Source organism: Bradyrhizobium erythrophlei, from assembly GCF_900129505.1.
GTDB classification, from domain to species: domain Bacteria; phylum Pseudomonadota; class Alphaproteobacteria; order Rhizobiales; family Xanthobacteraceae; genus Bradyrhizobium; species Bradyrhizobium erythrophlei_D.
The window spans coordinates 7,709,000-7,820,938 of sequence record NZ_LT670818.1; the positions used below are offsets into that span (position 1 = coordinate 7,709,000).

General features: G+C 58.4%; 122 protein-coding genes, 1 tRNA gene and 3 pseudogenes (2 of these 126 only partly in view). 61 read left to right on the plus strand and 65 right to left on the minus strand.

Features of this window, described 5'->3' with window-relative positions:
• Together B5525_RS36130 and B5525_RS36135 are read left to right on the plus strand one after the other, a co-directional pair.
• Positions 1-942, plus strand: the 3' portion of a protein-coding gene (locus B5525_RS36130; RefSeq protein WP_079574262.1) for a GNAT family N-acetyltransferase. The gene continues 306 nt to the left of window position 1, outside the view; the window shows 942 of its 1,248 coding nt (coding positions 307-1,248); its start codon lies off the left edge, out of view; its stop codon occupies positions 940-942.
• Positions 943-968: 26 nt separating this feature from the next.
• Positions 969-1,391: an HIT family protein gene (locus tag B5525_RS36135; protein ID WP_079570707.1), complete on the plus strand. Its 423-nt coding sequence runs from the start codon at positions 969-971 to the stop codon at positions 1,389-1,391.
• Between the two features lie 106 nt (positions 1,392-1,497).
• On the opposite strand, the gene tsaA is transcribed toward B5525_RS36135, so the two are convergent.
• The 4 genes from tsaA to B5525_RS36155 form a co-directional block, all read right to left on the minus strand.
• The gene (gene tsaA, locus B5525_RS36140) at positions 1,498-1,989 is read right to left on the minus strand and encodes a tRNA (N6-threonylcarbamoyladenosine(37)-N6)-methyltransferase TrmO (protein ID WP_079570708.1); all 492 of its coding nucleotides are present in this window, start codon (positions 1,987-1,989) and stop codon (positions 1,498-1,500) included.
• Positions 1,990-2,018: 29 nt separating this feature from the next.
• Positions 2,019-2,363 carry an AzlD domain-containing protein gene (locus tag B5525_RS36145; protein WP_079570709.1) on the minus strand — a complete coding sequence of 115 codons (345 nt, stop codon included), beginning with the start codon at positions 2,361-2,363 and terminating at the stop codon, positions 2,019-2,021.
• Complete coding sequence (locus B5525_RS36150) at positions 2,360-3,097, minus strand: AzlC family ABC transporter permease (RefSeq protein WP_079574264.1); 738 nt, start codon at positions 3,095-3,097, stop codon at positions 2,360-2,362. Before B5525_RS36150 ends, B5525_RS36145 begins: the two co-directional genes overlap by 4 nt.
• Before the next feature lie 206 nt (positions 3,098-3,303).
• Positions 3,304-4,242, minus strand: a complete 939-nt coding sequence (locus tag B5525_RS36155) for a lytic transglycosylase domain-containing protein (protein ID WP_079574266.1) — start codon at positions 4,240-4,242, stop codon at positions 3,304-3,306.
• Positions 4,243-4,372: 130 nt separating this feature from the next.
• Between B5525_RS36155 and B5525_RS36160 the strand changes: the two genes are divergently transcribed.
• Together B5525_RS36160 and B5525_RS36165 are read left to right on the plus strand one after the other, a co-directional pair.
• A complete protein-coding gene (locus B5525_RS36160) occupies positions 4,373-5,308 on the plus strand; it encodes a glycine/sarcosine/betaine reductase selenoprotein B family protein (protein WP_079570710.1) in 936 nt (311 codons plus the stop codon).
• 123 nt (positions 5,309-5,431) lie between these two features.
• Positions 5,432-5,791, plus strand: coding sequence for a PilZ domain-containing protein (locus tag B5525_RS36165; protein WP_079570712.1), 360 nt, complete (start codon positions 5,432-5,434; stop codon positions 5,789-5,791).
• 201 nt (positions 5,792-5,992) lie between these two features.
• On the opposite strand, the gene B5525_RS36170 is transcribed toward B5525_RS36165, so the two are convergent.
• Positions 5,993-7,059, minus strand: a protein-coding gene (locus tag B5525_RS36170; protein ID WP_197687848.1) for an IS630 family transposase whose coding sequence is annotated in 2 segments (ribosomal slippage) — positions 5,993-6,570 and positions 6,570-7,059 — 1,068 coding nt in all. Because the reading frame shifts where the segments join, the coding sequence is not laid out codon by codon here.
• A 389-nt stretch (positions 7,060-7,448) separates the two neighbouring features.
• Between B5525_RS36170 and B5525_RS36175 the strand changes: the two genes are divergently transcribed.
• Positions 7,449-8,870 carry an MFS transporter gene (locus B5525_RS36175; protein ID WP_079570714.1) on the plus strand — a complete coding sequence of 474 codons (1,422 nt, stop codon included), beginning with the start codon at positions 7,449-7,451 and terminating at the stop codon, positions 8,868-8,870.
• Positions 8,871-8,989: 119 nt separating this feature from the next.
• Entirely contained in the window at positions 8,990-9,904 is a 915-nt protein-coding gene (locus tag B5525_RS36180) for an SEL1-like repeat protein (protein ID WP_079570715.1), read from the plus strand.
• Between the two features lie 181 nt (positions 9,905-10,085).
• Here B5525_RS36180 and clpA read toward each other — a convergent pair whose 3' ends face one another.
• Positions 10,086-12,506: an ATP-dependent Clp protease ATP-binding subunit ClpA gene (gene clpA, locus B5525_RS36185; RefSeq protein ID WP_079570716.1), complete on the minus strand. Its 2,421-nt coding sequence runs from the start codon at positions 12,504-12,506 to the stop codon at positions 10,086-10,088.
• Between the two features lie 236 nt (positions 12,507-12,742).
• Complete coding sequence (clpS, locus tag B5525_RS36190; protein WP_079570718.1) at positions 12,743-13,075, minus strand: ATP-dependent Clp protease adapter ClpS; 333 nt, start codon at positions 13,073-13,075, stop codon at positions 12,743-12,745.
• Between the two features lie 366 nt (positions 13,076-13,441).
• On the opposite strand from clpS, the gene B5525_RS36195 reads away from it, so the two are divergent.
• Positions 13,442-15,487: a TadE/TadG family type IV pilus assembly protein gene (locus B5525_RS36195; RefSeq protein WP_244567705.1), complete on the plus strand. Its 2,046-nt coding sequence runs from the start codon at positions 13,442-13,444 to the stop codon at positions 15,485-15,487.
• 93 nt (positions 15,488-15,580) lie between these two features.
• Here B5525_RS36195 and B5525_RS36200 read toward each other — a convergent pair whose 3' ends face one another.
• A complete protein-coding gene (locus B5525_RS36200; RefSeq protein WP_079570721.1) occupies positions 15,581-15,922 on the minus strand; it encodes a phasin family protein in 342 nt (113 codons plus the stop codon).
• A gap of 399 nt (positions 15,923-16,321) precedes the next feature.
• On the opposite strand from B5525_RS36200, the gene B5525_RS36205 reads away from it, so the two are divergent.
• Positions 16,322-18,169 carry a D-alanyl-D-alanine carboxypeptidase gene (locus tag B5525_RS36205; protein WP_079570722.1) on the plus strand — a complete coding sequence of 616 codons (1,848 nt, stop codon included), beginning with the start codon at positions 16,322-16,324 and terminating at the stop codon, positions 18,167-18,169.
• Positions 18,170-18,465: 296 nt separating this feature from the next.
• On the opposite strand, the gene B5525_RS36210 is transcribed toward B5525_RS36205, so the two are convergent.
• Positions 18,466-19,191, minus strand: coding sequence for a DnaJ domain-containing protein (locus B5525_RS36210; RefSeq protein WP_079570724.1), 726 nt, complete (start codon positions 19,189-19,191; stop codon positions 18,466-18,468).
• Positions 19,192-19,338: 147 nt separating this feature from the next.
• Here B5525_RS36210 and B5525_RS36215 point away from each other — a divergent pair, with 147 nt between their 5' ends.
• Both B5525_RS36215 and B5525_RS48065 read left to right on the plus strand, forming a co-directional pair.
• Positions 19,339-19,740, plus strand: coding sequence for a DUF302 domain-containing protein (locus B5525_RS36215; RefSeq protein ID WP_079574268.1), 402 nt, complete (start codon positions 19,339-19,341; stop codon positions 19,738-19,740).
• Positions 19,741-19,845: 105 nt separating this feature from the next.
• Positions 19,846-20,163, plus strand: coding sequence for a hypothetical protein (locus tag B5525_RS48065; protein ID WP_079574269.1), 318 nt, complete (start codon positions 19,846-19,848; stop codon positions 20,161-20,163).
• Here the strand turns inward: B5525_RS48065 and B5525_RS36225 are convergent.
• The 3 genes from B5525_RS36225 to B5525_RS36235 form a co-directional block, all read right to left on the minus strand.
• A complete protein-coding gene (locus tag B5525_RS36225) occupies positions 20,079-20,843 on the minus strand; it encodes a hypothetical protein (protein WP_079570725.1) in 765 nt (254 codons plus the stop codon). The genes B5525_RS48065 and B5525_RS36225 overlap by 85 nt on opposite strands.
• A gap of 131 nt (positions 20,844-20,974) precedes the next feature.
• The gene (locus B5525_RS36230) at positions 20,975-21,859 is read right to left on the minus strand and encodes an alpha/beta fold hydrolase (RefSeq protein ID WP_079570727.1); all 885 of its coding nucleotides are present in this window, start codon (positions 21,857-21,859) and stop codon (positions 20,975-20,977) included.
• 328 nt (positions 21,860-22,187) lie between these two features.
• Entirely contained in the window at positions 22,188-23,111 is a 924-nt protein-coding gene (locus tag B5525_RS36235; protein WP_079570729.1) for a division plane positioning ATPase MipZ, read from the minus strand.
• A 262-nt stretch (positions 23,112-23,373) separates the two neighbouring features.
• On the opposite strand from B5525_RS36235, the gene panC reads away from it, so the two are divergent.
• Positions 23,374-24,225, plus strand: a complete 852-nt coding sequence (panC, locus tag B5525_RS36240; RefSeq protein WP_079570730.1) for a pantoate--beta-alanine ligase — start codon at positions 23,374-23,376, stop codon at positions 24,223-24,225.
• Between the two features lie 240 nt (positions 24,226-24,465).
• Here the strand turns inward: panC and B5525_RS36245 are convergent, their stop codons facing one another.
• Positions 24,466-24,999, minus strand: coding sequence for an REP-associated tyrosine transposase (locus tag B5525_RS36245; RefSeq protein WP_079570732.1), 534 nt, complete (start codon positions 24,997-24,999; stop codon positions 24,466-24,468).
• Positions 25,000-25,377: 378 nt separating this feature from the next.
• Here B5525_RS36245 and B5525_RS36250 point away from each other — a divergent pair, with 378 nt between their 5' ends.
• Positions 25,378-25,998: a hypothetical protein gene (locus B5525_RS36250; RefSeq protein ID WP_079570733.1), complete on the plus strand. Its 621-nt coding sequence runs from the start codon at positions 25,378-25,380 to the stop codon at positions 25,996-25,998.
• 1,035 nt (positions 25,999-27,033) lie between these two features.
• Here B5525_RS36250 and B5525_RS36260 read toward each other — a convergent pair.
• The 5 genes from B5525_RS36260 to B5525_RS36285 form a co-directional block, all read right to left on the minus strand.
• The gene (locus B5525_RS36260; RefSeq protein WP_079570736.1) at positions 27,034-27,471 is read right to left on the minus strand and encodes a DUF1489 family protein; all 438 of its coding nucleotides are present in this window, start codon (positions 27,469-27,471) and stop codon (positions 27,034-27,036) included.
• Between the two features lie 89 nt (positions 27,472-27,560).
• Positions 27,561-28,550, minus strand: coding sequence for a hypothetical protein (locus B5525_RS36265; RefSeq protein ID WP_079570738.1), 990 nt, complete (start codon positions 28,548-28,550; stop codon positions 27,561-27,563).
• 150 nt (positions 28,551-28,700) lie between these two features.
• Positions 28,701-28,904 carry a hypothetical protein gene (locus B5525_RS36270; protein WP_154073658.1) on the minus strand — a complete coding sequence of 68 codons (204 nt, stop codon included), beginning with the start codon at positions 28,902-28,904 and terminating at the stop codon, positions 28,701-28,703.
• A gap of 211 nt (positions 28,905-29,115) precedes the next feature.
• Positions 29,116-29,484, minus strand: a complete 369-nt coding sequence (locus tag B5525_RS36275) for a YidB family protein (protein ID WP_079570739.1) — start codon at positions 29,482-29,484, stop codon at positions 29,116-29,118.
• A gap of 433 nt (positions 29,485-29,917) precedes the next feature.
• Positions 29,918-30,574 (minus strand): glutathione S-transferase family protein, encoded by a 657-nt coding sequence (locus B5525_RS36285; protein ID WP_079570742.1) that lies wholly within the window; start codon positions 30,572-30,574, stop codon positions 29,918-29,920.
• A 131-nt stretch (positions 30,575-30,705) separates the two neighbouring features.
• Between B5525_RS36285 and B5525_RS36290 the strand changes: the two genes are divergently transcribed.
• Together B5525_RS36290 and B5525_RS36295 are read left to right on the plus strand one after the other, a co-directional pair.
• Positions 30,706-31,383 carry a DUF599 domain-containing protein gene (locus B5525_RS36290; RefSeq protein WP_079570744.1) on the plus strand — a complete coding sequence of 226 codons (678 nt, stop codon included), beginning with the start codon at positions 30,706-30,708 and terminating at the stop codon, positions 31,381-31,383.
• 243 nt (positions 31,384-31,626) lie between these two features.
• The gene (locus tag B5525_RS36295; protein ID WP_079570745.1) at positions 31,627-32,445 is read left to right on the plus strand and encodes a phytanoyl-CoA dioxygenase; all 819 of its coding nucleotides are present in this window, start codon (positions 31,627-31,629) and stop codon (positions 32,443-32,445) included.
• A gap of 73 nt (positions 32,446-32,518) precedes the next feature.
• On the opposite strand, the gene B5525_RS36300 is transcribed toward B5525_RS36295, so the two are convergent.
• The 4 genes from B5525_RS36300 to mgtE all read right to left on the minus strand — a co-directional run bounded on the left by B5525_RS36300 (position 32,519) and on the right by mgtE (position 36,284).
• Positions 32,519-33,379, minus strand: a complete 861-nt coding sequence (locus B5525_RS36300) for a hypothetical protein (protein ID WP_079570747.1) — start codon at positions 33,377-33,379, stop codon at positions 32,519-32,521.
• A gap of 162 nt (positions 33,380-33,541) precedes the next feature.
• The gene (locus B5525_RS36305) at positions 33,542-34,360 is read right to left on the minus strand and encodes an aldo/keto reductase (protein WP_079570748.1); all 819 of its coding nucleotides are present in this window, start codon (positions 34,358-34,360) and stop codon (positions 33,542-33,544) included.
• Positions 34,361-34,466: 106 nt separating this feature from the next.
• On the minus strand, positions 34,467-34,790 hold the full coding sequence (locus B5525_RS36310; protein WP_079570750.1) for a helix-turn-helix domain-containing protein: 324 nt from the start codon (positions 34,788-34,790) through the stop codon (positions 34,467-34,469).
• A 75-nt stretch (positions 34,791-34,865) separates the two neighbouring features.
• Complete coding sequence (mgtE, locus tag B5525_RS36315; protein ID WP_079570751.1) at positions 34,866-36,284, minus strand: magnesium transporter; 1,419 nt, start codon at positions 36,282-36,284, stop codon at positions 34,866-34,868.
• A 124-nt stretch (positions 36,285-36,408) separates the two neighbouring features.
• Here mgtE and B5525_RS36320 point away from each other — a divergent pair, with 124 nt between their 5' ends.
• Together B5525_RS36320 and B5525_RS36325 are read left to right on the plus strand one after the other, a co-directional pair.
• Positions 36,409-37,188, plus strand: coding sequence for a polysaccharide deacetylase family protein (locus B5525_RS36320; protein ID WP_079574273.1), 780 nt, complete (start codon positions 36,409-36,411; stop codon positions 37,186-37,188).
• Between the two features lie 101 nt (positions 37,189-37,289).
• Positions 37,290-38,606, plus strand: coding sequence for a polysaccharide deacetylase family protein (locus B5525_RS36325; RefSeq protein ID WP_079570752.1), 1,317 nt, complete (start codon positions 37,290-37,292; stop codon positions 38,604-38,606).
• A gap of 57 nt (positions 38,607-38,663) precedes the next feature.
• Here the strand turns inward: B5525_RS36325 and B5525_RS36330 are convergent, their stop codons facing one another.
• On the minus strand, positions 38,664-39,038 hold the full coding sequence (locus B5525_RS36330) for a hypothetical protein (protein ID WP_079570754.1): 375 nt from the start codon (positions 39,036-39,038) through the stop codon (positions 38,664-38,666).
• 498 nt (positions 39,039-39,536) lie between these two features.
• Here B5525_RS36330 and B5525_RS44935 point away from each other — a divergent pair, with 498 nt between their 5' ends.
• Positions 39,537-39,704: a hypothetical protein gene (locus B5525_RS44935; RefSeq protein ID WP_154073659.1), complete on the plus strand. Its 168-nt coding sequence runs from the start codon at positions 39,537-39,539 to the stop codon at positions 39,702-39,704.
• On the opposite strand, the gene B5525_RS36335 is transcribed toward B5525_RS44935, so the two are convergent.
• The 21 genes from B5525_RS36335 to B5525_RS36425 form a co-directional block, all read right to left on the minus strand.
• Positions 39,676-41,874, minus strand: a complete 2,199-nt coding sequence (locus tag B5525_RS36335) for a hypothetical protein (protein WP_079570755.1) — start codon at positions 41,872-41,874, stop codon at positions 39,676-39,678. The genes B5525_RS44935 and B5525_RS36335 overlap by 29 nt on opposite strands.
• The gene (locus tag B5525_RS36340; protein WP_079570757.1) at positions 41,874-46,868 is read right to left on the minus strand and encodes a hypothetical protein; all 4,995 of its coding nucleotides are present in this window, start codon (positions 46,866-46,868) and stop codon (positions 41,874-41,876) included. The genes B5525_RS36335 and B5525_RS36340 overlap by 1 nt, the downstream gene beginning before the upstream one ends.
• Positions 46,865-47,377, minus strand: a complete 513-nt coding sequence (locus tag B5525_RS36345) for a hypothetical protein (protein WP_154073660.1) — start codon at positions 47,375-47,377, stop codon at positions 46,865-46,867. Before B5525_RS36345 ends, B5525_RS36340 begins: the two co-directional genes overlap by 4 nt.
• Positions 47,365-47,784 carry a hypothetical protein gene (locus tag B5525_RS36350; RefSeq protein ID WP_079570760.1) on the minus strand — a complete coding sequence of 140 codons (420 nt, stop codon included), beginning with the start codon at positions 47,782-47,784 and terminating at the stop codon, positions 47,365-47,367. Before B5525_RS36350 ends, B5525_RS36345 begins: the two co-directional genes overlap by 13 nt.
• Positions 47,781-49,904 carry a hypothetical protein gene (locus B5525_RS36355; RefSeq protein WP_154073661.1) on the minus strand — a complete coding sequence of 708 codons (2,124 nt, stop codon included), beginning with the start codon at positions 49,902-49,904 and terminating at the stop codon, positions 47,781-47,783. Before B5525_RS36355 ends, B5525_RS36350 begins: the two co-directional genes overlap by 4 nt.
• A gap of 3 nt (positions 49,905-49,907) precedes the next feature.
• The gene (locus B5525_RS36360) at positions 49,908-50,189 is read right to left on the minus strand and encodes a hypothetical protein (protein ID WP_079570763.1); all 282 of its coding nucleotides are present in this window, start codon (positions 50,187-50,189) and stop codon (positions 49,908-49,910) included.
• Entirely contained in the window at positions 50,189-50,794 is a 606-nt protein-coding gene (locus tag B5525_RS36365) for a hypothetical protein (RefSeq protein WP_154073662.1), read from the minus strand. Before B5525_RS36365 ends, B5525_RS36360 begins: the two co-directional genes overlap by 1 nt.
• 161 nt (positions 50,795-50,955) lie before the next feature.
• On the minus strand, positions 50,956-51,351 hold the full coding sequence (locus tag B5525_RS36370) for a hypothetical protein (RefSeq protein ID WP_079570766.1): 396 nt from the start codon (positions 51,349-51,351) through the stop codon (positions 50,956-50,958).
• Positions 51,344-51,562, minus strand: a complete 219-nt coding sequence (locus B5525_RS36375) for a hypothetical protein (protein ID WP_079570767.1) — start codon at positions 51,560-51,562, stop codon at positions 51,344-51,346. Before B5525_RS36375 ends, B5525_RS36370 begins: the two co-directional genes overlap by 8 nt.
• 157 nt (positions 51,563-51,719) lie before the next feature.
• Positions 51,720-52,739 (minus strand): hypothetical protein, encoded by a 1,020-nt coding sequence (locus B5525_RS36380; protein WP_079570769.1) that lies wholly within the window; start codon positions 52,737-52,739, stop codon positions 51,720-51,722.
• A complete protein-coding gene (locus B5525_RS36385) occupies positions 52,736-54,520 on the minus strand; it encodes a right-handed parallel beta-helix repeat-containing protein (protein WP_154073663.1) in 1,785 nt (594 codons plus the stop codon). Before B5525_RS36385 ends, B5525_RS36380 begins: the two co-directional genes overlap by 4 nt.
• On the minus strand, positions 54,517-55,161 hold the full coding sequence (locus tag B5525_RS44940) for a hypothetical protein (RefSeq protein ID WP_154073664.1): 645 nt from the start codon (positions 55,159-55,161) through the stop codon (positions 54,517-54,519). Before B5525_RS44940 ends, B5525_RS36385 begins: the two co-directional genes overlap by 4 nt.
• A gap of 50 nt (positions 55,162-55,211) precedes the next feature.
• The gene (locus B5525_RS36390) at positions 55,212-55,721 is read right to left on the minus strand and encodes a hypothetical protein (protein WP_079570772.1); all 510 of its coding nucleotides are present in this window, start codon (positions 55,719-55,721) and stop codon (positions 55,212-55,214) included.
• Positions 55,722-55,730: 9 nt separating this feature from the next.
• Entirely contained in the window at positions 55,731-56,693 is a 963-nt protein-coding gene (locus tag B5525_RS36395; RefSeq protein ID WP_079570773.1) for a hypothetical protein, read from the minus strand.
• Between the two features lie 20 nt (positions 56,694-56,713).
• A complete protein-coding gene (locus B5525_RS36400) occupies positions 56,714-57,496 on the minus strand; it encodes a hypothetical protein (RefSeq protein ID WP_154073665.1) in 783 nt (260 codons plus the stop codon).
• Between the two features lie 254 nt (positions 57,497-57,750).
• Complete coding sequence (locus B5525_RS36410; RefSeq protein ID WP_079570778.1) at positions 57,751-59,727, minus strand: portal protein; 1,977 nt, start codon at positions 59,725-59,727, stop codon at positions 57,751-57,753.
• Positions 59,728-61,284, minus strand: a complete 1,557-nt coding sequence (locus tag B5525_RS36415) for a hypothetical protein (RefSeq protein WP_079570779.1) — start codon at positions 61,282-61,284, stop codon at positions 59,728-59,730.
• A gap of 19 nt (positions 61,285-61,303) precedes the next feature.
• On the minus strand, positions 61,304-61,426 hold the full coding sequence (locus B5525_RS47380; protein ID WP_276328817.1) for a hypothetical protein: 123 nt from the start codon (positions 61,424-61,426) through the stop codon (positions 61,304-61,306).
• 258 nt (positions 61,427-61,684) lie between these two features.
• Positions 61,685-61,843 (minus strand): hypothetical protein, encoded by a 159-nt coding sequence (locus B5525_RS44945; RefSeq protein WP_154073666.1) that lies wholly within the window; start codon positions 61,841-61,843, stop codon positions 61,685-61,687.
• Complete coding sequence (locus tag B5525_RS36420) at positions 61,843-63,141, minus strand: SGNH/GDSL hydrolase family protein (protein ID WP_079570781.1); 1,299 nt, start codon at positions 63,139-63,141, stop codon at positions 61,843-61,845. Before B5525_RS36420 ends, B5525_RS44945 begins: the two co-directional genes overlap by 1 nt.
• A gap of 207 nt (positions 63,142-63,348) precedes the next feature.
• Positions 63,349-63,573 (minus strand): hypothetical protein, encoded by a 225-nt coding sequence (locus B5525_RS36425; RefSeq protein WP_079570782.1) that lies wholly within the window; start codon positions 63,571-63,573, stop codon positions 63,349-63,351.
• A 2,377-nt stretch (positions 63,574-65,950) separates the two neighbouring features.
• On the opposite strand from B5525_RS36425, the gene B5525_RS36435 reads away from it, so the two are divergent.
• The 33 genes from B5525_RS36435 (at position 65,951) to B5525_RS36595 (ending at position 88,539) form a co-directional block, all read left to right on the plus strand.
• A complete protein-coding gene (locus B5525_RS36435; protein WP_079570786.1) occupies positions 65,951-66,184 on the plus strand; it encodes a hypothetical protein in 234 nt (77 codons plus the stop codon).
• A 71-nt stretch (positions 66,185-66,255) separates the two neighbouring features.
• Positions 66,256-66,528 (plus strand): hypothetical protein, encoded by a 273-nt coding sequence (locus B5525_RS36440; RefSeq protein WP_079570787.1) that lies wholly within the window; start codon positions 66,256-66,258, stop codon positions 66,526-66,528.
• Between the two features lie 88 nt (positions 66,529-66,616).
• A complete protein-coding gene (locus tag B5525_RS36445) occupies positions 66,617-66,805 on the plus strand; it encodes a hypothetical protein (RefSeq protein WP_079570789.1) in 189 nt (62 codons plus the stop codon).
• Positions 66,802-67,059 (plus strand): hypothetical protein, encoded by a 258-nt coding sequence (locus B5525_RS36450; RefSeq protein ID WP_079570790.1) that lies wholly within the window; start codon positions 66,802-66,804, stop codon positions 67,057-67,059. Before B5525_RS36445 ends, B5525_RS36450 begins: the two co-directional genes overlap by 4 nt.
• A gap of 26 nt (positions 67,060-67,085) precedes the next feature.
• The gene (locus B5525_RS36455; protein WP_079570792.1) at positions 67,086-67,553 is read left to right on the plus strand and encodes a hypothetical protein; all 468 of its coding nucleotides are present in this window, start codon (positions 67,086-67,088) and stop codon (positions 67,551-67,553) included.
• A 656-nt stretch (positions 67,554-68,209) separates the two neighbouring features.
• Positions 68,210-68,863 carry a hypothetical protein gene (locus B5525_RS36460; RefSeq protein WP_154073667.1) on the plus strand — a complete coding sequence of 218 codons (654 nt, stop codon included), beginning with the start codon at positions 68,210-68,212 and terminating at the stop codon, positions 68,861-68,863.
• A 169-nt stretch (positions 68,864-69,032) separates the two neighbouring features.
• Entirely contained in the window at positions 69,033-69,266 is a 234-nt protein-coding gene (locus tag B5525_RS36465; protein ID WP_079570795.1) for a hypothetical protein, read from the plus strand.
• A 136-nt stretch (positions 69,267-69,402) separates the two neighbouring features.
• Positions 69,403-69,783: a hypothetical protein gene (locus tag B5525_RS36470; RefSeq protein WP_079570796.1), complete on the plus strand. Its 381-nt coding sequence runs from the start codon at positions 69,403-69,405 to the stop codon at positions 69,781-69,783.
• A 362-nt stretch (positions 69,784-70,145) separates the two neighbouring features.
• Positions 70,146-70,478 carry a hypothetical protein gene (locus tag B5525_RS36475; RefSeq protein WP_079570798.1) on the plus strand — a complete coding sequence of 111 codons (333 nt, stop codon included), beginning with the start codon at positions 70,146-70,148 and terminating at the stop codon, positions 70,476-70,478.
• Positions 70,475-70,666: a hypothetical protein gene (locus B5525_RS44950; RefSeq protein WP_154073668.1), complete on the plus strand. Its 192-nt coding sequence runs from the start codon at positions 70,475-70,477 to the stop codon at positions 70,664-70,666. Before B5525_RS36475 ends, B5525_RS44950 begins: the two co-directional genes overlap by 4 nt.
• A 195-nt stretch (positions 70,667-70,861) precedes the next feature.
• Positions 70,862-71,077: a hypothetical protein gene (locus B5525_RS36485; protein ID WP_079570801.1), complete on the plus strand. Its 216-nt coding sequence runs from the start codon at positions 70,862-70,864 to the stop codon at positions 71,075-71,077.
• Positions 71,074-71,598 (plus strand): metallophosphoesterase, encoded by a 525-nt coding sequence (locus B5525_RS36490; protein WP_079570802.1) that lies wholly within the window; start codon positions 71,074-71,076, stop codon positions 71,596-71,598. The genes B5525_RS36485 and B5525_RS36490 overlap by 4 nt, the downstream gene beginning before the upstream one ends.
• Positions 71,599-71,620: 22 nt before the next feature.
• Complete coding sequence (locus B5525_RS44955; protein WP_154073670.1) at positions 71,621-71,788, plus strand: hypothetical protein; 168 nt, start codon at positions 71,621-71,623, stop codon at positions 71,786-71,788.
• Between the two features lie 227 nt (positions 71,789-72,015).
• A complete protein-coding gene (locus B5525_RS36500) occupies positions 72,016-72,801 on the plus strand; it encodes a hypothetical protein (RefSeq protein WP_079570805.1) in 786 nt (261 codons plus the stop codon).
• 764 nt (positions 72,802-73,565) lie between these two features.
• Positions 73,566-75,593 carry a hypothetical protein gene (locus B5525_RS36510; RefSeq protein WP_079570809.1) on the plus strand — a complete coding sequence of 676 codons (2,028 nt, stop codon included), beginning with the start codon at positions 73,566-73,568 and terminating at the stop codon, positions 75,591-75,593.
• A gap of 14 nt (positions 75,594-75,607) precedes the next feature.
• Entirely contained in the window at positions 75,608-76,861 is a 1,254-nt protein-coding gene (locus B5525_RS36515; protein WP_079570810.1) for a class II glutamine amidotransferase, read from the plus strand.
• 76 nt (positions 76,862-76,937) lie between these two features.
• Positions 76,938-77,516: a gamma-glutamylcyclotransferase family protein gene (locus B5525_RS36520; protein WP_079570812.1), complete on the plus strand. Its 579-nt coding sequence runs from the start codon at positions 76,938-76,940 to the stop codon at positions 77,514-77,516.
• A 143-nt stretch (positions 77,517-77,659) separates the two neighbouring features.
• Positions 77,660-79,279: a toprim domain-containing protein gene (locus B5525_RS36525; protein ID WP_079570814.1), complete on the plus strand. Its 1,620-nt coding sequence runs from the start codon at positions 77,660-77,662 to the stop codon at positions 79,277-79,279.
• Positions 79,276-79,536, plus strand: a complete 261-nt coding sequence (locus B5525_RS36530; RefSeq protein ID WP_154073671.1) for a hypothetical protein — start codon at positions 79,276-79,278, stop codon at positions 79,534-79,536. The genes B5525_RS36525 and B5525_RS36530 overlap by 4 nt, the downstream gene beginning before the upstream one ends.
• A complete protein-coding gene (locus tag B5525_RS44960; RefSeq protein WP_154073672.1) occupies positions 79,536-79,673 on the plus strand; it encodes a hypothetical protein in 138 nt (45 codons plus the stop codon). The genes B5525_RS36530 and B5525_RS44960 overlap by 1 nt, the downstream gene beginning before the upstream one ends.
• A gap of 60 nt (positions 79,674-79,733) precedes the next feature.
• On the plus strand, positions 79,734-80,483 hold the full coding sequence (locus B5525_RS36535; RefSeq protein ID WP_154073673.1) for a hypothetical protein: 750 nt from the start codon (positions 79,734-79,736) through the stop codon (positions 80,481-80,483).
• Between the two features lie 106 nt (positions 80,484-80,589).
• Positions 80,590-82,500 (plus strand): DNA polymerase, encoded by a 1,911-nt coding sequence (locus B5525_RS36540; RefSeq protein ID WP_079570819.1) that lies wholly within the window; start codon positions 80,590-80,592, stop codon positions 82,498-82,500.
• Positions 82,500-82,721 (plus strand): hypothetical protein, encoded by a 222-nt coding sequence (locus tag B5525_RS36545; protein ID WP_079570820.1) that lies wholly within the window; start codon positions 82,500-82,502, stop codon positions 82,719-82,721. The genes B5525_RS36540 and B5525_RS36545 overlap by 1 nt, the downstream gene beginning before the upstream one ends.
• 16 nt (positions 82,722-82,737) lie before the next feature.
• On the plus strand, positions 82,738-83,160 hold the full coding sequence (locus B5525_RS36550) for a hypothetical protein (RefSeq protein WP_079570822.1): 423 nt from the start codon (positions 82,738-82,740) through the stop codon (positions 83,158-83,160).
• A gap of 207 nt (positions 83,161-83,367) precedes the next feature.
• Positions 83,368-84,270: a hypothetical protein gene (locus B5525_RS36555; RefSeq protein ID WP_079570824.1), complete on the plus strand. Its 903-nt coding sequence runs from the start codon at positions 83,368-83,370 to the stop codon at positions 84,268-84,270.
• Between the two features lie 71 nt (positions 84,271-84,341).
• Positions 84,342-84,626, plus strand: coding sequence for an endonuclease domain-containing protein (locus tag B5525_RS48070; RefSeq protein WP_425305234.1), 285 nt, complete (start codon positions 84,342-84,344; stop codon positions 84,624-84,626).
• Positions 84,627-84,665: 39 nt separating this feature from the next.
• Entirely contained in the window at positions 84,666-85,439 is a 774-nt protein-coding gene (locus B5525_RS36565; RefSeq protein WP_154073674.1) for a metallophosphoesterase, read from the plus strand.
• Positions 85,440-85,568: 129 nt separating this feature from the next.
• On the plus strand, positions 85,569-85,718 hold the full coding sequence (locus B5525_RS44965; RefSeq protein ID WP_154073675.1) for a hypothetical protein: 150 nt from the start codon (positions 85,569-85,571) through the stop codon (positions 85,716-85,718).
• Positions 85,719-85,963: 245 nt separating this feature from the next.
• On the plus strand, positions 85,964-86,185 hold the full coding sequence (locus tag B5525_RS36570; RefSeq protein ID WP_079570828.1) for a hypothetical protein: 222 nt from the start codon (positions 85,964-85,966) through the stop codon (positions 86,183-86,185).
• Positions 86,182-86,535 carry a hypothetical protein gene (locus B5525_RS36575; protein WP_079570830.1) on the plus strand — a complete coding sequence of 118 codons (354 nt, stop codon included), beginning with the start codon at positions 86,182-86,184 and terminating at the stop codon, positions 86,533-86,535. The genes B5525_RS36570 and B5525_RS36575 overlap by 4 nt, the downstream gene beginning before the upstream one ends.
• Before the next feature lie 29 nt (positions 86,536-86,564).
• Positions 86,565-86,906, plus strand: a complete 342-nt coding sequence (locus tag B5525_RS36580) for a DUF4406 domain-containing protein (RefSeq protein WP_079570831.1) — start codon at positions 86,565-86,567, stop codon at positions 86,904-86,906.
• 201 nt (positions 86,907-87,107) lie between these two features.
• Positions 87,108-87,476, plus strand: coding sequence for a dATP/dGTP diphosphohydrolase domain-containing protein (locus B5525_RS36590; protein WP_244567709.1), 369 nt, complete (start codon positions 87,108-87,110; stop codon positions 87,474-87,476).
• A gap of 79 nt (positions 87,477-87,555) precedes the next feature.
• A complete protein-coding gene (locus B5525_RS36595) occupies positions 87,556-88,539 on the plus strand; it encodes a tyrosine-type recombinase/integrase (RefSeq protein ID WP_079570834.1) in 984 nt (327 codons plus the stop codon).
• On the opposite strand, the gene B5525_RS36600 is transcribed toward B5525_RS36595, so the two are convergent.
• Positions 88,502-88,586: transfer RNA gene (locus B5525_RS36600), tRNA-Leu, on the minus strand. The two genes, B5525_RS36595 and B5525_RS36600, sit on opposite strands and share 38 nt — an antisense overlap.
• 123 nt (positions 88,587-88,709) lie before the next feature.
• A complete protein-coding gene (locus tag B5525_RS36605; RefSeq protein WP_079574275.1) occupies positions 88,710-88,952 on the minus strand; it encodes a FliM/FliN family flagellar motor switch protein in 243 nt (80 codons plus the stop codon).
• A 72-nt stretch (positions 88,953-89,024) separates the two neighbouring features.
• Here B5525_RS36605 and lipB point away from each other — a divergent pair, with 72 nt between their 5' ends.
• Positions 89,025-89,753 carry a lipoyl(octanoyl) transferase LipB gene (gene lipB, locus B5525_RS36610; RefSeq protein ID WP_079570836.1) on the plus strand — a complete coding sequence of 243 codons (729 nt, stop codon included), beginning with the start codon at positions 89,025-89,027 and terminating at the stop codon, positions 89,751-89,753.
• Between the two features lie 14 nt (positions 89,754-89,767).
• Here the strand turns inward: lipB and B5525_RS36615 are convergent, their stop codons facing one another.
• Both B5525_RS36615 and B5525_RS36620 read right to left on the minus strand, forming a co-directional pair.
• Complete coding sequence (locus B5525_RS36615) at positions 89,768-89,962, minus strand: hypothetical protein (RefSeq protein WP_079570837.1); 195 nt, start codon at positions 89,960-89,962, stop codon at positions 89,768-89,770.
• Between the two features lie 471 nt (positions 89,963-90,433).
• Positions 90,434-90,862: a tautomerase family protein gene (locus B5525_RS36620; protein ID WP_079570839.1), complete on the minus strand. Its 429-nt coding sequence runs from the start codon at positions 90,860-90,862 to the stop codon at positions 90,434-90,436.
• Between the two features lie 101 nt (positions 90,863-90,963).
• Here B5525_RS36620 and B5525_RS36625 point away from each other — a divergent pair, with 101 nt between their 5' ends.
• Positions 90,964-91,821, plus strand: coding sequence for a LysR family transcriptional regulator (locus tag B5525_RS36625; protein ID WP_154073677.1), 858 nt, complete (start codon positions 90,964-90,966; stop codon positions 91,819-91,821).
• Between the two features lie 4 nt (positions 91,822-91,825).
• The gene (locus B5525_RS36630) at positions 91,826-92,050 is read left to right on the plus strand and encodes a hypothetical protein (protein ID WP_079570842.1); all 225 of its coding nucleotides are present in this window, start codon (positions 91,826-91,828) and stop codon (positions 92,048-92,050) included.
• Position 92,051: 1 nt separating this feature from the next.
• Here B5525_RS36630 and B5525_RS36635 read toward each other — a convergent pair whose 3' ends face one another.
• The 5 genes from B5525_RS36635 to B5525_RS36655 form a co-directional block, all read right to left on the minus strand.
• Complete coding sequence (locus B5525_RS36635) at positions 92,052-92,351, minus strand: acylphosphatase (protein ID WP_079570843.1); 300 nt, start codon at positions 92,349-92,351, stop codon at positions 92,052-92,054.
• A complete protein-coding gene (locus B5525_RS36640) occupies positions 92,352-93,218 on the minus strand; it encodes an isocitrate lyase/PEP mutase family protein (protein ID WP_079570845.1) in 867 nt (288 codons plus the stop codon).
• A 20-nt stretch (positions 93,219-93,238) separates the two neighbouring features.
• A complete protein-coding gene (locus B5525_RS36645; RefSeq protein ID WP_079570847.1) occupies positions 93,239-95,254 on the minus strand; it encodes an acetyl-CoA carboxylase biotin carboxylase subunit in 2,016 nt (671 codons plus the stop codon).
• 146 nt (positions 95,255-95,400) lie between these two features.
• Positions 95,401-95,607, minus strand: coding sequence for a hypothetical protein (locus tag B5525_RS36650; protein WP_079574277.1), 207 nt, complete (start codon positions 95,605-95,607; stop codon positions 95,401-95,403).
• Positions 95,608-95,745: 138 nt separating this feature from the next.
• Positions 95,746-96,054, minus strand: coding sequence for a putative quinol monooxygenase (locus tag B5525_RS36655; protein ID WP_079570848.1), 309 nt, complete (start codon positions 96,052-96,054; stop codon positions 95,746-95,748).
• Between the two features lie 190 nt (positions 96,055-96,244).
• On the opposite strand from B5525_RS36655, the gene B5525_RS36660 reads away from it, so the two are divergent.
• On the plus strand, positions 96,245-98,098 hold the full coding sequence (locus tag B5525_RS36660) for an alkaline phosphatase family protein (protein WP_079570850.1): 1,854 nt from the start codon (positions 96,245-96,247) through the stop codon (positions 98,096-98,098).
• Positions 98,099-98,132: 34 nt separating this feature from the next.
• On the opposite strand, the gene B5525_RS36665 is transcribed toward B5525_RS36660, so the two are convergent.
• The gene (locus B5525_RS36665; RefSeq protein ID WP_079570851.1) at positions 98,133-98,717 is read right to left on the minus strand and encodes a hypothetical protein; all 585 of its coding nucleotides are present in this window, start codon (positions 98,715-98,717) and stop codon (positions 98,133-98,135) included.
• Positions 98,718-99,092: 375 nt separating this feature from the next.
• On the opposite strand from B5525_RS36665, the gene B5525_RS36670 reads away from it, so the two are divergent.
• From B5525_RS36670 to B5525_RS36680, 3 genes and pseudogenes are all read left to right on the plus strand, one after another.
• A complete protein-coding gene (locus B5525_RS36670) occupies positions 99,093-99,752 on the plus strand; it encodes a peroxiredoxin (RefSeq protein ID WP_079570853.1) in 660 nt (219 codons plus the stop codon).
• Between the two features lie 236 nt (positions 99,753-99,988).
• Positions 99,989-100,237, plus strand: a pseudogene (locus tag B5525_RS47385) (FAD-binding domain-containing protein); the annotation flags it as partial.
• A 75-nt stretch (positions 100,238-100,312) separates the two neighbouring features.
• A complete protein-coding gene (locus B5525_RS36680) occupies positions 100,313-100,585 on the plus strand; it encodes a histone (protein WP_079574279.1) in 273 nt (90 codons plus the stop codon).
• An 82-nt stretch (positions 100,586-100,667) separates the two neighbouring features.
• Here the strand turns inward: B5525_RS36680 and B5525_RS36685 are convergent.
• A pseudogene (locus tag B5525_RS36685) lies at positions 100,668-101,541 on the minus strand (DMT family transporter).
• Positions 101,542-101,631: 90 nt separating this feature from the next.
• Here B5525_RS36685 and B5525_RS48075 point away from each other — a divergent pair.
• A pseudogene (locus B5525_RS48075) lies at positions 101,632-101,745 on the plus strand (S-(hydroxymethyl)glutathione dehydrogenase); the annotation flags it as partial.
• A gap of 9 nt (positions 101,746-101,754) precedes the next feature.
• Here B5525_RS48075 and B5525_RS36690 read toward each other — a convergent pair.
• From B5525_RS36690 to B5525_RS36730, 9 genes are all read right to left on the minus strand, one after another.
• A complete protein-coding gene (locus tag B5525_RS36690; protein WP_079570854.1) occupies positions 101,755-102,363 on the minus strand; it encodes a riboflavin synthase in 609 nt (202 codons plus the stop codon).
• 57 nt (positions 102,364-102,420) lie between these two features.
• Positions 102,421-103,572, minus strand: coding sequence for a bifunctional diaminohydroxyphosphoribosylaminopyrimidine deaminase/5-amino-6-(5-phosphoribosylamino)uracil reductase RibD (ribD, locus tag B5525_RS36695; protein ID WP_079570856.1), 1,152 nt, complete (start codon positions 103,570-103,572; stop codon positions 102,421-102,423).
• Entirely contained in the window at positions 103,569-104,051 is a 483-nt protein-coding gene (nrdR, locus tag B5525_RS36700) for a transcriptional regulator NrdR (protein ID WP_079570857.1), read from the minus strand. The genes ribD and nrdR overlap by 4 nt, the downstream gene beginning before the upstream one ends.
• A 29-nt stretch (positions 104,052-104,080) precedes the next feature.
• Entirely contained in the window at positions 104,081-105,388 is a 1,308-nt protein-coding gene (gene glyA / locus B5525_RS36705) for a serine hydroxymethyltransferase (protein ID WP_079570858.1), read from the minus strand.
• Positions 105,389-105,718: 330 nt separating this feature from the next.
• Positions 105,719-106,345, minus strand: coding sequence for a glutathione S-transferase family protein (locus tag B5525_RS36710; RefSeq protein WP_079570859.1), 627 nt, complete (start codon positions 106,343-106,345; stop codon positions 105,719-105,721).
• A 220-nt stretch (positions 106,346-106,565) separates the two neighbouring features.
• Complete coding sequence (locus B5525_RS36715) at positions 106,566-106,787, minus strand: hypothetical protein (protein ID WP_079570861.1); 222 nt, start codon at positions 106,785-106,787, stop codon at positions 106,566-106,568.
• A gap of 39 nt (positions 106,788-106,826) precedes the next feature.
• Positions 106,827-107,051, minus strand: a complete 225-nt coding sequence (locus B5525_RS36720) for a hypothetical protein (protein ID WP_079570862.1) — start codon at positions 107,049-107,051, stop codon at positions 106,827-106,829.
• A 267-nt stretch (positions 107,052-107,318) separates the two neighbouring features.
• A complete protein-coding gene (ldtR, locus tag B5525_RS36725; protein WP_079570864.1) occupies positions 107,319-107,831 on the minus strand; it encodes a transcriptional regulator LdtR in 513 nt (170 codons plus the stop codon).
• Between the two features lie 434 nt (positions 107,832-108,265).
• Positions 108,266-108,727, minus strand: coding sequence for a DUF6163 family protein (locus B5525_RS36730; RefSeq protein WP_079570865.1), 462 nt, complete (start codon positions 108,725-108,727; stop codon positions 108,266-108,268).
• A gap of 186 nt (positions 108,728-108,913) precedes the next feature.
• Between B5525_RS36730 and hemB the strand changes: the two genes are divergently transcribed.
• From hemB to B5525_RS36745, 3 genes are all read left to right on the plus strand, one after another.
• Positions 108,914-109,975 (plus strand): porphobilinogen synthase, encoded by a 1,062-nt coding sequence (gene hemB, locus B5525_RS36735; protein ID WP_079570867.1) that lies wholly within the window; start codon positions 108,914-108,916, stop codon positions 109,973-109,975.
• Between the two features lie 122 nt (positions 109,976-110,097).
• Positions 110,098-110,667, plus strand: a complete 570-nt coding sequence (locus B5525_RS36740) for an RDD family protein (RefSeq protein ID WP_079574280.1) — start codon at positions 110,098-110,100, stop codon at positions 110,665-110,667.
• A 76-nt stretch (positions 110,668-110,743) separates the two neighbouring features.
• On the plus strand, positions 110,744-111,520 hold the full coding sequence (locus B5525_RS36745) for an arginyltransferase (RefSeq protein ID WP_079570868.1): 777 nt from the start codon (positions 110,744-110,746) through the stop codon (positions 111,518-111,520).
• A 27-nt stretch (positions 111,521-111,547) separates the two neighbouring features.
• Here B5525_RS36745 and B5525_RS36750 read toward each other — a convergent pair whose 3' ends face one another.
• Positions 111,548-111,939, minus strand: partial view of a hypothetical protein gene (locus tag B5525_RS36750; RefSeq protein ID WP_079570869.1) — the 3' portion only. The gene runs 55 nt beyond the window's last position; 392 of the gene's 447 nt are visible here — the last part of the coding sequence; the start codon falls outside the window, past its right edge; its stop codon occupies positions 111,548-111,550.

Genomic DNA, 111,939 nt, shown 5'->3' on the forward strand with positions numbered 1-111,939 from the left:
CTGAAATCGCACTCCCAGGGCGAATACGTGTTCGATCGCGGCTGGGCCGATGCCTATGAACGCGCGGGCGGCCGTTATTATCCCAAGCTGCAGGCCTCGGTTCCCTTCACCCCGGCGACCGGCCCACGCCTGTTGATCCGCGACGGCGTCGACAGGGACCAGATCGGCACCGCGCTCGCGCGCGGACTGGCCGCGCTCTGCGAGGCGACTAAGGCCTCCTCGGTCCACGTCACCTTTGCGCGCGAAGCCGAGTGGAAATTTCTCGCCACTCACGGATTCCTGCAGCGGACCGATCAGCAGTTTCACTGGCACAACCAGGGTTTTGGCAGTTTCGATGATTTTCTCGCCACCCTCAATTCGCGTCATCGCAAGGCGATCAAGCGCGAGCGGCGCGATGCGGTGGCAAACGGCATCACCATCCACGCCCTCAGCGGCAGCGACATCTCCGAGGATGCCTGGGACGCCTTCTTCGATTTCTACATGGAGACCGGATCCCGCAAATGGGGCCGGCCCTACCTGACCCGCGACTTCTTCTCACTGATCGGCGAGAGCATGGCCAAAGACGTGCTGCTGGTGATGGCCCGGCGCAACGACCGCTGGATCGCCGGCGCCATCAATTTCATCGGCTCCGAAACGTTGTTCGGCCGCAACTGGGGCGCGATCGAGCACCACCCGTTCCTGCATTTCGAGGTCTGCTATTACCAGGCAATCGATTTCGCGATTAAGCGCGGCCTAAAGACGGTCGAGGCCGGCGCGCAGGGCGAGCACAAGATCGCGCGCGGCTACCTGCCACAAACGACTTATTCGGCGCATTACATCGCCGATCCCGGCCTGCGCCACGCGATCTCTGATTATCTCAAGCGCGAACGCGCCTATGTCGCGGAAGCCGGACGCGAACTCGCCGAGGCCGGCCCGTTTCGCAAGACCGATGAACCATCCTGAAAAGACAAGCTGTTACGGGAGACGCCATGACCGCCTATGACCCCCAAAACCCCTTTGCAAAAATCCTGCGCGGCGAATTCCCGAGCTACAAGGTCTATGAGAACGAGCACGTGCTGGCGTTTCTCGACATCATGCCGCGTAGCCCCGGCCATACGCTGGTGATCCCGAAGGCGCCGGCCCGCAATATTCTCGACATTTCACCCGACGATTACGCCCACGTCGCGCGCGCCGCCCACAAGATCTCGGCCGCCGCCATGAAAGCCTTCAAGGCCGACGGCATCACCGTGCAGCAGTTCAACGAACCCGCCGGCGGACAGGTGGTGTTTCACCTGCATATGCATGTGATGCCCCGCCACGACGGCGTCGCGCTGTTGCCGCCGGCGAGCAGGAAGGAAGACGGCAAGGTGCTGGAAGAGAACGCGGCGATGCTGAAGGCGGCGCTGAAGTAGTACGCGTTACACCCCGCCGTCATTGCGGGCGAAGCGAAGCAATCCAATGCGGCTCGATGGATTGCTTCGTCGCCTAGCTCCTCGCAATGACGAAAAGAACGATCACTCACTCTCCCTCTTCACCGCCGCCCTTCCCCGCCGCCAGCGGCGAGAATTCGCAGCGGTCGGGCTTGACGTCCAATAGCGGCGTCTCGTCGAGGCAATCCAGCCCGCGCACGAAAACAATGTTGCCCTCGAGCTTGACCAGCTTGACGATCGAGGTGCCGATCGGGTTCGGCCGCACCGGGGAGCGCAGCGAGAACGTGCCGCGCGTCGACCGGTTGTCTTTCGGGCTCTGCAGCACGAGGTCGCGGCGCGAGCGGTGCAGCCAGTAGATCACTTCGAGATTCGAGTAGAAATCGACGCCCTTCAGCGCCGGCACCCAGGGCTCGAAAATCTCGAGCCGGCAGACCGGTCCGTCATGGCGTCCCTGCCGCGGTGTGTCCTCGCGCGAGGTCCAGGGCGTGCGGATGCGGCCGATGAAGATGAGCCCGGCGTCGCTCGCCTTCGGCGTCTCGACGGTAACTTCGCCTTCGCGGAGCGCCTTGTCTTGAACCATTGTTGCCTCTCGTATTGCCCGACACCTAACTACCCGATCCACCATTTGCCAGCCAGCATCACGAACTCCCCGCAGACCACGCCGGCCAAAGTCGACCGCCGTGTCACCAGGAAAACCACAAATCCCGCCGCCACCGCGCCATAGCGCAGCCATCCCGGGACGCTTGCCAGCGCGCCCGGCGGCTGCACCAGGATTTGCGCGATGACGCCGGCCAGGATCGCGGTCGCCACCGCCCTCACCCACACCAGCAATTCCGAGCCTTCATCGATCTCGCCGCCGACCATCAATCCGAGCATGCGCCAGATCTGGTTGGGAATAACGCCCGCGATCAGCAGGATCAGCAGCGCATGCCAGTCGCCGATGAACGCGTTCATCGCTGTTCCCGCCACCAGTGAACCCCATAGGCGATGGTGCCGGCCGACACGCCGCTGACGAGGATATCGACGCCGCTGTTCAGCAGCGAAGCAATCGGGAACAGCGCCAGCCCCAGCGCCAGCGCCACGAAATCCGCGGGCTCCCGGCAGTTGCGGGCGGTGGAGAACAGGAATGCCAGCGGCGTCAGCATCAGGATCGCGGCGCCCAGTAACGGCGAAAGGTTGGCGGCCAGAGCATAGCCGACCGTGGTCGCGACCAGACAGACGCTGACGAGACCACTTCCCAGCCCATGGATGAACGCAATCCGCCGTTTGCGCGGCACGTGCGGGAGGAAGCGGAAACATTCGACCCACAGGGTGACCGCCGTGAGATGAGCCACCAGCACCAGTTCACGCCGTTTTGTCTGCGGGGTCCGCATCATCGGCATCACCGAGACCACCATTGGAAACAGCCGGATCGCGCTGACGGTGACGGCAATCGCCGCCTGAATGATGGTCGCGCCGGAGCCGAGCGTCGAGATCAGGATGATCTGCGCCGGACCGGCCCAGACGAACAGCGTACTCGCCAGCGCCCATCCCAGGCTGAAATGCGTGTCATGCGCGAGCGCGCCGATGCCGAGATAGGTTGCAAACAGCACCAAGGTGAGAATCGTCGAACCGACCGACCGCATGCCCCATCCGAACGCGCGGAGCGAACTGTGCCATACAGGCGAATCGAGTGCGGGAAGGGCCAAGGGCAACCGGACAAAGGTGTGAGTCGTGGCGGGCATAACGCTGGCGAAACCGGCCACCGTCAAGCGAAGGCCGCCTCAGGGCAGTCATGCAGGACCCCACATTCGCGCGGGCCGGTAGCCCGGATGGAGAGCGGCGAAATCCGGGGGATTGAATGAGGTCCTGGATTTCGCTTCGCTCCATCCAGGCTACGGATGTTGCGGCCCGCTCAGCCCCTGACGCCCATGTTCCGCAGCACGAAGCACGCGCCACCCGCACGCTGGATACGGCTGCAGAGAGCGTCCGCGGCAGGCCGCGTGTCGGCGCCGATCCGCACCTGGTAGAACAGATGGGTGCCGCGGGTGCGCATCAGCGTGCTCAACAGGCTTGGGTCCTGGTCGCCGATCACCGCGCTCAGCCGCTTCATGGCGCGGGCATACATGGCCAACGCCTTGTTGCGGTCAAAGCCGGCGGCAAGCTGCACGCCCCACAATTTCGCAGCCCCGAGTTTCACATGCTGTTCCAGCTCGGTGACGAAGGAATTGGGCGCGCGCCTAAGCAGCGCCATCAGCTCCCGGCAACTGGTGTTCAGTGCGCGGTCGGCCATCCTGGCGTTCTTGCCGGCGGCGGCCCAGTCCTCGACCGAGGTGCCGGTAATGGCGGAAACGTAGTTGCGCGTCTCCTGCGGCATCGGACCAGTACCGGCGAGCCATTCCCGTACCCGCCGCGGCCCGGCATTGTAGGCGGCGGCGGCCAACCCGAGATTGCCGAACTGGTTGCGCAGCTCGCTGAGGAATTCGGCGGATTTCGGCAGCGCCTGCACGGGATCGAAGGGGTCCAGCAACCGCCGCTCGCTGGCGGTTCCCGGCATGAATTGCGCGATACCCTCCGCGCGCTGGCCGTTGCGCGTGACAGGGCCCACCGCATCGGCCTGAAAGCGGCTCTCCTGCCAGATCACGCGGGCGAAGTACTCCAGCGGCAGGTCGTTCGACCTCGCCGCGGATTCGATCATCAGGCACATCGCCTCGCGGGTGTCGGTCTCGCGCGGACTTGGCGCCGGCGGCTGAACCGCGAGTTCCTCGACACTGGGTGTCGCGACATCCGTCTTGGCTGGGGCAACCTCCGCCGCCAGGCCCGGCGCAGGCAAGCAGAGCGTCGCTGCCGCCATCCACACCGCCAAAAACTGGTCGCCCAGTGTTTGCACCGCCACAACTCGTTTTGGGAAGGCCCTGCTTGACACGCCGAACCGGCCGTTTAGCTATCAGACAGATGATGGCCCGCGCAGGGGAGCGCAAGCGATGACCGCAACGCCGGACGAGCAGCTTGGTTTCGCTCCCGACGAGGATACGCCGATCCCGTATATGGCCCGGACCCGGGAATATTATGCGGCGATCGGCTACACCACGCCCTATCGCTGGGCGCATCATGTCGACGCGCCGTTCCAGCCGTTGAAGAAGCCACTCAACCAATCCCGCGTCGCCATTATCACCACGGCGGCGCCATTCGACCCGGCCAAAGGCGACCAGGGTCCCGGCGCCAAATATAACGGCGGCGCCAAATTCTATTCGGTCTATGACGGCGACAGTTCGAAAACGCACGATCTGCGGATTTCCCATATCGCCTATGACCGTGTCCACACGTCAGCCGATGACAGCGGAACCTGGTTTCCGCTGCCGCAACTGCAGCGGCTGGGGCGCGAACGGCGGGTCGGCGAAATCGCCCCCCGCTTCTTCGGCGCCCCGACCAACCGCAGCCACCGGGTCACCATCGAAACCGATGCGCCGGAAATCCTGGCGCGCTGCCGGGCCGACAAGGTGGATGCCGCGGTGCTGGTGCCAAACTGCCCGGTCTGCCACCAGACCGTCAGCCTGGTCGCACGCCATCTGGAGGCCAACGGCATTGCCACGGTCGTGATGGGCTGCGCCAAGGATATCGTCGAGCATGCCGCGGTGCCGCGCTTCTTGTTCTCGGATTTTCCGCTGGGCAATTCGGCGGGCAAACCGCACGACCCGCCATCGCAAGCCTTCACTTTTGAGCTCGCGCTGCGCGTACTGGAGCAGGCGCCCGGCCCCCAGACCACGGTGCAGTCGCCGCTGCGCTGGAGCGCGGACACCTCCTGGAAGCGCGACTACAACAATGTCGCCATGCTGAGCGCCGAAGAGCTGGCGCGGCGGCGGCGCGAATTCGACGCGCAGAAGGAAATCGCGCGCGGATTGCGCGAAAGCGCGGCTTGACCGGCCGAAATCCCCGCTTTTCCTTCTATTATCGATTTACGTTAACGCCGCATTTTGTGCGCTGCTCCCTTTCCCCCATGGTGAAGCCGGGTAAGGTCTCTCCTCTTAGCCGGGAGGACTACAATGCTGGACCGACGCCAAAGTGCGCGCGACAAGGTTATCTATGGCGGCGTCGCCGAGATCGACGAGCGCGGCGGATCCAGGGATTGCGTGGTGCGCAACATCTCCGAGACTGGCGCCCACCTCGAATTCAGCAACATCGTCAAGCTCCCGAAAGAGAAGATGTCGCTGACGATCGCGCGCAAGGGCCGTTCCTTCCTCGCCAAGGTCGTCTGGTGGCGCGACAATTTCGTCGGAATCGCCTTCAGCTCGGAGCAGCCTTACGAGCTGCCGGTCTCCGATCTCGAGGAGCGGCTGCGCAAGAGCGAAAAGAAAAAGCGCCAGCTGCAGCGCCGCATCAAGGAACTGATCGGCGAAGGCTGACGGGCTGATCCCGTCTACTCGCTCTTCACGCACGAGCAAGGCCACCCCAAGTCTGTTTGATGCGGCCCGCTTTGATATGCCTCAAGCCGCTTTTTTGGGGGGCTGGTTAGTTTCTTGAATCATGGATTCAGGAAATCCCGATGCGACGGCTTCCGCTAAAGGCCCTTTTCGCAGTCCTTACTCTGAATAATACCAACGGCCCTAATTATTGACTGTTGCCCATGTTCGGGTGGTTATTGACGCGATGCGCTTTGGATCTTTTTCAAAGAAGTTCCAAGCGTCGCAGGCTTTATCGACGATGCCGTCGTAGTCGTCGAAGACGGTGATCGCGAGTTTGTTGCCGCGCAGATATTCCCAGACGTTTTCGATCGGATTGAGTTCAGGCGCGTAGGGTGGCAGACGCACCAGGGTGACGTTTTCGGGGATCGTGAGCGCGACAGCAATGTGATAGCCGGCGCCATCGAGGACAAGAGCGGCGTGGCTACCTGCCGCCACCTTGCGGCCGATCGCTGTGAGATGCAGCGACATGGCCTCGGCGTTCGCCGCCGGCATGACCAGACCTGCTGCGACGCGACGCTGCGGACAGGCCGCGCCGAACAGGTAGGCCCAGTCGTAGCGCTGGTCGTGCGGTGCGCGGGGCCTCGTTCCACGCTTGGCCCAGACGCGGGTCAGCGTGCCCTGCTGGCCGATCCGGGCCTCATCTTGGAACCAGATTTCGATCGGCTTGTCTTTGGCGTGCTCGGGAATTTGCGCCCTGACGGTCGCGGCGAAGTTTTTTTAAACGTCTGCTGGGCTTCTTCGTCAGCCTGCGGGTGGCGGGGCCTTACCGACAGTTTGCGGTAGCCGAGCTTGGCTAGAACCTTCCCGACCGAACGCTCGTGGAGCGTGACACCGAAGCGCCGCTGCAATTCGTCGCGCAGATCGACCCGCCGCCAACGCACTACCCCGTGCACCGCGGGGTCGGGGCCGGCCTCGACAAGCTCGGCCAATTCGGCCTGCTGCCGCACCGTGAGTTTTGATCCGGGACCTGGCGATTTGAGATTGCGAAGCCCGGCCAGTCCCGCGGCGTTGTAACGGTGCACCCAGTCCCGCAAGGTCTGACGGTCCATGCCGCAGGTTTCGGCCGCCGTTTTGCGGTCCGAGCCATCGAGCACCAGCGCAAGCGCGAGTATCCGACGCGCCGCGGCGCTATCCTTCTCTCCTGTCGCTGCCTTGCGAAGCTCCCAAGCCGTCAGATCAAACCGGGTGATCGATACCGCCGCTCCCATCGATGCCGCTCCTCTCAAAAGCCAGCATCGAGTCAGAGTTTCCCTGATTCGGGAATCCCTAACGAGTCACAGTTTCGGGCCGTTGGTATAAGACAGCAAGGAAGCGGCCCAACTGGGATCGCATGATCCTGATCTTCTCGAGCGCCGTAACCGTCGGGCTGATCGCACTCTATCTATACGGAAAGCTCAGCTCGCGCTGATAGCGTCCGCGGATCGCGCGCCCTCTGATGCACCCGATCCTCGCGAATTTGTCCCCCAGCGTCTTGAGGCTTGCCATCGCTCTCGATTAGCCGTGCGGGAACCCACGCCAGCCCTGCGCAGTTGCACGTAGCGGCTAATCCGGGATTGCGGTAGCCGGTCACTGTCAGCACCTGGGATGCTCGCATCGCATGTCGCCAACCATCATCGAGCACGCCGATGGCCTGCCGCAGCCGCAGCGCAATTGGGCCATCGTTACCATTGCGCTCGGTATCGTGATGGCGGTGATTGATGGGGCCATCGCCAATGTCGCGCTGCCGACGATCGCCAGGAATCTTGACGCCAGCCCGGCGTTTTCGATCTGGATCGTCAACGGCTATCAGCTGGCGATCACGATCTCATTGCTGCCGCTGGCTTCGCTCGGCGAAATCATCGGCTATCGCCGGGTCTACCTGGCGGGCCTTGCCTTGTTCACCCTTGCATCGCTGTTCTGCGCGCTGTCGCACACCCTGCTGCTGTTGACGGTCGCGCGCATCGTCCAGGGATTTGGAGCGGCCGGGATCATGAGCGTCAACGCGGCGCTGGTCCGCTTCACCTATCCTCGCGCCCTGCTCGGCCGCGGCATCGGCATCAACGCCCTGGTGGTCGCCATCTCGGCCGCGGTCGGCCCGACGGTCGCCGCAGCAATCCTCGCGGTCGGAACATGGCCTTATCTTTTCGCCATCAACGTCCCGATCGGCATCGCGGCATTGGCGCTGGGCTGGCGGTGCCTCCCGCACACCGCGCGCGGCAGTCACTCATTCGACTGGCAGAGCGCATGCCTCAGCGCAATTACCTTTGGCGTCGGGATAGCCGCCATCGACAGCGCGGGTCATGGCGAGGCACTCGCCATCTGGCTGTCGGAATTCGCCATCGCCGTCGTCGCCGGCGTTCTCCTGGTGTTCCGGCAAACCCATATGACCTCGCCGTTGCTGCCGGTCGATCTCCTGCGCATTCCCATTTTCGCGCTTTCGATCGCCACCTCGATTGCCTCATTCTGCGGCCAGATGCTCGCCTTTGTCGCGATCCCGTTTTACCTCGAGAGCCGCTTTGGATATTCGGCGGTGCAGATGGGCCTGTTGATCACGCCCTGGCCCATCGCAGTTGCGGTCGCAGCACCTGTCGCCGGACGCCTGGTCGAACGCTACCCGGCGGGCCTGCTGGGCGGCATCGGCCTGTTGCTGTTCGCTGTTGGCCTCAGCGCCCTGGCGTTATTGCCGGCCAATCCTGGAGCCTTCGACGTGATCTGGCGGATGGCACTGAGCGGCGCGGGGTTCGGGCTGTTCCAGACCCCCAACAACCGCACCATGATCGCTGCCGCGCCGCGCGAGCGCAGCGGCGGTGCGAGCGGCATGCTCGGGACGGCGCGGCTGCTCGGACAGACCACGGGAGCAGCGCTGGTGGCGCTGTTTCTGGCGCGCTGGCCGGCGGACGGCACCCAGTATGCGCTAGTGGCTGGAGCAGGCTTTGCGCTGCTCGGCGCCGTGCTCAGCATGCTGAGGTTATCGCCGGCAGGCAACAGAGGCGCCGAACGCGTGGCTGTCCAGGACGGCCAGCGGCTGAAGGGCGAATGATCCCTAATGTCGTGACGTGATGGATCAGGCCGCGGAGGGACATGGATCGAACTTCCTGGGCGCCGGCGCGACAAATCCAAATCGCTCGGAACGTTACAGGAAAGCCAAGGTCGCAGACCATGAAGCCCACCCTTAAGCCCGTCTTTGCCGCCTTGGTCCTGATGTTGTGCATGGCCGTGCCCGCAGCCGCGGGACCGCTGGAGGATGCGGCGGCCGCGGATGAAAAAGGCGACTACGCGACCGCCCTGCGGCTGCTGCACCCGCTCGCCGATCAGGGCAACGCCAGCGCCCAATACAATCTCGGGGTCATGCACTATGCGGGTCACGGCGTCCGGCAGAACCCGGCCGAAGCGGCGAAGTGGTTTCGCAAGGCCGCCGAGCAAGGCGACGCCGCAGCCCAATACAATCTCGCCGTCATGCTCGACAAGGGCCAGGGCGTCACGCAGGACGGTGCCGAGGCGCTGAAATGGTATCTCAAATCGGCCGAACAGGGTTGGGCCCCGGCGCAGAACAATCTCGGGCTGGTATATGACGACGGCCAAGTTGTGCCGCAGAATTTTGCCGAGGCGGTGAAGTGGTATCGCAAGGCAGCCGAGCGCGGCTACGCCCCTGCAGCGCTCAATCTCGGGCGCATGTACGACAAAGGCCAGGGCGTGGCGCAGGACAAGGCCGAGGCCACCAATTGGATCCGCAAGGCTGCCGATAGGGGTCTGGTGTTGGCCCAGATCACACTCGGAGAGCGCTACCACAACGGCAACGGCGTAGCGCAGGACCGCAGCGAGGCGCTGATATGGTTTCGCAAGGCCGCCGAACAAGGTGATCCCGAAGCCCAGAACAATCTGGGCGCAATATATGCCCAGGGCCAGGGCGTTCCGAGGGACCTCATTCGCGCCTATGCCTGGTTCAATCTCGCCGCGATGGCGGGCCATCAAAGGGCTGCCGGCAACCGCAGCATTGCCGCCCGGCAGATGACCACCGCCGAGTTTGTCGAAGCGCAGAAGCTCGCGGCCACAAACAAGCCGCCACCTCCATAAGCGAGACTGCGAAAACAGAAGCCGCCATGGTTGTGCCGTCCTCGCGCACCTGAACCGTGGCGGCGGCATCAAAACCGGACTCTGGGTTCTTGAGCTCTCCGCTTGAAAACGCTGACATCGCCCATCAAAAAGCCGGCGGTCTCGCGACGCGCCGGCTTTTTCAATTGGCAAATATAAGCGTTCACACCTTGACCAGCGGACCTCGCGAGGCCGGGCCCTTCGAGCCGCCGCCGGGACCGCCGGACTTCGGCTTGCGCGGCGCGGCGCGCTTGCGCGTGCCGGGCAGTTTTTCCGGCTTCGGCGTCACCGGTCCTTCGACGAATTCGAAGCCGATCTTTTCCGTTCCGGCTTCCGCTGCCGCCTCGTCCTTGACCAGCACGACGCGGACATGGCCGCCGCCCTTCAGCCTGCCGAACAGCACCTCGTCCGCCAGCGGCTTCTTGATGTGCTCCTGGATCACGCGCGCCATCGGCCGCGCGCCCATCTGCTCATCGTAGCCGTGGTGGATCAGCCAGGCCTTCGCCGGCTCCGACAATTCGATGGTGACATCGCGGTCGGCAAGCTGGGCCTCGAGTTGCAGCACGAACTTCTCGACCACCATGCCGATCACGTCGGGATTGAGATGCGCGAACGAGACGACGGCATCGAGCCGGTTGCGGAACTCGGGCGCGAACTGGCGATTGATGGCCTCGTGGTCGTCGCCTTCCCGCTTGTTGCGCGTGAAGCCGAAGGCCTGACGCGCCAGATCGGCGGCGCCCGCATTGGTGGTCATGATCAGGATCACGTTGCGGAAATTGACCTGCTTGCCGTTATGGTCGGTGAGCCTGCCATGATCCATGATCTGCAACAGCACGTTGTAGAGATCCGGATGCGCCTTCTCGATTTCATCGAGCAGCACCACGCAATGCGGATGCTGGTCGACGCCGTCTGTCAGCAGGCCGCCCTGGTCGAAGCCGACATAGCCCGGGGGCGCGCCGATCAGGCGCGACACGGTATGCCGTTCCATATATTCGGACATATCGAAGCGGATCAGTTCGACCCCGAGCGAGGCCGCAAGCTGCTTTGCCACTTCGGTCTTGCCGACGCCGGTCGGGCCCGAGAACAGATAGCTGCCGATCGGCTTCTCCGGTTCGCGCAGGCCTGCCCGCGACAATTTGATCGAGGCCGACAGTGCTTCGATCGCCTTGTCCTGGCCGAACACGACGCGCTTGAGCGTCTGTTCGAGATGCTTCAGCACCTCGGCATCGTCCTTCGACACGCTCTTGGGCGGAATCCGCGCCATGGTCGCGATCGTGGTCTCGATCTCCTTGATGCCGATGGTCTTCTTGCGCTTGTTCTCCGCGACCAGCATCTGCGCCGCGCCGGATTCGTCGATCACGTCGATCGCCTTGTCCGGCAGCTTGCGGTCGTGGATATAGCGCGACGACAGCTGCACCGCGGCCTCGATTGCCTCGTTGGTGTATTTCAGCCGGTGATAATCCTCGAAATAGGGTTTCAGGCCCTTGAGGATCGCGATCGCGTCTTCCACCGTCGGCTCGTTGATGTCGATCTTCTGGAAGCGGCGCACCAGCGCGCGGTCCTTCTCGAAGTGCTGGCGGTATTCCTTGTAGGTGGTCGAGCCCATGCAACGGATGGTGCCCGATGCCAGCGCCGGCTTGAGCAGATTGGAGGCGTCCATGGCGCCGCCGGAGGTGGCGCCCGCGCCGATCACTGTATGAATTTCATCGATGAACAAAATGGCGTTCGGGTGCGCCTCGAGTTCCTTGAGCACCTGCTTCAGCCGCTCCTCGAAATCGCCGCGGTAGCGGGTACCGGCGAGCAAGGTGCCCATGTCGAGCGAGAACACGGTGGCCGCCGCCAACACTTCCGGCACTTCGCTGTCGACGATGCGCTTGGCCAGCCCTTCGGCGATCGCAGTCTTGCCGACGCCGGCTTCGCCGACGAACAGCGGATTGTTCTTCTGCCGGCGGCACAGCACCTGGATGGCGCGGTTGATCTCGGAGTTACGTCCGATCACCGGATCGATCTTGCCGTCGCGCGCCTTCTTGTTGAGGTTGACGCAATAGGTTTCGAGCGCCTCGCCCTTCTTCTTGGAATCCTCGTTGCCCTTGGTCTCGGTCTCCTCGTCGACCCCGCGGACGGGGCGCGCCTCGGAAACCCCGGGCCGCTTGGCGATGCCATGGCTGATGTAATTGACCGCGTCGTAGCGGGTCATGTCCTGCTCCTGCAGGAAATAGGCGGCATGGCTCTCGCGCTCCGCGAAGATCGCGATGAGCACGTTGGCGCCGGTGACTTCCTCGCGCCCCGACGACTGGACATGAATGACCGCGCGCTGGATCACGCGCTGAAAGCCCGCCGTCGGCTTGGCATCGTCTGCGCCGTCGGTGACCAGATTTTCGAACTCGGTCTCGAGGTAATTGACGAGACTGGTGCGCAGCTTGTCGAGGTCGACGCTGCAGGCACGCATCACGGCGGCCGCATCCGAGTCATCGATCAGCGACAGCAGAAGGTGTTCAAGCGTCGCATATTGGTGGTGACGCTCGTTTGCAATCGCCAGCGCACGATGCAGGGATTGTTCAAGGCTTTGGGAAAAAGTCGGCATTCGCGTCCTCTGTGGCCCCCGCCATCATCATGATCGCCGTTGCTCGCTCAGGCAACAACAACCTTTGTCATATAGTCATCTAAGATCGCGGCAAAAGAGCGGTTCCCGCGACTCGTTCACGCCGGTATCGCAAGCTTACATCCAAACCCCGGGCGCCACCCGGAGGCGCAGGCTTGACCGGTCCCTCGCCCCTTGATGCAAAACCCGTTCCCATTTCAGGTGGATTTCGCGCGGCGCTACTTTTTTTCCATCACGCACTGCAGGGGGTGCTGGTGCTTGCGCGCAAAATCCATCACCTGCGTTACTTTGGTCTCGGCGATCTCGTAGGTGAACACCCCGCACTCCCCGATTCCATGATGATGGACGTGGAGCATGATCTTGGTCGCGGCCTCGACGTCCTTCTGGAAGAACTTCTCCAGTACGTGAACGACAAATTCCATCGGCGTGTAGTCGTCGTTCAGGATCAGGACGCGATACAGATTGGGCCGCTTGGTCTTCGGCTTGACCTTGGCGATGACGGACGTGGCCGGACCGCCGGGACCCGCGCCGCGGTTCTCATCGTTGCCCATTCGGGGAGCAGATGCGGCGACGGCGGCTGGTGCGGACGAGAGAGGTCTGGAAGCTAATTGCAACATGGCACAGGCGTTCGAAATCCCCAGGGAAACCGGACAGCGGCCGGGCGATACGCTCCTCCCGGACCGCATCTTAACCAGTTCCCGGACACGCTTTTCCAGATCGCCGCTCCCGGCCGGCCCGACCCATCCGCTGCATCGATAACAACAATATGGGACTGCCTTCGGTTCGCCGCAAGCACGCAAATCTAGGTCCGATGCGACCTGCGCCGGGTCCGATTCCAAGTCCGGCGATCCCGCCAAGACTAATCAATCTTGCCGGGTTTGACAAAAAATGTCTGGGCCGTTTAGCCGCCGTTGACCATGCCGGCCGTATTTGGCGGCCGGTTCGGCCCTTGTCCGGCTATTGACCCGTATTTCTCTGGTCCGATTTACCAGCCGTTTAGTGGCGACACCCGAAATGGCCGCAGAAACCAGAATTCGGGGGCTGTTATGGCCGGTACATTCATTTTCCGTCGTATTATTGGAGCGGCACGCCGCTTCGCCAGGGCCGATCAGGGCAATATCGCGGTGATCTTCGCCATCGCCTGCGTGCCCCTGATCACATTCGTGGGCGCCGCGGTCGATTACAGCCGGCTCAGTGACGCGCGCTCCTCGATGCAGTCTGCCCTCGATTCGACGGCGCTGATGGTGTCGAAGGATCTGACATCCGGCGTGATCACGACCTCCGAAATCAGTACGTCCGCCCAAAACTATTTCACCGCGCTTTACGCCGGCAAAGGCGCCACAGCGAATCCGATCAGCGCGACTTACACGCCGGGCAGCGGCAGCACGACCTCGACGGTCCTGATCAGCGGAAGCGGCAGCATCACGACCGACTTCATGAGGATAGCCGGCTTCCCGACCCTCCCCTTCAACGGCAGTTCGACGGCGACCTGGGGCAACGTGAAAATGCGCGTTGCGCTGGCGCTCGACAACACGGGATCGATGTCCCAGAACGGCAAGATCACCGCGCTGAGAAACGCCGTCGCCGGAAGCGGCGGTCTGATCGACCAGCTCAGCGCGCTCGCCAAGACTCCGGGCGATGTCTATATTTCCGTCGTTCCCTTCGCCAAGGACGTCAACCTTGGCGCCAGCAACTACACCGCGAGCTGGATCGACTGGACCGACTGGCTGAATCCGCCGAACGTTCAGCCCAACAACGGAACCAACGGGCACTACCAGGCAACGCTCCCGATGAACTGGCATGCCGTGGGACCAGGTGCAAATTGCCCGTTCACCACCGGCAGCGGCGGCTTTACCTGCACCCAGGGCCCTACCAGCACTTCAAACGCTCCGACGATTCCAGCGAGCGGCACCTATTCAGGCTACATTTGCCCCAGCGTCGATGCCAACTCCCACACGCGCTACAATGGCTGCTGGGACAGTGAGCCAGTCGGGCCTGGAGTCTTCTGTTCGGGATCCAGTTCCTGCAGTTGTCCCGTCAATTCCTCAAATTGCGGCTGCAGTGGCAGCGGCACCAGCAAGTCGTGCTCCGTCTCTGCTCCGGGCAACCTTTACGTCCACAACTGGACGCAGCCCAGCTATGGCGACACGATACATAATCTGACCCAGCCTCGGGTTGGCAAAGTTGGTACTTTGGGAACTGACGACGTCCCCGTTGGTTTTACCGGAAATAAATGGACTCCCACCAATTCCACACCCACGGTCCAGAACGTCTGGCTCGCGCCGTCCACCAACCCCATCAGCACCTGGACGGGCTGCATCACCGACCGCACGCAGCCCTACGACACGACAGGCGACATCACCACGCCGTTTCCGGCCAATCAGTATTATGAAAACAGCACGGCTTACTGCAGCAGCAGCGCCTCGACACCGCTGGAGCCAGTCATGCCCCTGAGCTACAACTGGACCGCGCTGAAGACCGCCGTCAATGCGATGCAGCCGACCGGTGGCACCAATCAGGTGGTGGGACTGGCCTGGGCGTGGCAGACCCTGATCCCAAGCAGTCCCGTGCCCGCGCCGGCGGAGGACGCCAACACCACCTACAACCGGGTCATCATCATCCTGTCCGACGGTCTGAATACCGAGGATCGCTGGCCGGTCAATGGCAACGGCAGCACTCAAAACACTGGCTCCGGCAACACCCAATTCCCCGGCTTGATTGACTACCGCCAGAAGCTCCTGTGCGACAATCTGAAGAACGCCACGGACTCCAAGGGCAACCCGATGTACACGATCTACACCATCCAGGTGGACACCAGCACGCCCGCCGACCCGACCTCGACGATTCTGCAATACTGCGCAAGCAGCCCGGACAAGTTCTACATGCTGACGAGTTCCAGCCAGATTGTCACCACGTTCAACGCGATCGGGACCGCGCTCAGCAAGCTTCGCGTCGCGCAATAATCGTTCGCTCCAACAAATCATAAGAAAAAGCCCGGCCATTCGGCCGGGCTTTTGATTTTCGAAGATCGCATTGCGATCAGAGGACGCAAATGATCAGGCGGCCGCCGCCGGCGTGAACTTCGCGACCAGGCCTTCGAGCGGCTTGTAGGTCGTCTTGGCGAGATCGGTGTAGAGACCCGCGATCTTCTGCGACTCGGCGATGAAGGTCTCATAAGCGGATTTTGCGAATTCGGTCTGCACTTCGAGCGCCTTGTCGAGTGACTTCACGCCCGACAGCTTCTCGACGAACGACTTGGTATCTTCAAACGACTTCTTGGTGTAGTCGCCATAGGCGCTGGCGATGGCCTGGAGGCCGTTCTGGACGCTAGCCGCAGAGGCCACGACCGTATCGAGATGCTCTTTGCCGTACTGCTGAATGTCTTCAACTTTGATCATGATCGAGAGTCCTTCCCAGACTGGTGTTCAATCTGCCGGGAGGTCCCGGCTCCCTTGACACTGCCTCAATATAGTGCAGCGCACAAAAAAGTCAAGAATCTTTGTGCGACGCACAAATGCATCGCATTAGCAGCGAATCCCGGGGGTTTGCGCAAGGGATAATTAATCTTTTGGAAACTCGGGCGCCCTAACCTGATTCCCGGGCTTGTCCGGATCCGGACAGGCAACCGGAAAAACGTTTTCGCACAGTCTCTTAGCTGGAATGGCGGCTCCGACCGCGGTGCGGTGGGAAAAACCCGCCTCAATCGAGTGGTTCGAGCAGGGAAACGGCGCCGGCGGTCGGGCATAATTTGGCCTCACGAACCGGGGAACTAGACAGAAATTGGGACGGGGAAGTTCATGCTTCGCACAACCTTCGGCTCCTCGCGTGTTTTGCGGGTTTGCGTCTTCGGGCTGGTCACGGTCTCCACAGCGGTCCTCTTCACAAGCGACAACGCCGAAGCGCGGCACACCCGGCACCATCACTACGCCCACGCCCGCCACCACGAGGAAGCACGCGAGAGCTACAGCCCTCAATTCTCCTCCATCATCGTCGACGGAAATTCCGGCGCCACGCTTTCCGCCAACAATCCCGACGCCGGCCGTCATCCGGCTTCGCTGACCAAGATCATGACGCTCTATCTGCTGTTCGAGCGCCTCGACGCCGGCAAGATGAAGCTCGACACCGAAATGGAGGTTTCCGAACATGCTTCCGAGCAAGCTCCGACCAAGCTCGGGCTGCGTCCGGGTCAAACCATCCGCGTCGAGGACGCCATCAAGGGACTGGTGACGCGCTCCGCCAATGACGCGGCCGTCGTGATCGCGGAAGCCATCGGCGGCAGTGAAGACGATTTCGCCAGGCTGATGACGCGCAAGGCGCGCGCGCTCGGAATGAGCCGCACCACCTACCGCAACGCCTCGGGCCTGCCCAACGACGAACAGATAACGACGGCGCGCGATCAATCGACGCTGGGCCGCGCCATCCAGGACCGCTTTCCGCGCTACTACCGCTACTTCTCGACGATGGCGTTCAATTATCACGGCCAGTCGATCCGCAATCACAACCATCTCCTGGGCAATGTCGAAGGCGTGGACGGCATCAAGACCGGCTACACAAGGGCCTCCGGGTTCAATCTCGTAACCTCGATGCACCGCGGCAACCGCTTCCTGGTCGGCGTCGTCCTGGGAGGCCGCAGCGGCGGCTCGCGCGACGCCATCATGCGCAACCTGCTCGCTGAAAATCTCGAAAAGGCCGCCAACAAGCGCACCGTTGCCGCGATCACCGAGCGCAACGGGTCCGACGCCAATACCGAAATTGCGCGGGCCGATGACGATTCGGAGCCCGCACCGGCAGTTCAGGCCCCGGCTGCGGTTCAGGTCGCCTCCGCTGCGACTGAACCGGTCGCAGCACCGGCGGCCCGTTCGGCCGGATCGGCCAGCCGATCGATTTTCGCCGCCGCCACCGCGGCCGTTCCGCCAACCAAGACCGAGCCCGCGCCCCTGACCAATGGGGTGCTCCAGGCCCAGGCGCTCGCCGCCATTCCCGGCTCGTCCGAACCGATGAAGCCGGTCAAGGTCAAGACCGTCCAGATCAAGGCCGGACAGTTCAAACTGGCCTCCGCCGCGCCGTCCCAGCCGGCCACCCCCATCACCAGCGCCATCCCGGCGGCTCGCCCGGAAGTGCCGGAGACCTCGAGCGCAGTCGTCGCCAGGGCGGAAAATAAGGCCGAAACGGCCAGGGTTGAAAGCGGCAGGACCGAGGTCGCAAAGCCCGAAATGCCGCCGCAGCCGGCCGGCCACGGCACCGGCAATGGTCTGCTCGGCGTGCTTCCGGCTTCGAGCCTTCCTGCCGCTTCTACCCCCTCTTCCTCCTCGCAGGCTTTGGCCTATGCTGATCCCGCCCCCCGCTCGCAGCCGCAGGCGGTCCAGCAAAACAGCGCCGTCAAGCCGGTCGCGGTCCACACCGGCTGGATCGTCCAGGTCGGCGCGCTCGAGAGCGAAGGCGAAGCGTTGCAGCGCATTGATGCGGCCCGCAATCAGGCCCATGGCCTGCTTGCGAAGGCCGATCCGTTTACCGAGCCGGTCGTCGCCAAGGGTGACAAGAAGCTGTACCGGGCCCGCTTCGCCGGCCTCGACCGCGATCAGGCCGAAGCCGTGTGCAAGACGCTGAAGCATTCCGACATTTCCTGCATCACCGTCCGCAACTGATCCCCACGGGTTAACAAATCGTAGCGCGGGGCGCGTTTGCGCCTTGCTCACCCTTCCGCGCCCGTCGCAGCGACGCGGCGTTTGTGACCGGATGCGCCGGCGCGAACCGCGGCGGCAGGCCTGCGCCCGCATCGATCATGCGACAACCTCGCCGCTGCAAACTTCTCGTCAAGATTTAGCGGTTAATACTGCGACATGAGAGATCGACCACGCCGGACAACGGTGGGCGGGAACGGGCGTCAACCGGAGCGAAGAACAGAAGTGACCGGTCGTGGCGTTGGTAGCGTTGTCCGGAGTTAAGTGTGATGCGTACGAAGCAAAGTATCCTTGGCCTCGTTTACACGGGCCGCGAGGTACGTCGACCCCCCCTGATCGGGATGCAGTTTCTTCATGAGCGCGCGGTGCGCCCGGCCGATCTCGTCACGCCCCGCCCCCGGCTGCAGGCCAAGGATCTGGTAGGCCTCCTCGTTCGTCATTTTGCCGCTCGACGCCGTGCGGCTCTGCCCCCCTGCCGCATTTCCCTGCGCGTCCTGACGCCAGGCGGGAAACCTGCGGTCCAGATAGCTTTCAAGTAACGCCACGCTCTCGGCGTCGAAGCCGGCGATCATCGCCGTCAGCTGCGACAGGTCGTATTCCTCAAGCCTGTGGCCGGCATAGGGGCCCGCCACGATCTGGCCTGTGAGTTCGCCGCTGTCGTGATCGAGCGTCATGTCGAGATATTGCGAGCGGACCTGCGAGCTCTGTCCCGCCGACCGCTTTGAGCCGCCGAATATCCCGCCGATATTTCCGAAACCCGACACTCCGAACGGGGTCCAACCAAGCAGACCCGCACCGAAAATGCCGATCGGGATGGCTACGGCGAGTTCGCCCCTGATGCCGGTGAAGGCGGCGACCGCGAGCGCCAGCACGCCGCCGCCGATCTTGACGGCGCGCGCGAGCACGACGGGGTTAGCCGCCCGAAACATCTGCAGCAGTGAATAAAGAAGAATGACGGCGACGACGCCGGCGATCAGGGTTGGCATCCGCCCAATATAGGCGCATCGGCGGCAAAAAGCATGGCGGTCGTGCTTACCCAAAAGCACGACGTTCGCAAAAAGCCCCGTTGGCCTCGGCCACGCGATCTTATTATTGTTCATTCCGACCCCAGCCGGATGGCGATGGAGCACGCGATGGCGACGCCGGGATTGACCACGATACGGAGCAGCTTCGGGCCGCAGGATACGATGAACCGGCTGGAGACCGCGGTGAAGGCCAAGGGCATGACGGTGTTTGCCCGGATCGATCATGCCGCGGGTGCGACAACGGTTGGACTGCCGCTGCGGCCGACCGAGGTCCTGATCTTTGGCAATGCCAGGGGCGGCACGCCGCTGATGCAATCCATTCAGACGATCGGCATCGACCTGCCGCTGAAAGCGCTGGTTTGGCAGGATGCCGCCGGCGACACTTGGCTTTCCTACAACGACCCCGATTGGCTCGCGAAACGACATGGACTGAGCAGGGAGACCGAGACGGCGGTCGGTACGCTGGCCGGCGCGCTGGCGGCGCTGGCGAAGGCGGCAACGACCGGATAGCCCGATGACTTCGCGCTTTCAAGCCGCCGATCATTCCCGCCGCCTTCTCCGGCATCGTGCTGGGGCTGGCCTCTGGCGGATGCCGCGGTGGTCGGCGAAGCGCTGATGGCGCTCGCGGCCATCGTCTGGGCGCTGTTGTTGCTTCTTTTCATCCTGCGATGGGTGTTTTCGCGCGAAGAATCCCTCGGCGAAGCGCATCATCCGGTACAATGCTACTTCATCGGTCTTGCCGGCGTCTCGACCATGCTGATCGCGCTGGCCGCGCTGCCCCATTCGAGGCTCGTGGCCGAGAGGCGCCCCCGCAACCCGTCCCCGCCTGACGATAGCGGGAGGCGAAATCACCTCATCTGGCCGAGCAATTTGGCGGCTCCGCTAGCGCTCTTCGACAGCTGCCGCAACGCCTCGCGTCCTCCGGCGGCATAGGCCGCGGCTGCGCGCAACAGCTCGCGAAGCTGCGCCGCAGCGCCAGGATCGAATCTGCACCACGCGCCGCCGGTGAGGCGCGCGATTTCCCGGAACGCGTGCTCGGCAACGGCGTCGTGACCTTCCTGAAACATGAACACCGGCACCTTGAGCAGCCCGAGCTCGCCGGCCTTGGCGCAGAGATCGTCGACCTTCTCCTCCATGGCGTCGCCAACGAAGACCACCGCGCGCACGGCCGAGGCGACTGCCTCACGCCGCGCTTCCGACAGGACCTTGCCGATCTGGGTATTGCCGCCGCGGCAATCGATCCTGCCCATCAGCTTCGCCAGCTGCGCACTGTCGGAGATCCAGCCCGTGGCGCGGCACTCGTTGAGGCCGCGATAATAGACCAGGCGGATATCGAGGCTGCCGATAGCCGCCGCCTCCCGAAACATGTCGGCCTGCAGCGCGCAGGCCATGTCCCATGTCGGCTGCCGGCTCATGGTGGCATCGAGTGCAAACACGAGACGGCCCCGCGCACCCGGGGCATGCGGCGACATCGCTTTGGCCTTGGCGACGAAGGCGGCGATGTCTTCCGAAGCCGACTTAGCTTCCGGCAACGAGCCGGCCTTGCCGGATTCGGCCTTTTGCGCCGAGGAAATCTCGGTCGCCGGTTTCGGCTGGGTCGGTTCGCGGGACATCGGCGCTCGCAGATTACAGCAAGCTCTATGTGGGCCGCGATCAGGCCGTGGTCAATGCGCGGGAATATTGCCCGTCAGGCTTGAATAGAGAATCCACGCGCGGATCGAAGGGTCGAACGCCTCGGCCTGCGTCAGTTCTGCAGCGGCGCGGCCGGTGTGGTCGGCGGCGCGACCGGTACAAACGGCGCAACCGGCCCGGCGTCGGTCATCAGCGGCGACGTCTTCGACGTGACCGGCTTGAGCGGGCTGTCGTCCTCGAGGAACTTGTCGAGCATGCCCTGGATCGATTCCTTAGCGGTATCGGGACCGGTATCGCGCATGTCGTTGTGCTGGAATTCGGTACGGACGACTGTAATACCGGCCTTCTCACATATCTCCTCTGTCGGGATCACGCCGGGGTCGGTCTTGAACTGCGGATCCTTGGAACGGAAGGTCAGGATCTTGAACCGGCCGTCCGTCATAAACGGCACCCGCAAATTGTCGAGGGTAACGACCTTCTTGACCAGTTCGGGATGCAGCTTGGCGAAATACATCGAGATATCTGCGCCGGCGGAATGTCCCACCACCGTGAGATGCTCGTAATCCGCGTTCGGTTGCACCTTCTGCATTTCCCCGACGGCAAAGCGGATGTTGGCGACGCCGCGCAAGTATTGCGGCTGACGGCCGACATAGAGCTCGCCGACTTTCGTCACCATCGGCGGATCGGTCGGCAGATCATGCTGGATGCTGATCGAGATGTAGCCGCGCGCGGCGAACACGTTGGCCAGGAAGGAGTACTCGGTGAACTTGACGGTATTGCCGTGATTGAGGATCGCCACCGGTAGCGTGATCATGCCGGCGTTCGCCTGCATTTCCTTGTCGCGCCGGATGGCGACGTCGACCTGGACCGGACGGTTGTTGCGCGACGCGTCGTAGAACGTCAGCGTTTCGTGGCGAATCGCCCATTTGCTGATGGTGAAATATCCGACCGTCACCAGAACGGTCAGCGAAAGCAGAATGGCAATTCCACGTTTCATGTTCTTCCCCGGTGCACCAACTTTAGAGTCCATTTCCGTCGCCCGGGACTCTGCGGCCCCTTACTCACTAATATACGTCACGGCGACGTGACAGGAAGGCTAAATTTTGTGAATAAATCGCCTCTTCATTGTGCGGTGCATGATTTTGTGCAGCCGCACGGCCTGAGCACGCCTGCCTTGTCAAACGCGGCAAATGAAAGGCGGTTCAGATTTTCGGTAAAGTCCAGCTAAAAATCGGTCGCAAAAGCCGGCCCGGTACCATTCGATGCCATCCAAACCGCCAAAAACGGCCCCGGGGCTCGATCGACAGTAATACCTTACCGCAACCCTAGGCGCCGAGGATGTCGTGGAGTTCGAGCGGTTTGTCGACCTGGCTGAACCACTCGGCCCGGTTGGCGGCGCGGCGGCGGCCGCGCTCGTCGAGCGGCAGTTTCAGCTGGCGCAGGAGGCTGGTGACCTCCTCACGTGCGGTGACATGGCCGAGACTCGGGCGAGTGCCGAGCGTCGCTTCGTCGAGGTCGTCAAGCGCGGTCAGTCCGCGCGGAAAGAATTCGCGATAGACCACCCGTTCGGCGAAACCATCGATGGAACGGAACCCGAGCCGCAGCGCCAGATCGTTGAGGCTGTCGGCCACCAGCTGCTTGTTGCGGGATCCCAACATCGAGAGCCGGTTGCGCACCACGATCCAGTCGGTCGAGGCACCGTCGAGCTGGCGGCGCTTGCGTCGCGTGTCGCGCACCATCTCCGCGTAATGGCTCTCGCCGGTCACCGAATAGGTTGCGGGATCGACAGTTCCCAGCACGTCGAAATCGAGGAAGCTGTCATTGATCGGCGTGACCAGGGTATCGGCCATCGAATGCGCCAGCCGCATCAGGTAGCTGTCCGACCCCGGCGTATCGATGACGATGAAGTCGAAGCTGCGCTCGACCACGCTGACGGCGTCCATGAATTGCTGGAACTCGGAATTTTCATTGTCGGCGATCTGCATGGTCTCGCCGAGCCTGATGCAGCGATGCACGGGGATTTCGAGATCGAGGCCGGTACGGCGCGCCCAGGCGCCGCGATTGCTGATGTAACGGGTGAAGCTTTGCTGGCGGCAATCGAGGTCGATGGTGGCGACGCGCTGGCCGGCTTTCATCAAGGCAACGGCAATGTGCAGGGCGGTGGTGGATTTCCCCGAGCCGCCCTTCTCGTTTCCCAGCACAACGACGTGTGCCGAGCCCGACTGCCCCTGACTGGTTTGCACTAACATGTGATTTGGTCCCTGAACGCATCTTCAAATTGCGCGCGAGCCCAGTCAAGATAAATGCGCGATACGACACCGTCTTCTTTGAACGTCTGCCTTTAATCATGAATCGCACGGGCTCTTCACGCTCTCCGCGAACGGATATGCGATCGACGGAAGTCGAATCATGCGTGTCGGCTTGGCGGGCCGGCATCGGACTTGATAAGGTCCGCTTTCCCGCCATCAGGTCAGGGCCGACTGCCTCCTTGCCTCCAGAGATCGAGCCCAGATGTCGCGAAGTCCGATGATCGTCCGCACGGTCCCTGCACTGCGTCGCGCCGTCGACGGCCTTCGCGCCAAAAAAGCCACTATCGCGCTGGTGCCAACCATGGGAGCCCTGCACGACGGCCATGTGTCGCTGGTCCGGCTGGCGAAACGGCGCGCCACAAGGGTGGTCGTGTCGATCTTCGTCAACCCAACCCAGTTCGCGCCCTCGGAGGATTTTGGTTCCTACCCCCGAACCTGGAAGGCCGACGTCGCCAGGCTCGCCGCTGAGGATGTCGACCTGATCTGGAACCCCGGCGTCAAGACGATGTACCCGGACGGCTTTGCCACCCGAATCGTGCCCGAAGGACCCGCCATCGTGGGTCTGGAAGATCGTTTCCGGCCGCATTTCTTCGGCGGCGTCGCGACTGTCGTCGGCAAGCTCTTCACGCAAGTCCACCCCGATTTCGCGATCTTCGGCGAAAAGGATTTCCAGCAGCTGCGGGTGGTGACGCGAATGGCTGGAGATCTCGACCTCGGCGTCAAGGTGATCGGCTCACGCACCGTGCGCGAGCGCGACGGCCTCGCGATGTCGTCGCGCAACGTCTATCTGTCGCCGGAAGAACGCCGCATCGCGCCGGTGCTGTACCGCGCCATGAAGGAAGGCGCCGGGCGCCTGCGGGCCGGCGACGACCTGGAGGCCGCGATGGCCGGCGGCGCCGAGCTGATCACCAGCGCCGGATTCGCGCTCGACTATTTCGAGGCCCGCCATGCCCAGACGCTGGCGCCGATATCGTCTGTTAAGGACGGCCCGATCCGAATCCTGGTCGCGGCCAGGCTCGGCAAGACCCGGCTGATCGACAATGTCGGGGTTTAAAGCAGCCCGTAGCCCGCAGGATGGGCGGAGTGCAGCGACACCCATCACGCGATGGAGCCGCGGGCCAGGATTGGCCGTATTGGTCGTTCCATCGTTTGGTGAAACTCGGAATCTATCCTGAGGATTTGGCAGGGATGGCGGGGATTCTGGCGAGCGGCCGTAGTAGAATTGCGGTGACAACCCGTAGCTCGTAGGGCGGATATTAGCCGCAGGCGTAATCCGCCGAATGCGGCCGCACCATCATCGTCGCTCGCCGAAATCGTCCTTCGTTTCAACGTCGCCGCCCCAGTCGAGCGGAAACAATCCCGCGCGCACATCGCGATGAAACGAGGAATGCGGCCAATCGCGCACGCGCGTGACGAGCCCGTGCTGGAACGGATTGATATAACAATATTCGACGTGGCGCGCATAATCGGCCTCGTCGCGGATCAGATGCTCCCAGAAACGGCGCTGCCAGATTCCGCGCTCGTTGCGCGCGAGGCGAACGGCGCTGCGGCGCTCCTGTTTCGGCAGCGCTTTCGCGAACCGGGTCTTGATCAGCCGCCAGCGTGTGGAAAAATCGCAATCGCCGGGAGGCAGTTTCCAGATCGCGTGCAGATGATCGGGCAGAACGACGATTGCGTCGATCGCAAAGTCATGGCTCGCGTGCGTCGCCGCCACCGCCTCACGCAAGGTCGCGATGTGGTCGACCAGCAGGGTTTGCCGCCGCTCCAACAGGTTGACCGTGAAAAACCAGCACCCGCCTGGAACGAACGCGCGACGATAATTCGACATGACGCGCAGGATAGCAGATGATGCGTTGGTGTTTGAATGGACGAAACGGCGGATTACGCTACGCTAATCCGCCCTACGGGCTGTTGGGCCGGGAAGCGGCCCCGTATATGGCACAGCCGTACACTCCGCATTTCAAGCCGAAGTCGATGCTTTGGGGAGCTCGAATCTGGCTGCGGAGCAGTCGTATCTCAACGGTGAGCTTGTCCCTTACGGGACGAAAGGTTCGGTTCGTCTCGATGTCGTAGAAGGCCCTCTAAGCAATCCGACTGCGGTCTACGACCTGAAAACAGGCAGCGCCACCCTTACACCCTCTAGAATTCAGCAAATTCAATCACATCTTCCGGGCGGAAGTAACGTTCCTGCCTACGAGGTGCGTCCATGACGGTGAAAAACCTGCCCGCCTTGGAAAAGGCCCTTCTCGCAGAGCTTCCAGGATTTTCGATTGCCGGGAACCTTCTTCTTATGTCGCCCATGGAAAGAATTTTGCGCGCTATTTATTTTGAAAGTTCAAGTTACGATAAGTCGGCTTTCTCTGTGAGCGCGTTCGTCATGCCCCTATGTGTGCCGACGGAGCACCTATCTTTCAACTTTGGAAATCGTGTTCGCCACAAGGGGGGAGGAGATCGATGGACGATGTCCATGCCCAACCTGATGGCGGAGTTAGGCGCCGCCCTGAAGGAACAAGCGGTGCATTTTCTAGCTAAAGTCGATTCTCTGCTCGCCTTTGCGGACATGGCAACGGCATTTTCTGGAAATCTCCACACGCCGAAAGCTATGGCGTTTGCTCTGGCGCGAGCGGGGCAGGATCGCCGAGCGGTCTCTGTTCTTGACGAGCTCTTAGCCCAGGTTGATCCGAATATTGCTTGGCAACAGACGATCGCGAAGCAAGCCAATGCTTTGAAAACCGACCTCCTTGAGAGGCCAGTGGAAGCCCATCGCCAGCTTGAGGAATGGGAGATCGAGACCACGCGGAAATTGGGGTTGGAACAGTTCCTGTAGTCGCCTTGGAGCTTCCTGCACATTCAATCACGGTGACAGTGCTGGACTGCACCCCATGAATGAGACACGGTAATTTCTGTGACAGGGTTTGGACTGCACCCTTGGAACGAGACAGTGCCGCTCAATCGTCTCGCCGCGTCGAGTCAAATCAGTGGAATTACGGTGACAGTGCACTCAATTGACAGGATCGTCGACAATGCCATGACAATTAAGTGCACTGGACTGCACCCCGTAAGTGAGACACGGTAATTTCTGTGACAAGCTCATTCGCAGACATCCTGCCGGAGCCTCGGGCGCGTCACCCCGACCCGTTAGCTTCATCTAGGCATCGAGCCTCGCTCCGCGGATGCGCGCAAAATCTAATTTCCCAAGCCGGATCAAGCTGTTTCTACCTGTCCAGTCCCTTTCGAAAAAATATTCTGATTTTCCGAAATCGCAAATCAATCTATACCCGCAGCCGTCCACCCCACTCGAGGGGCGTATCGCGATCGTCACGGACGCGGGGCTGGATGCGGTGGCCGCAAGCGGCGCTTCTGACGAGAGCGCTTTGCTTGCGGACGGCAAAATCGTGTGGTCCTGACGCCTCGACGCCGGCGTCAAGTTCGTGAGAAACATGTTTCTCACGGGCGACGGTGACAAGAAAGCCCGATCGCCGGGGAGAGCGCGACATAAGCCGTAAAACCATTGCGTGCGGGGATGCCGGGTGATTTCCGGTGCGACCGCTGTGAATACTCGTGTGCATCTTCACTACCAATTCGCACACGAGGCTGCGGGTGCACTGGGCACCCGGCATTCCCCACGCCCTCTTTGGGGCGCGAGATTGGTCAACGCCTCGGGCGCATTGCGCGGCGAGAGGTTTGCGCATGTCCAGGTTTACGCATTTCCAGAGGCCGTCATTGCGAGCGCAGCGAAGCAATCCACCCTTTCTTTTTGTTGCCCGATGGATTGCTTCGCTGCGCTCGCAATGACGAATTAGCTTGCCTGGCTGTTTGAAAATTGAATCGGTATCGCATCCGCCAGCGCGTCAGAACGCGGCTAGAGCAGCCCGAGCTCGCGCAATTCGCGGCGCAACGGCTCCGGCATCGCGGCGACGCCGGCGCCCGCGGATTTGAGATCCGGCGGCGCGTCGCCGTCGGCAAAATAGCGCCAGCCCTGAAACGCCCGCATCGGCCGCGGCAGCACCGGGATCACCCTGGGCTGCATCACCAACCGGCATCGCCCGATCCCGTCGCGGTCGCGGAACGGCTCGATCCCGATGATCCTCTCCCGCGCTGCGATTTCGCCGCGGATCACCCAGTAGAGCGAGCCGCCGGCCAGCACCTCATCGACCCGCTTCGGCGTCATCCGGGTGATGTGGATATGATGCAGCGGCAGGCCCTTTTTCTTCGCGGTCTGCATGCGCTCCGCGACCCAGCCCTTGAGTTCCCTGACCGACTCGCAGCCGACGGCAAGCTTGATGAGATGAAGTGGCATGGAGCGAGGTTTAGAGCATGCTCCGAAAAGTGAAAACCGGTTTTCCCCGGTTTCCCGAGAAGATCATGCCCGGACAGGATGAGACTGCATCAATCGTTCGACGCCGCCGGCGCCGGCGCGCCGGGAGGGGGCTCAAGCTGGACCGGCGCAGCCGTATGGGCCGCAGGCGGGCGCTTGGGTGCAGCCTCCTTTTTCTTGGCCGCGGCCATCGCGGCGCCGGCGGTCGCCGGCGGACGCGGTGACGGAGACACCGACGGCGCATTCCCAGCCGGCGGAGGTGCCGGCGGGCGCGACGACGCGATCGGCTCCGGCGTCATGATGCTGACCGGCGGGGTCGAAGCAGCCGAGGGAAAATCGGCATTGGTGGGCTTGCCCGTCGGCATCGTCGGCGCAAGCGTGGCAACCGGCCCCGGCGCAGGCATATTCCACTGCGGCGCGTAACGCGCGATCAGGCCGTCATAGACCCGATCCTCCATGTTGGCGACGATCTGGCGACTGTCGGTCAGCGACCGGAACACCCTGCAATTCGACGGCGTACAATGATCGCGCACGATCAGTACGCGCGCCATCAGACCATAGCGGTCGCGCTCCACCGCGGCCCGCAGCGTCTCGAGCTCGGGTGTCATGGCCGCATTGGCGGCGGCAACGTCGCCGAACGCGGTCAGCCGCGAGACCTGGGAAGCCGCATAAGATACCGCCGCGGCGGTCGTTTCGCCAGAACCGAACAATGCTTTCTCGCACGCCGCCAGCACGACATCGCCGGCGAGATCGTCGATACACGACAGCGCCGGGAGCGCCGCGTTCATCGGCCGGGAGAATCGAGCCATTTCGGCAGAACCCGGCCGACCCGCGGGACCGAACTCGCGAAGGGTCGCGGCCACGGCGACGCCGACAGCCAGCAGTGTAATCACCGTCAGCGCGCCGTTGGCGACGGATTTTTCGGCGCGCACCAGCGTGATCAGCAAAATGATCCCAAAAAATCCCGCGGCGGCCAAAGTCAGCCACATCGGGAAAGACTGCGAACGCCAGATTTGGTCGAGCGATATGGCGTCGAGCGATGTGGCCCAGGCCCAGTTCATGCGCGATGTCCCTCAACGCCGCATGGAACGCATTCCACGAACGCGAATGCCGATTCCTTCGCACTCACTATGCACAGAATGTTTCCGAGAACGGGGCCATATGACGGCGAGGCGAAATCGAACTTGCCTCTCCGGCCGCGTGTGACCGTTTCAGGAAACGTTGAGCTGGCTTTCCTTCGCCACCCGCTCGAATGCCTCGGTCGAGTTTTTGATCCGGTACTGGCAATCGTCGCCGTCGGTCGGAAGCAGGCGGATCACCTCATAGGTACCGCTCGCGGCTGGACGCGCCACATTGCTGGCAGTGAAATAGACGGTCTCACCAACGTTGTATTTGTGCTTCAACGCCCTCTCCATACGCAAAAAACGCCGGCCGCGCCTACGGTCCCGCTTGCTGCGGCCGACTGAAGAACCCGCGGCTATATAGCACGGGGCCAATCCCGTTGGCCAGTTACATCCGGACATAGCAAATACGCGGATTTTGCAGGTTTTTCAGTATGATAGTGCCGCTTCCGGGGGGATTCCGGGCAAATCCGACCTGCCGCCGTACGGAACCCGCCTTTGACCTTCAGGCCGTGTGCGGCAGCTTGCCGTCCGGGCTGGCGTGATCCACTGCAGTCGGCAGCTGCTGCGCCAGAACCTTGGCGAGCTGATCGACCGGGATATTGAACCGCGCGGCCAACTGCTTGACGGTGTCGCTGCCGAGCACCTGCTGCAATTGCTCGGCGGTGATCGGCAGATTTTGACCGTTTCCGATCCAGGATTTGACCTGATCGCCGAAGCCGGCCTGCTGCAGCTTGGCGACGATCGCGTTCAGTCCGCCCTGGCTGCCATTGCCGAGCACTTCGCTCAACACCACCGGGACCACAGCGGCCTCAAGCTGGCCGAGCGCGCCCCTGAACGCCGGTGAGTTTTCCAGTGAATCGAGAATGCCCATGCCCAAATCCTTTCGCTGAACGCGCCGGCGCCGGTTCCCGATTCAGGACCTTTTGCGCGGCTCGGTCAAGCCGCGAATCCGTGACTGCTTCGACCTCTGCGCGCCTACAGCCCCTCGCCGCAGTTCAGCTCGGCGTTTCGACGTCGGGCGCCCGGGGACTTTGGTCCGGTGGCGGGCTTGTCTCGTCAACTTGCGATTTGAGGTTCGCTGCCTTTTCGACCAGCACCGCGGCTAGCTTCGCATTCGTGGTTGAGTTGGCGAATTTGAGGAGCGTCGTCGCCTGACGCGCGAAATATTGTCTGCCAATCACGATATTCCCCCACGGGTTACCCTGCGAGGTACATCACGCCTGACGCGCGGAATTGTTCCGCTTGTTGGACAAAAGTGAACAGGGCCGGTTCCACGGGAACCCGCTCAGGGTTCCGCTTCCCCCTCACACATTTTCGAATCGTTCGATCACAAGCGATTCGGCCAGCCCCGCGCGCGTCCACTCCTGGAAGGCCGGCAACGCCATCATCGTTTCCATATATGTCCGCGCCTCGCCCGCCACCGGAATCGCATAGGTGCGAAAACGGTGGACCACCGGGGCGAACATGGCGTCGGCGGCGCCGAATTGGCCGAACAGGAACGGCCCGAATTTTCCGTAGCGGTCGCGGCATTCATTCCAGATCTGCTGGATGCGGGCGACGTTGGCGCACGCATCCGCCGACAGCGCGATGGCGCGGACCGGCCGGTGCAGGTTCATGCCGCATTCGTTGCGCAGCGCCACGAAGCCCGAATGCATCTCCGCCGAAATAGAGCGCGCATGGGCACGCGACGCGCGGTCTTCGGGCCATAGCCGTGCTTGCGGAAACCGCTCGGCGACATATTCGATGATGGAAAGCGAATCCCAGATCGTGACGTCGCCGTCGATCAGCGTCGGCACCTTGCCCGAATGGGTGAAATCCAGAATGCGCTGCTTGTCCGCCTCGCCGGTATAGAGCGGGATGAAGATTTCCTCGAAAGCAATGCCGCTGGCGCGCAGCGCCAGCCACGGCCGCATCGACCAGGACGAATAGTTCTTGTTGCCGATCACGAGCTTCAAGGCCATGCGGGAATCCTCTGTTGCGGGTCATCTTGCCACGCGGCGCGGCGCGCATTCAACCCACTCGATTCGCAACCCGATGCCGGTTGCCGCGATTCAGCGCGCGTGGCAGCATTCGCTTTCACGGGGGATGCGTAATGGGCTCGTATTGGGTCGATATTCTGGCGGTCGGCTTCTTCGCCGTTGAATGGACGGTGTATGCCGTCACGCTCGAACACAGCGCCTATGGACGCGACAGCCTGTCCTCCCGCATGCATGCCTACCGCGAGACCTGGATCCGGCGCCTGCTCGATCGCGAGAGCCGCATGGTCGACATGCAGATCATGGGCTCGCTGCAGAACGGCACGGCATTCTTCGCCTCCACCAGCCTGATCGCGGTCGGCGGCGCGCTGGCCCTGCTGCGATCGAGCAATGAGGCCTTCGCCGTGTTCGCCGCGATGCCGATCGATCTTTCCCCCTCGCCGGCGCTGTGGGAGATCAAATGCCTCGGGCTCACGGTGATCTTCATCTACGCGTTTTTCAAATTCGCCTGGTCGTACCGGCTGTTCAACTACGTCGCCATCCTGCTCGGGGCGATGCCGCCGGCGCAGCAACGCGACACGCCCGAGGCGGAAGCGCACGTCATCCGCACCACAAGGCTGTTCGAAACCGCAGGGCGGCACTTCAACCGCGGCCAGCGCGCGTTCTTCTTTGCACTCGGCTATCTCGGCTGGTTCGTCAGCCCCTGGGTGCTGTTCGTATCGACGGCGGCGGTCGTGATTGTGACCTGGCGCCGGCAATTCGCATCGAACGCCTGGCGGGCGATGGGAAGTTAGGTTCGCCCCTCCAACCGGTGCATTGATCGCTCGAAGTGACTGCGCTAAACTTTCGCCACCATGACGATGATCCGCAATATCGCTTCGGTCTTCTTCCTCACCCGCTAATGGCATTGCCCGCTTCGAGCGGGAGGATGCTAGCGCGCCTGCTGCCCATTGGCAGTGACGGGGTTCGACCGGATGAGCCTCCCCGACCTCTCCGCGCGAGGGTGACTGTGGCTGGCCTGACGATATGAGGATTTCATGCCTTCGGATGCATATGAACCGGTGCGCGCGCTCAGCGAAGCACAACTGGAGCAATTTATTCAAGACGGGTTTGTTCGGATTGACCGCGCCTTCCCGCGGGAGCTTGCCGAGCAAGGTCGCGCGATCATGTGGCGCGATATTCCGTTTGATCCTCACGACTCAACGACATGGACCAGACCGGTGATCCGGCTGCCCAGCTATGCACAGCAACCGTTCAGGAAAGCGGCGAACACTCATGCTCTCCACGCCGCCTTCGATCAGCTCGTCGGCAAAGGCCGCTGGCGCCCGCGCGACAGCTTGGGCACCTTCCCGGTACGTTTCCCTCATGCCGACGACCCCGGCGACGCCGGCTGGCATGTCGATGTCAGCTTTCCCGGCGACGGTTGCGATCCGGACGAGCGGCATGATTTCTCACGCTGGCGAGTGAACATAACTTCGCGCGGCCGCGCCCTGCTCATGCTGTTTCTGTTCTCCGGCGTGACCGAGCTGGACGCCCCGACCAAAATACGCGTCGGGTCACACTTTGATATGGCGAGATCTCTGGCGCCCGCCGGCGAGGCAGGCATGTCGCAGTTGGTGCTCGATCGCATGGGGGCAGACCGGCCGGAGGCCCTGGCGACAGGAGAAGCCGGCACGGTCTATTTGTGTCATCCCTTCCTTGTTCATGCTGCCCAGATGCATCGCGGTTCGACACCGCGGTTCTTGGCGCAACCCCCGCTCCATCCGGCCGAGCCATTCCAGCTCGACCGCAAGGACGGCAACTATTCACCGGTCGAGATTGCGATCCGGCGCGCCCTGCAGGAAAGCCGAAGTTGACCAAGCGACCTGACGCCGGCCGTACCGGAACTTCCGATCCGGGCGGTATCGCTTCCACGAACCGAGTCGATCGTCAGCCGCCCCCAAAATCCTGCGGCGTGAAGGTCAGGTCGAGCACCTTCCATTCGCCGTAGCGGTCGACCGGCAACATGGCGTAGGGCTGACAAGCCCGCAGGGCATCAATCGCGCTTTGCCGCAGATCGAGGCCCTTCAGATTGCCGCTGCCCTCGATCACGGCGGGCTCGGCGGCGAGTTTGCCCGCGGTCGTCATGAACACCCGCAGCCTGATCATGACGTTGTCCGATGGCGCGATCGAGGGCGGCAATTTGGAGCATGTTTTCAGATGACGTCGAAACTGGCCGATCAGACTGGAATCGAGATCGGCTTTCTTTGACGCCTGCGCATCGAAATCGTCAGGCTTGCCTCTGACCGACTCCACGGGAATATCGAGCGGCAGGCCCAGCAGCACGCCATACTTGACGGAAAGATCGGGCTGCGGAGGCGCATAGGCCGGCGTCGGCGATGGCGCCGGTTGCTGCGGCTGGGACTGGGCGGCGGGCGGTTGCGGGGCTGAAGACGGAGGCGTCGGCGCCGCCTGCTGTTTCGGCCGTGCGGCCGGCTGCGGGGCCGCGGGCGGCGATGAAGCTGCGGGGGCCGGAGCAGCCGCAGGCGCCGGTGGCGCTTCCGCCTTTGAAGGCAGGCCGACCGGGTCGGGAGGCTGTGCCTTCGGTTCCTCTTTGGGTAGTTCGGGCGGCTCCTCCTTCCGAGGGTCCGGCGGGGCTTCGGCCGACGAAACGATATCGACCGTGATCGGCTCGGCCGTGACCGAACCGAACCGATGCACCTCGGTAAAGAACAGCACCAGCATCAGGGCCAGCAGATGAGCGGCCGCCGATGCCGTAATGCCCGCGCGCAGAAACCGACCTGGGTTCATCGTCCTTGTTCAAATCTTCGATGCCGCCAAAAGCACCCTGGAGCGCATTCTCTGCAAGAAAGTGCTCTTCGACGGTAACTTGCGCGTGTTCTGTTCGCAGAACCGGCCTTCACGTTCGCGGAATACACGCTTGCGGCGAGCATGGCGGCCCGTGCCCGGCCCTTAGTCCCATTTCGGCGCGAAACCGAAATCGGTGAGCCGGCCCCTGGGGCTGGCCATCGCGAAAATCTGCTGCATCTCGTCATCAGACAGCGCAAAGTCAAAGATGTTGATGTTTTCCGACAGTCGCTCGATCTTCGAGGTCCGCGGTATCGCGACGGCATTCTGCTGCACCAGCCAGCGCAGGCAAACCTGGGCGCGAGTCTTGTGGTGAACCTGCCCGATCCGCCCCAGCGTCTCGTCGCTCTTGATGCGGCCCTTCGCCACCGGACTATAGGCGACCAGCGCCATGCCGTGCCGGGCGCAGGCTTCCCTGACCCGGGTCTGCTCGAGATAGGGGTGGTATTCGACCTGATCGCACACCAGCGGTTCCGGACAGGCCGCCACCGCCTCGTCGATCAAGGCCACGGTGAAGTTGGAAACGCCGATGTGCCTGGCCATGCCGAGCTTCTTGACATGCGCCAGCGCGCCCAGCGTTTCGGCAAGCGGCACGTGCGGATTTGGCCAGTGCAGCAGCAACAAATCGACCTCGGACAGGCGCAGCTTGCTCAGGCTTTCCTTGGCGGATCGTTCCAGTTCGTTCGGCGCGAAGTGGGTGGTCCACACCTTGGTGGTGATGAACACATCCTCGCGCCTGACGCGCGCCGCGCGCAGGCCTTCGCCGACCTCGCGCTCGTTCTCATAGGCCTGCGCGGTGTCGATGTGGCGATAGCCCAGCCGGAGCGCCTGCTCGACCAGTCGCGCGCAGGTTCGTCCGCGCAGCTCCCACGTGCCCAGCCCGATCGCGGGAATTTTGGCGCCATTGGCCTCGACATACAGCATCAGCGGACTCGGACTAGCCAGGCTCCATTATGACCCTCCGCGGGCGCGCTGCCAACAAGGGCGGCGACGGAACAGGCGACGATAGCGTATACCGTCTGCTTAGAGGTCAGGCTCGCGCCAGTGCCGCAAATACCGTGTCCGGGGCGTGCGCGATCACCGCGAGCAGCGCCCTCGCCGGCCCGCGCGGCATGCGTTTGCCCTGCTCCCAGTTGCGGATGGTCTCGACCGGCACCCCTAGCCGTGCGGCGAATTGCTGCTGGGTCAGGCGCGCGCGGCGGCGAAGGTCGCGCACAGCGGGCGGTGCGGCCGTTTCGACCGGTGCTCCGACCGGCACCGAGGCGGTAAAGGGCATCGCCGGGGCGAGCGGAAACTCCTGCCCGTCCCGCAATTCGACGATCCGTCCGTCCGCTTTCAGCCGCAAGCGCTGCATGGTCTGCTCCGGCAAGAATTCTCGACGATGCGCGTTAAGGCCGGATTAACGATAAACGGGTCTCGGCGGATCTCGTTACTTCAGCCCGAACCACAGCGTCGCAATGCCGAGGAACGAGAAAAAGCCGACCACGTCGGTAATCGTCGTGACAAACGTGCCCGACGCCACCGCCGGGTCCGCGCGCACCCGTTCCAGCACCATCGGAATCAAAATGCCGCCGAGCGCGCCGGCGACCAGATTGCAGATGATCGCAAGGCCAATCACGACCCCAAGTGCCGGAATCTTGAACCACAACACCGCGGCGATGCCGGTGATGACAGCGAATGCGAGCCCGTTGACGAGGCCGACCAGGCCCTCGCGCATCACGACGCGAAAGGCGTTGTTGGAGCCGAGTTCGCGGGTCGCCAGCGCGCGCACCGCGACCGTCATGGTTTGGGTGGCGGCGTTGCCGCCCTGACTGGCGACGATCGGGGCCAGCACCGCCAGCGCCACCATTTTCTCCAATTGGCCTTCGAACAGGCCGAGCACCGAGGACGCCAGAAAGGCGGTGGCGAGATTGACCAGCAGCCAGTTGAAGCGACCCTTGGCGATGGTCCAGACGCTGTCGGACAATTCTTCGTCGCTGGTAACGCCGCCCAGCGCCTTCAAATCCTCGTCGGCCTCCTCCTCGATCACGTCGACGACGTCGTCGATGGTGATGACGCCGACCAGCCGGTTCTCGATATCGACCACGGGAGCGGCGACCAGATTGTACTTGCCGAACAGCCGCGCCACCTCTTCCAGGTCGTCCCGCACCGAGACGCGGCGGCGGTCTTCGTCGACCAGATCGGCCAGCAGCACCAGCCTGCGCGAGCGCAGCAGAGTATCCAGCGCCACCGCGCCGTGCCAGTGCTGCGCCTTGTCGACGGCGTAGATCTCGTAGAACCGGTCCGGCAGGTTCGGCGTGTCGCGCATGTAGTCGATCGCGTGCCCGACCGTCCATTCCGGCGGCACGGTGATGAACTCGGTTTGCATCCGCCGGCCAGCGGAATTTTCCGGATATTCGAGGCTGCGCTCGAGCGCATCGCGCTCCGATGGCGGCAGCTTTTCGAGGATTTCTTCCTTGTCCTCCTCGTCAAGGCCCTCGAGCAGTTCGACCGCGTCGTCGGATTGCAGCTCGCGCACGCCCTCCGCGACCGTCTCGGGCTCGAGTTCCTCGAGGATTTCCTCGCGGACGGAGTCGTCGACTTCGTTCAGCGCCGAGAAGTCGAAATGAGTGCCGGTCAACTCAACGAGGCTGACGCGGTCGTCGGGCTCGAGCGCCGCGATCAGATCGCCGAGATCGGCCTCATGGAGTTCCGCAACCACGGCACGCAGGAACGGCTTGTCGGCGGCATGAATCGCGCGCGCGATCTCGTCGACGAATTCGCGGCGAATTTCGCCATCTTCTGCGCGCATCGGCAGCCGGTCGAGCACGGAGACGACGGGTTGGGCAACGTCCAGATCTTCGGCCATGCCGCGTGCTCCGCCGGTTTGACAGAATTGCGCAACTCGTCTGAGTTGTCGCTTCACGCATTACCCAATGGGCAATACCAAGCGCAATGACAAATATCATCGGCGCGTGCGGGGCCGGAAATTCATGAAGGGGCTCGCTATCGCCCTGGTCGCCTGCCTTACTTGGACCGCCGCGGCCCGGGCGGCGTCGTGCCCGCGCGCCGGCGTGCTCGGCACCTCCCGTGTGCTCGCCGTCGATGCCGCCACCACGCCCCAGGTGGGGCTGAAACAGTTTCCGCAGACGCTGCCGCTCGGCGAGCGGGAGGTGGTTCTGACCTTCGATGATGGCCCGTGGCCCGGCACCACGCCGAAAGTGCTGGCGGCGCTAGCGGCGCAATGCGTGCGGGCAACATTCTTCCTGATCGGAAAGCCGGCATCCGAGCATCCCGAACTGGTGCGCCGGATCGCGGCCGAGGGCCACACCATCGGGCACCACACTTGGAGCCATCGCAGCCTGATGCGGATCCCGCCCGACCAGACCACGGAGGAGATCGACCACGGGATCGAGGCGGTCGAAACGGCGCTACACGGTGTCGCGACCAAGGTGCCGAGCACGCCGTTCTTTCGCTTCCCCGGCTTCGAGTCGACGCCGGCGACCCTCGATCTCCTGCAATCGCGCGGCATCGCGGTGTTCGGCGCCGATCTCTGGGCCAGCGACTGGAATCCGATGACCGCGGCCCAGGAGTTGAAACTGATTACGGATCGGCTCAAGGCTGCTGGCCGGGGAATTATCCTGTTTCACGACCCCAAGGCGCGAACCGCCACCGTGCTGCCGGCTTTTCTGCGTTATCTGCGTGACAATCACTATCGCGTGGTCCATGTGGAGCCAAAGGAACCTGGAGCACAGATCAAGGCTGCGCCTTGAGGGCTGGAATCCGGTGCGGAACTCGGTCATTAAGCCGCCGTTCATGACAAGGCGTGAATGATCGGCCGCGGGAAGTGGAATGCAGACGGTGCGTTATCATAATGGCTGATGCGTTGGCTTTGTTCGGCAGGCAGCAATGGGCCGCCATATGCCTGGGGTTACTGACCTGCATCACCGCAACTTCCGCTGAGGCGGCCGACTGTCCCGGCCATCCCGACGCGATCGGCACCTCGCGCACGCTGGTGGTCGATCCGCGCGAGCATCCCCGCATCGGCACCATGCAGTATCCGGAGACGCTGCCGCTGCGGGATCACGAGGTGGTGCTGACCTTCGACGACGGCCCGCTGCCGCGTAACAGCAACCAGGTTCTCGACATCCTCGCCTCGCAATGTGTGAAGGCAACCTTCTTCGAGATCGGCCGGATGGCGCAGGCCTATCCGGAGGGCATCCGCAAGCTGGTCGCGGCCGGCCACAGCGTCGGCACCCACACCCAGAATCATCCGCTTACGATGAATCACATGCCGATGGACCGGGCCAAACAGGAGATCGACGGCGGCATCGCGTCGGTGAAATCAGCGCTTGGCACTGACGACGCCGCACTAGCGCCGTTCTTTCGCATCCCGGGCTTGATGCGCGCCGAAGCCGTCGAGGACTATCTGGCCTCGCAGGGCATCCAGGTCTGGAGCGCTGATTTTCTCGCCGACGACTGGCGGCATATTTCCTCCGCGCGGGTCTCTGACCTCGCGATCAAGCGGCTCGAAGACAAGGGCAAAGGCATCCTGCTGCTGCACGACATCCAGGCGCGAACGGTCGCCGCGCTGCCGAAGATCCTGAATGAGCTGAAGGCGCGCGGATTTCGCATCGTCCACGTCGTGCCGGCGACGCCGCAAAATCCGGCGACGCCGACCGAGCCGCAGGACTGGATGTTGCATCCGCCGTCGGAAAATGTGGCGACGTCGCACTGGCCCAAAATCCCTAATTTCGTCTTCGCCGACGCCGCCACGCTTCCCGCCCCCGCGCTGTCGGATCTGGACTGGCGCGACGGAGGATCGATGACTCTTGCCGAGGATCGCGCCGGACGGGCTGGTCATGGCGTGCCGTTGCCCCGGCAAGCGCCCTGGCCCCGGCAATCGCTGGCGCCGGAGGCCACCAACAACGCCCTGCCGGTGCCGGCGCTCAGCGTCTTCGAGATCAAGGAGGGTCTGCGCGCGGCGACGCGAGGCCTGACGCGCCGCGCCGAGCAACGCGGACCGGAGGATCGTGAAGCGATTTCGGCGACGGCCGGAAGTCACACCCGGACGCTCCGCGGCAAACCTCATCCGTCAGGCGTTCGCCGGTCCGCCGGTAGCGCAGCCGGCAATGCCGCGCATGGCGGCGCGCTGAAGCATCTAGTCCAGGTTAGGAAAAGAAGCGCGTAAGGGGCTGGATCTACCCCGCAAATCCAAGCGCGGTTCGCTCGAGGACGCCCTGATCGTTCAACTCGTCACGATCTTCGAGACGCACAGCAGCACGATCATCGCCAGAAACAACAGATCGATATAGGCATTGATCTCGCCGGCACGACGCAGCGTGGTGACATCGGTGACCACCTGCTTGCGCTGGGTCGATGCGGCGGGACCTTCGCCCAGCATCCCGACGAGACGCCGCGTCTCGAACTCAAGCCGCTCGATGCGCTGGAAGAAATAGAACGAACGCAACGCCGTCGCCGCGCGCATCGAGGCATAGACCAGCACGAGAATCGCAAGGATCGCCCGCTGCTGATATTTGTCTATGAAATTCAGGCTGTAATACACCAGCGCGAAAAACAGGAAATTGGAGATAAACCGATAGGCGTGACTGAGGAATTTCATGTGTAGGTTCCTATCGAGAGTAAGCAGGTTCGTCCTTGATCGAGCTCGCAATCGCAAAACGCCGGCGGTCCGCAAGCCGCAAGCGCCGGCCCCTTGAGACCGTGCCCCCCGATTTACGCCAACGGCGTTACGGCAAGCCTACCGATCCGGCCTTGCACACCATCCGAGCAATTTGGGGTTAAGAATCGGTACGGACACGACAGGTGCTGACCTCCCCATCGACGTCCCGCCCTGTCATGTGTCCCGAAACCAGTGGCTCCGAATCACCACCGCGCATCGCCGGGGATGCGCTTCGGCCCGGTAACGGAGTAACCGCCACATCACAGGATTCTCTGGTGCGCTCGGAGGGACTCGAACCCCCACGATTTTACTCACTGCCACCTCAACACGAAGAGTAGGTCTTACAAATCAACGACTTAGCACTTGACAAAGAAAAACCCCAGAGATTTCCCTCTGGGGTTTTTTTATGTATAAGCCTTAGCAGACCAGGAGAAACAGATGATCCGTCTTTCCCCTCGCCATGCTGTCATCATGGTCGTCGTCTTCACCTTCGTCTTCACGGCCTGGATGTTCCGTTATGAGACGAAGACAACTCAGTTCGGCTATGTCGTCTTAGATCGTTGGCTCGGCACGACGACTACTTGTGATCTGCAGGATCACTGCTAGCCCGCTTCCCGATAACCGGGTCTGCCATTCTTCCCAATGCTTCGTCATAGGCCGCATCATCTGTGAACTTGCCAGCACTGACCAGTCCGCTCTTCGTCGCTGTGACCAGCTTGCCCCAGAAGTCATCCTTCGGAGCGTTCACATCTACACCCAGATCGTGAGCCATCTTGATCAACTCAGGTCCAGTCTCACGACCGTCCTTGCCAAGCATGTAACTCAGGTTGGACAGGCTCTTGTTGAAGCCATCGATCCTCGCCTGGTAGCTGGCTAACATCGCGTCCCCATCAGCCCTTCTCGTCCCATCTGCGTTCCCCTTCTTGTAGGGAGACGAGTCAGCATGGTCGACTGAGAAGAGACCCGTCTTCGGATCTTGGCTCACCTTGACATTTCTATCAGTCGTCAGATCCTGAAGTGTAGAAACTCCCATCCGGTTTACACCGATGAAGTTATCTTGGGTATACTTGACCCAGCCCTGCCAGATGTCCGGATGTTCTGCCTTCATCTTATACATACTGTCCGTCATTGCTGGTGTAGTCATGAGACTATACGCCTCAGTCTGTCCAGATCCGGGAGTGAATGTATGAGCGAAGAAGGCCGCATCATGGACGATGGACCTGGCGATATTGTATCTGGCGCCAGCGTCAGCCTTCTCATTTGTCACAGCCGTCGTGAAGCCGTTGATGATCCCACGGTACTGCTTGGCAGTCACTTCAGGATCACCAGTCGGCTTCTCCTCCAACGCAGCCTTGACAGCGTTAGCCGCCTTCTGAGGACCAGCCGGGGGACCGCCACCGGGAGGAGGAACGGCAGCACCAAGGATTGAATTGTCTCGGATCAGCTTGACGATGGGAACGAGAGGAGTCTGTCCCTTCTCGTCCTTCTGAGTTAGGAGGACGCCAGCAGCGGTATCACCAAGCTTGTCACGGACGACAGCGAAGTTGGTGAACCAAGCGTTCTTCTGCAGATTGCCTTGGACGGAGTCCAGACCTTGCTGATTTGCATTCTTATTCTGAGAGAGGATACCAAAGTTGCCGTCAGTCAACAGTTTCTCATGGTCCTGGAAGGGCTTTAGGAAGTTCTGCTTCATCGATGCTACATTCGACGGACCAACGAGCTGGGCAAACGACTTGCCACCTGAGGGTGCCTGGCCGGGGATGTCATCAGGAGACGAAGCCATATGTTTGTCGAAAGCCTGACCAGCCTCGACGTACATCATGCCGAGCTTGTCTCGCATCTGATTCTTCTGGTCGACCGTCATCTTCGCAAACTCCTGCTGGAGCTGATCGATGGGCTTATTGTCTGGATTATTGTACTTGTCTAAGATTGGACGACTAACAGCATCCAGCCCACCTGTAGCCGTCTGAACAGCATCCGCCGACGTAGCGTTTCCCTGCGCTACCTTGTACGAGAGAGCAGCATTGCCAGCGGATACCTTATGCTCCTCAGCCTGCGCCTGGTAAACGTCCTGCCTGTTCTCATCAAACGTCCTGTTCTGCCAACCAGGTTTCAGGTATTGCAGGTTGGAATTGATAAATGTCTCCTGCTGCTTCTGAGCAGACTGGTTCGCTCGTAGGGCAGCGTTCTGGTCACGTAGCTGGCTAGCTCGTAGTGCATTCGCTGGAGTCATCCCAGTCAACTGGCTGATCTTCTGATCGATCTCATCCCTGAACTGAGGATACTCAGCCCGCACTTGACGGACGAGAGCTTCCATCTTGGCATTGTAATCAGTCGGAGTAAGCCTCCCAATACTTCCCGCCTGCTGGATCTTACCAGCTCGATCAATCATGCCTTGTGCGGGAGCAGGGAGTGATTGGCCCGAAGCCTGAGCGTCCAACGGATCACCCGCCGACTGGCCCGTGACCGGATCGTAGGCAGGATCTTCACTGTCAGGACGAGCAGTCGGACTCTTCAGCCCTAGCCGAGCATCGAGAGCGGCGTTGGATACACCGTTCTTATCGTTCTCCTGGTCGTAGCCGGTCTGCAGCTGGGTATCGATATCCTTCTTAAAGATGTCATGACCAGCCTTGACCGCACCTTCGAAGAGATCGGAGACACCAGCAACCAACGAGCCTGCCGACTTGTCAGACTGAGGCTGCGTCGTATCAGAGATCGAGTTAACGGTCGAAGGGATCGAAGTCGTTTTATCTTGGACGGTGCCGAGAGCAGCCATTAGTTTTTCATATCCGGGTATTCTTGATTAGTTCGTGCTTCTAGTTCAGACGCTGGAGCGTTCTTCAAGAAGTTCTGATGAGCAGTCTCAACCGCATCACGTCCGTTGCCTATTGCCTTCTTCAACATCCGAGCAGACTCAGTCTCTTGGAACTGGCCTAGGACGAAGTAAGCATGGGCACGTTTCATCCGGTCCTTCGCTTCCTCTGTATCACCACGAGCTGCAGCATCGATAGCGTACCTGCTCTCCTTGTCATACAGCGTCTCGTACTCTTTCTGAGCAGCCTTGAACTCCTTCGAAGATTGGTTCATCAGATTGGCGTCTTTGATCCGCCGAGGAGTCAACCCAGCACCGAGGAGCGCAGCTTCAGTCGGTGATACATTCGTCACATCGAGATTGTTCTTACTCACATAGATGCCAGCCGACAACGCACCCAGCACCTTTGCCGCGTAGCTCAAAGTCTTTACGCCTTCAATCGCCTCAGCGAAGTCACCCAGCTTCAGCGGATGTTCACCCGGCTGAGAGGAGACGGTATCCGCCAGACTTCGGAGAAGCGGGCTTGCACCTGAAGCAATACCACTGAGAATGGAATGACTAGCACCCGTAAAGAACTGGAGAACGGACAAGTTACCATGCAGAGCATCGTGAATAGTCGACACACCGTTGACACCCATCCGGGAGGCGAAGTCTGTATCCAGAGCTTTACCAGTCCAGGCTTCAGTAGCTATCGAAGTCATCGTACTCGGGATACCTTCCATCAGTGTCTTGAAGTAGTTGCTGTTAACATCATATCCCTTGTCCAGCGCATACGTCTTCATATCGTCGTAGAACGGGACAGCAGTAGCCAGCGAGAGAGAAGACGGAACACCGTACATCAGTCCGTACGTAGCTAACGCATGAGCCTTCTCCCCGACAGTCAGTCGCTTGCCAAGCATCTGCTCAGCCAGCCGCATCGGGTAGCCCCAGAACTGGCTGGGCACAGAGAACACACCCTGTTGCCAAGTCGACGAAGAGGCACGAGTCATGTTCGCACCGAAGGTGTTACTCCTCGCGAGGATCTCATTCCGTGCTTCGTTGTTCAGTTCACGACCGACGTTGCCAGCCTTCCACTCCTTATAAGCAGTGTTCCAAGCCGTGTACCGGACGAGCCGCTCACCTTCCTGGAAGAAGATCGTACCCTTGTGCAGGAAGGAACCGACCGAACTATTGAACATATTCGGCTCAAGCTGACGATCCAGACTGCCTACCTCACCTTCAACCAGGTGGAGACCAGACTTCTTAAACGCATTGTAGCTTTCGATGAAGTCAGCCTTGTTCAGCATGTGGGGTACGAACTTACTCATACTCTCGGAGATAGATGCCATCCGATCCAAGACGGCTTCACTACCGTTCTTCCCGAGGATACGCATCATGTTGCCAGCGATCATACCAGCACTACCGTTCTTCACACCGCCGATGGCAATACTGTGTACCATCGTCTGAGCCTGCAACGCCAGCTGGACAGGATTGAACATACCAATCGTACTATGAAACGCAGCACTCCGCATGAAAGCAGCCGGATCTTTGATCGCACCGAGCATCCAGTCAGGGAAGAAACGATGATTGGGAATATTCTGGACACGCTCGACACCCTCTTGTCCGGCGTGCTTGTAGATAAAATCCATCACCGACGATTCCGCGTTACGGATCATCGTACTCGTGTCGCCCTCAGTACCGAGAAGGTTCTTCAGGTTCATCAACGCATTCCTGGCAGCCTGGACGGAGGCAATAGGCGCATCCTTCCGGTAGACAGGATCATGAATGTAGTTGAACGGATTAGCCTTCAGCTCAGCTAGAGGCACGTCGACGTATTTGCCGAACTCCTGCGCCCAGGACTCGACAGCAAATGTCTTGTGATCCGACATCATACGATTACGGATAATGCCACCAAGACTCTGGTTCAGCGTAGCCATAGGGTCCAGCAAGGGAGATTTCCCAAGCTGGAAGACAGGATTGTCTTCTGTTCCACGACGCTCGATCTTCGGAAGGACAGCATCCCTCGTTCCTGCGAACTTCTTATCAACACTGGCTGACAAGTTATAGGGAGAGGCAGTAACATCCTCGAAGTTGGAATACCTGGTAGCGAACGGATTCGGACCATACGCTGCACGGTCAGCCGTACTCTGTCCCGATTTAGTAGGCAGGAACGGATGGTCCTTAGCAAAGTAGGCAGGGACTGTCTTACCATTGACGATACTATCCTCGAAGAGGGAACGAAAACGAGTAGCAGAATAAGGAAGCTTGCCCTCGAGGAGGACGTTGTTCAGCTCAGCGTCAGTCTTACCTAACGCGAGGCGAGCACGATCCATCGCAGCAGATTTCTCTACAGCCTGGGCCTCGGTGGAGTGACTGAAAGCAGCCACATCACCACTATAATTGTTACGAGTAACACCATCGGCACCCTGAATTTCTTTTATGACCGGCTGCTTCGTATGGAAGCCTTCCGTATACACACGGTGACCACCAGCCTGGTACGGAGCCTGCTTCCACGAGAGCTGAGTAGCTGCAGCATCCTTTGTGACTACGAAGTGGACGGACTCGTCCAGACCCAGAGCCTTCGCTTCAGGAGCGTAGACGTGGATGACACGATAGCCTTGTTTAATCTTCTCCTGAATGTCAGCACGACCGGTATCACCCATTCCGTTCTTACGGAGGATTGAACCATTGCCCTGCTCGTCGACAACGTAGATCCCAGCGTCAGCGGAATGATCCCACGGGATATCCTTGATCGTCTTACCTTCGAAGGGCTTGACGTTGGTCAGCTTGACAGCACCTTCTTCGTTGACAATGTTATGCGCGAAGGAGAAGTTCTCGACACCAAGCCGAGCCTTGTCCCTGTACCAGCCGAGGTTACGGACAACATAGTCCATATCCGACAGCTGCACGTAGCCGAAGTAGGCACGGGTCTGGGCAGGAGTCGCTCGCTCATTAGTCAGCTGGTAGAACGCATTCTCGAACTCGCCAACGTTCTTGTAGAACTGACCTTGTTTGCCAGTACTATCTTCGTAAAGCTGGTTTGCTTTGAGAACACGAGACAGACTATTGCTTTCCTTCTTGCTCAGATCTTTGAAGGACTCTTCAGCAATTTGCTGGAAAGCAGCTTTGATCCGCTCCGTCCCATGCGTCAACGCATGTCGGTTCTCTCTATTCAACTCAGACAGTGTATCTTCAGGCGTTCTGAACTTGCCGAGGATGGTATTCGCCCAGGAGAGCGGAGTCGTATTCTTCGTATTGATCAGAGCATTGCGGAAGCCATCAGTCGTCTCGTCCAGATTCTTGCTCAGCTCGATAAACCACTTATCACCCTGAGGACGGATACGAAGACCAGGATCTTTCTCGTCTAACCCGTACACGTTGACCGCATGGTTAGCAGCCTGACGAGGATCAGAGAAAAGGTTCTTGTCTACGTCTCCAAGACGGACGGATACCGAGCCGACACCAGCCCTTGAGTATTCCGGAGCATTAAATTTGTAAGGAAGCAGTTCACCGTCAGCCGTCTGTACATCGAGGACAAGACGATCCAGATCAGGATATCGACGAGTCAGCTCATCCCGAGCCTCCTTGACTCCGACAGCATAAGCTTCATCAGGCGCACGAGTCACCATAGGATGATCGGCTACGACGTTGACGAATGTAGTCCTTGCGTCACGGAGCCGCCCAGCCAGATCTTCTGCCTGCGAGCGAGCCAGCGATCCAGCGTTCTGAGTAATAGTATCAATGTTGAAGAGACTGGGAACCTGACTAGCCAGCTCATGCACGTTGGCAGCGCCGGTATCACCCTGTAATATCTTGATCGCCTGGATGTCTGCAGACTCATTAACGTGGCCATTGGCAGCCAGAACGTCCTCAGGCTTAGTCGTCTTAGACACTACCTGGACTGCATCCTTGACAGCCTGCTGGACAGGGTTAGCAGTCTGTCGACCAGTCGTAATTGGATCTACACGAGCAGCATCGAAGGCAGACTGAACTACCTTACGAGGAGTAGACATCTCCACTGCACGGGTTAATGCCGTCGTCGCCTTCCAGGCAAACTTACCTGTAGCACTCGCCGCTTGGCCGACAGTCAACACATCCAGCGCACCGAAGGCGTTGTCTAGAAATTTAGCATCTGAACCGTAATGCTGAACAGCATGGATGAACTGTTGCTGCTGAAGAGGATCACTCTCCATACCAGCCAGCAGTCGATCGACTTCCTTCGCCATTTCATTCGGTGGGAGAGTGTAAAGGTTTTGGATAGTCGCCGCCCGGTTACTTCCCGAGATCCCCTCGACTTCCTTATTGTACATCATGTACGTCTGGTAGCCGGGAAGCAAAGTCTTAGCCATGTTGCCCAGGTAGGACCCCATACCCATCTTCTCAACCTTCGCGTCTACGTCTGCAGCCTTCGTCTGGACGATCTGGTTCTGAGTCGTAATCCGCTCACCCACGGACGCTGTGTCCATCGTAGCATTGAAGTGACCATCCAACCCGACGTTAAACGTCGCAGTCGGTTCACTTCCCATACCCTTCCGGATTACCTGATCGATGTAGGCAGAAGCATATTTATGTTCGAAGACGGTGTCCGGCTGGTACTCAGGCTCAGCCTTGATGAGACCAGTCAGAAAGTCGTTAGTCGCCTTTGGATCTTCCTGCCACATCTTCTGGTTAGCTTCACCAACCAGATCAATCTTATTCTTCTTATACTCCGCAGTCGCATCAGCGTACTGCCGTTGGCGAACCGAAGCCTCGTCACCATTCATCAAAGCAGACTGAATCTGAGGGACACCAGGACTGCCGCCAGCAGGCCAGCCGTAGTCAGCCTTCGTCGCCCGATCAAGAGCGACCGGAGCAGACACACTCGGAATACTCTTAGCCGTCAGATCGACGAGACCCGGATCAGGAGCAGCAGGAGGAGTCAGATCGACTGCACCCTGAGCCTGTTCGTCGGTCGCGTAGTCCGGCATAGCATACGTCATGAAAAGAGCTTGTCCTTAATAGTCATACCAACCTGAGAGATCTGGCCTGCGTTCTTCAACATCCCACCTCCCAGACTTTCTAGTCCTGACCCGAAGGCAGCCGTGCTATTCCCGGCTGCAATTGTCATCTGGGCTGACGTCATCCCGTGCTTCAATGTGAGCGCAGCCTGACCAAACGCCTGGTTCTGACCTACGGCACCCACGTTGTCAGCAGTCTGGGCACTGTCAGCAGACAAGGCCCCTTCGAGTCCGGAGCCTAGCTGGGAGCCTGAATTAGTCGCACTGCTCGTAGCATTAGCGCGAGCGACAATGCCCTCACGGATCATCTGACGCTGTTGGCGGGTAGCCGTAACCTGGTTCTGCTGAGCCTGCAGATTCTGCTGCTGCTCCTGGTTCTGTAGCAGAGATTGAGTACCAGCTGCAGCCTGCTTCTGGCCCTCGTAACTCATCACCAGACCGGCACCGCCGATCACCGCACCTGTGACAGCGATAGCTGCTATGAAAGACATTTGTTCTTCTTATACGTCAGGTATTCGACTTCTGACTTCGCAATGAAATGGTTCTCAATCTGAGCGACATCCGTCAACTCAGTCGCAAGGATCGTAGTCCAGACACACTCAGTCAACGTGTGGGCTACCCGCTTCGTCCCTGCGGGAGAGACGACGGAGAAAGGAGCGGAGACCTCGACGATACCGTCTTCAGTCAATACCTGCATCGTACCGAAGCTGAGGATGTTCAGCTGGGGATACTTGTGGATCTCACCAGTCAGTGTCACACCAGCAGGAATAGTAATCTCACGACTGTAGACACCAGGAGAGAAACGATGAACAGGCTCAATAACCAACTGAGGTAGCTTGTACAGCTCCGCTTCAAGGGCAAAGACTTTATCTCTGGTAGAGTGGGAGACTTCGTTCATATGCTTGAATTACCCGTAACCCAGATACTCCAGCCAACCACGTTAAACGGCTGGCCACGGACGGAGGAGAACTCAAGCTGGAGGGAAACCCCCTGCCCTCGTACCTTCAACTTTCGATGGGCATAGGAATAAGCGTTACTATTAGTCGCACGAGTGAACCCGTTGACGACTGTCTGCCTAGTCGAAATCTGATTGGACAACGACGATGAGCCGAAGTCGAACACACCCTGAAACAAGTACGACGTAGGAACCGTGTCATCAGAGTAGACGTAGACATAATTACCCTGGATCTTCCTCTGACCCTCGCCAAGGATCTTGTACCCGGAGACAAAGAAGGACGAATAGTCAGCGTTGACCCCCGTACTGGTCCAGTCCGTATACGTAATGTCCTGGCACTCAGCCCATGTGAAGAGGAAACTTCCTGATCCATTCGACCGGGAAACGAGGAACTTGGACACCGGATGGATCGTCTTGTTAGCGATGTTATACGAGACGACCTGGTTACCCAGAGCGTCCAAGACATTCGACGGCGCAACGGAGAGAACCGTATTGAAGGAAAGCTGGCCCGACCCTGCCTGCACGACAAGTGTATTATGAACTTGGACACCCGGACTTATCGACCAAGGATAAAAGGCACCAGACAAGACGTTAAAGTTCAGGATCTTGTCGAACTGTTCTGTCTCTTCGACGGAGGCAGCAATCGTACTCCGGTACGTCCACTGGATGACATGCGTCAGACTGTTGTACACCCCCTTCGCCTGGCCCTTACTTGCCAGTGGGATGCTAGCAAACCAGTCTTTGATCTTCAGATCGGTCATACTATCTACAGCAAGGACACCATTCTTGTTCGCCATAGCGTAGATACCGTCAGCATTCCACCAGCACGGATATCCCATCACAGAGACAAACGACGTAGCAGAGATCGTACGGACAGATGTAATCTTCTTGACCGTATAATCATTAGCAGAGAAGCCCGCAGCGTTACTGCCTTGGATCGACCAACAACCATTCGTGCAGAAGGCAACGAGAGCGCCCTCCATCGCTATCAGTTTGATGATCGTCCCTGCATCAGGGATCTGGATGACACCGCCATCGGAAGACAAAAGATCGAAGGCTGACTCAGCAGTCGGATCGTTGCTCTGCATACACAACCCGAACTGCGCGTCACTCGTACAGATCTGTGAAAAGTAAATCCTCGAATTGAAGCCTTGCGCGGAGACTCCAGCATAGAAGACACGACCAGCGAAGAAAGCATTCGTACTAGCCCGTTGGTAACCCGTCGTTTCTACGGTAATGCCTGCGACACCAGAAACCGTACTCCGATCAACATTGTAAGGATTGACGATGTAGTGCCCACGCGGAGCAGGACTGTTACCGAGGCTGACGTTCGCCACCTGAGTGGTATCAAAGACGTCACTAGTATTCTTATACGCCCACCAGATATCCGCATTGCTCGGATAGACCGCCAGGTTCGTCTTGAACGTGGCGTAGTAAGCAGTGTTGAACGCCCAGCTCTGGTTCTGCAGATTGTAAGTATGAGCAGTCGTCAACGAGCCAGGACGAGTATCTGTAGCTACTCCCAACTCCTTTAGTCCTTTGAAATCTCGGATCTGAAGAGTGATCTGGGTAGCCGTGAACGTCAGAGCGACAGGATCATACGAGACCGAGAAGGATTCAAGGTTAGGATGGGAGACAAACAAATACCCCATCCCCGCCGAAAACTGACACTCAAGAGTCGCGGGACTCGGAGCGCCAGCAGGCGAGAATGGGGTCAAATCGATTGTAGGAGTCAGTGCACCAGCCGAAAGACCGGACACGACACCAGCATCATAGAAGTAAAGCGTAGGCCCGATCTGGACTACGGCAAAGTTGATCGTTCCATCACCAGCCACGTTCTCCCACAGCCACGCATTGACTACATTCCCCGTACGATTAATAGTCTTGTCACTGAAGTTCAGCTCCATATTGAAGCCGGGACGACGAGTGACAAAGCCACGTTCGTTGAAGATGCAGTTATCAGCTGCCGTGCAAGCGTTTTCTGGAAAGTTTAGAGCAGTAGCTTGTGAGACTAATCCACCACTAAAATTGTTATCAATCGAGACGGCAACAGAACGAGACAAGTATTATTTCTTTTCGTAACCAGGCTTAACTTGGAGGACCGGGCGAGGAGGGGCATCAATATCAGCGACGGCTAGATTTCGATCCTCTAGGTAATTTGCTATCGCGCGATCAACGGCTTCGTGGGTAGTATAACTTCCCTTGTATTTCTCCGGCAGCGCGCCTCGGTCGAGAGACAAAGTCCAGAAGCCGTACTGGAGATCTCTCGCCGCTGTGATCTTATTTCCGTTATCAATCTCCGTGACCCTGGTATTTCCTTCTTCTCCGGTCACATCGTAATCAAACATTATTTTCTTCCGTAATTCGGGAGACGATCAAACTCAGCCGACCTCCCATTGATCTGACGTCTGTTCCGCTGAAGCGAAGTCCACAAACGCTTGCTGGTTCCTTCTGCCTTTGCATGGACAGTCTGTTTCAACTCCGCAAAGGCTAGAGATTTTGCTTCATTCCGAAGGAGAGAGAATTGAGCATCGTTCAAAGGCGGGACGAAGGAGTCGACTACCGAGAAGACTTCATTGATCTTGCCCGCACACTGAGTCTTTGATCCCTGGAGTGTCGTATCGACGGCAGAATCATAGCTGTCGAACAGGATCTGGTTATCGTCAGGCGATGTGTAATAAGAAGGCGGGAGGTTGTTTGTAAAGTAGAACGGGATCGAGTTAGCACCGATGACAATCCGGCTGGTACCAACAGTCAAATCCGTACTACCTCGTAGCTGGTCGCTTCGGTTGAAGAAGTCTTTCACCGTCAACCACTTCACATCCGTATAAAATGAATCTGTATCCGTCACCTTCCGACAGTCATACTTGACCCAACGGACAGACGAGATGTTCGCCGGTATCGTCATCAACGTCGGGAGGAGAGCATTGCCTGACGCGACAAGATTGAACATCGTGTCATCAGACGGAAGACCCGTCCTGTCTACGATATCGTAATACGTATTGCGAACAAGACGTGCTACCTGGAGGGACTCAGTCGTATCGGTAATCGAGTTGACGGAGTCACTGTCCATCGAGGACAAGATGTCCTGGACGATAGTTAGAAGAGTATCTTTCACTTCTTCAAATATTCTTGGACAGACGTATGGAGGAACAGGTACATCACCATCCAACCCGCCCACTGGTTGAGCGGATCAGGGAACGCTAGGATCGGTTTGATCTGGGGGAAGTAGGGATGGAAGAGACAATAAAAGACGATACTGGCAAACCAGACGATCAGCGGGTAGACGAAGCCGTACTGCATAATCCGGACGCCGAGGTATTGCTGACCAGCAGCAAGCAATGCCTGACGAGCCTTAACGACTTCGGTCTCCTGATTGATCAGCTGGACATTGACCGTCCCATCTACCTTATACTTCTCAAGAGCTACGTCCTGCTTCTTCTGTGCGTATGCAGACAGACCGTCGATAATCTTCCCGACGAACGGGATCAGTGACAACCAACTAAACATCCTTCACCTCAGAGACAAGATCTTTGTACTGACGGAGGAGAAGGAAGAGAACACCAATGACGAGCGGGGCATAAGGACGCCAATGCTCAGGAATGATCGGGGTATAGTCCAGGCTGGACGCGATAAAAGCATCATACAGCCCGATGAGAGACGTCACGACACCGAGGGTGAAGGTCTTCCACTCCCGTTTTAGTTTCTGAAAGTCGATCAATTCGCTTTACTCGGAAAAGTTGTATGGTAAAAGAAGGTTGGAATAAATGGGAATGCCAAATGCTCGCAGTCTTAATCACGCTTGGCGTGATCGTCGGAATAGTCGCGCTCTATTTGGCAATCTGCCTACCGATGATGAAGAACCCAGCGATCCACGACTAGGCGAGCCGGACGGCTGAGATCGTACTGTCCTTCGAAAGTCCTGACTGATTAAACAGGATCTTTCCGGACGTCGACGAAAAATCCCGGCAAGACAGTCTGAGATTTCCGGCTGGCGCTGTAATAATCCCAGACAAGGAAACGAAGAGCTGAACATTCGCGGCTGTAATTCCGAACGTACTTGACGCAATCAACGTCGTACCGTCCCACAGCTTAAACGTGAAGCCCGCTGCCCCAACTGTGTCTGTAACCAAAATGCTGCCGGACACGAACCACGTCCCCACTGTCCCCTGCGCGACACTAGGACCGTCGAAATAGTTCGCTATATTACTCAACGCCACATCGGCACCTAGGGTATTAGTGAATACCGGATGTGAAATCCGAATGTCATTCACCGCATTCGTCAGGCCGACACCCAGCGTAAACGCACCAGCATTTCCTGCGATGCTTGTGACACCAGAAGCGACATTCGCCTTAACGTAAGCGGTAGTTGCTATCGTCGTGCTATTGTCCGCTGTCAATGGCGTAGGAGCGGTAGGTACACCCGTCAACGCCGGACTAGCGACATTGGCCTTCAAGGCAGTCGCAGTAGCCGCATTATTTGCGACAACCGTATCTGCCGCAGCTTGGGCAGTCGAGACTGGCTTATTTACGTCACTCGTATTGTCAATGTTACCAAGCCCGACATCCGCCTTGACGAGGGACAGATTCACCTTAGCAGTCGAGACATTCGCCAGATCAGAAAGGTTATTGATCTTCGCCAATGCACCGACAAGACCAGGCGCAGCAGACACATCGATAAGACGGACCGGCTCAAGACCAGAAGCGGGAGGAGGAAGGTTGAGTATTCGATGGCTGTTCATGTCGAAATCAGCACCCATCGTATTGGGTCCCGTTCCGTCCCTGCTCACCGTGTTATCAAACGCAGCTACCAACGTCGCGTTGTTAGCCGTCTCCTGCGCCACAGCACTAGCATCATTGACGAAGGAAGCCGGAGTAGTAAGTACGACCTTAGTCACGTAACACTCGCACCTTTATTATTACCGAACTGACCGATCAGGCTTGTCGACGTACCATCGACGAATAGCCCAGTCGAACCGGGACCGTTTAACTGATTGCCAACAATGTTGAACCCAGTCGCACCACCGATGTTCATGCCGAAGCCACCGGACCCAGCGTAGATAAAGTTTCCATTGATCACACCGCCAAGAATCCACGGCACCGTTGGGTTGGTACCCGAGTTTTGCATGTTGATGGCAATGTTATTACCGATAATCTCGTTGCCAGTTATTAGGACATTCCCAACCTGTTCGGTCACACCAGCGGGACGCTGAAACAGAATCCCGATTACACATCCCTCGATACTATTATTCTGAATGAAGAACGGTGAGATTGCCTGCGTCGTGACAACGTTTGGCAGAATCGCAATACCATTCCCCTGTTGGTTGTGATTGATTTTATTATTGACGATCCTCAGCCCACCACCAGACTGGACAACAATGCTATTGGTTACGGCACCTGACGAAAAGATACTGTTAATCAGCATCGAATCTCCGGAGCCAGGGACGTTGACCCACTGCAAGATACAATCGTCAGACCAGGAGCCATCCATCCTGACACGATCAATCAGGAAGGTACCGGCGTTGACAGTGATGATACCAACGTTTGCACCAACCATCTGAATATCACGGATGATCGAGTCTACATTTGCCGCCGTCCCGCCCCCAGGCGCATCAAGAGTTATTCCCGTCCCCCCTGTTGTGGGTTTCGCAGGGTATACAATCTGAAACTTTTCGAGGATAACCGACGACGGCGTACTAACCGAGATGCAGCTGTTCGTCGTACCGCAGACAAGCGTCGTCGACTTATAACCAGTCGCCGCTAGCAGGTTGGCTACAGACCCCTCATATCCGACACCAGTAAATGTAATACGTCCGGTAATCGAAAGTACCGTTCCCAGCTTATAACTTCCGGGAGGGCCGAAGGAGATACCACCGACGATCGTCGCAGCGTCAATCGTCCCCTGGATAGCAGCAGAATCGTCAACAGCCCCCGCTCCCGTAGCACCGAAGGCACGCCAGTTATAAACCGGGCCAACGACTTCCCACCAGGCAGTGTCAGCAGATTGAAACTTGCCTGAGTGAGACGGAGGAGAACCCACCTTCTTATAGAGTGCATCGCCCCAGTCACCTACAGCAGCATAACCAGCCGTTCGGAGAAACGTCGCTCCTGCCGGGATCGTCGCTGCAATCGCAGCCGTCCTAGTAGCGAAGATAGTCGTATTAACGGAAGAGACAGCAGCCACCGCCGCGTCAGTATACGCAGTCGTAGCAAGCTGAGTATTATTCGTAAGAGCCGTTGCAGTCGGCGCAGTAGGAACACCAGTCAGTGCCGCATTAAAGGCAGCCGCTTTCGCATTAATCGCAGCAGCCTGAAGCGTCGAGATAGGCTTATTCGCATCACTCGTATTCGTAACCTGGTCGACTCCGAGGTTCACCTTCGTCGTCGCTAGACTCGCAACATCCGAAAGATTATTCGCAGACAGCAACGATCCGATTACCGACGTCGCTGTAGTAATGTCCCCAAGACGAACAGGCTCCAGCGGTGACGAAGGACGAGGAAGATTCAGTATCCGTTGACTATTCATGTCAATCGGAGCGTTCATCTGATTAGGACTGGTACCATCACGAGACAACGTGTTCTCGATGGCAGCCGTTAGTGTGGCGTTGTTAATCCCTTCCTGACCGACAGCACTAGCATCATTGACGAAGGAAGCAGGAGTAGTAAGCGTGACTTTCAAGCTAATTTCCAGATCAATACTTCGCCATAAACCTCGGTCGCCTGTCCGAAACCGAACGGAACATTCACATTGCTAGCTGATTTAAAACTCTGGAGTTCAAGGATCGACGACGTAGCAAGAAAAAATCGGCCTCTGACCCCGACACTACCCTGATCAAGACGCGAGACGCCAACAACGCCACTGATCTGAAAATATACAGATTGTCCAGACTGAAGCACAGAGGCCGTAGTCAGATTAGATAACCGCGCACGGAATGCTGTACTAATACTCGTATTCGTCGCGAGGGCGTAAGGCATCAAGGCATCTACGAAATATGTACCACCTGGTAATGTTATCTGGTTCGACGAAAGGCTTGCACCGGCAATCTCATTCGTCTTTACGGTATTCAAACTTGCTTGAACCCACGTATTGATAGCAGAATTAGAAACACTATTGACACCAGACGGCTGCTCCTCACGTACATGGAAGAGCGATGCACCAAATGGATTAGCCAATCCCGAAATAGCTGTCGCCGGTAGTTTGACGAAGGAACCACTTCCGGCACCATCCGCTACGAAGACAGTACTCGCTGCAGCAGTCGACACACCCTTGCTCTCATGAAGATCAGGCCCAGTCAGACTAGAGTGAGGAACATTCGTCATTCAAATTCCTAAAAGGTGGGGAGAGGTTTTTAAGCCCCTCCCCTCTCCGGTTACGGAGTCGTGTAGTAGACGCGGACCTTGGCAGATCCAGCGGTGAAGTTGGCAGTACCAGCCAGAGCGGTAATCAAAGCCGTGTTCAGAAGGTTACCACCACTGCCGACAAGCGTGCCGACGAAGGAAGCACCCACGATCAAGGTAGTGATCGAACCCAGGGTAAGAGTAGCCACGGTGACAGCGTTAGCCAGCGCCGTAGTACCCAGGTTGGTAAGCGTTGCGCGATCCGTCTGGATCAGACCGAGAGACAGAGTCGCCGTGGCACCGACGAACGCGGTCTCCACTTCGATTTCCACCTTCTCGATATGCGCACCCTTGGCAATCGTATCCTCATTGCTGAGGACCGTATTTGTGCCAAAGGCAGCAAGATCACTGAAGTCAAGCTTCAGTTCGACGAAGCGGTTGGGACCGAAGGTTTTGTACTCACCGTATTTAGCGGAAGCACCTTCCTTGTCACCAAGACGGACGTAAAGACCGTCAGCATTAGTCCAATTGGTATTGGTCATTGTGTATCCTTAGACCTGATCAGTCGCTGAAAGGACGGTGACCAGGTTTTCAGGCCTGTACAGCTTAACGCCATAACGAGCCGTAGTCACATACTCTTCGCGCTGAAGATCTTTGTTGTAGTCAGTATCGACCTTGGGCGGCTGACGGAGAGAGCCGATGAACGGCAGAACATCCGGGGCAGCGGAGAAGAAGATATTCGACACACCCGAAGAGTTGATCGTCCGGGAACCAGACGTCGCGACAATCGTCTCACCAGCGTTAGGCGTCAGATTGACAGTCGTGTAGCAGTCGAAGCCGTACACGTTCGCGATGAACTTGGTACCAGTACTGAAGCCATCCTTGACGACACCTTCCCAACGCGGGTTGTTCTGAACCGACGTAAGGTTGGTCAGCGTCGACAGCTGATACTCGACAGTCGGATCGACGAGAGCCGTCAGATTAACCATCGGAACGTTCGCCTTCTGCAGCGCCAGCTTCGCCTTAGCGAAATCGTTCACCGAGATAACGTTGTTCGTACCAGTCGCTACAAACCGATGATCAACACCGTTGATATTGTTCGGATTGGATGCAGTCTGGCTGTTCGGACCAATGGCCAGAACATCAACTTCCAGAGCCTTCATGATCGCACGTTCCATCTTCGGAACGAACGAGGCGACAAGGCGGGACATGTAAAAACTGTCCTGCTTCATACGCTCAGTAATATAAGTCGCAGTCGACTTGTATTTGTTGATCGTGAAAGTCAGGTTACCAGTCGCGAGACCAGTGTACCGGACAGCCTGGCCTTCTAGGTAATCAAGCACTTCAGCCTGACCGATCGAAGGAATGTTGATGGTATCACCATCGGGGAAATCCGATACCATATCGAGGTATCGCATAGCCATCAGCTCTTCGAGAAGAACCTCTTTGATCTGGCTGGACCAAACGTTAGCCCGAATTAGATTCGGGGTACCGGCGTAAGTAAGACCTGACATTGGTCAGGAAACTCCTAAATTTAGGAGTTCGTGAGTCCGAAGCGTTCTGGGTCCGCAGCAGCATCTTTGTGCAGCTGGGCTTGGACCTGAGGAGACCAGTAAACCCGGTCACCCTTCTCTAGACGAAGCTTGTCGTAGTAAGCCTTGTCTCGAAATGTGTCGCTTGGAGCAAAGCCGGAGTCAGGATTTACATCTGACACTGGCGGGGAAGAAAAGAGATTACGGCGATCAGCCGGTTTATCTTCAACACCGATCAGCTTGAAAAAAGCTGCCGGGTTTTCAGCTGCGAGATTGTTGAGAAATGCTTCTCCCAATCCGAGCTGTCGTCCTTGTTCACGAACTTTGGTTGCGAAATTAGGCCCAAGTTTTTCCTGAAGCTTCTGCTTGACGGTGGCACGGTTAGTGTTTCCACGCCGTTCCGCCTCACGCTTGCTGAGCAACGCATCAATCTGCGCCTCTAGCTGCTCTGGAGTCTGTGCCTGTGAACTTGGGACCTGTTCGCTACCGTGGTGCGGCTCGCTAATGGGTGTCTTGCTGGTGCTGGAAGCGATGTTGTCCACCAAATCTTCCAGGCGAGTACGAGTACTCAATTCTGCTTCGAGCCGGGCTTTCGTCGCTCTGAACTCAGCAGCCTCAGTTTCGAGGCGTTGAATGTGAGCGTCTTTAAACACGGCTCCCTTAGCCAGGTCGGCTACAGTCTTATACTTCTTTCCTTCACCGACTAATTCGGTCGAATAGTCTTTGGAAGGATCAAGATCAGTATTTAGGCTTTCGGCAAACAACGATTGGTCATCGGTAGGCAAAAGTTAGTCTTTCTTGAAAGTGAAGAGAGCGATTAGCTCTTGGTACGCACTGTACCGCCCGTTGCGATTTGCCTGTTTGAATGGCCATGCAGGGGATTCGTAGTCCAGAGAAGATGCTTCTTGTCGTTCAATCGCCTTCGATCTCTGGGTTAAAACTTTGATCAGCGTGTCTACGGCCGTCGTACTGGCACGTAGAGTCGCTTCAACTTCTTTCTTCTTGTCGTCTGGGACGAACTGAAGGAGTTCTAGATTTATCATGTACCGGCTGTCTGCCCTTGTGGCGTTCCACGACGGAGGCTAGCAGCACCCACATCCATTCCGGGGACCGGAGGACCGGCAACAGCACTAGCCGTAGGAGGAGGATGAACGGGGTTAGGGGCAGCAGGCATAGCCCCAGGAGGACCAGCAGCACCAGCGGCACCCGGAGCAGCTTGAGGATTGAGACTGGGATTATCCTGATCGAAGTCATCGGGCTTCAAGCCAGACGACGTCATAGCTTCAGTTAGAATCTTCTCTTCCTGAGCCTGAGCGAGACGCTGAGCGTCAGCCTGTTCAGCCATACGGACGTACGGAGTGACGAGTTCGTAATCCTCAATGTCGAGAAGGTCTTCCATCATCTTGGCGACCTTGATCGTTGAGAAGTGGATCTTGACCGCCTGGTCTTGACCGAGGGCCGAACCGAAGAAGTTATTCAGGTTCTGGACTCGTTCAGCGCGTTCTGCAAAATGACGAGCTGCGATGGGACGAATACGACCCTGACCAGTAATGTCATCTGGGGTAAGCGTCTGGAAGTCGTTAAGTTTGAATTCATCGTCCCAGACACGAATGGATTGGAGACTCGTGATATTCCTGCGAGCAAGTTCAAGCATCGCATTAAGGAGCGGTTCAACGAACTTTTCCTCGAATTGTGCAACCTTCGCTTGGAAGATACGAGACGCAGCATTCTCTAGGCGCTGAACTTCGTAGGCAGTCTTTTCACCGGGAGTACGGAAGCCCATAGCCTCCTTAGGCGCACCGGCCATCTCCTCCATCTGCTTCTGGTAGTTCTCGATCTCCGTATTGGCTTCGAGGACCTGAAAGGCTGGGGGTATGGGTGTGACGTCCCCCTCTTCTCCGACGTAGATCCGCGCAAACGGACCCCATTCAAAGTCTTCGACATACCCTTTGATTTTAAGCGGGGGGAATGTGATTAGATCGAAGACGTCAGCCTTCAGGTTCTCAACATGGTCCAGCCGGTATTGCATACCAACAAGGTTTGCTAACGGACCCATCGCCCAGAGGTTATCCTGGCGGGTTCTCCAACCAACGTGGAAGATCGGTGGGTAGCCAAAGAACGAAGGGTTCGGCTCTTTCTGAATGACCTTGTGTCTATCGACAACAGTGATCACATGATTCCGTAGATAAGAATCAGTCTCCTGATCGTACAAATCCCCGTAAAAAGTAATCAGCTCGCAATAGTCTGAACCGAGGTACTGCCGGAAAGAGTCGAACCCGTCAACATTGAAATAGTCTTCGTGGACGTTCAGTGTGCCAGAGAACTGGTTCACTGACTGTCGAACGTGGCGCAGGTACTTCCAAAGCTCTTGGTACATGGGACGAGATTCGTCCGTACTCAATCGCTCCAGAATCTCCTTAACCTCACCCAAGCTGACCAGCGTTCGCACCATCTTAGGTGCACGCTCGAAGTCAGGAGCCGTGGGGTTCATCACCATATCGAGGGGAGACAAACGACGGATGGCAGGACCGACGTAGCCGACCTGGCTACGATCCTTCAACTCCTGGCGACCGTCACGCCATTCAACAGTACCAAAGCCGTTCCCGTAGTCGATATAGTCGTCAACGCACTTCGCAAGCTCAGACTTGAACGAAGGCTGTTCCATGACCCAAGTCATGTAGTTGACGATGGCTGCTTTCTTATTCTTCTGGTCGGAGTCATTATCATCCGCTTCCCAGATCACGTTCTTCCGCTTCGGGAACAACGTCGCCATGTAGTTTGCACGAAGGTTGTCCCTGATCTGGCACAACTTCGGAATAGTCGTCTTGTTCTTCCAAGGATTCTTACTGTTCGTCGTCGCTGAAGTGTCAGTCGCGAAGACGTATCGACGGGTCTCAGCCCAGTCGACAATCTGCTTCTGCTTCAACATGTACCACTGCTGGAAAGTCCGAGCGATGGAGACACCGAGCTGATCCGGGACGATGACGTCCTTCAGATCAAGACTTTTACCAGTCAATTAGTTTATTCCACCAAACCGGGCGTTGTACGGCTGGACTGTTTGAAATGAAGGACGTGCAAAGGCACGAGTGCCCGAAGGGGCGACGGCTGACTCGATGGCAGCAGCTAGGCTGTCCTTGCAGTCGTCGTGGGGAGGGTTTGCCATGATCAACTCGTCTTCGAGCGTTTGGCAGTCACCATCCATATAGTGCCAGATCTGGAGATTCTTGTACCGGTTCTGAAGTACGTTGTTGACCCGTTCCTGTTTAGTCCCCTGGTGCTTCGTGGGAGAGTGTTCCTCAATCGCTAACGACAAACCATGGACGCGAACGTAGTTCTGCTTCAGATCCTTAATGATGACAGACTGAGCTGCAGTCGCTTCAGCCCTCAGCTTCCTGAAATCCCACTTCTGATGGAGATAGAGAATATGACGGAAGTACTCAGCGATGTTGTCGGTCTTGAACCGATCAATCTCTAGTACGTAAAAATTCTGACGGCTATCAACACCGACGACAGCAACACAGGAATAGTCGCTTCGTTTACCCAGCGTGTAAGCGAAATCAATCGCTGCGAATACGTTAAGTCTCTCATCTTTGTAGAACCATTTTCCGTCTACGCGGCGTACAAACTTCCGGTTATAATATTGGAAGTCTTCACGTTTGATGCCTGCAGACTCGTAGTCGTTGGGGTCATTGTAGTATTGAGCCCTGAACTGGACCTTATCAAAGTACTGTCCACGTTTCTTGGCAAGGATAGCAGCATCAAACCCAAACCACCTACCGTCAGCTCGTTGCTGACGTGGCCATAGAAATTCACCAGCACCGTCTCCACGGGACTCTACTTGGCGTTCAAAGACTTCGTACAGCGGGTCAGTACCCGTCAGTTCTCCGTCTTCGTTGTACTGGTCTACTTGCCGCTCAGCGACAGCACCGTACAGATCCTTCGGATGGTAACGAGTGCCAACGATCCACTCTTCGGCTTCACCAGCCTCGATGGAGGCTAGAAGAGAGTATTGCTGTTCACACTTCGCGCGACCTTCACCCGTGTAAGCATTATCGATGACGACCACGTCGTCCATGATCGCAATGTCACAGTGAAGGCCCGCAATCGAAGTGGTCAATCCGGCAGTGAAGACCGTGGGATCTCGGATGACCTCAGCCGCACGTAGCGGATGGTCAACAGAGATTTCCGTCTCTGTCCACTTCTTCCTCTTCCCCTCATCTACGTTGACCATCTCAGGCCAGTAGAAGCGGTAGATTTCGGAAGTCAGGATGTCCTTAATGAAGGACAGCTGCTTAATCGCCAGGTTGGCGGTATTACTGATGTAGAGAATGCGGATCGCTGGATTCTTCGTAATCCTCCAAGCGGCACGCAATGCCACCATGGCCGACTTCTGATGGTCACGAGGAAGGAGGACGAGCTGATGGCTCTTCTTCTCATCCCGGTTCCACCAGGTAATCAACTCTTGATGACACAGACCGAGGACGCGCTGAGGTTGGACAAGCCGGATAAAGAACTCCAGGTCGGCCTCAGCTTGTAACTTTATCTGGTCCTTCTTAGTGAGGACCTTCGCCATTAAATCTTAGGCTTGCAGCTCATTTCTTCTTCTTGAAATAGCCAGGGACCTTCTTGTCCTTCGCCTGGTCCTTCTTCGAACCTTCTTTGATTCCTGCCTTCTTGTCGGCAGCTTTATCTTTAGCCTTGGCTGACTTAGCCATTAATCAACGTCCTTATAACTTGCCCACGGATCAGTCTTCCCACCGGTCCCGGCAGAGAGAACATCTCGTCCTCGATCCTTGTCTCGGAACGGTCGGAGATCACGACCTTGGGTCACCTTCAGAATACCGTTCTGAGCGGGAGGAGCCGGAATTTCTTTCATCGGGAGAATCCATTCGCGAGAATAACTAGGTAGGTAAAAACACCTGCAACGACAAGGACAGCGGCACAGACGAGGACAATCGTAACGACACCAGTAATCATTTATGAAATCCGCCCATCTGCATAATAAAGTAGACGAGGGCAAAGATGCCGGAGCAGGCAAGGGTCATCAACGACCAGCGGCCAAACTGGAGGACCTTTTCGTCCATCCACTCTTTGATCGCCTCTTTGATCAATTCTTTCGTCTCGTCAGCCATTAACCGAATCCATCTATGACCGGCTTGACCATACCCATCACGACACCGTAACCAGCATCAGTCAGGTGGATCGTGTCGCCTGCGAAGTACGTCGTATTGGTAGGAGTCTGTAGCCGCGCATCAGTCGTCACATCGACGAGAGCATTAGCATACGTTGCCCAGTTCGCACGGATGAGAGTGTTCAGCGCGAGTCGTTCGGTCTCCTGAGCACCCGTAAAAGGTCCACGCGCCATACATGTAACAACGACAAGCTTTTCCGTCGGCATCGCTGCACGACGATTGTTGAACATGGTGACGAGAGACGCATGAGTCGTCGCACCCGACGTCCCAGCTTGGATGTCATTCGTTCCACCCCATCCGACGTAGACTGACCGAGTAAAGTACTTCGGATCTAGATCGTTGTACGTGGCAGAGTTAGCGTCAATCTGAGCTACCGTCGTACCAGCCACACCATAGTTAAGGACGGATGCAGCCATTCCATAAGCTGCCTGAAGCTGGCTGGGATATCCGCCGATGGGATTTACAGCATTAGTACCGTACGTCAGGCTGTCTCCGAGGCACCAAATTGCTTTCGGGGTGACGAGACTATATTTTGAATTAAGGTAGGTTCGAATCTGGGTCGCTTGAGGAGCGGTCAGCGTGCTATCGCAGACGATCAGCTCCAGGACCTGAATATTCGTAAAGTACCCGGCCAGCTGGTTGCCTGGAGCACCAATCGTAATCGCGGTATATGTGGAGGCTGTAGACGTACCAGCCTGAACGGTCTGACCATCGACTTGAAGGGACGAGGACGCGCCATTGAAGACTGCGTCAATCAATGACGGCTTGTTTTGCTGGATGCAGACAGTCTGAGCTACAGAGCCACCATCTAGCCCGATACCAGCGTATTCGATGTCGCTGTTTGAGTAGTTGATCGCACCCTGGTTAAGAGCAGCACCGTCAATGATGTAATGAGGGTTGAGTCCAGAACCGTTAACGCCCAGACTCTTGAAGACGACGAAGACACGACGATTAGCCGCGATAGAGACCGTAGGGGAGACAGCGACACTCGCCGTTCCATCAAATTCTACAGCAGGCTGACCACCATTCGCACGGTAGATTAGTCCGGTAGCCGAAGCGAGCGCACCCTTGACGGACAGTGAACCGTCGACCCACTTCGCAGCGGTTACGGACCCACCATCAGCAACGCCTGTAATCGAACCAGCATTCAACCAGTATTTTACACCAGTCAGACTACCAGGAGAGAAGGCAGCAGCGACACCAGACTTGAGGAGCGCATAACCCGCGCCCCACGACATACAGTACCACGACCCGTCAGGGGCATACGTACCCGGCCCCGCACCAACCGTCACATACAGGGCACCACAAGGATGGTATGCACCGACTGGCTTGTTACCAGGTGCTAGGACGGCATTCACTGACCCATCTGCTGCGAACAGACCTGTCGGGGAAGAACCTGAGACAAAAGTAAGTTGGACAGTACCGTCCGTCTGCGTCTTCAAGAATTAAGCGCCGGGAACGATGACCGGGTCAGCAGCTACAGGGACTACAGGAGCGGGAGCGACACTCGCCTTCAGCGCATCATTCAAAGCGTTCAGCTTGGCAACGCTTGCCTCAATGGCTGCGTCCTGGCCGACGAAGGAGAGAGCAGAAGTGAGAGCAGCAAGTTCAGCGGAGACGGAGACAGTCAGATTGGCAACGGCAGTTTCAAGGTCTTGGACGGCAGTCATTAATAGTTCCTGGTTTGATTCTAATCGCGTTAGTCGGAAATGGATGTGGGACGTCAATTGCGTACCGTGATCCGTCGTCGCCGTAGCTGACGGAGGATCTCTTTCTTTGGTAGGCCTTGAGGGATCTTGGCTTGGACGATGGCGAGTTTGTAATCTCTAGCCGTGTTCGGATTAGTCTGACCTGCGATAATAGCGGCCTGCTTGGCAGCCCACGTTCGGAGCTGGCTCACATCGGTTCCGAGCCACGGGGCTGACCACACTTCTTACAACGACACTGACCACGAACCTCAGTACCCACTAGCCCGCACCAAGCGCAGATCCAAGTGACGAGATCATCAATACTCATTGTTTCGTCGCCGTCAGTCGTTCAAAGTCTTTGGCTATCCTAGCCGCGTCAGAAGCCTGCTCGTGAGCTGCTTCTCGGATGGCTGCCTTACTAGGTCTGCCAACCTTAGACTCATGACGGGACTCCCAGGCTCGTTCTACGAGGTACCTATTCGCCATGAAGGAGTTCTTAGAGGCTGTCTTCGCTTCAACCATAATTCTGGCGAGAGCGGCAGACTTGATCTTCAGTTCGAGTTCGTTACGCCAGCGGGAGAGATAAGGTTTGAACCATGAGGACTCACAAAGGTCCGTCCAATGGTCCCAGCCGTCAAGGTGGGAGACAGCAAACTTGAACTCGGTAGGATCGCCTTCAGCTAGATAGAGCTGACGGAGACTGGGATAACCTAGATGGTCCTCGTCCTTCAGTGTGTAAATGACTGAGGACTTGTCCAAGTTCGTAGTCTCATAGAAGAGTGCCTTCGTTAGACGGGCACCCATGGTATTCTTAAACTTGGACACGTTACCTAAGGGAAGACATAAGAGAATGGTAGGATAACTACTAACTGTTACAAGTCAGGTTCCCTTAAGGTTATCCTTAGGGGCGATCCCTATACCTTTCCCTAAGGTCTATACCTTTATTATACAGGATTTTATTCCTCTTGTCTATGATAATCGTCATTCTATCGACTTTGAGGGCAAAGATAATTTCTGTGAGAAAATGTCGAGGTGAGATTCGCCAAGAGAAGGCAAGGTCACCCCCTGCCTACCCCCTAAGCCTCTGGTTGAATCGACCATCCAGGAAGGCGGGGAGGACAGCTGAGGTGGTTTAGGGCGTCTCTACCTTGACGCTACATCTATACCGTGTAACCTGATGTAATCGCTAACAAAATAGGGGAGAGAAATCAGATAAGGTACATATATACTTATACCTTAATAAGCCTGACTTGGATAACTTAGGCTTACACCTATTGTATCCTTGAAATGAAGTTTGGCCAGTCAGTAAGGAAGTGGTCTTCCGGTATAGTTAAGTAATAATGACTGACTATACTATAACTATACTTAAACTATACTATACTTGTACAATCTATACTTAACTGATCCAAGTCATTGTAATCGTTAGGCGATTTCCTGTGTATTACCTGTAGTTGATTCACATCATCACTACCAATGACTCGTCACTCAGGCATCAACTGGTAGCCAGCCGGACTCACCTCAGATGAGGAAGAGAAGATGAGGCTTAGCCGCTCCTCTCGGGCTCGCCGTACAACGGATCACCTTTCCAGTCTCCTGATCCATTCTCTCTCACCACCACTCACCGTCGCTCACCTCAGCACTGTGTGGAGTCGCTGTCATTGGGACGATAGCTCAGTCTGCTCGTCCAACAAGAGCGCCTGCAGCTATCGGTCGCTCCGCTCCCTGCTCACTACGTTCGCTACGCTTCGGCGTCACCTCCGGTGACTCCCTTCGGTCGCTCTTGATGGTCGCTCAGCCCGAGCTACAGACGCCCCAACAGCGACATGCCCACACAGAGCCAAGGATCGCTGAGAGACGGCAGAGCAAGGGTTAAGATGCGCGAGAGCATGTGGCCCACGAGCCTTCCAAGGCGCTCCATTGTCCGTCGAACCCTCTCATCGAGAGTCTGAGACACGGCACTCGATTAAGAACAAACAAACTAGGTGAGCGAGAGCAGTTCCTCACCCCGGCACCGACCGCAACAAACGGTAATCAAACCTATCATCAATATCAACACAGAGGCACACATGATCATATTCATCCGCATCATCACAGCCATACTTGCACTCACACCCGTCCTCCTCATCCTCGCTCTTCCACTCTATCGATAACCGAAACCTATCACGCACAACATACACACGAGGCCACCATGGACGTCCACTTCATCTACACGCTCGACAGTCACGACTGCTACGGCCCCTTCGGAAGCCAGGATAACGCAAAAACCTGGGCTATCCGCCGAGGATTCAAGTCGTACCAGATCCTCACACACACCCCGTTCCAGTTCACCCAAGTCCTTCGCCCCTACTAGGAGCCACACATGGCCTCAATCATCATCGTTCAATACACACCACACTATAAGAGCGGAGCCGTTGGCTCACGAGCCGAGACTGACTTCCTCGATTGGTTTGAGTTTGCCGATTGGATGAAGCAGACCAACCTCACTGGATGCACTCTCGCCATCCACGAATGGTATTACTCACCAGTCACAACCCCCGACACCGACAACATCGACTGGGATCTGATCGCTGAGAAACGTCTCGGCCAATCATAATCTGACCTTACCACGCACACCAACAACACGCCCTGGCCGCAAGCTGGGGCTTTTTCATATTGGAGACCACAATGAACATCACACCGAACAACAGCATCGCTAGTCACAGAACCGGAGCACTCGTCGGTCTTTGTGACTGGGACATCACAGCCAAACTCGGATTCAGCCCCAACATCGAAGACGATCCAGACAAGGTCGTTAACAGCTGGGGTTTCGACGTAGACGGTAAGCCCTGCGCTATCTGGGATTACAAAGGCTCACACAAGCGTGGCATCTTCTCAACCTTCGGGCCACGCGACGTCCTACGACGCCTCTTCGGTGACCATTACGTGAGTGACCGATGATCCGCACCAAGATCACGAGCATGGAGAAGGCAGCGCGAGCTACCGCTCTACGCGAAACCCTCATCCTTATCAAACAAGGAAACCTATCATGCAACACGTACTCGCAGATCACCTCCGCTGGGCAGCCAGGTACATCACACAAGGTGACTACTCAAAGGCCATGCTCGAACTTAAACGAGCCACACGCCTCGCCAACAAGCTTAAACGACGAGACATGACCTCGTTGATCTTCCGCGCAATGAACGTCATTCGTCCCAAGCTGAAGGTGCAGTCATGACCACCTTCGTCTTCCACACTGACCCAGGCCACGGCTGGTTAGAAGTCTCGATGCACGAGATGAAAGCAGTCAACCTCAATCCGTACGACTTCTCTCACTACTCGTACCGACAGCACAACGTCTTCTATCTCGAAGAGGACTGTGACGCTCAGAAGTTCGTCGATGCTTACAAGAAGAAGCACGGCCACTCACCAATCATCACTGAGAAGTATGCCGAACGCACCTTCATCAGGAGTCTCCCACCTATCTCATAACCACATAAATAATAGGGAATACGTCAATGAACATCGACCAGTTTGTACAGGCCAACATCATTTCATGTCAGTCTGAACTCGTATCACTCCTCACTTCACCCGAAGCACAGGAGATCAGGTCGCGACTCACACCTTGCCCATTGCAGGATCTCCTCGGACAAGCTGAGGAAATCTCCTATCCGATAGCAGACTTTGACGAGACAGCCGTCCAGCTTGGCTACGACCAACAACAAGACGGTACCTGGTCTCACACATCGAACCTATCATACGCCACGTCACAAGACGTATGCACTGAACACGACGCTGAACCATACTACTGGGAAGTCTTCGAGTTCTGGCAGGTCACGTCCTACCTGGCTGGCCAGCTCACATCCCGAGGCGAACAAGTCGACCTAGACTTTGCAGGCATGCAGATCTGGGCACGAACGACGACAGGACAATCCATCGCACTCGATGGTGTCATCCAACGCATCTTCAAAGCGACAGGAGGATAGTATGTACATCGTAGTCGAAAACGCTGGCTACGTCGGAGAGCGTGACGTGAAATACCACACCACACTCCAGCTCGCGTACAGCTGGGCACGCAACAACTACTCCGACACAGAACTCGATACACTTCACGTAGCCATCTGTCGCGAAGATAAGAACGGACGTACCTACGAAATCTAATCTGAAACAACTGACCTGATCACGCCCTGGCAATCCCGCCGGGGCGTTTTCGTATGGAGAATGAACATGGACTTCGACATCGCATTCTACGTTTTCAGCCTGATCTTCGCTCTCACCATCGCCGCACCCATCGCAGCGATCTCAGTCTTATTCTTCTAAAATTGAAAGGAAGATTTAATTGACATCCGTCCGAGACCCGACACAACCTATCATTGTCGAGCCAAATCAAAAATGAGGAAACATGCCCAAGCAAGATGATCTCCAAAGTAAGACGAGCCGTACAAGGCGGCGCACAAGTCCGGATCAAAACTCAAGGATCGCTGCAGGCCACCGGCCCAAGTGGGCCTGCCCCAAGCGGGGCTGACCTTCGCGCCCACCCTTGGTGGCGGCCAAGCGGCCGTCCTTGAGTTTCGCCCGAACCCGTGCACCTTGGGTGTTTGTTAAGAACGAAATATGAAGTCTCACACAGAAAGATAAAACAATGGCTCGTCGTCCCAACAATGCCTCAATCTCTTCGTTGTCGTCTGCCTTCCAAGCGATCATCGATCCCGTCGTCTCCCTGCTCGACCAGGACTACAACGCCGCTGACGGTGCTATCCACGCTTTCGGCCACGCCCAGCCGTCGACCGAAGACGCTGGCCTGCGCATCGCTGTCGATTCACTCATCCGCCAGATCTACCGCCAGCTCGCCGGCACGATTAACTCACGATCGGGCACAAAGTTCGACAACCTGACCGAACGCTTCCACAAGGCTCAGGAATGGATGCTCGTCCACTGCGACAAGTACCAGAACGACAGCCAGGGTCTGTCCGACGATCCCCGGACGTACGAACTGGAAGCACGGTTAACGCTGGCCGAGGCTCGCTACACCGCGTACTGCACGATCGTCAACGAACTGTCCAACGTGTACCTGTCCCTGACTGGCAAGCAATGGAAGTACGTCGAGATGGACACGCCCGCCCCCGTCGTCAAGGCCGTGAAGCAACTGACCGACGCTGAACGCAAGGCCAAGATGGCAAACATCATGCGACTCAAAGACGCTCAGAAGGACGAAGCTGATCGGGTCGCTCGTTCCAGCGAAGCGAACATGCAGCTCACTTCCGAGATCATCGCAGCCGCAGTAGCCGCACAGTAAGCACGCGAGGTCTGGCCTAGGGGCTGGCGGAAATTAAAGCCGCCGAAGTAGATTGCAAATCACTACACCTTGCTCCCACTAACCAGCCGCGCCTCCACGCCTGGTCCCGAGAGAACCCCTGGGTCGAAAGACTCAGGGGTTTTTTCATGTCTCCGTTCTGAAAGGACACATGATGGGCTGGCATCCGGTCTCTCCCGAATACACGAACTTCCCGAATCCTTCCAAGCCGAAGGACTACGACGTCAAGCTGAAGCGTGGTTCGAGCACTCGCCACGACGGCAACAAACCACAGGGACGTAAAAAGACACGTCCCTACTACGTCGCACTCCGCGCATTCGGTGAACAGTCCCGTGCGATGGGTTACTTCAACGGCATCCGCATTTCAACGAAGGGCGCACGATGAAAATCTATCACATCGCCGGTTGGTACTACCTCGGCTGTTACATCGACCATCATCTGCACCTGGTCGCGAAGCTAGGCCAGACCATACCCGCCTAGCCTTAGGGCGCAAACCTATCATTCAACATCGAGGATTTCTGATGCGACTGATGAAACTTGCTCAAGCCTGGTTCTGGACCCGGAACGCATGGAAGAACTTCGTCGCTCAAGAGCGCCGTCGGGTCAAGGCACAGCTCTTCGCTCAATACTGCCTTCCAATCGTAACGAGGACGATACGCGACGCAGCGTCCTTCCACATCACGCAGGACAGTCATCCGCGCAAAGTCCAGCGCATGATGAACCGTGCCGGTTACGAGATCAGCACATCGGATCTGGCCCGTGCCGCTCAGCGTCACATCCATCCAGCTCGCCAACGACCTGGAGCATACGAACAGGACGATACCGGCTTCGGCTCAGTCGACATGGCCTGCCTCAAAGACCGCAACCGTTGTTGTCCCGACGATGAAACGTGCTGCCAATAATGCTCCTCTTCTCAGACTGGAAACCAATATGGTCACGCTCATCCGTCTCAGCGCCATCGTCCTCTGCCTACTCGTCGGAATCGGACTCGGCAAGATTTACCACCTCCACATTCAAGCGGCTGAGCAAACCGCCAAGATGTTCAACTAATAAGAACGCCCACGGCGGGTCCCTGACGGAAGCCTTCTCCTCTTCCGGACAAACCTGACCGTGGGGTTATTCTCCGCAAGGAGAACGAAGCAGACCCGGTGATGGGTAGAAATGGCAGAGAGACGCGAAAGCGTTGGGTCTCATGCGCTCCGGGTGCAGACCAACCCCATCAATCAATCAAGCCTTAGGGCGCAAACCTATCATCGAGGTTGCTATGTGGTCGCACTGGACTGGTCAGAAGATCGTCTGCATCAACGGCACACCCACCATCGAACGTAAACATCTCACAATCTATCCAGCACTAAACGTTGTTTACACAATCCGCTCCATTATCAATGGCAACGACGAGACAGCATTTCATCTCGTCGAAATCCACAACAAACCTGCCCTTCATAAAACACCAACCGGCAACGCTATGACCGAAGTGGCTTTCGTGAAATCCCGCTTCCGTCCCGTCCAGACAACGCAGTCAGACATCAGCCTGCTCCAGTCCCTACTCAATCCAACGACGAAGATCGTCGATCCGAAAGCCTTGGAGCGCACATGATCCCGCGCCACGCAAAGATCAAATTCAACGGCGGGCGCGGCGCACTTCTCTGCAACACCTGCAACACCATCATCCGCCAAAACTTCGACCCTCACACCATTGAAGACAAGAAATGGTACTGTGAAAGACACACCAATGAAATCAATTCTCCTCGTCCTCAGAGATCAGGCGAAGAACTGCGGAGATGAAAAACTTCGCCAACACATCCGGGATCTGACCGACGAGCTGGACGTGAACCTTCGCGAAATGACGCGGTGCCCGACTGCCACAACGATGCAGCAAGTCAATGCCAGCTTCGCACGGCTGAACCGACTCACCCTTCCCCAGGCTCCCACGTCACCGACAGGCGGAGCAGTCGAACTCACACAGGAGCAGAAAGCAGCATGATCACCGTCGTAGCAATTGTCTGCAGCCTCTCCCTCGGCTGCGTCGAAGAGATCGTCACTGACAGCGACGTATCACCCGAAGTGACAATGACGTCCTGCATGATGGGCGAATCCCAGATCGTCAAATGGATGCAGGAGTCAAAGTACAAGGATTGGAAACTCGAATCCTGGAAGTGTGTCCCTGGTCGCTACCAGATCAGGAACCGAGCATGATCTTCTTCACCTCGGACAGCCACTACTTCCACCAGAACATACTCAGATTCACAGGACAAGACGGTCAGCGTGTCCGTCCAGAGTTCAACTCGGTCGAAGAGATGAACGAAGCGATGGTCACGAGATGGAACGAAGTCGTTCATCCAGGCGACAAAGTCTACCACCTTGGCGACGTCGCCTTTGGTCCGACAGCCAACGCTGTAGCAATCCACGCCCTCCTCCGTCGATTGAACGGACGAAAGCGGCTCATCGTTGGCAACCACGACAACCTGAAATCCGAAGCACTCCAGAACAACTTCGACAAGATCCTTCTATGGCAAGGATTCCACGACGAAGGCTTTACGTGCAGCCATATTCCCCTTCGTCTCGACAGCCTGCGAGACGGCAGCTTCAACGTTCACGGCCACATCCACGAACGCACAATGGCCGAACGCAACTACATCAACGTGTGCGTCGAACAGACGAACTACACACCAGTCTCAATGGACTGGGTGAAAGAACAGATCAGACAACGTTCCTAAGCCTTAGGGCAGGAGACCTATCATGCAACATCAAACTGAATACAAATTCCCGTCTCATCTCGACAATCTTCTCTCCCGTGAATACGAGAAGACGGATCGCCCTGATCGTTACATCCAGCAACGTGTCCCCATGACCAGTTACATGGCTGAGACTGTTGCCGAGCTGGCTGGCTTCAAACAGTATCATTGAATTAGCCGACGAATCATAGAACTGCGTTGTTACTCCCCATTTGGATAATCGCGTTGCTACTACATTCAGAGTGCTAATATCGGACCTGAGCAAGTCTTCTAAACTGCTCATCCAATTCCCCTCCGCTTCGGCGGCTAAGACCTGGTCAAGTCACAAAACTGACCTGCTTTTTAGTTGTGCCTGAGCAAGCCGTTAAACTGCTCACTCATCATCATCGGAGACGAACCATGTTGCACCAGCCTGTGACAGCCTATGACTTTGCCAAATACTCCTACAAGCCGGATACCGAAGTCACGATGGGTTACGAGTACGAGAACACGGTACCTGGTCGCCGCACGTACACCATGACCGAAGAACAGCGCAATTCCAAACTCGCACGAGACCTGGTCTCCCAGCTCCCGCTCTACTTCAAGGTGGAGTACGAAGGCTTTGGCGCTGCGTCCGGCTGCGAGATCAAGTCTGTCGTCGCTCCTCTCTTCCTGCACAAGCAGTTCTGGCTGAAGAAGGTATCGAAGATCGCCTTCCACATGGAGGAGAACAACAACCAGACGAACGACTCCGGCATCCACGTCAGCGTGAGCAGGACACCATTCACGACGGCTCAGCAGACAAAGGTCTTCGGCTTCCTGCACGATCCAGCCAATCGCCCACTCTTCTTCAAGATGAGTCGCAGGACAACCCAGTCATTCAATACCAACTGTCCATCCAACCCGAAGGGCAACACTTACTGGGATGGTCGAGCGTACAAGTACGTCCACCACGAACCGCCGCATTGGAACGATCATTACAACATGATCAACACGGAGAACCGGGAACGATACGAGTTCCGGCTCTTCGCTGCTCACCCGACGCTGCTCCTCCCTGCTCTCGAAATGTGTGACTCCTTGTTCAAATTCGCTGACATCGTCGACCAGATCACCTTCCCCACATGGCGCGCGTACATCGCTCGCTTCAAGAAGTACCAACACATCAAGGAGCATTGCATTGCCACGCTGGATCATTCGCCCTCGTAAGATCTCAACGACGCCGCGACTTCTCGCATCCAAGCTAGGCATACAGACAAGGAGCTACCCAAGTGCCAGGAATCAACGACAAGGATTCAACTTCGACCGAGACTTCTTCCTCGTCTACCCCGACCCAACCTTCGTTGGACATTCAGCGTTTGGTGGAGATGATGGAGCACTATGCTACGAGCAGCTCTACCGATTCTTCTCCCAGTCGAAGGCAGGCCAACGAGTACTCCTACGTCAATCCGGCCTACCAATCCCCGACACCACCAGCTCCCAGATCGTTGCGTCCAACTGGCTGGTACAGAGGAACGAGCAGACAGGACGCTTCCAGGCCCACCAGCCCAACTCGTTCATTGTCCGACCGCTCCGACACTCAGGGGGCAGCGGATTTCGACTTACCAGCGATCCGACCGATTTCATCGCAGGTCAAGAATACGTTCAAAGACTTTTCCCGAAGACACGCGAGTACCGCCTCATCTACGTCAAAGGCCAGCTTGCAGTCACGCTTCGGAAGAAAGTCCGGGAAGGTACGAGAGCAGACCAGCCCTGGAATCACGCCGTAGGCGCAACGTTTCAGACCGTCAACGATCTGCCCAGCTGCAAGCTAACTGGCACCGACATTTTCACCAGGTTATCTACACAACCTATCATCCAACATGCCCATCTCGTCGCCGTGGACGTCCTCTACGCACGGGGCAAGTACGTCATCTGTGAGTTCAATTCCTGCCCCGGACTTTCCATCGAGTCCAATCTTATGAGGATTGTCAATGTTCTTTCTCCCCAAGTCGTTCACCAACCCTGATCTTCAATCGCTGACTCTTGAGCAGTACTTCAATCCTACGATCAATAAGTTCTTCGTCACTGGACGAAAGAATCTGACCGGACCTGAACTCCTCCACTTCTACAAGTCGTTGTACACGGGAGACAACATTGTCTCCAACATCCCGTTCTTCTTCCCGCCCGAGTACGGCGTACCGGAAGAGGACGTCCGCTACTTCATCTCCAAGATCGACGAGGCAGACCTCTGGCAGCTCGCTTTCCTCGCGATCTCTCACCCGTCATCCGGCAACCGGCTCACGTGGATCAAGAACCCGATCTACATGATTGACTACTCGCAGTCAGCTCGTCGGGTCGACTGCCACTTCAATCGCAGCCAGTGGAACATGCAGTACTCGTTCCGTGGCGACAACTTCAAAGAAGAGATGACGACAGTCCTACGAGAGCTGGGCAACAACTTCAACAATCTCCTCGTCCAATACCCCGACTACCAGATCAACATGGACACGTACTTCCATGGCAATGCTGTCCTCGTCTACATGGCCAAGTTTGCTAAGAACAGTACCTGCTACAAGCCGTCAGCATACACACCCGAAACACTCGCTCTGGAGATGACCAACAACCCGACGATGACTCTTCGGGTCACTCGAAGTGACTGGCAAGCCTGCACCATCGCCATCTCGAATCCGGTCACGAAGACGAACAAAGCTGCCCTCTGGACCACGCTGTCCTATTCGGCTGACGTCCTAGAACTACTCCCCTGGCCATTGATCGTCAAAGGCGAGCAGAAACCGATCTGCTACGGCGTCGAGCTGGAAGTATCAACCCAGTACACGACGAAGCAACTCGTCGAGGCATCGGATGAACCCTTCTTCGCTGGCAAGCAGGATTCGTCAATCTCCGGTACGATGAGGAACAAGGTCGAACTCGTCACGGCTCCAATGTCTTTGAAATCGCACAAGAAGGAGTGGTCACATCTCTTCTCAAACCTCGACTACGATCTCTTCGATACGACGGTCGACACGAACAACGGGATGCACGTCCACATCGGACGTGAACACTTCAACGACAACCATCTCCGTACGTTCGCCTGGTTCTTCGGCAATCCCTGCAATCTGGAGTTCATCGTCGCTCTGTCCGAGAGGAAGGCAAACCAGATGCACCAGTATGCAGCAATGCCAAGCTGGCCTGAGCAAGCAACGAAGACGAGCAGCCTGAAGTCAGTCGTCGAATACTTCGACATGCTCCGAGGCGCAGTCAATCTGCACAAGTCGAAGCCGACCGTCGAAGTCCGCATCTTCAAAGGGATAGCATCATACGCCACCATCCTGAAGAATCTTGAAGTCGTCGACGCCATCTTCCACTTCACCCAGCAGTCTTCCCAGACGGCCTCCGGCCTGCGTGAGTTCCTGAACTTCCTTCGCAAGACACCGAGGAACAAGTACCCAGTCCTCAAAGAGTTCATCGCCACGCTGGACACGAAGAAGATGCTGTCAGCAGCGCAGCTGAACGACCTCGTCTTCAACGTGAAAGATCCCCGGCAGATCCTGTCCATCATCGAGAAGAAGCACTTCCCGATCACGAGCCACCATGTCTCCATCCTGAACGCGAAGCAAGGAGTACGTACCTTCATCTTTAATAAGGACACCGGAACGATTGAGATCGTCCGAACGAAGCACGGCAGGATGAGCCACCTGGACCGTGTCCTGGAAAAGAAGTACACGCGAAGCATTCAGCCACGAGCACCAGTAACAGACACTCCAGAGCCAGCGCCGAACTGGTACGAGCCAACCGCCCAGGCTGCAGCTCCCCGCTCAGTCGGCTTGTCGACCGCCTCACTTCGCCGCGCCCAGGCTGCTCTCCGATCAGCCAACGTCGCACCCCCGTATCATATCATGGACGACATGGTCTCACGTTCTGCCGAATACCAGGCGGACCTAGGCGCAATCCTCGACCAAGCACTCCAACCGCCAATCCAATGGTCTTCCATCTCCGACTCCAACGACGTTAACTTCTAAGGAATCTGCAGAACATGTGCGTCATCATTCATCGTTTGCCGAACATTATCATCCCCTCAGACAAGATCGAGTCCGCCTGTATCGTTAACGCTGACGGCTTCGGGCTGGCCGTTGCCGACCGGGGCAAGATCGAACTGATCAAGGAACTGAACCCGAAAGGTAATGATCCAGAGCGAGTACTCAAACTCCTCGAAGAGACGAAGGATCTGCCCATCCTTCTTCACCTCCGATACAAGACAGTCGGTGCAGTGAACGAAGCGAACTGCCACCCCTTCGTTGTGACGACAGACGCAGACGACGGCATCGACATCGTCATGTGTCACAACGGCACGATGAACCAGTTCAATATCACTGGCAACGACTTCTCCGACAGCTACATGTTTAACGAGATGCTGCTGAAGCCGCTGCTCGAACGCAGTCTCTGCTCCCCCGACGTCGACCCGGAAGCAGTCCTGGACGACGAACTACTCCAGCTCGTCCTGAACGAGTTCGTTCCCTCGTCATCCATCGTCTCTCTTCTCGACGGGAACGGGAAGTCACTCCACATCCACGAGACGTCCGGCTTCGAACACGAAGGATGGTGGAGTAGTAACAACTACTCATTCAATACCCAGCACAGGGTTAAGAGTGTCACCACGTTTCCCAACTCAACCACGACCTACTACGGCAGTGGAGCAATGGGTAGCTGGGAGGACGCATGGGATGACGCCAACGCAGATCAAGAGCCTGAAGCGGCAGGGAGTGCTGACTACGAAGCAATGCAAAATGGCAATTACTCGTCAGTATCGGGAGCAAAAGGACATTCGGGAATTACAAACGCGCTTCCCACAAATATACCAACTACTTACGACGACTCAGACACCAATCGTAACGCAGGACGAGCAGAGGAGTTCACCAAGATCCGAGACACCATTACCGAGATTCGCGGAAGTCCCTGTCCCTCTAACTCAATGCTCCGACTGGCAACATCTGATCGACCGAACTTTGCCACCATCTGTCGCCTCAACAATCTCAAAGAAGTCTGTCGACTGGAGCGCGAGGACATTACCGAACTCGTGTTCTTCTACCCCGAGGCTACAATTGTCCTGATCCAAGACCTCCTCCGCGAGCTGTACATAAAGCCTCACTTGAAAGTGACGAAAGCAATGGACGACGCAGCAGAGTTCAGGGACCAGGAGAAGAAGAAGGGGACAGCACTCGTCGTCCTTCCCAGCGTGGACAAGGTCCTGGCTGAACTCGCATCGGGCGAAGCCTGCACTCACCATTAGAACGCTTCCTTCGGAAACTTAGGGTGAAACGGTAATTTCATCGCAAAAATTTTAGCCCAAAATCAGGATTCGCCCCATGATGCCAATCGCCACGCTCGTCTCCGGCAAGGTCGAAGACAATTATTACACGCCTGACATGCCCGACTTGTATTCGAAGCGGCGTCACCTCCTCTTCGTCTACGGTACGTTGAAGAAGGGATTCAATCGTCATGGTCTTCTCCTCCAGAAGAAGCCGCTGTTCGTAGGCGACGGTTGGACGGTCGCCCCCTGGTTCAACATGGAATACACGAAGGGGAAGAATCCATACCCCATCGTACTGAAGACCGACTTCATCAACGGCGGCAAGATCCACGGCGAAGTCTACCTCGTCCCGCCCGAGACCATCGTCCAGTGTGACTTCTATGAGAGCAACGGGACGTACTACAACCGGATGAAGACAGCCATCGATATTACTAACGCAAACAACCCGACGATCCCGTTGACGATTGGCTGCTGGATCTACGAGGGCAACCAGGAGTATTGGGCCGAGTACAAAAAGAAGCAGACGACACGCCAAGCAGACCCATTGAAAAGAAATAAGGACGGGAAGAAGTACTTCACGTTCATGAAGAAATACGCGAATGGAACATCGAATGCTACGCTGCGAAGTATGTGACTTCACGACTCAAGAAGGATCATCCTACGCAGGACTACCACCGAACAAACAGAATTGGGTTCAGTACAGGAAAGAATTTCACGGCACTTATTGTAAGTCCTGCGCTTCCAGCATGACGTCAGCACTCTTCACACTGGAAGAGAATGACCCAGACAAATTCTAAATTAATCCAATCTGGTCTCCCCTGCCCCTCCCCCTTCTGTGATTCATCCGACGCCTTCTCAACGTACGACGATGGACACGGTTTCTGTTTCTCCTGCGGCACCTACGCCAAGCCTGGCAGCCCCGGTACCCCGGCAGAGAACGATCTTCAATCACCTAAGGCTAAACCTATCACGATCTCATCTGCAGCCACGTCGGCTGATAAATTCACTCACGAGTATCTTCCGTGGCGTGGCCTGAGCGCCGACACTTGTCGGTTCTACAAAGCTCTGGCCCGCATCGCTCCAGACGGGAAGCCCATTGCTATTGGTTTTCCTTACCCTGTCGGAGTCAAAGTACGAGGCTGGGAGGAAAAACGTTTCCACTCAGAGGGTGACTTCAAAGGCCCCGGCCTCTTCGGCATGGACAAGTTCAACGCTGGACAGTCCATGTCTATCACCATTACCGAAGGAGAGACCGATGCAATGTCTGTCTTCCAGATGCTTGGAAGCAAGTATCCGGCTGTTTCTGTCCGCAGTGCTACTTCAGCTAAGACTGACTGCGCTGCTCACCGAGATTATCTTAACTCGTTTGACAAGATCTACCTCTGTTTCGACAACGACGTTCACGGAAAGAAAGCTGCTAAGGAAGTCGCGTCACTTTTTGACTTCAATAAAGTCTACGACGTCAATCTTACAAAGCATAAAGACGCCAACGAGTATCTATCGTCTGGACAGTCCCAAGACTTCAAAAACATATGGTTTAACGCGAAGAGATTTCTTCCTGAGGGCATTGTCTCTTCCTGGTCTGAGTTCGGAGACATCTTAGACGCACACAAGGATAAGAAGTCGTACCCAATCCCCTTCGCTCAACTGAATGAGATGAACGAGGGACTACGGACAGGCGAAGTCTTCCTCGTCACTGCCATGGAAGGCATCGGCAAGACCGAGTTCGTCCGCAGCCTGGAGTATGAACTACTACTCCACACTAACGAGAACATCGGCACAATCCATCTCGAAGAGTCCAAGGCAAGGCAGCTGAAGGCGCTAGCTGGCCTGTACCTCGAAGCCCCTGTCCATAAGAAGGACTCGTCAATCGCTACTGAGGACATCATCGCTGCAGTTAAAACCGTCACAAGACGCGATGAGCGTCTACACATGTACTCTCATTTTGGCAGCGACGATCCTACTATCATCCTGGACACCATACGTTTCCTTGTTACGGCTTGTGACTGCAAGTTTGTCATCCTTGATCACATCACCCTTGTTGTTACCGGCCTGGCTGGAGACGATGAACGGAAGACACTAGACATGCTCAGCACCAGGCTGGCCATGATGGTGGAAGAGCTGGACTTCTGTCTGATCCTTGTCTCCCACATCAACGACGACGGGAAGACACGAGGCTCAAGGAACATATCAAAGATTGCCCACACCTGGTTGCAGCTCAGCCGGGACGTAGAGAACGAGTCTGAAGACATCCGAAACGTGACCACCCTCCTCATCAAGAAGGCACGGTTTACCGGAGAGACCGGTCCAGCTGGCCGCCTCCGCTTCGACAAGTCCAAGTTCAAATTAGAAGAGGACAGCGGACCTGTCTTCCAACCCGTGAGCCTACCAACATGATTGATCTTGATAAACTCCGAGACATTTCCGCTCTCCTCACTCGTGCAGCGAATGCTCCAATGGATACCGCTTACCACGCTCTCCACAACGCCCGGTTAGATCTACACGCTGTCATCCTGCATGAAGAACGACGCTCATTACAGAAGATACACGGGGAACGAGTCGAAGCCAGGCAGAAGCAGGCTAACACCTATCTGAATGGTGAGGCTGAACTCCAGGAGTGGAAGAAGAAGAACCCAGGCAAAGAATGCGACTGATGAATACGTACGAACAAGGCAGGCACAGTATGCGAGAGGACATCATCCGCAAGCTGGAGCAGGCTTACCCCGAGAACTGTGCCGAGCCGAACGACAAGGCCCAGCTGATCCTCGAAATGATCCGGCAGCTGAAATAGGCTTGTATTCCTATACAACCTGTGGTATATTAAAGCATAAGGTCTACTGAAAGCATTGATTTGACTCAACTTCCTGCTCCGTCATTTACGGAGATGTTTCCCAAGTACAATAACTGGTGGGGCCAGCTCAAAGTAGTCGCCCAGTCCCCAGCCAACCTGGCTGCAGCTAAGATCCACGCTGGCACGGCCCGCTACCAGGCCGTCGAAGCTAAGACGACAGTCCCCTGGTACGTCATCGGCCTCCTCCATATGCGGGAGAGCAACAACAACTTCCACTGCTGGCTCCATAACGGTGACCCCATGTTCAACCATGAGGGCCAACCGACCAGGACCGTCCAAGTCCCTCCGAACCGTCCACCCAATCCTGCCGTCACGTGGGAAGAAGGAGCTGTCGATGCCTTACAGGGATTCAAGCTTACACAGATCAAAGACTGGTCTGCTGAGCGCATCGCATACACAGCCGAAGCGTTCAATGGATGGGGCTACACTCTGTATCGTCACATTCCCAGTCCTTATCTGTTTGGTGGTTCATCTATTCAGCAGCGTGGCAAGTACGTCCGAGACCGTGTCTGGGATAGTACTGAGTGGGACACCCAGCTTGGAGTTCTCACTACGCTGAAGGCATTGATGCTGATTGATCCGAGTATCGATCTTCATCCAAGCATGACTGTGACCCGTCCTGATCTCCCGCCCATCGCTCCCTACCCGACACCCAAAGCCGACCACCCGAGCCTGCCGACGCTGGCTCCGAAGCCGAGTATCTGGGTTGTGATCCTGACTGCCATCCTTTCAATCCTCAGGAAGAAATAATGGACCCAGAAGACGCTGAGTATTTCTTCGAAGACGATCCCTTCGATCATGAAGATCCAGACATCAACTACGACGACGAAGATGACGGAGAGGACTACGAACCAGTTTGAGGGTTATTGCCGACTGCGAAACGAACGGCCTTGAAGGCTGTACTGAACTCTGGCTAATCGTCTGCAAGGATATCGATACTGGCATCGTCTACACCTTCCCCCATCCGACTCAGAGTTCAGACTTTATTGCCTTCGCTTCCAACGTCACTCTGTGGATCGGCCATAATTTTCTGGGCTTTGACGCTCCCGTTATTAATCGTCTTCTACGCAGCGATGTTATCGACCTGGATACCGTTACAGATACTCTGGTGGTCAGTCGGATGGCTGACTATCAGATGGAGGGTCACAGCCTCGAAGCGTGGGGAGTACGACTTCGGTATCCGAAAGGCGACTTCAATGATTGGAATCAGTATTCTCCGGAGATGCTTGCGTACTGCATCCAAGACGTAGAGCTGAATTACAAGGTCTACCTCCACTTCAAACAACTCATCGACTCTCCCTTGTGGCAACGGAGCCTCAAGACTGAGCACGCGATGGTCACCATCTCCAGGGAGATGCACGACAATGGATTCTACTTCGACATCGATGAAGCGAGACGGATCTATGACGAGATCATTGGTCAACTCGATCCTCTCGATAACGAACTCCGACGAAGCTTTCCTCCGAGGCTTAAGTTCATACGAGAAGTACACCCTCGGACTACAAAGCACGGAACATTATCTCGCACTGATTTTCGCTGGAAGACGGACGGCGATCTTTCAGATTTTTCCGAGGGAGCAACCTTTTCTCTATGTGAATGGGAAGAGTTTAATCCGGGAAGTACCCGCCAAATCGTTGAGCGTCTCAATGCTGCCGGTTGGAAACCCTATGAGAAAACCAAAGGACACATCCAGTGTGAACGAGACCTCAATGACCATCGCACAAGGGGTGAAGTACGTGAACTGGCAGCCGCCAAGATTGATCATTACAGACAGCTCGGTTGGAAGGTCTCAAAGGATAACCTGGATACTCTCCCTGCTGACGCTCCCGCTCCTGCTCGTCGCCTCGTACTTCGCCTTCTTTTGGCTGCGCGTGCACGAACTCTTACCGAGTGGTTTAATGCGTATAACCCAGTAACACATCGCATACACGGCACGTTTAATCACATCGGCGCTTGGACCCATCGGATGAGCCATAACGGCCCGAACATGGCCAACGTTCCTACTGAAGACCCTCAGCATCTAGATCGCAGCATCTATTCCAACGCGATGCGGGCACTATGGTCGGTGCCCGTAGGCCGAAACCTAATCGGAGTGGACGCTGAGGGGATTCAGCTCAGGATTCTCGCCCATTACATGAACGATCCCGCTTTCATCTTTGCTGTCACGTCTGGGAGCAAAGAGGACGGTACTGATCCTCACACATTGAATAAGAACGCACTCGGACATGTCTGCAAATCCCGCGACGACGCGAAGACATTCATCTACGCCTTTCTCCTCGGCGCTGGTACAGGCAAGATCGCGTCCATCCTTGGCTGTACACTGGCTGAAGCCAAGGTTGCCAAAGACAATTTCATCGCCGCATACCCTGGTCTCCTACATCTTAAACAAACAATCATCCCGGCAGACGCAGCAGCAGGATACTTCAAAGGATTCGACGGAAGATTTGTAAAGTGTAACAGTGAACATCACATGCTGGCTGGCTACCTCCAGAACGGAGAGTCAGTCATCATGAAAGAAGCAAGAGTTCTATGGGGCAAGGAACTAAAACGCCTCCAAATCCCATTCCTCCCAGTCAACTTCGTCCATGACGAATGGCAGACAGAAGCCTGTGACGATCTCGATACTTGTAAACAGATCGCATCTGTGCAGGCTGACGCAATCCGACAAGTCGGAGAGAGTCTTAATCTTAATTGCCCAATGGCAGGATCATACCTAAACTCCCACAAGTCCCTAGCCATCGGGGCCAACTGGAGTCTTACCCACTAATGGATAAACGATTGTACGAAATTCATATCTCCTTCCTCGAACCGGCTGAAGCGATTATCAACGCGACCGGTAGCAGTGAGGAAGAAGTTGTATTCAACCTGCGAGCAACCCTCGACCAGGTCAAAGAGCTGAAAATCTTGAGCGTCAAAGACCTTGGTCCGTCGCCCGAGGAAGCCAGTACCGAAGCACCCGCCCCGGTAAAACCTAACCAAATTAACTAAAGCCTAGGATCAATTTTTGACTACATATTTCTTCTCCGGTATCGCCAAGTGGGCGAGCCGTAAGCCTGGTAAGTTCGACAAGTACACGATCGATATGTACTTCGACGACGAAAGCTTGGCTCTCTTCAAGACGAGTGGCATCCGAGTGTCCCCTAAGACCGACAATGACGGAGACACATTCTACAAACTGTCCCGTCACATTGACCTGACTAAGAAGGATGGGACGAAGATCGACCTCGGTCCTCCGAAGTTCCTCAACCCAGACGGTACCGAGTTTGCTGGTAACGTTGGTAACGGAAGCACGGTCACCATCAAGGTAGACGTCTACGATACTGGCGCTGGCAAGGGTCATCGTTGGGAAGCCCTCCGAGTGGACGAACTGGTTGAATACAATCCGACGACCGCAGTCAACGCTCCGGCAGTCGGTCTCCCCTTCTAATCGGAAGAGGTTAGGAAGGTTGGCACCTTCCGTAAATCGCGGGCCACGCGGAGCCCCTCCTCACCTAAACAGGCTGAAGTAATGTGTCAGCCTGGGATGCAGCTTAACTGATCAGGCGCTTTGGTACACCAACTTGGCTGGATAACGTCTCCAGTCACTGCCTTCTCACGAGTCATCCTGAACCTGCATCTACCCTCTAGGACCTAATTGAAATCAATTTCCACGCTGATAGACGATATCTATTCACTCTTCACCAAATCCCTCCCCTTCGACCCTCAGGATATTGAAGACTTTGGAAGACGACTTGCCACTCACGTTAGCAACCAAATCAGCCGAACCCAGAAGCCAACACTCCGACTGTCCAATCTCGGATCACCGTGTGATCGAAAGCTCTGGCTCCAGATCAACCGACCGGAGACAGCGATCCCCCTCTCCCCCCAGACTCGATTCAAGTTTTTGTATGGAGACATTCTGGAAGAACTGGTTCTATTTCTCGCTAAGGTTTCTGGACACCGGGTACAGTCCGAACAAAAGACCGTAAGCGTTAATGGTGTCAAAGGTCACATCGACGCCATTGTTGACGGCCATCTCGTCGACGTTAAGTCTGCTAGTCCTTACTCCTTCAACAAGTTCAAATCACATGGACTGGAAGACGACGATCCCTTCGCATACCGCGTACAGCTTGGATCATACCTCGAAGCCAACCAAGACAACCCGGACCTAAAGGATAAGGACACAGCGTCCTTCCTAGCCGTTGATAAGACGCTAGGTCACATGGTTCTTGATACTCACGGAAAGACAGACACTGACTATGCAGCTCTCGCAGATTCTAAGAGAGATATGCTTGCTCTTCCCTCCCCTCCAGACAGACCCTTCGCTGCAAAGCCTGATGGAAAGTCTGGAAACGAAACCCTCCAAACCATCTGCAGCTATTGTGACCACCGATTTGATTGCTGGTCCGACATTGATAACGGGAAAGGTCTCCGCACATTTCTTTACAGCACAGGACCTAAGTTTCTTACCAAAGTAGTCAAGCAGCCGAACGTTATCGAAGTCAACCAAGCCGGAGAGATAGTCTCACCTCCCCCACAGCCAGGCGATCCCTTCTGACGAGGGCATACCGGCTCCGGAAAATCTACGGCATAACCGAGGAACAATATGCGGAAATACTTCTACGACAAATGGGACGCTGCGGCGTTTGTAAACGACCACATCAAGAATTTAGGACCAACCTTGCTGTTGACCATGACCATCACACTGGAGAAATCCGGGGGCTGTTATGTATCAATTGCAACAGACGAATCATCGGAAGACACCGAACTCCAGCGGGCGAAGTTCTTCTCAGACACGCAGCTGAGTATCTAGAAGGACCGTATACCGGGTGGACAGTACCTACAAAGCCCAAGCGAAAGAGGCGAAGATCTATCTCCTCCAGAACGACTACAAGAAAGCGATCAAGGAAGTGAAGCGTCTTGCTGAACTATTGAAGGACGTAGGCATCCTCGTTGACTAAAACACATCTTATCATCCCTGACAGTCACGCACATCCCGATCACAACAACGACCGTGCTGACTGGCTTGGACAACTCATTGCAGACGTAAAACCTGATGCTCTTATCCATATTGGTGACAGCGCCGACATGGCTTCCCTGTCTTTGTATGACAAGGGTAAACACTCCTTTCACGGAAGAAATTACAAGGCTGATATCTCAGCACACTGTGACTTCCAAGACAGGACGTTCGCGCCGATCAAGAAGGCGAAGAGGAAGCTTCCTACTTCATACTTTTTTGTAGGCAACCACGAACACCGGATCACCCGAGCCATCGATGTAGCACCCGAGCTAGATGGTGCGATCAGTATGAAGGATCTTCAACTCAAGGAGTACTACGACGAAGTTATTGATTACACCGGAAGTACTCCAGGCGTTAGACAGATCGATGGCATCTCGTATGCACATTACTTTGTGGGAGGAATTGCGGGCCGCCCATTGGGAGGTATCCACGCCGGGTACGCCATCGCAACGAAGAAGCATTCGTCTGCAACGTGCGGGCATTCCCATCTCGTCGACTGGTCTGTTCACACGAACATTACAGGACAACAAGTCGCTGGAATGGTCGTAGGTTGCTATCAGGATTATACGAACGATTGGGCTGGCAACGAACTCGGCAAGCTTTGGTGGAGAGGTGTTGTCGTCAAGCGTAACGTGGATGGTAACGGTGGCTACGACCCCCAGTTCATCACGCTGGACGCACTCCGAAAAGAATACGCCGTTGTATAAACAGATCCAAGACCTCCTAGACCTTTACACATTGTCCGAGATCCTTCTCCGAGCTGACGCGACTGAAGAGGACGTACTTCTCTTCCTAGTCAACGAAGGCTTTCTCTCTCTCCCCGAGGTAAAACCAGTATGAAAGTCGTAACCCTCCCCCCTGAGACTGTCATCGCTGCACTCCAGCAGTACCTCCAGTCTCTCTCCATCATCAACGATGATGAGACCATCATGAAGATTTACACCCGAGGGAAATACGACTTCGATATCGAATTGAAAAAGGAATAATGGCACGCAACTACAAAAAGGAGACCGCGTATGAGGACTCCCCTACCCAGGTTAAAAGGCGTGAAGCCCGTAACCGAGCCAGAGCTAAGACGGATCGCGCAGGCAAGACGCATAAAGGCGACGGTAAAGAGGTGGACCACCAGGGGTATCATCGAACAGGAAGCCTTGATCGAGTCCCTACGAAAGTCGTCTCCAAGCACGCCAACCGCGTAAGACAACCCCCAACCAAACGAAAGCGAAGTTAATTGTTTAACTGGATTAAGAACACCGAGGCTACTGTTGAGACCATCCTGTCGGGCTGGACGAAGACGATCAAGGATCTTGAGGCGCACGCTGAGGCGAAGGCTGCAGAAGCTATCGAGAATAACGCACTCGTTACATTCTACGAGGAAGCTACCAACCTGGCTAAGGCTGAAGTTGCTAAGGCTAAGGATGTAGCAGCCAAGATCAAGGCACTGTTTGCGTGATTGAAGTAGACACCCTCCTCAAGGCCCTCCCTAGGAGGATCAAGGTGGGTGCCTATGACTGGCGGGTCATCCTTAACGAGGAAGAAGCCGACATAGAGAAGTGCGGAGAGGCTGACTTCGAACACCACGTTGTCAACCTCTGGCCTTCTCATCTCAACTCACCCGACCACGCAGTAGGCATCGTCATCCATGAACTCCTCCACGTCATCTTCGACAATGCCGACCTCGAAGGTAACCACACGAGTCCTGATCCTGAAGAAGAGATCGTCATTGGGTTCGAACAAGGACTCGTAGCACTGTATCGAGACAATCCCAGGCTTCTCACCTGGATCAAGAAAGGTTTAAAGTAATCATTAAATCCATTTACATAGCCGGTCCCATGACTGGCTACCCCGAGTTTAACTTTCCTAAGTTCTTTGCCGTCCAGAAGATGCTCGAAGCGAAAGGCTGGAAGGTTTTCAATCCAGCCGAGAAGGACGTTGAAGCCGACGTTCACGAGATGGAAGCTTACAAGACTGGTGACGCCAAGCTGAGTGTCGCTGAAGGCTTCGACTACAAGGCAGCATTCACTTGGGATTGCGACAAGGTCATCTACGGTGACGGCATTTACATGCTGGAAGGCTGGGAGAAGAGCACTGGAGCACGAGCTGAGTGGGCTGTCGCACAGTTCATCAAAGCCCAGAACCCGTCGTACACCATCCAGTACGAGGCCGTAGCCTGAGCAAGAAATTTAATAAACGAGTGACCGTAGTCGAGATGGAAACGTCTCACCTATGGCTCGTACAAGACGAGCAATACGGCGATCAACGTCTCTTCTACGACAGAGAAGACGCTGTTGAGTACGTCCACAGTCAATCCGAAGGCGGTCAACTTAATATGGGCGACGACGTCTGGAATAAATATCACATGACCGAGGTACCCGTTGACGACCGATACTAAGAAAGAAGCCCTCCGCGCAGGAGACGATCTCAAGACCGGAGGAGTCAAGTTTGATCAAGGCAAAGCCCGATACGATCTTCTCCCACCTGAGGGAGCTAAGGCCGTGGCTACGATCCTTGAGTTTGGGGCTCGAAAATATGCAGCTCGAAACTGGGAACAAGGTATGGATTGGTCGCGACCATTCAGCGCAATGCAGCGCCACCTATGGGCCTGGTGGGAAGGTGAGAAGGTTGACCCTGACTCTGGATATTCCCATCTGTGGCATGCAGCCTGCAACCTCTTCTTCCTCATCGCGTATGAGCAAAGAGGAAAGGGAAATGATGATCGCCCGCCCGCCGTACCCGTGAAGTAATCGCAAGTATTCACAATGAGAAAAACCCTAGGGAAACCTAGGGTTTTTTTGTTAGAATCAATACCTTAGGAGGACGACAATGCTGCTGAAACAAGTCTTTGATTCCTACATGGTTGTGTCAGGAGAAGCGCGAGGCGCTGCCTATATGGACCGCCTGATGTTCAACGCCTTCGATAAGTTCTTCCCTAAATACGTCCCCGAAATCTCGCCTGTCGATCTGACGGATTATCTGAAGGACATGCGAGCCAAAAAGATCAAGAGGAATGGTGTTCTCCGTCCTCTCCAGCCTGCCACTTTGAACAAGCACACTCAGTTCCTTCGTCGCCTTCTCTCCCACGCTGAGGCTCTAGGTGTGACCGTACAGCGGTTTCGCTGGAAAGCCTTCCTTGTCATGGAGGCAGAGCAGAAGACGAGCTACCTGACGATCCCAGAGGAGCACACAGCCCTCGTAGGTATGGATGACTACATCCGTCCCCTGTTCCTGTTCTCCGTCCTGTCTGGTGTCCGCCAGGCTAATGCCATCGACCTACGGTGGGACCAGGTGGACATGGATGATCGGATCATCACCTTCCAAGCCAAGTCTCGAAGACCTGGTGGCAAGCAGTACACGGTACCGCTGACTGGGATGATCGAAGGCGTCTTGGAAGGCGAGTGGGGCAACCACATCGACCGTGTCTTCACCTTCGTAGCGAGGAGGACAAGCCGATGGGGCTACGAGGCTGGGAAGCGATACCCGCTGACGAAGCCTCTCGTCCGCAATTACTGGGAGAAACTGGGGCTGGAGAAGCGATGGCACGACCTACGCCATACCTTCGGGACCCGGCTGTACCAAGAGAGCAAGGACATCCATCTCGTCCAGCGAGCAATGAACCACGCCGACGTCAATACGACGATGCGCTACATCCATACTGATGTGTCAGACATCAGGCAACAGATGGAAAACATGCACAATAAAGTAGCAAACTTGCATCAACAAGAACAGGTCGAGAACAAGCCTGTTCCGAAATTCTCCCGTAATTTCAAGATGGTGCGCTCGAAAGGACTCGAACCTTCACTCGATTAAGAACTGCCACCTCAAGGCAGCGCGTCTACCAATTCCGCCACGAGCGCTTGGGAAGCCGGCACCGGATGTGCGCCGGACCGGATCAACGGCGCGGGATGTAACAAATCAGGGATGGGGGGACAAGGCCTGCCGGTGCAGTCAATCCGGCGAAGTTGGGATCGGATTCCGCCCTACCGGCTGCCCGGCGATTTCGGCAGCATTTGCTTGACTTCGACTGCGATGCGGTTGCGGTCGACCAGCACCACGCCGGAAGCAATCGGCAGATTGTTGGCGAGGATCTTGACCTCGTCCGCCTCGGTGGCGTCCAGTTCGATGATGGCGCCACGGCTCAGCCGCATTACCTGATGGATGGGCATCGTGGTGGTGCCGAGGACCACCATGAGGTCGACACTGACTTTATCGAGGGTTGGCACTGGGATGAGCGACCTGAACTGACGAAACATGCAAAATTGCGTGGATTGAGATCACCACGTTATGGTTAGCCAATGGTTAATGACCGCCAAACCCTGGATTTGACGCCCTTCGCCGGCCCCGCCGGCGGCGGGGTCGTGGAATGGCGGATATCGGACGCCCCGGTCCCCTATCCCGAGGCAGTCGCGGCCATGGAAGCCCGCGCCGCCGACATCGCGGCCCACCAGGCGCCGGAACTGGTGTGGCTGCTGGAACATCCCCCGCTCTACACTTCCGGCACCAGCGGCAAGGCCGAACACCTGCTCGACCCCCGCTTTCCGCTGTTTGCCACCGGTCGCGGCGGCCAAATCACCTATCACGGCCCCGGCCAGAGGGTCGCCTATGTGATGCTCGACCTGAAACGGCGCCGTCCTGACGTGCGGGCCTATGTGGCGGGTCTGGAGGAATGGATCATCCGGACGCTCGCAGCCTTCAACGTGCGCGGCGAGCGGCGCGAGGATCGCGTTGGCGTCTGGGTGCGCCGGCCGGACAAGGGAGAAGGTTTTGAGAACAAGATCGCCGCCATCGGCGTGCGGCTGAGGCGCTGGGTGTCGTTCCACGGCATTTCGATCAATGTGGAGCCCGACCTGACCCATTTCGATGCCATCGTTCCCTGCGGCGTGGTGGATCCGCGCTACGGCGTCACCAGTCTGGTCGATCTCGGCCATCCCGCGAGCATGGCGGATGTCGATATCGCGCTCCGCCAGGCCTTCGAGCAGGTGTTCGGCGCCATCGAAGTGCGGCTGCCGGAAGCAACGGCCTGAAAGCGGCGGGCCCTTTACGTCTTCGCGGGCCTGCCGCGTTTGGCAAACGTCAATCCCTGCAAATCCGCCGCATTCCTGAGGGTACCCGCGCGCTTCATCGCCTCGGTTCGCGCCGGGCCGGGCTTCATCCTGCGCGCCTGCTCCAGCGCAATCTGCGCTTCGGCGTCGAGATCGAGGTTGGAATGAGGGTCTTTATTCTCTGGCGCCATGGAATTAAAGCCGGGTTGGCCGATCTGGCAATGCACTCGTGTTCGCAAGACTTCTGCAGCTATTCCGGCCGCCGCAGTTCGCCGACAGTCCAGCCGACTACGTCAGATTTAAGTGGATCGTTGGTGACCACGTCGGTTTCGCAATGTCCGCATTTGCGGCATGCGAAGGTGCGGTGCTCGAAGCCTTCGGGGCCCGAAGCAATGGCAACCGTGATCATTCGCGTTTGACAGTTGGGACAACGCGGACGGTAAATCGGCAATAGCTCGGGATCGGGTTTTCTCGTTGCCGCCATTATAAAAAAATACAGCAACAATAAAAAATCTGTCTGTTCGGTTTCGGACCGAAAACGAAAATGTGACCTTCTGGTGTCAGCGTGGACCATTGGTTCCATCAATGGAACACACAGCTGAACTGAGCCGATCGGTATCGCACTCCGGCGGGCCCGTGCGCCCGCCGGAAAGCGACAAACATCACGCCGCCGTGCGTTGCGGCGCGACCTCGAGCTGGCCTGCGATGTATCGGCGTTCCTGCGTCAGGCCGCCAAAGCCGTAGGCATCGCCGCGGACTTCGCCGACGTGCAGATAGCTCTCACGGTGCAACGGCCCCAGCAGCTCGCCCATGCGCTTGAACATCGCGGCGAGATACTCGGCCTTCTCATCCTTGGTGTTGGTGCCCTCGCTGACGTGAACGTCGAGCCAGAAGCTTGCGAGTTGCTGGTCGGCCAGCGAACTTCCGCCGGCGAACCAGTCTGCCGAATCGACGGATCGCACGATGATCGCGGTGACCTTGGGATCCTTGCGCAGGATCCTGGCGGTGAGCTCACTGACGGCGGCAGCGATATCGGCCTTCAGCGATGTCGAGTGGCGTGAACTCGAATAGTCGACGGTGATGAGCGGCATGATCGTTCTCCTTGCATTGCGCCTCGATCGCGCCACACGAAGCTAGACCTGCGGCCATCATTTTGGTACCTTATCTTACAACATTACAATGATAACGATATTTGATGATGACGCTCGACATTTCGACGGTGCAGGCCTTCCTGCTGGTGGCCGAACTGCAAAGCTTTACCCGCGCCGCCGAAGCGCTCGGCGCGACGCAGGCGGCCGTGAGCATGAAGCTGCAGCGGCTGGAGGCCACGCTCGGCAAGCGGCTGGTCGAACGCTCGCCGCGCGCGGTGCGGTTGACCGCCGAAGGAACGAATTTTCTAGTCCATGCCCGTGCGCTGATAGAGGCGCATGACCGGGCGCTAAGGAGCGAGCAATCCGCCCGGCAGCATTTGTCGCTCGGCATCAGCGACCACGCCGCCGGCCCCGAACTGGTGCCGCTGCTGGCGAGGCTTCATGCGGTCTCGCCGCAGCTTGCGCTTTCGGTCGCCATCGGTTTCTCGCGCAACCTGCTCGAGTCCTATGATCGCGGCGAACTCGACGCGGTGATCGTGCGTCAGGAGGGCAGCCGGCGCGGCGGCGAGAAACTCGCCGAGGATGAATTCGGCTGGTTTGCCTCGCCTGCCCTGCAATGGCGTCGCGGCGACAGCCTGCCGCTGGCGACACTGGCGCGGCCCTGCGGAGTGCGGGCGCTCGCCATCCGCGCCCTCGACCGGACCGGCATCGAATGGAACGAGGCCTTTGTCGGCGGCGGCGTGGCGTCGGTCGCCGCCGCCGCGCTCGCCGGGCTCGCGGTCGCTCCCCTGGCGCGCCGGGTCGCGCCGGCGGGCTTGGTCGACATCGGCCCTGCGCGGGGATTGCCGAAACTTGGTTCGTCAAAGGTGAGGCTGCATTCAAAGGTCAGCGACGCCGGCAAACTGGCGGCGCTGCGGACGCTGGCGGCGACATTCCGGAGTGCCGTGACGGGGGGTTGAGCGAATGGACGGACTTACACTCTTCGGGCTCTTCGCCGTGACCGCGATGCTGGTGTCGTACGCGCTGGAGGCGAAAAGCCCCTGGTACATTCTGGCGTTCGCATTCGCCTGCGGCCTCGGTTCGGCTTACGGCTTCCTGCAGGGCGCGTGGCCGTTCGGCGTGGTGGAAGCGATCTGGGCGCTGGTGGCGCTGCGCCGGTGGATGCAGGCGAGGACGCGCGGCTCGTGAACTACACCGTCGGCAGCACCGAGAACCGCTCGCCCGGCCGACGCAGGTTCAGCGCATCGGGACTGGCGCCTTCGTCCTGCACGGCATCGACCCGCGCCGAGGACGGGCCGCGCCGGCACTGCGCCACCATGTCCGAGACGATCTCCGGCGGCCCGGCGAACAGCGCTTCCACGCTGCCGTCCCTGCGGTTGCGCACCCAGCCCTCGAGATTGTGCTTTCGTGCCTGGTGCTCGACCCAGGCGCGGTAGCCGACGCCCTGCACGCGCCCGGTGATCATCACCTGACGGATCGCGCCGCTCATCTAATTCCTCAAGCCCAGGAAGTCGCGGCTGCGTGCCCTCACCTCCGCCTCGCGCGTGACGCGGCCGGTCAGTTCGCTCGAAGCCAGCCCCTTCAACGCCTTTGGCGGCAAGCCTTCGCGCAGCGCCTTAAGCGTCTCGTAAACGGCCTGGGTCGCCGCGGCGAACGGCGCATGCCCCTGCAGCGCGATCCGTACCCGCTGGCTCGCGAGATAAAGGGGGTCGGACATGTCCTCCGGCGCGCCGCCCAGCACGATCGGCAGCGTCGTGGCGGCGGCGATGGCCTCGAGTTCGGTTCGCGTCTTGATGCCGGTGAAGAACAACGCGTCGACGCCGGTCGCCTGATAGGCCCTGGCGCGCGCGATCGCGTCATCGAGCGAGGTGATCGATACTGCCCCGGTACGCCCGATGACGACCAGCGAGGCATCGCGGCGCGCAGCCAGTGCCGCCTTTACCTTGCCGACACCCTCCTCCAATGGAATCAATTGCGTCCCGCTCTGGCCGAAGGCCTGCGGCAGCAAGGTGTCCTCGATGGTGAGGCCGGCGGCGCCCGCGGTCTCCAGTTCTTCGATGGTGCGGCGGACGTTGAGCGCGTTGCCATAACCGTGATCGGCATCGACCAGCACCGGCAATTCTGCCGCGCGCGACATCCGGCGCATCTGTTCGGCGAGTTCGGTCAGCGTAATCAAAGCAATGTCGGGATCGCCCAACACCGCGAGCGAAGCCACCGAGCCGCCGAACATGCCGAGTTCGAAACCGAGATCCCAGGCGATGCGGATCGACGTCGCGTCATAGACCGAGCCGGGTCGAGTGCAGGCCGATCCCGCCAGGATCGAACGCAACGCTTCGCGGCGCTTTCGGAAGGCCATCGCGAAATCCCCCAATAATTTTACGCGAATTCCAGAATCAGCGCGTCGACCGCCAGCGTGGCGCCGGGGGCGGCGTGGATTTTCTTCACCGTACCGTCGCGTTCGGCGCGCAGCACGTTCTGCATCTTCATCGCCTCGACCACGGCCAGCGTCTCGCCGGCCTTGACCTCCTGGCCTTCGGCGACCGCGATCGACACCACGAGACCGGGCATCGGACACAGCAGTTTCTTGCCGGTGTCGGTTTTGGTGCCGACCGGCATCAGCCGCGCCGCTACGGCCTCGGATTCGGTGAAAACATTCACGGCGACTTCATATCCCTGATGCGCAAGCCTGAAACCGTTGGGGATCGGACGTACCTGCATCGCCGCCAGATGGCCGTCGACGGTGCCCTGCCAGACGGGATCGCCAGGCTTCCACGGCGAGACCAGAAGGTGGGGATTGCCGAGCTTCGCATCGGGGCCGACAAAACGCACCGCGATACCATCGGCCTCGCGCACGATGTCGAGGGGGATTTCAGCGCGGTCCAGCCAGACCGCGCGGCGGCGCTCGCGCTGCACCAGGCGGTCGGTCAGCTGGCCGGAAATCTGCCGCTTGCGTTCGCCGAGCACGTGATCGACCGCGGCCGCCACCGCGGCCAGCCGGCGCGCGATCTCGCCCTCGGGAACGCGAACCGCAAACCCCTTCGGAAACTCTTCGGCGATGAAGCCGGTGGAAAGCTTGCCCTCGCGCCAGCGCGGATGCAGCATCAACGCCGACAGGAACGGAATATTGTGGCGGATGCCATCGATGTAAAATGAATCGAGCGCGGTCGCCTGCGCCTCGATGGCGGCAGCGCGCGACGGCGCATGCGTCACGAGCTTCGCGATCATCGGATCGTAATAGATCGAGATCTCGCCGCCTTCCTGCACACCGGTGTCGTTGCGGACGGTGATCCCGTCAACGCTGCTCTCGAGCGGCGGACGATATTTCACCAGCCGCCCGATCGAGGGCAGGAAGTTGCGGAACGGGTCTTCGGCATAGACGCGCGATTCCACCGCCCATCCGGTCAGACGGACGTCCTTTTGCTTCAGCGCCAGCTTTTCGCCCGCGGCCACCCGGATCATCTGCTCGACCAGATCGATGCCTGTGACCAGTTCCGTCACGGGGTGCTCGACCTGCAGCCGCGTGTTCATTTCCAGGAAGTAGAAGCTCTTGTCCTGACCGGCGACGAATTCGACCGTGCCGGCGGAATCGTAATTCACGGCCTTTGCCAGCGCCACCGCCTGCTCGCCCATCTGGCGGCGGGTGGTCTCGTCCAATAGCGGCGACGGCGCTTCCTCGATCACCTTCTGATTGCGGCGCTGGATCGAGCATTCGCGTTCGCCGAGATAGATGACGTTGCCATGCTTGTCGCCGAGCACCTGGATTTCGATGTGACGGGGATCGACGATGAATTTCTCGATGAACACCCGGTCATCGCCGAACGATGCCTTGGCTTCCGCTTTGGCAAGGCCAAACCCTTCGGCGACTTCTGAGGTCGAATGCGCGATCCGCATGCCCTTGCCGCCGCCGCCGGCGGAAGCCTTGATCATGACGGGGTAGCCGATCGCATCGGCGATCTTCACGGCATGCTTTTCGTCCTCGATCACGCCGAGGAAGCCCGGCACGGTCGAGACGTCGGCCTTGGCGGCTGCCTTCTTGGACTCGATCTTGTCGCCCATCGCGGCGATCGCGCCGGCGTTGGGTCCGATGAAGACGATGCCGGCTTGCTGGAGTACGCGCGGAAAGGCCTCGCGCTCAGACAGGAATCCATAGCCGGGATGCACAGCCTCCGCGCCGGTCTTGCGGCAGGCCTCGATGATCTTGTCCATCACCAGATAGCTTTCGGCGGCGGCCGGCGGCCCGATCAGGACGGCGTCATCGGCCATTTCGACATGCAGCGCGTCACGGTCGGCCTCGGAATAGACGGCGATGGTCTGGATCCCCATCCGGCGGGCAGTCTTGATGACCCGGCAGGCGATCTCGCCGCGGTTTGCGATCAGGATTCGTTTGAACATGTTCTTGCTTACTTGAAACCTTCTAGGGCGGGGCCGGCCCTCGCGAGGCCGGGGGCCGCAATCTGACACGCGGGCGCGGATGTAACAATTCCGTGGTTACAGGAAAACCAAACGGAGGCAACGACCTAACGCTGCGAATCGGCGCCTCAACCGGAGTAAGTCTGGAATCTGCCCCGCGCATAGGCGTGGGACACGGCCTTCATGAGTTCGCCGACCTCGGATTCCAGATATTCGTTGGCCACGATCAATGCGCGGATCGTGGCCCGCACGTCGCCGCCGCAGGCGGCGATGGCCTGATCCACCGACGCCTCCAGCCCGTCCTCCTCGATGTCCGATTGTGATGAGGGCAGCATATTTCGTTCCATCGCGGGCCGCGGAGATAAATGTTCTTCTTTTGTTCTTATGAAGTCAACTGCCTGATGGGCGCGCGTTCAATAGCGCAGCAGCGCCCGCTGAAAGGCATGTCCGCTCAGGCCGGCGTGCCGCCGGTCTCAAGCAGCCTTTGGCAGCTTGGCGGTCAGGATATCGATCTTGTGGATGGAAGGCGGCTTGGCGAAGAGGTCGGCCGCCTTGGCCATCAACGCCGCCGCGACCTTGCCGTTCAGATGCGCGTCGCGCCCGGCTTCGTCGTTAAACGTATCGAAAATGGCAAACGATGACGGGCCTTCCTGGATGGCGTACCAGGTCACCGTTCCGGCTTCGGCATCCACCAGCGGCAAAGCCGAACGCAAGAATTCCGCGACTTCCTTTTCCTTGCCCGGCTTAGCCTCAAGCGGCACGTACAGCGCGACCTTGGTCATGGGGTGCTCCTGCAGTGATTGAACGTCTCGTCAGGCGCTCGCGCGCCGTCCCCTTCAAACATACAGGCCTGTTGTTGGTTCCGTGGGGATGGCGGTGCCCTGTGGGGCCATGTAACAATTCTGTCGTATAGCAAAACTAAAGAGTGGCAACGGCCTGGCCGGGAATTTGCTTCTGATGGGGGAGACTTCAATGCGCCGCTTAATGCTTTTTGTGACCGCAGGCCTGGCGCTCTTCTCCACCGGCAGCACGGCGTTGGCCCAGAACAACACCCCCCACAACCTGATCCTGTTCGTGCCAGACGGCTTGCGCGGACAGATCGTCACGCCGCAGACCGCGCCGGCCATGGCCGATGTCCGCGACAAGGGCGTCAATTTCAAGAATTCGCACTCGATGTTCCCGACGTTCACCATGGCCAACGGATCGGCCCTGGCGACCGGGCATTACCTCGGCGATACCGGGACGTTCAGCAACACCATCTATACCGGGTTCTCGTCGGTTCCTGCCGGCGATACCGTCGTCCCCTTCATCGAGAACGACGCGGTGCTGGGCGATGTCGACGAGCATTTCGGCGGCGACTACCTGAACGAAGAAACCATCCTGAAGATGGCGCGCATCAAGGGCTTCAGCACGGCCGCCATCGGCAAGGTCGGCCCGACCCTGATTTTCGACCATACCGACCGTGCCGACCGTCCCGGACTGCATTCGATCGTGATCGACGATTCCACCGGCGCCAAGACCGGCGTGCCGCTGTCGGATGAAATGAAGGCCGCACTGGAAAAAGCCAATCTGCCGCTGGTAGCGCCCTCGCGCGGCGACAACGCCAAGGCCGGCGACGCCAAGACGCCGGGCACCACGGTCGCCAATATCGCCCAGCAGGCCTATTTCGCCGACGTCGCCAGCAAGATCGTGCTGCCGATGTTCAAGGCACGCGGCAAGCCGTTCGTGCTGGTGTTCTGGTCGCGCGATCCCGACGGCAGCCAGCACAACACCGGCGACAGCCTCAATACCGTGACGCCGGGAATCAACGGACCGACGTCGCTCGCCGGCATCAAGAACGCCGACGACAATCTGGCGCAGTTGCGCAAGACGCTCGACGATCTCGGTCTTGCCGCCACCACCAACATCGTGATCGCGGCCGACCACGGTTTCTCGACGATTTCGAAGGAAAGCAAAACCAGCCCCTCGGCAAAGGCGACCTACGCGGACACGCCGAAGGATTTCCTGCCCATGGGGTTCCTGGCGCTCGATCTGGCCAAGGCGCTTGACCTGCCGCTGTTCGACCCCAACGACAAGAATGCGCGTATCGGCGACAATGCGCACCCGAAGGCCGGCAACGGCGTGCTCGGCGCCGATCCCGCAAAGCCCGACCTGGTGGTCGCCACCAATGGCGGATCGGACCTGATCTACCTTCCCAACAGGGACAAGAAACTCGCCGCACGCACCGTCAAGGCGCTACTCGAACAGGACTATGTCAGCGGGCTGTTCGTCGACGACAAGCTTGGGCGCTTCCCCGGCACATTGGAAATGTCGGAGCTCAACCTCAAGGGCAAGGCGGTGACCCCCAATCCGTCGATCGTGGTCAACTTCCGCTCCTATGTGGAGGGATGCAACGAGCCGACCAATTGCTCCGTCGAGGTCGCCGATACCGTGCTGCGGCAAGGTCAGGGCATGCACGGCAGTTTCGGCCGCGGCGATACCATGAATTTCATGGCCGCAACCGGTCCCGATTTCAAAGCCGGCTATGTCGATCCGCTCCCGGTCAGCAATGCCGACGTCGGCATGACGATCTCGCAACTGATGGGCTTGCGTGCGGCCGCCAACGGCGGACTTATCGGCCGGGTGATCTCTGAGGCACTGCCCAACGGAATCATCCCGAAGGCGGCCGACGGAAAGCTGGTCTCCAAACCCGCCGCCAACGGCCTGCAGACCGTCGTCAAGTACCAACGCGTGCTGTCGCAGCGCTATTTCGACGCCGCCGGATTTCCCGGCCGCACCGTCGGACTCGAGGCCGAAACCGGCAAACAAAAAACGGCGGGGAAATAATCCCCCGCCGCCTGGTCTCGACCGCGACTGAAATTTACATCCCGATATCGAACACCTTCGGCAGCTGCGTCGCCAGCGGCACGGCTGCGGCGCCCACGATGGTGGCGACCAGCGCCATCAAGGTGCGGTTGATGCGCTGCTTGCCCCGCATCTGGCTCGCGATCCATTCCAGCACGTCGGTATTGACGCCCGCCGCACGCGTCGGCGCCCAGCTTTCGATCGCGGTCTCCGGCGACAGCGCAACCGTGCGTGGCGGCACCGGCAGGCCTGACGCGGAGGCCGCGTGGTGCACCACCGCCTTGGCCAGCAGATCGTCAAAACGTCCCTCGTCGCTGCGTTCGGCGCCGGCGTCGTTGATCTCGAACAGCGCTTCGGCTTCGGCCCGGCTGACGGGCTGATGGTCGACAGCGGTCGCGGTCAGGATGCGCGCGCACCAGGCAGCGTCAAAGGCATCCAGCGCGCGGGAAAAATGTACACGGCCCCTGGTGGTGGGACCTTCGCCGGTGATCACGCCATCGCGGACCACGGTGAGAGCTTGTGCGGCGGTGTCGCGGCAGGAAATTCTGGAGGGTTCGAGCGCGGGGATCGATTCGGGTAACTTAAGTGCGGCGGCGGACATGAGTTGGGTCTACTTTTCAGTTTCTTGTGCAGGACAGCATTTTCACGCAGGCGTAAACGAGTAGTTAACGATTCGAAACTCGCTTCGCTGGTTTTTTAGATGGTTGCCGATTTGTCGCCGTGACGTCCGTGAAAGTTCGGTATCGGAACCGGACCCGGCGTGTTGCGGGCGATTAAAGGCAATAGCGGGGCAGAGACAACATTTGCCCCCGCTGTTGCTTTTTTGCCGCACAAGCGGAGCAAAAGAAGATGCTAGGGGTTGCCTGTTCGAGAGAAGAATTTCACCTTTTCTTGGCCGCCATTCACTTAAACGCTTCCACCCCCTATACTTAGCGCGAAGAATTACCCTGCAACTTGAAGCACATGAGGAAACAAAATGGCTCTTCAGATAGGCGCAGTGGCCCCCGATTTCGAGGCCGAAACCACCGAAGGCAAAATCAAGTTCCATGATTGGATCGGCAACGGCTGGGCGCTTTTGTTCTCGCACCCGAAGGATTTCACGCCGGTCTGCACCACCGAACTCGGCGCCCTGGCGAAGTTGAAGCCGCAATTCGACAAGCGCGGCGTCAAGCTGATGGGGCTTTCCGTCGATCCCGTCACCAACCATGCGAAATGGTCGGAGGACATCAAGGAGACGCAAGGCGCCGCGCCGAATTATCCGATGATCGGCGACACCGATTACAACGTGTCGAAGCTATACGACATGCTGCCGGCCGCGACTTCCGGCGATGCCACCAAGCGCACCGCCGCCGACAACCAGACCGTCCGCAACGTCTTCATCATCGGGCCGGACAAGAAAATCAAACTGATCCTCATCTATCCGATGACCACGGGCCGCAACTTCCAGGAAATACTGCGCGTCATCGATTCCATGCAGATGACCGCCAAGCATCGCGTGGCGACGCCGGCCGACTGGAAGCCGGGCGAGGACGTCATCATCGCCGGCTCGGTCAGCGATGACGAGGCCAAGACCATCTATCCGGAGGGCTGGAAGGCGCCGAAGCCCTATCTGCGGATCGTGCCGCAGCCGAAGTAAGCGAGTAGCGCTTGGTAAGGTGGGCAAAGGCGCGCCGGCGCTGTGCCCCCTTTTTTCCTGGCCGGTGGCCCGCTGCGATTGACCGTTAAATTCGCGGCGCGAGCCATTCGTGATCATCAGCCCGAGCGTGGACGATACCGCCGCTATCCCGGCAACGGTTCGGCGATTTTCTTGCAACCGGCGTGACGGGCTACGCCCGTGAGCGCGACCGCCCCGATCGGGACGGCATGTCCCGAGGCGAACGATGGTTCTGGGACAGCCTGGTCGACGCCGACCCAGGGAGCAATCCGGTCACCTGGCAATGGGTCGCGGGGTTCGGCGCCGATGCGGCGCCATGATTGCCGGCCACCTTGATCCACCAACCCCGGAACCCGACGCCGCTTGAACTGAAGGGCGCTGAGGTTGGCCTCGGCAAGAGCGAGCCGGAGTCGGTCGTCGACCACCGGCCGGCGCGGAAGCGGGCCTATGCCACGCTCCGCAAACGCCGAGCGGGCCGCATCTCTTTGACAGCTCTCAGAATCTCGCTATCGTTGTGGCTTCGACTAACCTTGGGGGACGAGATGGACGACGATACACCCGTAGTAGAGCCGATGACCGAGACGACCACCATGGCCGAAGTGCCGCCGCCGGCCGCAAAGCCCGCGGTCAAGAAGAAAAAGAAAGCCGCCAAGAAGGCCGCGAAGGCTCCGCCGAAGAAGGCAAAAAAAGCCAAGAAAGCCGCCAAGAAATCCGCGGCGAAAAAATCCGCCAAAAAGGCCGTGAAGAAGACCGGCAAGAAATCATCCAAGAAGGCCGCGAAAAAGAAAAAGAAGGCCAAGAAGTCGAAGCGCTGATCGAGGCGTTTCCTTCAACTGCAGAAGCCTTCAGGCGAAAGCCTGGAGGCTTTTGTTTTGGGGGCTTCGACCCTTGCAGTCCTCACGCCCGCCGGTTGACCAGAAACACCGCGGCGGCGCACGCGATCATGCCCCCTATCGCGACGAGATCGAGCCGCTCGCCGAACAGGACATAGGCCATCGCGGCGGTCACCGCCGGCACCAGATAGAACAGGCTTGCGACCGAGGTCGCCGCCGAGCGCCGGATCAGCCAGTACAAGAGCCCGATCGATCCGATCGAGAGCACCACCACGAGCCAGAGCAGAGCCAGCACGAACTCCTGCGTCCAGTGCACCACATGGTTTTCGAACAGCCACGCCGCGACCGCGAAGAAGATGCTGACCGCGACATATTGCATGAGATTGCCGGCGCGCCAGTCGATCTGGCCGCAATAGCGCCGCTGATAAAGCGTGCCCAGGGTGATGCTGACCAGCGAGACACCCGAGGCCAGCCAGCCCCAGCCTGCCTCGCCGCTCATCGGGCGATTGTGCAGGATGAGCGGCGAGGCAGGCGAGCCCAAGCAACAGCCCGGTCCATTGCAGCGGCGTGACGCGTTCGCCGAGCCAGCGGTTCGCCAGCGTCGAGGTCAGGATCGGCTGCAGCCCCGGAATCAGCGCCGAGAGCCCGGCGGGAATCGAATGCGCGATCGCGACCGCGGTGCCGCCGAGGTAAAAGCCATGCACCAGAATGCCGGCGACCACGCTGTGGGCGACGCCGATCCGGTCCGGCCATTTCGGCCGCGCGATGGCGGCAATCACCGCCATCAGGCCGACCACCAGCCCCATGCGGATGGTGAGATAGGTCAGCGGGTCGGCATTGTTCACGACGTATTTGGTGGCGACGAAGCCGGTACTCCACAGCACGACGAAAATCGCCGGCGCCGCGCGCGCGGCCATTTTCTCGAGGTCATGACTCATTGTGGCACTCAGTGCCCGATCGTATGCTCCACGGCAACGCTAGTTTGCGCGGGTCCACTCGCGCGCTATGACATGTCCCGACCGCCCATTGCCCCCGAGGAAGGCCTGTTTCCCGTGATTCTCGGCCGTGAAGGTGCTGGCGTCGTGGTCGATATCGGCCGCGGCGTCACCAGCAAGAAAGGCAATCACGTCATCCCGCTGTACGACGATGTGTCATTTCATTTCCGCAAGCCGCGCGGCGTAGCGCGCCATCAGGTCGACCTCGATATTGACCTCGCTGCCAGCCCGCCAGGCGCCGATCGTCGTGACGGAGAGCGTATGCGGAATGATCAGCACCGAAAAAGCGACGTCTTCAACGGTATTTACCGTCAGCGACGCACCATCGAGCGTCACGGAACCCTTGGGCGCGATGAAGCGCGCCAATTCGCGCGTGGTGGTGAGCTCGAACCGCGCCATGTCCGGCAGGTCGTCGCGTGTGACGATGGTGGCGACGCCGTCGGCATGGCCGGCGACGATGTGGCCGCCGAGTTCGTCCCCGATCTTCAGCGCCCGCTCGAGATTGAGTTTTGTTCCCTTGACCCAGTGTTTTGCCGTGGTCATGCGAAGCGTTTCAGCGGCGGCATCGACCTCGAACCAGGTCTTGTCACGCTCAACGCCCGAGGCAACGACCGTGAGACAGATACCGTTGCACGCGATCGAGGCGCCGTCGGCGATGGTGGCGCGGTCGTAGCGGCAGGCAATGCGCAAGCGATGCAGCTGCCCCTGCGCCGTCGGCGTCAGGCTGACGATCTCGCCGACATCGGTGACTATGCCTGTGAACATTAGAATCTCTTTAGTTGACCATGATCTTATCGGAAAACCGGTTCCCACTTTTCCGGATCATGGTCTCTCGTAAATCGTAAGAGTATCGTTTTCCAGGCGCTCGCTAGCACGGACCTTCAGCGCGGGCGACTGCGTGATGGCGGACAGCGACAATGCATCCAGCGCGGCGATGCCGTCGGTGCCGATCGGATCGGGTCCGCGCAGCAGCCGGACTTCATCGACGAGGCCGGCGGCGACAAAGGATGACGCCACCCGCGCGCCACCTTCCACCAGAAGCCGCGTGATGCCCTTTTCGGCAAGCGCATGCAGCACGGCCGGCAAATCAAGCCCGGATGAGGTTTTTGACGGCGCAAACCGGATCACCTGCGCCCCTGCCGCCCCGAGCTTCATGGCGGCCGGCGCCTCCGCGAGCTCGGACGCCATCACCCAGAGCGGCGTCTCGCGCGCCGTGTGAACCAGCCGGCTGGTGCCTGATATCCGCAGGCGCGGGTCCAGCACCACCCGCACCGGTGAGCGCGGCTCCATGCCGGGCAGCCGGCAGGTCAGGAGCGGATCGTCCGCTATGACCGTCCCGATCCCGACCAGGACGGCGTCGCATTGCGCGCGCAGCAGATGCACCCGCGCTCTCGCGGCTTCGCCCGTTATTGCCACCGGCCTGCGGCCGGCCGCCGCGATCTTGTCGTCGGAGGATACCGCGAGTTTCAGGATCACATGCGGACGCTTGTCGCGGACGCGCCGGAAGTGCCCGGCATGATCGTGCGCCGCTTCCAAAGCCCCGAGCCCGATATCGACAGTAATCCCGGCGGCGCGCAGCCTTGCATGGCCTTGGCCAGCCACTTCCGGATTGGGATCCTCGATCGCCGACACGACGCGCGCAATACCTGCGGCGATGACCGCGTCGGCGCAAGGCGGCGATTTGCCGAAATGCGAGCACGGCTCCAGCGTCACATAGAGGGTGGCGCCTCGCGCCGCTTCGCCGGCGCGCCTGAGCGCCTCCGGCTCGGCATGCGGACGGCCGCCTGCTTGCGTCCAGCCGCGGCCGACGACGACGCCGTCTTGGACCACGACCGCGCCGACGGCGGGATTGGGCCAGGTGCGTCCCTGCCCGCGCCGGCCGAGCGCCAGTGCCAGCGCCATGAAGCGCTGGTCGGCGGCCTTGGCGTCCTTCGATTTCTGCGCGTACTGGTCTTCCAGGATGCGGAAGATCATTTGCGTAACAGGGCAATCCGCGCGGCGTCGTCGCCGGAGAGTTCGCCGAGCACGGCTTCAAAGTCCCTGGCTTCGCGGAAATTGCGGTAGACCGAGGCGAAACGGACATAGGCGACGTCGTCGAGCTGGCGCAGATGCTCCATCACGATCTCGCCGATCGCCTCCGACGAAATCTCGGCCTCGCCGCCGCTTTCGAGTTCGCGCACGATCGCCGAGACCATCTTCTCGACCCGCTCCGGATCGACCGGGCGCTTGCGCAAGGAGATCTGCACCGAGCGCACCAGCTTGTCGCGATCGAACGGCACCCGTCGGCCATTGCGCTTGATCACCGTGAGTTCGCGCAACTGCACCCGCTCGAAGGTGGTGAAGCGAAAATTGCAGGCCACGCACACCCGCCGCCGCCGGATCACGGCGGAATCCTCGGTCGGACGCGAGTCCTTCACCTGGGTATCGAGACTGTTGCAACTGGGGCAACGCATCCGGCAAAAACCTTGTTGCTAGAAAAGCCTTACTGATAAATCGGGAAGCGGTCGGTCAGCGCTTTCACCTTGTCCTTGACGGCGGTTTCCACCAGCGGCGCCTTGCCGTCCTGCGACTGCGCGATCGCATTCAGCACCTCGGCGATCATGCCTGCGACCTGCTTGAATTCGCCGACGCCGAAACCGCGCGTGGTCGCCGCCGGCGTGCCCAGCCGAAGGCCGGAGGTGACGAATGGTTTTTCCGGGTCGAACGGGATGCCGTTCTTGTTGCAGGTGATCGCCGCGCGCACCAGTGCCTTTTCCGAGACGTTGCCCTTCAACCCCTTCGGCCGGAGATCGACCAGCATCAGATGGTTGTCGGTGCCGCCGGAGACGATATCAAAACCGTGGCCGCGCAACGCTTCCGCCAGCGCCTTGGCGTTCTCGACCACGTTCTTCGCATAAATCTTGAAGTCCGGACGCAGCGCCTCGCCGAACGCCACGGCTTTCGCGGCGATTACATGCATCAGCGGGCCGCCCTGCAAGCCCGGGAAGATCGCCGAGTTCAGCTTCTTGGCCAGTGCCTCGTCGTTGCAGAGGATCAGGCCGCCGCGCGGGCCGCGCAGCGATTTGTGGGTGGTGGTGGTGGTGACGTGCGCATGCGGCACCGGCGAGGCGTGCACGCCGCCGGCAACGAGGCCGGCGAAATGCGCCATGTCGACCATCAGATAGGCGCCGACGCTGTCGGCGATCTCGCGAAACCGTTTGAAATCCCAGGAGCGCGAATAGGCCGAGCCGCCGGCGATGATCAGTTTCGGCCGCACCTGCTCGGCCTGATTGGCGACCGCATCCATGTCGATGATCTGGTCCTCGCGCCGCACCGTGTAATGGGCGGCCTTGAACCATTTGCCGGACATGTTGACCGGCGAGCCGTGGGTGAGATGGCCGCCGGCGGCGAGATCGAGCCCCATGAAGGTATCGCCGGGCTGCAGCAGCGCCAGGAAAACCGCCTGGTTCATCTGGCTGCCGGAGTTCGGCTGCACGTTGGCAAAGCCTGCGCCGAACAGTTTCTTGGCGCGCTCGATCGCCAGCGTCTCGGCGACGTCGACCCATTCGCAGCCGCCGTAATAGCGATTGCCGGGATAGCCTTCGGCATATTTGTTGGTCATCACCGAGCCCTGCGCTTCCAGCACCGCGCGGCTGACGATGTTTTCCGATGCGATCAGTTCGATCTCGTGGCGCTGGCGGCCGAGTTCGCCGCGGATCGCGGCCGCGATCTCGGGATCGGCCTGCTCGAGGGTCGCGGTAAAGAACGAGTCGGGCGCGGAGGCGGTTTTGGCGCTGCTGGAAGAGCTCATGAGCGAAATACCTCCACCGCCGCAACCTGTTACGGCCGTTGCGGCCGGTCATATGTGGCAATCGAAAGCGGCATTCGCGGGATACCATATCGGACGGCGACGGCCAAGCACTTGCGGTAGGCGGCTGCTATTTATGCAAGATATGGTGGTGGATGGGGGTGGGTTCCAGCCTGCCCCGCGCCCTCCCCGGCGTCGCCCCGGCCTTGAGCCGGGGCCCAAAACCACGGCTCGAGGTCGGTTGGGGTCATCCGCCGGACTGCTCGATGACTGCCGCCGCGGAGTATGGGTCCCGGCTCAAGGCCGGGACGACGGGGTACCCACTCCGACGCCCTACTTCGCAAACCGGTACGCCCCGCCATGCTCGATACTGCGCTGGAACGCCGGCCGCGTGTGCATGCGCGACAGCCACGCGCTCAGGTTCGGATACGGCCCGAGCTTGTCGAACACCTTTGCCATGTCGCCAACAAAACTCATCTGGATGTCGGCGCCGGTCAGCGCGTTGCCGACGAAGAACTCCCTGCCCTGCAGCGCGCCGTCGACATAGCCCAGATGATTGGCGATCTCGCTGTCGATGCGCGGATGCAGTGGGGAGCCGGCTTCCTTCAGCCGGCCGACATAGAGGTTGAGCATCAGCGGCAGCATCGCTGAGCCTTCCGAGTAATGCAGCCACTCGTTATAGATCTCGTACTCGGTGCTTCCGAGCGCCGGCATCATCGCGCCCTTTCCATAGCGGCGGATGACGTAATCGACGATCGCGCCTGATTCTGCGATCCTGATCTCGCCGTCGGTGATAATGGGCGACTTGCCGAGCGGATGAATGGCCTTCAGCTCCGGCGGCGCCAGCCGCGTTTGCGCGTCGCGCTGATAGCGCGTCATCTTGTAGGGCACCGCGAGCTCTTCGAGCAGCCAGAGGATTCGTTGCGAGCGCGAGTCGTTGAGATGATGCAGCGTGAGCATAGGGGTTTCCTCGGGCGTGCTTGTTGACCACCGAGGTGTATCAGATATTTCCGCGAGGCGTCACACGCTCAAGTGTCATCGCCCGGCTTGACCGGCCCGCCCAGTATTCCAGAGAACGCAGTGATTAAACCGAGAAGCCCCGGCGTACTGGATCCCGCTTTCGCGGGGATGACGAGCAACGTTGGGGCGAACACTTTGCTTCCATGCAAGCGGCCGATACCTACAGCCCCGTATACCCTGCCTTCACCGGATCGCTCGAGCCGTCGAGTTCGCGCAAGTACGTCAGCCCGCACACGGTCAGGCGATGGGTATCCCTCTCGCCGGCTTCCATCAGCTTGGCGAGATATTCTGTCACTTTCGCTCGCGCTTCGGCGCTGGCCGCGGCAGAGCGGTTCAAAAGCAGATCGTAGGTCATCATAATACGGTCGATGGCGGCTTCCATGACATCCTCTTCGCTCGGGGAATCAGACGCGTTCACGAACTAGACGAGCTCGACGGCTTCGAACTTCGCAATCGCCTTGTTGGCGAGCCGGAGCCGGTTCATCTCGCCGCGCTGAAACATCTCGACGATGATTTCGAGCAGCCGCTCGTTGGTGAGAAAACTGTCGGCGATGGCGCCGGTACGGCGCAGGTAATTCGAGGCGATGGCATAGGCATCGCCCACCACTTCGACGTTCATGACCTGCAATCCGCGCTCGACCAGCATGGCCCTCTCCTCCGGCACGAGATAAGCACGACAGCGGGCAGAAGTTCCGTTCCGGGAAACCGGTTTTTGCTGGTCCTGAACGACAAAACGCACCGGACCGGTAATCCGGGCCGATGCGCTTTGAGGGGAAGTCTCGTTTTTCTTGTTTTTGTTGGCTTATCTTTTCTTGGACGCCTTTTCTTCACGCGAACCGGTAGCCACTTCACTCGAAAACGCTATGCTGGCTGCCGGTCTTCTAAAGTTGGCCGGCTTGGCCGAAAGAAAATCTCAGAGCCGGTACAGGATCTGGTCGGTCCAGAACCGCTCGAGCCGGTGCAACGACTTGTTCAGGGTCGCGAACTCCTCGTTCGAGATGCCGCCAACCTGCTCCACCGTCTTGACGTGCTTCTGGTAGAGCGCGTCGACGATCTTGCGGATTTCCTGGCCCTGCGGGGTCAAGCGGATGCGCACCGAGCGGCGATCGACGCGCGAGCGCTGGTGATCGAGGAAGCCGAGTTCGACCAGCTTCTTCAGATTGTAAGAGACGTTGGAGCCGAGGTAGTAACCGCGCGTGCGCAGTTCGCCGGCGGTCAGCTCCTTGTCGCCGATGTTATAGAGCAGGAGCGCCTGCACCGAATTGATGTCAGCGCGGCCGCGACGATCGAATTCATCCTTGATCACGTCGAGCAGGCGGCGATGCAGCCGCTCCACCAAAGTCAATGCTTCCAGATAGAGCGGCTGCACCGGAGCTCCGGGAGCGCGTTCGGCGGTCTCCACCGCCGTTGCAACGGCTTTCATCATGACACTTCCCCTGTTGTCGTTTTTATCGACTTATTCGACGAAACTTGTGTCCCGCCTGATAGCTGCAACTTAAGGGGGCGGTTTGAAGATCCGCTTAAATAAGACAATAAAGAGATCATGAATTTAAGACAGTGAATCGTGGATTAAGCCCATGGATAAAGGGCTTTTCGCAACCTTTCATTGAGGGTGAAGTGGCCCTGTTCACGCTTCGTTGGCCTACTCTGTCGCATATGGGAACAGCTTCGTTCAAATTTGAAAGGCTTGCGTAACAGGTATGGCGGGACGTTAGGGTGAGCGAGAAGTTACCGCCCAAATCCTGGAAACAATTTGTATAGCCTACCCCCGGTCTTTCTGAGATCGCGTACATCCTTTTCCAATCCGCGATGTGCTAGCTGCCCGCAGATCTTCCACGCGATGTCGTGAAATGCGCTTCGCTATGGCGGCCGTTCGCGCGCGGCCATCCAGGCCAGCGCGAGGTAGGCGCCGAGCATCAGGACTTCGAAACCCACGACCAGCAGGCTGCCGCCGTAGATGCCCGGAAACATCAGCTCGATCACCGCCATCGATACCACGGTGGTCAGCCACACCACCGCCCCCCACGGCGTCGCCAGCCAAAGTCCGACCGCGGCGACGAGTTCGATCACCGCGAAATAGACGGTCGCGGTCTGCCATGCCATCGGCTGGTTCTCGAAGGCGTCTTCCTCGCCGCCGACAAAGCCCGTCACCTGCGCCCAGTGGTAGAGCCCCTGGATCACGGAGACGACGGCCATGATGCGCAGGAAGAACACCAGCCGCCGGGTCCAGACATTGTCGTCGGATTCGATCCGCTCCGACGAAATCGCGGCCACGGACATCGCGTTGTCCCGCGAGCTGTCGCGCGAGGGGGTTTCAGACATTCGGAGCGCTCATGGCTAAGGAATATACCTGCATTTGGAGAAGACTCATGGCCCCTTGGCGCGGCAAAATCAATCAGCCCCTGCCGCAGCGTCTTGCGGCAGGTCAAGGCCGCGGTGACGGCAGCCGTGCAAGGTGCTAGCATTAGTGGCCGGCCTCTTTGCCGGCCTCTTGGGAGAGATGACACAATGGCGATCAAATTCGGGCGACCGATCGAAATGCGCGACGCGCCGCGGCAGCAGACCGCGCCGGCCGCTCCCGCCCTCGATCTCGTGGTTCGCCCGCGCCGCAACCGCAAGGCGGAATGGGCCCGCCGGCTGGTGCGGGAAAACGTCCTGACCACGGACGACCTGATCTGGCCGCTGTTCATCGTCGACGGAAACGACAAGCGCTCAGGCGTCGCCTCGATGCCCGGCGTCGAGCGGCTGTCGGTCGACCAGGCGGTGCGCGACGCCGAGCGCGCGGCGAAGCTGAACATCCCCTGCATCGCGCTGTTTCCCTATACCGAGCCGTCCTTGCGCGACGAGCACGGCTCGGAAGCCACCAATCCCGACAATCTCGTCTGCAAGGCGGTGCGCGCCATCAAGAAGGAATTTCCCGGCATCGGCGTGCTCTGCGACGTCGCGCTCGATCCCTTCACCAGCCACGGCCATGACGGCCTGATCGACGACGGCCGGATCCTCAACGACGAGACGGTGGCGGTCTTGGTGCGGCAGGCGCTGGTGCAGGCCGAAGCCGGCTGCGACATCATCGCGCCCTCGGACATGATGGACGGCCGCGTCGGCGCCATCCGCCGGGGGCTGGACGCCAGTGGCTTCCTCGACGTCCAGATCATGGCCTACGCCGCCAAATACGCCTCCGCTTTCTATGGCCCGTTCCGCGACGCCATCGGCTCGGCCAAGACGCTGACCGGCGACAAGCGCACCTATCAGATGGACAGCGCCAATTCGGACGAAGCCTTGCGCGAGGTCGAACTCGACATCGCCGAAGGCGCCGACATGGTGATGGTGAAGCCGGGCATGCCCTATCTCGACGTGGTGCGGCGGGTCAAGGACACGTTTGCGATGCCGACCTTCGTCTACCAGGTGTCCGGCGAATACGCGATGATCGCGGCAGCCGCCAACAATGGCTGGATCGATGGCGAGCGGGCGATGATGGAGAGCCTGGTGGGCTTCAAGCGCGCCGGCGCCGACGGCATCCTGACCTATTTCGCACCGCAAGCGGCAGAGAAGCTGAAGGCGGAGCGCTGAGGCACTCCCTCGTCGCCGAATCGCCGGATTGTTGCGGTTTCGTCATTCGGAGGGGCCTTGCAAGCGCCCGGGCGGTTCCCATGTCTCGCTTTCGAAGAATGCACGGTCGGGAGGGACTGATCATGTCTGACGGCGGCACGGGCTACTCTGGCGGCGCCAATTCCGGCGGCACCTGGCGCAACGGCGGTCCGGCGAATTTCCAGCCGCACGCCTTCGACCCTTATCGGCAGCCGGAATTGTTTCGCGGCGTGCTGACCCGGCGGGTATTTGCGTTCCTGATCGACCTGATCATCATCTCGATCCCGGTAATCCTGGGTTACCTCTTTATCATCGCATTCGGCATCGTCACGCTGGGTCTCGGCTTCCTGCTGTGGGGGCTGGCGTGGCCGGCGACCCTGATCTGGGTTGTGGTTTATTACGGCGCCACGCTGGGCGGGCCCTATTCTGCCACCATGGGCATGCGCGTGATGGATCTTGAATTGCGCACCTGGTACGGCGCGCCCGGCTATTTCGTCCTCGGCGCTATGCATGCGGTGCTGTTCTGGGCCTCAGTATCGTTCCTGTCGCCACTGGTGCTCCTGGCCGGCCTGTTCAACGGCCGCCGCCGCCTGCTGCACGATATCGTGCTGGGAACCGTGGTCATTAACAGTTCGGTCCGCAACCCAGTGGTACAGTCGGCGCGATCGTTCTGAGCCCAAACCGATTGACGGTCAGCCTCCGCGGCGCGATGCTGGCTTTTGCCTGTTTTTCGGAGACTGACGACATCCCGTGACCCAGCACTCGCGTGACACCCCGCAATTCTATCTGACGGCGCCCTCGCCCTGCCCGTATCTGCCCGGCCGGCACGAGCGCAAGGTGTTCACCCATCTGGTCGGCGACAAGGCAGGCGACCTCAACGACCTTTTGACCCATGGCGGCTTCCGGCGCAGCCAGTCGATCGCCTACCGCCCGGCCTGCGACCAGTGCCGGGCGTGCGTGTCCGTGCGTGTCGTCGCCAACGAGTTCCGGCCTTCGCGCAATCTGCGCAAGGTCCTGGCCCACAACGCCGACATCGTCGGCGAGCAGCGCAGCGCGGTGCCGACCTCCGAGCAATATTCGGTATTCCGCGCCTATCTCGATCAGCGCCATCGCCATGGCGGCATGGCCGACATGACCGTGCTCGATTACGCCATGATGGTGGAGGACAGCCACGTCGAAACCCGCATCATCGAATACCGCCGCCGCGGCGCCGGCACCAGCATCACCGGCCGCGGCGAGGAACTCCTGGCGGTGGCGTTGACCGACGTGCTCAGCGACGGGCTGTCGATGGTGTATTCGTTCTTCGAACCGTCGGAAGTCAGCCGCTCGCTCGGCAGTTTCATGATCCTCGACCACATCGCGCGCGCCCGGCGGCAGGGACTGCCTTACGTCTACCTCGGCTACTGGATCGAAGGCTCCAAGAAGATGGACTACAAAGGCCGCTTCCTGCCGCAGCAGCGCCTCGCCCCCTCCGGCTGGCTGCGCATCGACGCCTCCGGCGACATCTCGAGCGAGCCGCAGGATTAGCCCCGACTGTCGCCACTCGGCTGTGGCTCACCACTCTTCCGGACAGGGGTCGACGATCTTCCAGAGGTCCATGCCGTTCTTGATCTTCTTCATCTCGGTGGTGAGGCCGCCGTTGCGGCGGATCCAGTCCTTTACCGTATCCGGATAATAGGACATCAGGTCCAAGGTGCCTTCGGCGCTGGTGACCTTGATGCCGAAGGTAAAGGCCTTGTCGTAATAGGCCTGGTGGAAACCGAGGCTGGCGCGCGGCGTCACGCAGATCTTGTTTATCGGCACGATGCCGAACACCAGGGTGCAGGCCGAATTGCAGATGCCGTCGATGATGACCCGCTCATGGTGGTCCCGGATGCGCTTGTACTTGTCCTTGTATTCCTCGACATAGCCGCCGTGATCCCGGGTGATATGCAGATCGGCCCGCG

Excerpts from the sequence above, each read along its gene's own strand:
- B5525_RS36135 (WP_079570707.1), top strand. The coding sequence starts at position 969 with ATGACCGCCTATGACCCCCAAAACCCCTTTGCAAAAATCCTGCGCGGC.
- tsaA (WP_079570708.1), bottom strand. The coding sequence starts at position 1,989 with ATGGTTCAAGACAAGGCGCTCCGCGAAGGCGAAGTTACCGTCGAGACG.
- B5525_RS36145 (WP_079570709.1), bottom strand. The coding sequence starts at position 2,363 with ATGAACGCGTTCATCGGCGACTGGCATGCGCTGCTGATCCTGCTGATC.
- B5525_RS36155 (WP_079574266.1), bottom strand. The coding sequence starts at position 4,242 with ATGGCGGCAGCGACGCTCTGCTTGCCTGCGCCGGGCCTGGCGGCGGAG.
- B5525_RS36160 (WP_079570710.1), top strand. The coding sequence starts at position 4,373 with ATGACCGCAACGCCGGACGAGCAGCTTGGTTTCGCTCCCGACGAGGAT.
- B5525_RS36165 (WP_079570712.1), top strand. The coding sequence starts at position 5,432 with ATGCTGGACCGACGCCAAAGTGCGCGCGACAAGGTTATCTATGGCGGC.
- B5525_RS36175 (WP_079570714.1), top strand. The coding sequence starts at position 7,449 with ATGTCGCCAACCATCATCGAGCACGCCGATGGCCTGCCGCAGCCGCAG.
- B5525_RS36180 (WP_079570715.1), top strand. The coding sequence starts at position 8,990 with ATGAAGCCCACCCTTAAGCCCGTCTTTGCCGCCTTGGTCCTGATGTTG.
- clpA (WP_079570716.1), bottom strand. The coding sequence starts at position 12,506 with ATGCCGACTTTTTCCCAAAGCCTTGAACAATCCCTGCATCGTGCGCTG.
- clpS (WP_079570718.1), bottom strand. The coding sequence starts at position 13,075 with ATGGGCAACGATGAGAACCGCGGCGCGGGTCCCGGCGGTCCGGCCACG.
- B5525_RS36195 (WP_244567705.1), top strand. The coding sequence starts at position 13,442 with ATGCCGGCCGTATTTGGCGGCCGGTTCGGCCCTTGTCCGGCTATTGAC.
- B5525_RS36200 (WP_079570721.1), bottom strand. The coding sequence starts at position 15,922 with ATGATCAAAGTTGAAGACATTCAGCAGTACGGCAAAGAGCATCTCGAT.
- B5525_RS36205 (WP_079570722.1), top strand. The coding sequence starts at position 16,322 with ATGCTTCGCACAACCTTCGGCTCCTCGCGTGTTTTGCGGGTTTGCGTC.
- B5525_RS36210 (WP_079570724.1), bottom strand. The coding sequence starts at position 19,191 with ATGCCAACCCTGATCGCCGGCGTCGTCGCCGTCATTCTTCTTTATTCA.
- B5525_RS36215 (WP_079574268.1), top strand. The coding sequence starts at position 19,339 with ATGGCGACGCCGGGATTGACCACGATACGGAGCAGCTTCGGGCCGCAG.
- B5525_RS48065 (WP_079574269.1), top strand. The coding sequence starts at position 19,846 with ATGGCGCTCGCGGCCATCGTCTGGGCGCTGTTGTTGCTTCTTTTCATC.
- B5525_RS36225 (WP_079570725.1), bottom strand. The coding sequence starts at position 20,843 with ATGTCCCGCGAACCGACCCAGCCGAAACCGGCGACCGAGATTTCCTCG.
- B5525_RS36230 (WP_079570727.1), bottom strand. The coding sequence starts at position 21,859 with ATGAAACGTGGAATTGCCATTCTGCTTTCGCTGACCGTTCTGGTGACG.
- B5525_RS36235 (WP_079570729.1), bottom strand. The coding sequence starts at position 23,111 with ATGTTAGTGCAAACCAGTCAGGGGCAGTCGGGCTCGGCACACGTCGTT.
- panC (WP_079570730.1), top strand. The coding sequence starts at position 23,374 with ATGTCGCGAAGTCCGATGATCGTCCGCACGGTCCCTGCACTGCGTCGC.
- B5525_RS36245 (WP_079570732.1), bottom strand. The coding sequence starts at position 24,999 with ATGTCGAATTATCGTCGCGCGTTCGTTCCAGGCGGGTGCTGGTTTTTC.
- B5525_RS36250 (WP_079570733.1), top strand. The coding sequence starts at position 25,378 with ATGACGGTGAAAAACCTGCCCGCCTTGGAAAAGGCCCTTCTCGCAGAG.
- B5525_RS36260 (WP_079570736.1), bottom strand. The coding sequence starts at position 27,471 with ATGCCACTTCATCTCATCAAGCTTGCCGTCGGCTGCGAGTCGGTCAGG.
- B5525_RS36265 (WP_079570738.1), bottom strand. The coding sequence starts at position 28,550 with ATGAACTGGGCCTGGGCCACATCGCTCGACGCCATATCGCTCGACCAA.
- B5525_RS36270 (WP_154073658.1), bottom strand. The coding sequence starts at position 28,904 with ATGGAGAGGGCGTTGAAGCACAAATACAACGTTGGTGAGACCGTCTAT.
- B5525_RS36275 (WP_079570739.1), bottom strand. The coding sequence starts at position 29,484 with ATGGGCATTCTCGATTCACTGGAAAACTCACCGGCGTTCAGGGGCGCG.
- B5525_RS36285 (WP_079570742.1), bottom strand. The coding sequence starts at position 30,574 with ATGGCCTTGAAGCTCGTGATCGGCAACAAGAACTATTCGTCCTGGTCG.
- B5525_RS36290 (WP_079570744.1), top strand. The coding sequence starts at position 30,706 with ATGGGCTCGTATTGGGTCGATATTCTGGCGGTCGGCTTCTTCGCCGTT.
- B5525_RS36295 (WP_079570745.1), top strand. The coding sequence starts at position 31,627 with ATGCCTTCGGATGCATATGAACCGGTGCGCGCGCTCAGCGAAGCACAA.
- B5525_RS36300 (WP_079570747.1), bottom strand. The coding sequence starts at position 33,379 with ATGAACCCAGGTCGGTTTCTGCGCGCGGGCATTACGGCATCGGCGGCC.
- B5525_RS36305 (WP_079570748.1), bottom strand. The coding sequence starts at position 34,360 with ATGCTGTATGTCGAGGCCAATGGCGCCAAAATTCCCGCGATCGGGCTG.
- B5525_RS36310 (WP_079570750.1), bottom strand. The coding sequence starts at position 34,790 with ATGCAGCGCTTGCGGCTGAAAGCGGACGGACGGATCGTCGAATTGCGG.
- mgtE (WP_079570751.1), bottom strand. The coding sequence starts at position 36,284 with ATGGCCGAAGATCTGGACGTTGCCCAACCCGTCGTCTCCGTGCTCGAC.
- B5525_RS36320 (WP_079574273.1), top strand. The coding sequence starts at position 36,409 with ATGAAGGGGCTCGCTATCGCCCTGGTCGCCTGCCTTACTTGGACCGCC.
- B5525_RS36325 (WP_079570752.1), top strand. The coding sequence starts at position 37,290 with ATGGCTGATGCGTTGGCTTTGTTCGGCAGGCAGCAATGGGCCGCCATA.
- B5525_RS36330 (WP_079570754.1), bottom strand. The coding sequence starts at position 39,038 with ATGAAATTCCTCAGTCACGCCTATCGGTTTATCTCCAATTTCCTGTTT.
- B5525_RS44935 (WP_154073659.1), top strand. The coding sequence starts at position 39,537 with ATGATCCGTCTTTCCCCTCGCCATGCTGTCATCATGGTCGTCGTCTTC.
- B5525_RS36335 (WP_079570755.1), bottom strand. The coding sequence starts at position 41,874 with ATGGCTGCTCTCGGCACCGTCCAAGATAAAACGACTTCGATCCCTTCG.
- B5525_RS36340 (WP_079570757.1), bottom strand. The coding sequence starts at position 46,868 with ATGACGTATGCTATGCCGGACTACGCGACCGACGAACAGGCTCAGGGT.
- B5525_RS36345 (WP_154073660.1), bottom strand. The coding sequence starts at position 47,377 with ATGTCTTTCATAGCAGCTATCGCTGTCACAGGTGCGGTGATCGGCGGT.
- B5525_RS36350 (WP_079570760.1), bottom strand. The coding sequence starts at position 47,784 with ATGAACGAAGTCTCCCACTCTACCAGAGATAAAGTCTTTGCCCTTGAA.
- B5525_RS36360 (WP_079570763.1), bottom strand. The coding sequence starts at position 50,189 with ATGTTTGATTACGATGTGACCGGAGAAGAAGGAAATACCAGGGTCACG.
- B5525_RS36365 (WP_154073662.1), bottom strand. The coding sequence starts at position 50,794 with ATGTTCAATCTTGTCGCGTCAGGCAATGCTCTCCTCCCGACGTTGATG.
- B5525_RS36370 (WP_079570766.1), bottom strand. The coding sequence starts at position 51,351 with ATGTTTAGTTGGTTGTCACTGATCCCGTTCGTCGGGAAGATTATCGAC.
- B5525_RS44940 (WP_154073664.1), bottom strand. The coding sequence starts at position 55,161 with ATGACGAATGTTCCTCACTCTAGTCTGACTGGGCCTGATCTTCATGAG.
- B5525_RS36390 (WP_079570772.1), bottom strand. The coding sequence starts at position 55,721 with ATGACCAATACCAATTGGACTAATGCTGACGGTCTTTACGTCCGTCTT.
- B5525_RS36395 (WP_079570773.1), bottom strand. The coding sequence starts at position 56,693 with ATGTCAGGTCTTACTTACGCCGGTACCCCGAATCTAATTCGGGCTAAC.
- B5525_RS36415 (WP_079570779.1), bottom strand. The coding sequence starts at position 61,284 with ATGGCGAAGGTCCTCACTAAGAAGGACCAGATAAAGTTACAAGCTGAG.
- B5525_RS47380 (WP_276328817.1), bottom strand. The coding sequence starts at position 61,426 with ATGGCTAAGTCAGCCAAGGCTAAAGATAAAGCTGCCGACAAGAAGGCA.
- B5525_RS44945 (WP_154073666.1), bottom strand. The coding sequence starts at position 61,843 with ATGGCTGACGAGACGAAAGAATTGATCAAAGAGGCGATCAAAGAGTGG.
- B5525_RS36420 (WP_079570781.1), bottom strand. The coding sequence starts at position 63,141 with ATGTCGTGGGGCGCGGGTTATGCGCTCCTCAAGTCTGGTGTCGCTGCT.
- B5525_RS36425 (WP_079570782.1), bottom strand. The coding sequence starts at position 63,573 with ATGACTGCCGTCCAAGACCTTGAAACTGCCGTTGCCAATCTGACTGTC.
- B5525_RS36435 (WP_079570786.1), top strand. The coding sequence starts at position 65,951 with ATGGCCTCAATCATCATCGTTCAATACACACCACACTATAAGAGCGGA.
- B5525_RS36440 (WP_079570787.1), top strand. The coding sequence starts at position 66,256 with ATGAACATCACACCGAACAACAGCATCGCTAGTCACAGAACCGGAGCA.
- B5525_RS36445 (WP_079570789.1), top strand. The coding sequence starts at position 66,617 with ATGCAACACGTACTCGCAGATCACCTCCGCTGGGCAGCCAGGTACATC.
- B5525_RS36450 (WP_079570790.1), top strand. The coding sequence starts at position 66,802 with ATGACCACCTTCGTCTTCCACACTGACCCAGGCCACGGCTGGTTAGAA.
- B5525_RS36455 (WP_079570792.1), top strand. The coding sequence starts at position 67,086 with ATGAACATCGACCAGTTTGTACAGGCCAACATCATTTCATGTCAGTCT.
- B5525_RS36460 (WP_154073667.1), top strand. The coding sequence starts at position 68,210 with ATGGCTCGTCGTCCCAACAATGCCTCAATCTCTTCGTTGTCGTCTGCC.
- B5525_RS36465 (WP_079570795.1), top strand. The coding sequence starts at position 69,033 with ATGATGGGCTGGCATCCGGTCTCTCCCGAATACACGAACTTCCCGAAT.
- B5525_RS36470 (WP_079570796.1), top strand. The coding sequence starts at position 69,403 with ATGCGACTGATGAAACTTGCTCAAGCCTGGTTCTGGACCCGGAACGCA.
- B5525_RS36475 (WP_079570798.1), top strand. The coding sequence starts at position 70,146 with ATGTGGTCGCACTGGACTGGTCAGAAGATCGTCTGCATCAACGGCACA.
- B5525_RS44950 (WP_154073668.1), top strand. The coding sequence starts at position 70,475 with ATGATCCCGCGCCACGCAAAGATCAAATTCAACGGCGGGCGCGGCGCA.
- B5525_RS36485 (WP_079570801.1), top strand. The coding sequence starts at position 70,862 with ATGATCACCGTCGTAGCAATTGTCTGCAGCCTCTCCCTCGGCTGCGTC.
- B5525_RS36490 (WP_079570802.1), top strand. The coding sequence starts at position 71,074 with ATGATCTTCTTCACCTCGGACAGCCACTACTTCCACCAGAACATACTC.
- B5525_RS44955 (WP_154073670.1), top strand. The coding sequence starts at position 71,621 with ATGCAACATCAAACTGAATACAAATTCCCGTCTCATCTCGACAATCTT.
- B5525_RS36500 (WP_079570805.1), top strand. The coding sequence starts at position 72,016 with ATGTTGCACCAGCCTGTGACAGCCTATGACTTTGCCAAATACTCCTAC.
- B5525_RS36510 (WP_079570809.1), top strand. The coding sequence starts at position 73,566 with ATGTTCTTTCTCCCCAAGTCGTTCACCAACCCTGATCTTCAATCGCTG.
- B5525_RS36515 (WP_079570810.1), top strand. The coding sequence starts at position 75,608 with ATGTGCGTCATCATTCATCGTTTGCCGAACATTATCATCCCCTCAGAC.
- B5525_RS36520 (WP_079570812.1), top strand. The coding sequence starts at position 76,938 with ATGATGCCAATCGCCACGCTCGTCTCCGGCAAGGTCGAAGACAATTAT.
- B5525_RS36525 (WP_079570814.1), top strand. The coding sequence starts at position 77,660 with ATGACCCAGACAAATTCTAAATTAATCCAATCTGGTCTCCCCTGCCCC.
- B5525_RS36530 (WP_154073671.1), top strand. The coding sequence starts at position 79,276 with ATGATTGATCTTGATAAACTCCGAGACATTTCCGCTCTCCTCACTCGT.
- B5525_RS44960 (WP_154073672.1), top strand. The coding sequence starts at position 79,536 with ATGAATACGTACGAACAAGGCAGGCACAGTATGCGAGAGGACATCATC.
- B5525_RS36545 (WP_079570820.1), top strand. The coding sequence starts at position 82,500 with ATGGATAAACGATTGTACGAAATTCATATCTCCTTCCTCGAACCGGCT.
- B5525_RS48070 (WP_425305234.1), top strand. The coding sequence starts at position 84,342 with ATGGGACGCTGCGGCGTTTGTAAACGACCACATCAAGAATTTAGGACC.
- B5525_RS44965 (WP_154073675.1), top strand. The coding sequence starts at position 85,569 with ATGAAAGTCGTAACCCTCCCCCCTGAGACTGTCATCGCTGCACTCCAG.
- B5525_RS36580 (WP_079570831.1), top strand. The coding sequence starts at position 86,565 with ATGACTGGCTACCCCGAGTTTAACTTTCCTAAGTTCTTTGCCGTCCAG.
- B5525_RS36595 (WP_079570834.1), top strand. The coding sequence starts at position 87,556 with ATGCTGCTGAAACAAGTCTTTGATTCCTACATGGTTGTGTCAGGAGAA.
- lipB (WP_079570836.1), top strand. The coding sequence starts at position 89,025 with ATGGTTAATGACCGCCAAACCCTGGATTTGACGCCCTTCGCCGGCCCC.
- B5525_RS36615 (WP_079570837.1), bottom strand. The coding sequence starts at position 89,962 with ATGGCGCCAGAGAATAAAGACCCTCATTCCAACCTCGATCTCGACGCC.
- B5525_RS36620 (WP_079570839.1), bottom strand. The coding sequence starts at position 90,862 with ATGCCGCTCATCACCGTCGACTATTCGAGTTCACGCCACTCGACATCG.
- B5525_RS36630 (WP_079570842.1), top strand. The coding sequence starts at position 91,826 with ATGGACGGACTTACACTCTTCGGGCTCTTCGCCGTGACCGCGATGCTG.
- B5525_RS36635 (WP_079570843.1), bottom strand. The coding sequence starts at position 92,351 with ATGAGCGGCGCGATCCGTCAGGTGATGATCACCGGGCGCGTGCAGGGC.
- B5525_RS36640 (WP_079570845.1), bottom strand. The coding sequence starts at position 93,218 with ATGGCCTTCCGAAAGCGCCGCGAAGCGTTGCGTTCGATCCTGGCGGGA.
- B5525_RS36645 (WP_079570847.1), bottom strand. The coding sequence starts at position 95,254 with ATGTTCAAACGAATCCTGATCGCAAACCGCGGCGAGATCGCCTGCCGG.
- B5525_RS36650 (WP_079574277.1), bottom strand. The coding sequence starts at position 95,607 with ATGCTGCCCTCATCACAATCGGACATCGAGGAGGACGGGCTGGAGGCG.
- B5525_RS36655 (WP_079570848.1), bottom strand. The coding sequence starts at position 96,054 with ATGACCAAGGTCGCGCTGTACGTGCCGCTTGAGGCTAAGCCGGGCAAG.
- B5525_RS36660 (WP_079570850.1), top strand. The coding sequence starts at position 96,245 with ATGCGCCGCTTAATGCTTTTTGTGACCGCAGGCCTGGCGCTCTTCTCC.
- B5525_RS36665 (WP_079570851.1), bottom strand. The coding sequence starts at position 98,717 with ATGTCCGCCGCCGCACTTAAGTTACCCGAATCGATCCCCGCGCTCGAA.
- B5525_RS36670 (WP_079570853.1), top strand. The coding sequence starts at position 99,093 with ATGGCTCTTCAGATAGGCGCAGTGGCCCCCGATTTCGAGGCCGAAACC.
- B5525_RS36680 (WP_079574279.1), top strand. The coding sequence starts at position 100,313 with ATGGACGACGATACACCCGTAGTAGAGCCGATGACCGAGACGACCACC.
- B5525_RS36690 (WP_079570854.1), bottom strand. The coding sequence starts at position 102,363 with ATGTTCACAGGCATAGTCACCGATGTCGGCGAGATCGTCAGCCTGACG.
- ribD (WP_079570856.1), bottom strand. The coding sequence starts at position 103,572 with ATGATCTTCCGCATCCTGGAAGACCAGTACGCGCAGAAATCGAAGGAC.
- nrdR (WP_079570857.1), bottom strand. The coding sequence starts at position 104,051 with ATGCGTTGCCCCAGTTGCAACAGTCTCGATACCCAGGTGAAGGACTCG.
- glyA (WP_079570858.1), bottom strand. The coding sequence starts at position 105,388 with ATGAGCTCTTCCAGCAGCGCCAAAACCGCCTCCGCGCCCGACTCGTTC.
- B5525_RS36710 (WP_079570859.1), bottom strand. The coding sequence starts at position 106,345 with ATGCTCACGCTGCATCATCTCAACGACTCGCGCTCGCAACGAATCCTC.
- B5525_RS36715 (WP_079570861.1), bottom strand. The coding sequence starts at position 106,787 with ATGGAAGCCGCCATCGACCGTATTATGATGACCTACGATCTGCTTTTG.
- B5525_RS36720 (WP_079570862.1), bottom strand. The coding sequence starts at position 107,051 with ATGCTGGTCGAGCGCGGATTGCAGGTCATGAACGTCGAAGTGGTGGGC.
- ldtR (WP_079570864.1), bottom strand. The coding sequence starts at position 107,831 with ATGATGAAAGCCGTTGCAACGGCGGTGGAGACCGCCGAACGCGCTCCC.
- B5525_RS36730 (WP_079570865.1), bottom strand. The coding sequence starts at position 108,727 with ATGTCTGAAACCCCCTCGCGCGACAGCTCGCGGGACAACGCGATGTCC.
- hemB (WP_079570867.1), top strand. The coding sequence starts at position 108,914 with ATGGCGATCAAATTCGGGCGACCGATCGAAATGCGCGACGCGCCGCGG.
- B5525_RS36740 (WP_079574280.1), top strand. The coding sequence starts at position 110,098 with ATGTCTGACGGCGGCACGGGCTACTCTGGCGGCGCCAATTCCGGCGGC.